The sequence below is a fragment of the Martelella sp. FLE1502 genome (assembly GCF_053484255.1).
In genome coordinates this window covers 57254-170855 of record NZ_JBAKFQ010000007.1, presented here as the reverse complement: position 1 = coordinate 170855, position 113602 = coordinate 57254, and the positions used below count along the sequence as shown (strand labels likewise).

Here is a 113602-nt window from a genome sequence, read left to right as displayed (position 1 = left end):
ATAGAAGCCCGAGAACGATACGGCGTAGATCGCCGGCCACGCCGCGAAGATCGCGCCGCCGCCGAGAATGAGCCAGACCTGATTGCCTTCCCAGACCGGGCCGACCGTGTTGATCACGACGCGGCGCTCGGTGTCGTTCTTGGCGACGAAGGGAAGCAGGGTGGCGGTTCCGAGATCGAAGCCGTCCATGATGGCGAAGCCGATCAGCAGAACGCCGAGCAGCAACCACCAGATTACGCGGAGGACTTCGTAAGAGATAAGATCGTGCAGTACCATGATGTTTTACTCCGCAGGTGCCATGGTGCCCTGAACCCGGCGGGCGCCGAGAACCGGCATGTCGGGTCCGTTGTCCGGCTGCGGTCCCTTGCGGATCGCGGCGAGCATCAGGCCCATTTCGACGATGAACAGCACCGTGTAGATTCCGACAAAGCCGATGATGGTGAGCAGAACCGTGCTGGCGCCGAGGCTCGAGACGGCCAGCGCCGTGGGCAGGATGCCCTCGATGATCCACGGCTGACGGCCGAGTTCGGCGACGATCCAGCCGCATTCTGCAGCAATCCACGGCAGCGGAATGATCCAGACTGCGAGGTGCAGCAGCCAGCGATGGCTGTCCAGCCTGCGACGGGTCGACAGGTAGAAGAACGTAGCCATGACGGCGATGAACAGGAAGCCTGCGCCGACCATGATGCGGAACGACCAGAACAGCGGACCGACCGGCGGAACCAAGCTGTTTGCGGCCTGTTCGATCTGGGCGGGCGTTGCGTCTGCCGGGTCATCCACGAACGGCTTCAGGAGATAGGCGTAACCGAGGTCGTTGCCGTATTCCTCCATGATCGCCTGGTCGGCCGGGTCCGGCGTGCCGGTGCCCATATTCGCGCGCATGTTCTGCAACGCGCCATAGGCCTGGATGCCGTTTTCGATCTTGGTCTTGCCGTTTTCGACCAGTTCGTTGATGCCCTCGATCGGGGTATCGAGCGAGCGGGTGCCGATCAGGCCCATGACCCACGGGATCTTCACCGCGTAATGGGTCTCGCGGTTTTCCGTGTCGGGAATGCCGAACAGCGTGAACGAGGCAGGCGCCGGCTCCGTTTCCCACATCGATTCGATCGCGGCGAGCTTCATCTTCTGGTGTTCGGTCGTCAGATACCCGCTTTCATCGCCCAGCACGACCACCGAAAGGGCAGCAGCCAGGCCGAAGGAACAGGCAACCGTCATCGAACGCTTGGCAAGCTCTACATGGCGGCCCTTCAGCACATACCATGCGCCGACGCCGAGCACGAAGACCGAGGCCGTGACATAGCCGGCCGAAACCGTATGCACGAACTTCGCCTGTGCGACCGGGTTGGTCAGAACTTCGAAGAAGTTGGTGACCTCCATGCGCATCGTGGCCGGGTTGAGGGCCGAACCGACCGGGTTCTGCATCCAGCCATTGGCGATCAGGATCCACAGAGCCGACAAGTTCGAGCCGATGGCGACGCACCAGGTGATGATCAGGTGGGCGACCCGCGACATGCGGTCCCAGCCGAAGAAGAACAGGCCGACGAAGGTGGCTTCCAGGAAGAAGGCCATCAGCCCCTCGATCGCCAGAGGCGCGCCGAAGATGTCACCGACATAGTGGCTGTAATAGCTCCAGTTCATGCCGAACTGGAATTCCATCACGATGCCGGTGGAAACGCCGATGGCAAAGTTGATGCCGAACAGCACGCCCCAGAATTTTGTCATTTGCCGCCATATTTTGCGGCCAGTCATGACGTAGGTCGTTTCCATGATCGCAACGATCATGGAAAGGCCCAGCGTCAACGGCACAAACAGAAAGTGATATAGCGCCGTCATAGCGAATTGCAGGCGCGATAGCGCCACGATGTCCAGTTCCATTGCGTCTCTCCCGCGTTCAAACCGGGTCTCAGTTTCATCGACCGCCGTTTGACCGGCAGCCGCATTATTGTTGGAGGCCGGGTTTCAGTCCGGTCTCAGTGCGGCAAGCGCTCCGGCAAAGCCGGGCTCGCCTCTTCTGTAGGCGGAAATGATCCGCCCCGAATTGATCATGATCAGTCGGTCGGCAATTTCTGCCTCCCGACGGATATGGGTCGCGATCAGCAAACTACGGTGTTTTCCGGCGCGCGCTTTGATCTTTGTCATGACGTCGCGCGCTGTCTTGCCGTCGAGGCCCTCGCTCGGCTCATCGAGCAGCCAGACGGGCGTGTCGCGCAGCACCAGCCGGGCAAGCGCCAGCCGTCGGGCCTGTCCGCCCGAAAGGCCGAGCCCCTGTTCGCCAAGCTCGGTATCGAGACCGTGGGGCAGGCCGCGCACGGTGTCGCCGAGGCCTGCCGCATCGAGCGCTTCCATCAGGCGCTCGTCGCCCGCGGCGGGGAAGGCGAGCTTCAGGTTGGCGCGCAGCGTATCCTGGAACAGCTCGGTGCGCTGGGTCAACAGCGTGGCCGGCAGGGCGGCGATGCTGCCGGCGTCCGGCGCGACCTCGCCGGCAATCAGCGCCATGATCGAGGATTTTCCGGCCCCGCTCGCGCCGATCAGCGCCACCCGCTCGCCCTCGGCGATCGTCAGCGTCAGGCCGGAAAGCGCGGCGCCGCCGCGTCCGGGATAGCGCAGACGGACATCTTCGAACGCGACCGCGATGCCGGCGTCCGGCGCGGCGTGAACGGTTCTGGCGGCGGGTTCCGCTTCCAGTCGGGGCGAAAGCCTGCGCGCGGCAAGCAGCGTGCGGCCAAGCTCCATCGCGCCGCGCCGGAGTGCTGCGAACGGTTCCAGTGCCGCAAAAGCGATGAGGAGTACCAGGGCGGCAAGCGGGGCGGTGATCTGTCCGGCCTCGGCAAGGGCGGCGCCGGCAAGCAGCACGCCGGCGAGAATCAGCGCGGTGACCATGTCGAAGCCAAAACCGGTATTGCTGTCGATCCGGTTCAGCGCCAGATCGGCGGCATATTCCCTGCTGTCGGCGTTTTCCACCCGTTCCCGCTGGGCATCCAGCCGTCCGGCCAAGGCCAGTTCACTCTGGCCGGCAACCATGTCCACGGCGCGGGCGCGCAACGCCTCCTGCGCATGCGCCCGGCGACGGGCGGGTTTTTCGGCCGCCCGTGCGGCCAGCGCCGGAAGCGCAAGGCCCGGCAGCACGATCGCCGCGCCGACGGCCAGCGCCAGCGGCCACGACAGAATGCCGAGCGCGATGATGGCGGCAAGGCCTGCGACGACCGCGACTGCGCCCGGCACCAGCACCCTCAGATAAAGCGAATCGAGCGCGTCGACATCGGCGGTCAGGCGGAACAGCAGGCGCGCGGGTCTCAAGGCAAGGGCACGGGCAGCGCCCGGCGCCGCAAAGCCGCGGAACAGGTTGACCCTGAGGCCCGCCAGCACGCGCAGCGTTGCGTCATGGGTCTGCAACCGTTCGAAATAGCGGCCGGCCGTGCGCGACAGCGCCAGGAAACGGATGGCGGCGGACGGTGCGAAGACATCGAAGGCGAGCGCCGTCGCCATTGTCAGCCCCGCGATCGCGGTGGCGGTCACGAACCAGCCGGAGACGCCGAGCAGCGCGATGCCGGCAAGCACGGTGAAGGCGGAAAGGGCTGCACCCGCGACGAGCCCGCCGCGCCGCTCGCGCCAGAACAGGCGGATGATCGGGCCGAGTGCGGCAAAGCCTTGTGTTCTCATAGCCCGTTCTCCCTGAAGTTTTCCGCCCTGAAATCCTCTGCAAGGTGGACGACGCGGTCCATCCGCGCGGCCAGCACCGGATCATGGGTCGCCACGATCAGCGTGCGGCCGGCGGCAAGCGTCAGCAGCGCCTCGGTAATTTCGGCGGCGGTGTGGTGATCGAGATGGGCGGTCGGCTCGTCGGCGAGGATGAGGCCCGCGCCCCTGGTCGCGGCGGCGCGCGCCAGCGTCAGCCGCAGACCCTCGCCGCCGGAAAGGCCCGCGCCGTTTTCGCCGATCATGGCGTTACCATGGGCCTCGGCGACGGTGTCGAGCGCGGCAAGCTTCAGCGCGCCGGCGATATCGTCGCGGGTTACATCTTCGCGGGTGAGGCGGATATTGGAGGCGATCGAACCGGCGAAAAGGTGCGGATCCTGGCCGATCCAGGCGATCCTCTGGCGCAGCCTGTCGGCGGTGTCGTCGGCAAGCGTCAGGTCATCGATGACGATGCGGCCGTGCCGGGCCTCGGCAAGGCCGGCAATGAGCGCAAGCAACGTCGACTTGCCGCTGCCCGAGGGCCCGAGCAGGGCGACATGTTCTCCCGGCCTGACATTCAGGTCGAAGCCATCGAAGACCGGATCCTTCGAGCCTTGGTGGACGAAGCCGAGATCGCGCAGTTCCACGCTTGCCGGGCGGGTCGTGGCCGGTGCGGCATCGGCTGTCGCGCCGCCGACCATGGCAAGCCCGTCCTCGGCAAGGCTGTCGAGCGCGGAAAGCGCCGCCTCGCCGGCGGCGCGGTCGTGCCAGACCGACGACAGCATGCGCAGCGGATCGAAGAAGGCCGGCGCCAGCAGCAATATGAACAGGCCTTCCGACAGCGTCAGCTTGCCGCCCCAGGCGCCGAAGCCGATCTGGCCCAGAAGATGAAAGCCGATATAGGCCGCGGCCATGGCGACGCCGAGGGCGGAAAACAGCTCCAGAACGGCGGATGTCAGGAACGCGATCTTCAGCACGGCCATGGTGCGCCGCCGCAGGTTTTCGGCGCGCAGTCTGAGGCGGCGCGAGACCTGTTCGACGGCATCGAAGGAACGGATGGTCTGCAGACCGCGCAGCCGGTCGAGCAGGAAGGCGTTGAGCGTGCCCATGTCGGCAAGGTGTTTTTCGCTCGCCGATTGCGCGCTCCAGCCAATCAGCGCCATGAAGATCGGGATCAGCGGGGCGGCGATCAAGAGCACCAGCGCCGCGATCCAGGAATAGGGGAGCACCACCGCCAGAATGGCAAGCGGCACCACGCTCGCCTTGAAGCGGGCGGTCTGGAAGCGGGCCAGATAGGGCACGATATGTTCGGCCTGCTCGGCGAGAATGCTGGCGGCCTCGCCGGAGGCGGCCCGGCTGGTATCAAGCGGTGACCGGCGCGCAAGCGCGGAAACCGCGGCGGCGCGTTTTTGCGAGAGGATCTTGCGGGCCTCGCGATAGGCCATGCGGTTGCCCGCCCGCTCCAGGAGAGCCTTGGCAAGGCCGAGCGCCAGCACGGCGGCGGCCAGCGGCCAGATCGTGGCGACGCCATTACCCGCCGCCACCTGTCCGATGCCATAGGCAAGACAGGCCGCCTGCGGCAGCCACATCAGTTCGGCAAGGGTGGAAAGCCATGCCGCAAGCTTCAGCGCCCGGGTTTTTGGCGCGCGCGATTTCTGGCGGGCAGCACCCGACGCCGCGCCTTGTGGCGAAGCGGGCCGGCCCGTGTCCTGGGCGGCGCTCCGATCGGGAGCGGCGTCTTCTGCCCTGGATTTTTCGACAAGCGCGTCCATCATGAAACCTTGCTGTCTTTTGCGCCCTTCCGGCCGAAGCCGGGGAGCCTGTCTGCCGTCTCCAGCAGTTTGGTGACGGCAGAGCCCATGCCGAGAAGCATGAGAAGCCGATCGGTTTCCATCACCTTCACATCATCGTACCAGTCGGAGAGTTTTTCAATCAGCGCGTGCATTTCGCCGAGCCGCTCCTGGGCGTAGCGCTCTTCGTTGTTTTCCGGCTCGCGCATCAGGACCTCGCGCAGCATGGTCAGCGTCGGGTCGATCTCGCGCTTCTTGCGCTCTTCGGCGAGCGTCCTCAGGATCGTCCAGACATCCTCCGGCGTGGTGAAATAATCCCGCCGGTCGCCCGCCTTGTGGCGCAACAGAACCAGCCCCCAGCCCTGCAATTCCTTCAGCCCCATGGCCACATTGGAGCGCGACATCTTCAGCGCCTCCACCATGTCGTCGGCGCAGAGCGGCTCGCGTGTGGCGTAGAGCAGGGCGTAGATCTGCCCGACCGAGCGGTTAATGCCCCAGCGGCTTCCCATCTCTCCGAAATGGGCCACGAAATCCTGCACGACCGGCGACAATGGCATCGATATTCCTGTTCTATCTGAATTTTCAGAAATTTCTGAAAATTGTGTATACCGATACTTGACGGAAAGCAAGCCGCCGATCTCTTGTCACGGGTGTAACCGAACGAGACGCGTAGGAAATTGATTTATGTCATGTGGGTGAAGCGGGTGTGTCAGCCGCAAGGTCTGCGGTGTCGCGAGACCCTATACCCTCATCCGGCCTTCGGCCACCTTCTCCCCAAGGGGAGAAGGGAACGCCGGCGAGGCTCTGCCGTGCCGCCGGCTCTGCGGCGGCTTTCTTGGTGACCCTCGCCCCGGAGGGGAGAGGGTGGCGCGGATGCGCCGGGTGAGGGGAGACAGCCCTGCCGCATGCATTGAGTTGGCGACTTTGCTCTCCCCACCGGCGTCAAAAATTACCGGACGGTGGCCGAAAGCGTTTCGGCGAGCGCCTGTTTCGGTTTCAGATTGCAATAAGCCGGGCGGTCGCGCTCGAAGCGCCAGCCTTCGGAAAGCGAGCCGGCGTCGACACTGTCGAAGCCGAACTGATTGTAGAGGCCGGCGACCACCGCCTTCGCCCCCGCATCGTCGCCTGCCAATGGCAGGGCGAGGCGATCGGCAGCACCCTCCGGCCGACCCGCAACATCAAGATCGATCATCCGAATAGCGTTGAAGGCCTTGACGATGCGGGCGCCGGGCAGATGCGCGGCGATCATCTCGCTGGTGGTGGTCTTGCCACGGTCCAGCGCTTCGATATGGCCGTCGCGCTCGTGATAATAGTTGATGGCGTCGATCACGATCTTGCCCCTGAAGCCTTCCGGCCGCAGCGCATCATAGGCCGCCAGGGGGATCGCGAGCACGATTACCTCGCCGAAGGCGATCGCCTCGTCCACCGTCCCGACGGCGCAGCCGAGGGCGCTTTTCATGCTGAAAAGGCTCTGTGGCCCGCGTGAATTGCTGAGCATCACCACATGGCCGGCCTCAACCGCCTTCTGCGCCACCGAGCGGCCGACAAAGCCCGCGCCGATAATTCCGATCTTCATCACGTTTTCTCCTTGTCACACTGTGATGACCCGGCATAAACCTCCACCATATGAACTTAAATATCGGATTTTCACAGTCTCTCCCAACCAGAAGGGGATAATCATGGACCGGCTCACCAGCATGGCCGTCTATGTCAAGGCGGTCGATCTCGGCTCGTTTGCCGCCGCCGCGGATGCGCTCGGCATCTCGCCGCAGATGGTCTCCAAGCATATCGTGTTTCTGGAGGACAGGGTGGGTGCGACGTTGCTCCACCGCACTACCCGCCGCCAGAACATTACCGATATCGGGCGTACCTTTTACGAGCGCTGCCGGTTGATCCTTTCGGAGGCCGAGGCGGCGGAGGGGCTGGCGTCCGAGATGCACCGGCATCCCAAGGGCCTGCTGAAGGTCAACGCGCCGAAAACCTTCGGCGCGCTGGCGCTCGCGCCCTTCGTCACCCGGTTTCTCGATAAATATCCGGACGTGCAGGTCGAGGTCACGCTTGAGGACCGGTTCGTCGATCCGCTGGAAGAGGGCTTCGACGTCACCATCCGGGTCGGCGGCACGGAAGGCGCGGGGCTGGCCTCCGTCCCGCTCGCCTCCTATGAGCTGGTGGTCTGCGCCGCGCCTGCCTATCTCGCCCGCCACGGCGCGCCGCAAACCCCGCAGGATCTCACCCGGCACGAATGCCTGATCTTCGGCCAGCGCGCAGGGCATACGCCATGCCGCTGGCTGTTCACCGAGGACGGTCGGGAGCGTGAAATTCAGGTCAGCGGGCGGCTTTACGCCAATGACTGGATGGTGCTGTTGCGCGCCGCTATCGAGGGGCATGGGGTGGCGCTCGGCTCGGATATCATCCTGCGGGAGGAGTTGAGGGCCGGCCGCCTGGTGCGCCTTCTGAGCGATTATCGCACCCCGCCGCGCCCCATGCACGCGCTCTATCCGATGCGCGGCAAGCCGAGCGCCAAGATCATGCGGTTCGTGGAAGGGCTGGCCGAGGCGTTTCCGCCCCGGCCCGAGGGCTATCCTTCAGCGCGCCAGGCCTCGGGTGTTACGTAAACCGCGTCGGCGCGGCCGTAGCCGCCGTCGCGGACCTCCTCGATCAGCACCATGGTGTGGGGCCGCGCGGCCTCGGTGAAATACTCGGCCAGCATATCGGTGACGCGGTGGATGATGTCTTCCTTCTGGTCGCGGGTCAGCGCCGCCTCGGGGGTCTTGATGTTGACGAGTGGCATATCGGTTCTCCTTGTCAGATCATGCCGCCATTGACGCGCAGCACCTGACCGTTGATGAAGCGGGCCTCATCGCCGACGAGAAAGGCGACCACGCCGGCGATATCGCCGGGCTCGCCCAGCCGGCCGGCCGGAATCGTCCGGGTGATGTTGGCGACCAGTTCCTCGCTCTTGCCGTCGAGAAACAGTTCGGTCGCGACCGGGCCCGGCGCGATGGCATTGACGGTGATGCCGCGCGCGGCCAGTTCCTTGGCGGCGATATGGGTCATGGTTTCGACGGCGGCCTTGGTGGCGGCGTAGACGCCATAGGCGGGAAGTTTCGTGCCGACGACGCTGGTCGAGAAGTTGACGATCCGCCCGCCATCGGCAAGCCGGTTCGCCGCTTCGCGCAGGCCGCGGAACGTGCCGCCGAAATTGACGGCGACCTGGCGTTCAAAATCCTCGTCGGTGACCGTCGCGAGCGGCGCGAGCGAAAGCATGCCGCCATTGTTGACGAGAATGTCGGCCTTGCCGAACTCGGCTTCGGCGGCATCGAACAGCACCGCCATGCCGTCGTCGCTGCCGATATCGGCCTTGACCGCGATCGCCTTAGCGCCTTTTTCCCTGATCGACGCAACCACCTCTCCTGCGGCGGCAGCGTTCGACGCGTAGTTGACGACGACGTCGATGCCGTCGGTGGCGAGACGCCTGGCGACTTCCGCGCCGATGCCACGCGAGGCGCCGGTGATGATGGCTGTTCTGCTCATGATAAACTCCATGTTCGTTGAACCGCGCCCAAAATATGCTCTGGAATCTCCGAAACAATCACCGGAAAATTGACAACATAATTCGCCTGTGGTGAACAATGTGAATGGACAGATTTGACCGCATGCGTTTGTTCACCCGCATTGTGGAGCGCGGCAGCTTTTCCGCCGCAGCGCATGATCTCGGCCTTGCGCGCTCAACCGCCACGGAGGCGATCAAGGGGCTGGAGGCCGATCTCGGCGTCCGGCTTCTCGACCGCACCACCCGCCATGTCGCGGCGACGCTCGACGGCGAGGATTACTACCGGCGCTGCGTTGCCATCCTTGCCGAGGTCGAGGAGGCCGACACTGCGTTCCGGGCTGGCAATCCGGACGGCCTGTTGCGCATCGATGCCCATCCGCATCTGACCCGAAACTTCCTGCTGCCCGGCCTGCCCGCGTTTCTGGCGCGCTATCCCGATCTCAGAATCCATTTCGGGCAGGGCGATCGCTATGTCGATCTGGTGCGCGAGGGCTATGACTGCGCCATCCGGGCGGGCGAACTGGAGGATAGCGGGTTGATCGCGCGCCGGCTCGGCGCGCTCCGCGAGGTCACGGTGGCGAGCCCGGCCTATCTTGCGCGGCATGGCGTGCCGCAAACGCCGGATGATCTTGCCGGCCATATCGCCGTCGGCTTCATTTCGTCGCGCACCGGAGAGGTGATGCCGCTCGAACTGATCGAGAACGGCCGCACCCGCTATGTGACGCTGAAGACCCGGGTGACCGCCAATGATTCCGGCACGGCCAATGCGCTGGCGCGGGCGGGTTTCGGGCTGGTGCAAGCCCCGCGCTATCATTTCGCCGAAGCGCTGGCGGAAGGCGAGATGGTCGAGGTGCTGCCGGATTTCCCGCCGCCGCCAACGCCGCTTACCGCGCTCTATCCCCAGAACCGCCACACCGCGCCAAGGCTGCGGGTGTTTCTCGAATGGGTACAGACGATTTTCGCCGGCGGCGAGGTCTGAGCGGGGTCTACCCGTGCTCGCGCAGGAAGGCTTCGAGAAACTCGGCGAGCTTCAGGGCGGCGAAGGTGGGCGTCGGCCCCTCGGCGCGCACCAGCCGCATGTCGCTGGCGATTTCCGCGCCCTTGGCGAAGGGACGCAGCACAAGCTGGCCGTCGCGAAGCTCGCGGGCAACCGTCATCGCCGGCAGGATCAGCACCGCGGTGCCGCGCCGGGCGAGCTCCTTCTGGAGTTCCAGCGAGGAGGTCGTGAAGGCGACCTCCACCGGCGCAAATCCCGCCGCGCGCTGGCGATCGTCGAAATCGCGGCGGATGCTGAAGGCCCGGTCGGGCATGGCGATGGCGTGGCGGCGGATCGCTTCAAGCGTGATTTCGCGCTCGCCGGCAAGCGGGTGGTCCGGGGCCATCACCGGATCGTGCCTGACCGACAGCGAAAACAGCGTCTCGATCCGCGCATCCGAGGGCGAGAACATCGTCACTGCGATGTCGGTCTCGCCGGTTGTCACCGCGTTCAACGCGATTTCGGCGGACGTGACCGTGACGGCAATCGAGATTTTCGGATAGAGCGCGTAGAATTCGGCGAGCGCCGGGGCGAGGATCGCGTTGATCACCGCGCCGTTGACGTGGAGCGAGACATGGCCGGCATTGAGCCCCCGAAGATCATCGATCACCTGCCGTGCGCCTTCAAGATCGCGGATCATGGCATCCGCGCGTTCGGCCAGCAGTGCGCCGGCGGGGGTAAGCGCAATCCCGCGCGCGCCGCGTTCGATCAGCACGGCGTTGAAATAGGCCTCAAGATTTTCAAGCTGGCGGCTGACCGCCATCGGCGACACGCCCAGCGTTTCGGCCGCCTGCCGGATCGAGCGCGACCGCGTCAATTCATTGAAATAGATAAGGGCCTCGATCTGCATGGCGGTCTCGCATTTGCCGGAAGGGTATTTGAGCCATCCGTCGGACGGTAAGGCAAGGCTGGTCGCGCATGATCCATTCATGAATTTTGCGCGGCGGTCTTGTTATTTGGTATTAAATTGGTATCTTTCCGACATCAGGAGATGGCCGTGCGGGTTTTCCAGGATTTCGACATTTCGGGTGACGGGCCGATCTATCGGCGGCTGAAGGCAGAGCTCGCCCGAGCGGTCGAAAGCGGCAAGCTTGCCCATGGCGAGGCGCTGCCGCCCGAGCGCGATCTCGCCCGGCTTGTCGGCGTCAGCCGGGTAACGGTGCGCCGCGCGATCGCGGAACTGACCAGCGAGGGGTTTTTGCAGCGCCGCCATGGCGCCGGCACCTTCGTGCTGCGCCCGCCGGCGCGGATCGAGCAGCCGCTGAAGCGGCTGACCTCCTTTACCGAAGACATGCAGGCGCGCGGCCTGATACCGCGCTCGCACTGGCTGGAGCGCGGTCTTTATGCTGCCAACGCTGAAGAGGCGGAGGCGCTGAAGCTTCCCTGGAACGCCGCCGTCGCCCGGCTCAGCCGTATCCGCTATGGCGATGACTTGCCAATGGCGATCGAGCATTCGACGCTGCCCGCCGATATTCTCGAACGGCCTGACCTCGTCGAGACCTCGCTCTATGCCGCGCTTGCCGAGCGCGGCGTCACCATGGCGAAAGCCACCGAACGGATCACCGCCTGCAATCTGACCACCGAACAGGCCGCGCTCCTGACTGTCTCGCCCGGTGCCCCGGCGCTTGCGATCCGCCGCACCGGATACGATGCCGGCGGCCGGCCGGTGGAACTGACCAGAACCTATTATCGAAGCGATATCTATGACCTTGTCGCCGAGCTGACCTATGCCGGCGACCCATGAAACGGAAGATGGCTCTATGACCGACATCACCAATATGCGCCGCGAAATCGACGAGATCCCCGAAGCCGCCGCCCGGCTGCTGGACGGCCAGAGCGCTGCGCTTGCAGCCGCCGGCCGCGCGCTTGCCGAAAAGGACCCCGCGGTGGTGGTCACCATCGCCCGCGGCTCGTCCGACCATGCGGCGCTGTTTCTGAAATATGCGATCGAGCTGACCGTCGGCATTCCGGTCGCCTCCCTCGGCCCCTCGCTCGCCTCGATCTATGGCGCGAAGCTCAAAATGAACAAGGCAGCCGCGATTTCGGTTTCGCAGTCCGGCAAAAGCCCGGATATCGTGGCGCTTGCAAGGGCCGCGCGCGAGGGCGGCGCTCTTTCGCTTGCGCTCGTCAACACCATTGCCTCGCCGCTGGCGGAAATGGCCGATCAGCCGATCGATATCGCGGCCGGTCCGGAAAAGGCGGTGGCGGCGACCAAGTCCTACGTCAACTCGATCGTCGCCGGCCTTGCCGTACTGTCTGAATGGGCCGATGACGCAGCGCTCAAGGCGGCGCTTGTCAAGCTGCCCGATGATCTCTCAAAGGCGCTTGCCTGCGACTGGTCGGCGCTGATCGAACCGCTGAAGGATGCCCAGTCGCTTTACGTGCTGGGACGCGGCCCGAGCTTCGCGATCGCGAGCGAAGCCTCGCTGAAATGCAAGGAGACCTCGGAGCTCCATGCCGAGGCCTATTCCTCGGCGGAAGTGATGCACGGCCCGGTGTCGCTGGTCGAGCCGCGCTTCCCGGTGATCGCGTTCGCCGCCCGCGACAAGGCGGAGGACAGCGTCGTCAAGATCGCCTCCGGCATGGCGAAGAAGGGCGCGTCTGTGTTCCTGTCGTCGGAACGCGGAGAGGGCACGGCGTTGCTGCCGCATGTGGCAACCGGCCATCCGCTGACCGATGCGCTGGCGCTGATCGTGCCCTATTACAGCGTCATTGAGAAGCTGTCGCTTGCCCGCGGCTTCAACCCGGATGCGCCGGTGGCGCTCAACAAGGTGACGGAGACCGAATAATCATGAAGAAGGCGATAAGCGGCGCGCGGATATTCGACGGCGAGAGCCTGCTGGAAGGCCGGGCGCTGGTGTTTTCCTCAGCCGGCATCGAGGCGATTGTCTCGGCGCGGAATATTCCGAACGAATGCGAGATCATCCCGGCGGACGGGCAGATCCTGGCGCCCGGCCTGATCGATCTCCAGGTCAATGGCGGCGGCGGATTGCTGTTCAACAATGCGCCGGATCTCGATGGGCTGCGCACCATCTGCGCCGCCCAGATCCGCTCGGGCGTCACCGCGCTTCTGCCGACGCTGATCACCGACCGGCCCGATGTGGTGCGCGCGGCGGTCGAGGCCGGCAAGGCCGCATGGGAGGCGGGCATTCCGGGCTATCTCGGCCTGCATCTGGAAGGCCCGCATCTTTCGCTCGCCAGAAAGGGCACGCATGATCCGGCGCTGATCCGGCCGATGGAAGCGGAGGATTGCGACTTTCTGGTGGAAAATGCCGGCAGTTTCGGCGTCGGGCTGCTCACCGTCGCGCCCGAAAACGTCACCCGCCAGCAGGTCGCGCGCCTCAGCAAGGCCGGCTATGTCGTCAGCCTTGGCCACACAGATGCCGCCTGCGCGGTGGCGCGGGAATACCGGTTTGCCGGTGCCACGATGGCGACGCATCTCTTCAACGCCATGAGCCCGCTCGGCCATCGCGAACCGGGCATGGTCGGCGCGGTGCTCGGCGATGGCGGTTTTTCCTGCGGGCTGATCGCCGATGGATACCATGTCGACGCGGTGGCGATGGGGATCGCGCTGAGGGCAAAGGCCGGGCCTGGGAAAATATTCCTGGTATCCGACGCGATGTCGGTCACCGGCACGGACCTTCAGAGTTTCGAGCTCAACGGTCGCACGATCTACCGCAAGGACGGTCGCCTGACGCTTGCCGACGGCACGCTTGCCGGGGCCGATACCGATCTGCTGACCTGCGTGAAGAATGTCCGCGACATGCTGGACCTGCCGCTGGAAGAGGCGCTCAGAATGGCGACGCTCTATCCGGCCGAGGCCGTGGGCGCGCGCTCCAAGGGGCGGCTGAAACCGGGCGCGGACGCCGACATGGTCCTGCTTTCCGACGACCTAACGCTTTCTGCGAGCTATATCGCCGGGGAACGCGTCTACAGCGCCGACTAAAGGCCGGCGACCTACGCCATGTCCTTGCCGGTCACCTTCACGGTCGGGTCGATCTGCCGGCGCTTGGGGCGCATCAGCGGCTCGGGGCTGACGGGGTGGGTGTGGAGCATGTCGGCGCCGGCCATGATGCCCTCGACGGCCTGGATCTCCAGCCGCTTGGCGTCGCGCTTGCGGATATCGTCGGTGATCGCGATCGCCTCTTCCTCGCTGGTGCCGAGCGCCACCAGCGTCTCGCGGCCGAAGACGAGGCCGGATTCTAGCGTCTCGCGCAATTCATATTCGACGCCCCGCTGCCTGAGCGCCAGCGTGTGGCTGCGGTCATAGGAGCGGGCGTAGATGTGGGCGCGCGGGAAATTCTCCTGCACCACGTCGATCACCCGGTCGGTGATCTCGCGCTTCTGGGTGCAGACCGCGACGATCTTCGCCTTCTCGATGCCCGCCGCGATCAGCACGTCCTTGCGGGTGCCGTCGCCGAAATAGATGTGGAAGCCGAAGGCCGAGGCCTGGCGGATTCGATCGGCGGAGAAATCGATGATCGTCACGTCGCGGCCGCTGGCGAGCAGGATCTGCGCGGCAATCTGGCCGAAGCGCGAGAAACCGATCATCAGCACGTCCGCGCCCGCGCCGTCGAAATCCTCCTCCATTTCCTCATGAGCCTCGTGGCGGGCATAGAGTCGCTCGGCGAGGCGGACGGTCAGCGGGGTCGCTACCATCGAGACCGTCACGATCGCGATCAGTAGCGAGGCGGTGGCGTTGGAGAAGATGCCGGCGGCAGCCGCCGTCGAGAACATCACGAAGCCGAACTCGCCGCCCTGCGGCAGGAGCGCCGCAATCCGGATCGCGTCCTCGTGCGGCGAGCCGGTCAGGCGACAGAGCCCGTAGATGACGGCGGCCTTGACGACGAGCAGCACCGGAACCGCGATGAGGATCAGAAGGATGTTCTCGTAGACCACGGACAATTCGAGCGAGAGGCCGACGGCGATGAAGAAGATCGCGAGAAACACGCCGCGAAACGGCTCGATATCGGCCTCGAGCTCATGACGGTAGGAGGATTCGGCAAGCATCACGCCGGCGAGGAATGCGCCCATGGCCATCGACAGCCCGACGATCTGCATCATCATCGCCGCGCCGATGACGACGAACAGCGCAGCCACGATCATCACCTCGCGCGCGCCGGTGGCGGCGATGATCTGGAACACCGGCGTCAGCACATAGCGCCCGGCGGCGATCATCAGCACCACGACAAGGGCGGCGAGCCCGGCATTCGTCAGCATGTCCGACGTGCTCGCCTCCTCCACGCCGCCGCCCAGAATGCTGGCGAGCGCCAGAAGCGGCACGATCGCGATATCCTGGAACAGCAGCATCGAGAACGAGCGCTGGCCGTAACGGGTGTTGACGTCGCCATTGTCGTCGAGGATCTGCATGGCAAAGGCGGTGGATGACAGCGCCAGGCCGAAACCGGCGATCACCGCGGCCTGCCAGTTTCCGAGCCCGCCGAACTTGGCGAGCGGCACCAGCACCGCGCCGGTGACCAGCACCTGCGCAAGGCCAAGGCCGAAAATATCCTTGCGCATCGTCCAGAGCCTAGCCGGCTTAAGTTCAAGCCCGATCATGAACAGCAGGAACACGATCCCGAGTTCGGCGACGTGCAGCACCTCCTCGCCATTGCTGATTCGCTGCAGCACCGGGCCGATCACGATCCCGCCCGCCAGATAGCCGAGCACCGTGCCGAGGCCGAGCCGCTTGAAAAGCGGCGCTGCTATGGTCGCGGCGCCCAGCATCCAGACGGTTTCGGTAAAGAGGCTCTGGGTGGCTGCCATAAAAAGGGTCCCGGGCTGCAAGAAAACGGAAGCGCCGGAGGAACGGCACTTGATGCGCAATGAAGTGAACAATAAATGAGGGCACAAGGAAAGGCCATTGCCATGTCATCATCAAGGGTTCCCGATCAATTGATCGACACCGCGTCGCAGATTCTCGACGTCGCGAAGAAGAAGGGCGCCGATGCGGCCGATGTCGTCGTCTCGCAGGGTGCCTCGCACGGCATCTCCGTGCGCGAGGCAAAGCGCGAAAACGCCAAGGCGTCCGAGAACCGGGGCTTTTCGCTGCGCGTGTTCCGCGGGGCGAAGGTCGCAAGCGTCTCCACCAATGACGACAGCGATATCGATACCCTCGTCGAGCGCGCGCTCGCCATGGCCGCCGTCTCGCCCGAAGACCCTTATGCCAGCCTTGCCGACAGCGCCCGGCTTGCCCGCGAAGCCCCGGACCTCGATCTTTACGACGATACCGAGGTCTCGCCCGAGGCGCTGGCCGAACGCGCGCTTGCGGCCGAAGCGGCGGCGCTTGAGGTCGAGGGCGTCACCAGAAGCTCGGGCGCAGGCGCCTCGCGCGGCGAGGTCGGCTTCGTGCTGGTGACTTCCGACGGTTTTTCCGGCGGCTATCGCCGCTCCTATTCCTCCGTCTCGGTCTCCGTCGTGGTGGGCGAGGGCGCTGGCATGCAGCGCGATCACGATTACGACGCGCGCGCCCATGACGGCGATCTCGATCCGCCGGAAGAAATCGGCCGCAAGGCCGGCGAACGGGCCGCCGCCCGTCTTTCGCCGCGCCAGGTGCCGACGCAGCGCAACGCTGCCGTCATTTTCGAGCAGCGCCTTGCCGCAAGCCTTGTCGGCAGTCTCGCGAGCGCGATTTCGGGGTCTTCGGTCGCGCGCAAGACCAGCTTTCTGAGGGACAAGCTCGGCAAGCCGGTTTTGAAGGCCGGGCTGAATCTGGTTGACGATCCGTCGATCCGCCGGGGCGCGGGCTCGCAACCCTTCGATGGCGAAGGCGTCGCCAGCGAGCGGCTCGCCATGGTCGAAGACGGCGTGTTGCAGCAATGGTTCCTGTCGACGGCGCTCGGCCGGGAACTTGGCTTCGAGACCAATGGCCGCGGCACCCGCTCCGGCAATTCGCTCTCCGCCGCACCGACCAACCTTGTGCTGGAACCGGGCGCGAAATCGCCCGCGGAACTGATGGCCGAGATCGGAACCGGGCTTTATGTCACCGAACTGATCGGCCATGGCGTCAACATGGTCACCGGCGAATATTCGCGCGGGGCGAGCGGGTTCTGGATCGAGAATGGCGAGATCGCCTATCCGGTGTCGCAGATGACGATTGCCGGCAATCTGAAGGACATGTTCATGGCGATGACGCCGGCAAGCGATATCGACCGCCGATTCTCGATTGCCACCCCCAGCATTCTCGTCGAGGGCGTCACCCTCGCCGGATCGTGAGGTCCGCCGTGGCCGAGCCGTTGGATGTCGATATCCAGGCCGATCTGGCGCTGATCACCGATGCGGCGCGCGAGGCGGGTGCGGTCGCGCTTTCCCATTTCGGCCAGAACCCCGAAGTCTGGTGGAAGAATTCCGGCCAGTCGCCGGTCAGCGCCGCGGATTTCGCCGCCAATGAATGCCTGGAAGACCTGCTGCTGAGGGCGCGGCCGGATTATGGCTGGCTTTCGGAGGAAAGCGGCGATGACTTCTCCCGGCTGGAGGCGGAGGCGACCTTCGTGGTCGACCCGATCGACGGCACGCGCGGTTTTCTCAAGGGCAAGAAGAACTGGATGGTCAGCGTGGCGGTGGTGCGGGGTGGCCGCCCTGTGGCCGGCGTTCTCGTCGCTCCGGCGCTTGACGAGGTGTTTACCGCTGCCCTCGGCGGTCCGGCGCTGAAAAACGGCCTTCCGATTGCGGCCTCTTCTCGCGGCGGCGAGAGCGGAAACCTGGAGCTCTGCCTTCCGGCGATGATGCTCGACGGCTTCAGCCCGCCCTTTCGCGCGCGGGTTAACAAGGCCGCGCATATCCCCTCGCTCGCCTACCGGCTGGCTGCGGTGGCCGATGGCCGTCTTGATGCCACACTTGTGAGGCCTGACTCCCACGACTGGGACCTGGCCGCCGCCGATATCATCCTTGCCGCAGCCGGCGCTTCGCTGGTGGATGACGCGGGGCGTCCGTTGACCTATAATCGCCGCACGCTGCGCCACGGGACGCTGTTTGCGGGCAATCCGGCACTGGTCGGCACGCTGATGCGCGAATTCGCGCCGCCGCCCGTCATGTGACCCGTCACTTGACAAAAACGGCCAAACCCGAGACACGCTATGGCGGGAGGCTATGAGCAAAGAGAGATATAAAATGGCTGATACGGTTGAAAACAAGCAACTCCTGCATCTGGTCTTCGGCGGCGAGCTCGAAAGCCTGAAGGGCGTCAAGTTCACCGATCTGGACGCGCTTGATATCGTCGGTATCTACCCCAATTACGCCAGCGCCCATGCAGCCTGGAAGTCCAAGGCGCAGCAGACCGTCGACAACGCCCATATGCGCTACTTCATCGTCCATCTGCACCGGCTTCTCGACCCGGAATCGTGAGTATTGCGTTTTCATGGCTCCGGACGCAGTATAGGCGACTGCTTTAGCCTCCGAAGCGTTTTCGCCAGACGACGCTCCTGCAAGTGCTTTGTGGTTTGAAATTAAGAAATTGCTTTAAAATAAAGCAGATGAAGTCTTTATAAGAAGAAAAAAAGAACTTCGTTCCGGGTCAGCCTGAAGACGTTTGATAGAATATTTAGGATGTGGTTCTTCCTGTTCCTAAATGTTATTTTCTGAAGTAGGATGATTCGCGCAATGGTGGTGGGTGCGGCCGCTGATCCGATGCACGAGAACGGGGTAAACGGACAAGGGAATGGTATCAGGCATTTCTATTTGGTTGGCCCGCAACACGTACCGACTTGGCGGGATTCTCGGCTATCCGCTGTTACGGCCGATCCTCTATCATCGCGTCCGCCGCGGCAAGGAGGACAAGGCGCGCCTGGGGGAACGCCTCGGCCGCTCCGACCGGCAGAGACCGGAAGGCCCGCTCGTCTGGATACACGCAGCAAGCGTGGGCGAAACGCTCGCCGTTACCTCGGTCGTCCAGAATATCCATGAATTCGGCATCTCGGTTCTGCTGACAACCGGCACGGTGACTTCGGCGCGCCTGGCGGCGGAGCGTTTCGGGGACACGGTCATCCATCAATATGTGCCGCTGGATGCCCTGCCAGCGGTAACACGCTTCCTCGATCATTGGCGACCGGACCTTGCCATCAATGTTGAAACCGAAGTCTGGCCGGTCACGATTGCGGAGCTCGCCAAGCGCAAGATCGCGCAGGTTGTGGTCAATGGCCGGATTTCGGATCGTTCGTTCGAGCGCTGGATGCAGCGCCGCGAACTTGCCCGCACCATGTTCTCGCGATTTTCGCTGGTCATGGCGCAGACCGATCTTGACGCCGAGCGCTTTGCCGATCTCGGGGCGCTGCATGTCTCGGTCACCGGCAATCTCAAGGTCGACCGCAGCGCGCCGCCCGCCGACGATAAGGCCCTTCAGGCGCTGAAGAGCGCAATCGGCGCGCGCCCAGTGTGGGCGGCGATCTCGACCTTCGACGGCGAGGAAAAGAATGCCGCCGACGTGCATATCGCGCTGAAGGAAGCCCATCCCGGCCTTCTGACCGTCATCGTTCCCCGCCATCCCGATCGCGCCGATGCGCTTGCCGCCCAGTTTTCGGCTGAGGGACTTTCGGTCAAGCGTCGTTCGCTCGGCGAAAGTCCCGACGCGGAGACCGATATCTATCTCGGCGACACGATCGGGGATATGGGGCTTTATCTGCGCCTCACCGATATCGCCTTCGTCGGCCGCTCGATGACGGCGCGCGGCGGGCAGAACCCGCTGGAGCCCGCCATGCTCGGAACCGCGATCCTGACGGGCCAGCATGTCGACAATTTCCGCGACACCTATCGTCAGTTGCGCCAGCGTGGCGCGGTGCGCACCGTCGACAGCACGGAAGCGCTGCTGCAATCCGTCGATCTGCTGCTGCGGGACGAAGCCGCGCGCGAACACATGATCGCCGCCGGCTATGCCGGGGTGCGCGACATGCGCGGCGCGCTGATCCGCACCATGAAGGGGCTGGAGCGCTATCTTGCGCCGCTCATTCTCGAGGCCCGTTTTTCCGCGCGTCCCAAGGCCGTGCCCGAGAAGAAACGCATGCCGATCGTTCCGGAGCGATTGCCTGAGCAGAATTTGCGCAAGGCGCTGCAGTAACGGTTTTTCGTGGCCGCACCGACGCGGACGCGGCCTTGCGGCGTGCGGCTCACTCTTCGTGAATCGGAGCGGCACTTCACGCGCGTGTCTGTCTGGTCTATCTGTTGGTTGAACCGTAATGCGATGACCTGACAGAGCGCATTGCTTCGGGGTCTGACAGAGAGTTGTGCCCGATATGAAGAAAACGACACGGGCCTTCTGGTGGAAGCGCGGCCATCCGTTGAGCCTGCTTCTTCTTCCGGTTTCCTGGATTTACTCCGCGATCGCCGGTCGCCGGATGAGGCAGGCGGCGGGCGCACGCGCCGGCGTGCCGGTTCTGTGCGTCGGCAATTTCACCGTCGGCGGGACGGGCAAGACCCCGGTGGCCGAGGCGCTTGCGCGCGCGGCGCGCGAAGCTGGCAAACGGCCCGGCTTTCTGCTGCGCGGCTATGGCGGCAAGGTCGAGGGCGCGGTTATGGTTGATCCGAAGCGCCACAGTTTTCGCGATGTCGGCGACGAGGCGCTGATGCTGTCGCGGCTCGCGCCGGTCGCGGTCTCGCCCGCGCGGGTGGATGCGGCAGCGCTTCTGGAACAGGCGGGCGTCGATTTCATCATCATGGATGACGGCTTGCAGAGCGGGCGGCTGAAGCCGGATTTCGCCGTGGCCGTGGTCGATGCCAAGCGCGGCTTCGGCAACGGGCGCTGCCTGCCCGCCGGCCCGCTTCGCGCGCCGCTTGCGGCGCAGTTTCCGAAGGTGGATGCCGTGCTGCTGAATGGCGCCGGCGGCGCGGAGGAAGAGGTGCGCCAGTTTGCGCGCAGCGCCCGTCGCCCGGTCGAGGTGCTGCATCAGCAGCCGACGTCTGACAGCGGAGAATTTGCCGGTGAGGAGGTGCTCGCCTACGCCGGCATCGGCGATCCGGAGAAGTTCTTCGCAACGCTGGAAGCGCTTGGCGCGCGGGTGCGCCGGGCCGTCGCTCTGGCCGATCACCAGCCGATATCGGAGGCCTTGGCCCGCTCTCTGCTGGCCGATGCCGGGGCCCTGCTGCCGGTCACGACCGCAAAGGACATGGCCCGGCTTCAGGGCGGCGGCGGGCCGGCGATATCGGCGTTGCGCGAGAAGAGCCGCGTGGTGGAGATCACCGCCGTTTTCGAGAACAAGGCCATGCCTGCCGGCATGGTCGTCGCCACGCTCGATGCCTTCCGCCGCCGCGTTGAAGCGGACCGACAAAAGCGGTGAGCCGCTCTGTCAGCAACCGGTAAATTAATTTTGATGGGCAATCGGCTCAGTTTGTCATATCCTTGGGTCTTAACCGCAATGACATGCCGGTTGGAGACGATGAGGATACTATCCAGCGACGTGCGGCCAGCAGAGGCGGCCGACGCCGAGAAAATCGCAAGGGTTCACTGGCTGGCATGGCAACAGGTCTATGCCGGCATCCTTCCTCACCGCGCGCTTCAGGACATGATCGCAAGCCGCAACATCGCCTGGTGGAAGAACGCGATCGCCAGCGAGGAGACGCTGCTGGTGCTGGAAGTGCAGGGCCAGCCGGTCGGCTATGCCAGCGTCGGCCTCAACCGCGTCAAGGCGCTGCCGCAGGAAGGCGAAATTTACGAGATTTATCTACTGCCGGAATATCAGGGCCTCGGCTTCGGTCGGGCGCTTTTCGCCGAGGCGCGCCGGCTGCTCGCCTCGCTCGGCTGCAAGGGCACGATCTGCTGGTGCTTCGAGGCGCTGGATCAGGCCGGCATCTTCTTCACCGCGCTCGGCGGCAAACCTTTCGCCTTCGCCGAGGAGGAGCATGGCGGCAAGGTGCTCGGCAAGGTTTCCTATATCTGGGACTGAGCGGCTTTTTGCGCGTTTACCCCGATTGCTGCAACTCTTTTCACGCGGTTGCTTTGTCGGGGCATTTTGGCTATCCAAGGCGGCGAATTCTTCCCCTTTTCTGGAGACCTAGATGCGTATTGAAGCGATTGCGATCGGCAAGAACCCGCCCGATGATATCAATGTTATTGTCGAAGTCCCGCTCGGCGGCCAGCCGATCAAATACGAGATGGACAAGGACGCCGGCGTTCTGGTCGTTGATCGCTTCCTCTATACGCCGATGATGTATCCCGGCAATTACGGCTTCGTGCCGCACACGCTCTCCGATGACGGCGATCCGATCGACGTGCTGATCTGCAACCATCGTCCGCTGATGCCGGGCTGCGTCATCAATGTCCGCCCGATCGGCGTGATGATGATGGAAGACAATTCCGGCAAGGACGAAAAGATCATCGCCGTTCCCTCGCGCGAACTCAGCGCCCGTTTCGACAAGGTCGAGAACTTCACCGATATTCCGGAAATCCAGCTCAAGCAGATCGAACACTTCTTCGAGCACTACAAGGATCTGGAGCCCGGCAAATGGGTCAAGATCTTCGGCTGGCACGACGCCGCCGAGGCCAAGAAGCTGATCGTCGAGGCGATCGAGCGCGCGAAGTCCAAGAAGGACTGAGTGCGGGTCTGGCGGAGGCTTTTGCGTCCGCCGCAGCCTTCTTCCATGGCAAAGAACAAACAGGCAGGCCCGAAGGATATCGGGCCTGCCTGTTTCGTTTAAGGCCGATCAGAACTGCACCAGAATATTCTTGAACTGCCACGGGTCCTTCTCGTCCTTCTTTTCCGGGAAGAAGGTCTGGCGGCCGGTGAGAGGGGTCCAGTCGGTGTAGTGGCCTTCGACCGGGCCGAGATAGGGCATCTGGATTTCGAGGCAACGACGGTAATCCATCTCGTCGGCCTCGACGATGCCGGCCTCCGGGTTTTCGAGCGCCCAGACCATGCCGGCGAGCACCGCGGAGGTTACCTGCAGGGCCGTGGCGTTCTGGTAGGGCACCAGATTGCGGGTCTCCTCCATCGAAAGGCGCGAGCCGTACCAGTAGGCATTCTTGTCGTGGCCGTAGAGCAGTACGCCGAGTTCGTCGATCCCGGTCAGGATATCGGCTTCCTCCAGAACGAGCATGTCCTTTTGCGGCGTGCCGCCATTGCCGAACATTTCGTCGAGGGAAAGCACGGCGACATCGGCCGGATGGTAGGCGTAGTGGCAGGTCGGGCGATAGGTGACCTTGTCCTTGTCGTTGCGAACGGTGAAGAAATCGGCAATCGAGATCGACTCGTTATGGGTAACGAGGAAGCCGTATTGCGCGCCGGGCGTCGGGCACCAGCTTCTGACCCGTGTATTGGCGCCGGGCTGTTCGAGATAGATCGCCGCCTTGCAGCCCTTCCTGTGCGTCCTGGCGTTCTTCGGCATCCATTTCTCATGGGTGCCCCAGCCGAGTTCTGCCGGCTGCATGCCCTCGGCCACGAAGCCTTCCACCGACCATGTGTTCCAGAACGCGTTCTGCGGGCGCAGGAATTTCGAACGCTGGGTATCGCGTTCGGCAATGTGGATGCCCTTGACGCCGGTCTCCTTCATCAGCGCCGCCCAGCCCTCGCGGTCATCGGCGGCGGGTTCGGCGAAGCTCACGCCGGTTTCGCGCGCGACATCGACAAGCGCCTGCTTGACGAACCAGGACACCATGCCCGGATTGGCCCCGCAGCAGGAAACGGCGGTGGTGCCGCCCGGGTTCTTTCGCTTCTCCTTGCGCACGGTCTCGCGCAGCGCGTAATTGGTGCGTTCGGCATTGCCCTGGCTTTCGTCGAAATAGAAGCCGAGCCAGGGCTCGATCACGGTGTCGATATAGAGCACGCCGAGCGAGCGGCAGAGTTTCATGAGATCAAGCGAGGAGGTGTCGACCGACAGGTTGACGCAGAAGCCCTGGCCTTCGCCCTCGGTCAGGAGCGGCTCCAGCAGTTCCTCGTAATTGTCCTTGGTCACCGCCGCGTGGATAAAGCGCACGCCGTGATTGGCGGCGAGATTGGCATGGGCATCGCTCGGATCGATGATGACCATGCGCGACTTGTCGAACCGGAAATGCCTTTCGATCAGCGGCAATGCGCCGCGGCCGATGGACCCGAAGCCGATCATGACGATGGGGCCGGTGATTTCGGCGTGGATCGGGAATTCCTGCTGCATTTCCATGTCCTTCTTGTTTGTCTGGCGGGTGACCGGCGGTCATTTCCAGGCTTCGCGCTGACCGGTCTTCCGGTCGCGCTATAAAGCGGAATTGTGACGCGGCGATAATTGTTCCCCGCGCAAAGCGAGATCACACCAACGCGTTCAAGTAAAGCGGATTTATGGCCGCAGTTCCAGTCGTCAATGCCGATCGTCAGCGCAAAAGGGATTCGAGCCAGGCGATCAACGCGGCGATATCAGCGTCGACCATGCCCTTGTAGGCGCGCTCTTCGGCACTCAGCCCCTGAAGCTGCGCGATCATGGCGGTCGCGATCGCCTTGCGCTCGGGATGGCGCAGAATGGCCTCGACGGGGTCCATGTAGATGCGGATGGTGAACAGGATCGCGTCCGTTTCCGGCAGACGCGTCAGCGTCTGGCGCTCGACCCGCATGAAATTGGCGGCGATCGGCCGGATGGGGCGGAACGGGTCTTCGGGCAGATGTTTTGAAACCGGCATGGCCAGCGCATCGGAGCCCTTGAACGACCAGTTGAAGCGCTCGGCGGGCAGGCCGGGCTTGAGATTGTCGAAGATGCGGGCAACCAGCGCGGCGTTGCGGGTGCCCGCCGAGAAGCCGGGCACGTCGGCATGGACCTCCTCCATCGGGCGGCCGGCCTTTTCGGCGAGCGACCAGGAGGAGGGAAAGGCGATGAAACCGGCGGCAAGATGCCAGCGATCCTCGCGCTTGATCAGGATCGCGAGATCGTCCTCGATCAACATGCCGGCGGTCAGAAGCGGCGGAACGGCGGGATCGTCGAGGGCGACGGCGCGGTCGAGAAAACGGAGGCGGTTGCCGTCGCGCCGGTAGATATCGGCGTGATGCCTCTCCAGATGCCCGGAGATCAGCGCCAGAGCCTCGCGGCCTGCATCAAGGCTGTCGTCATCCGCACGGAAAACCTCGTCATAACGGACCGCCAGCAGGCGTTCCTTTTCGGCGAGATAGCGCGCGAGATCGTCGCCGGGCTCCAGCCATGTGTCGGGATCGAGCGCGGAGAGGCCGATCGAGAACGGCTTGTAGGCGCGGCCATAGGGCATCAGCCGCAGGTGCTCAGTCGCCATCCTTCAGGCCTTCAAGGGAGGGCAGGGTGCGGGTGAAATTCACCTCCGTCAGTTCGAAATTTGCGACGCCTTCAGCGACAAACGGGTCCTGCCGGCAGATTTCCTCAACCGCGGTCATCGTGCCGCGCGCCATGATCACGCCGCCGGTGCGCGGCACCTTGCGGCCCGATGCGACGAAGACGCCGGTCTCGTAATAGCTGTTCAGCCAGGCAATATGGCCTTCGAAGTGCTTTTCCACCTCTTCGAGCGGCTGGATATAGGTGAGGGAAATCAGGATCATGGCAAACTCACTCAGCGACAGCGCAAAAGGGCGCGGGGGCGGCGAAACGGGCTTTCAGAAGAGCTTCCTCATATTCGCCGGCCGCCGTTGAATCGAGCACCACGCCGCCGCCGACATTGAAGATCGCCCGCCCGTCATCGTAGAGGCTGACGGTGCGGATTGCCACATTGAACTGCATGGCGCCATCCGGCGCGATATGGCCGATCGCCCCGCAATAGGCGCCGCGCTGGCTGCCCTCCAGCCGGTGCAGGATTTTCATCACGGAAATCTTCGGTGCGCCGGTGATCGAGCCGCAGGGAAACAGCGCGCGGAAGATCGCCTCGATCGTGGCGCCCGGCTGAAGTCTGGCGCGCACCTTGCTCACCATCTGGTGCAGCGTCGGATAGGTTTCGATGGCGAAGAGTTCCGGTACGTGGACGGACCCCGGCTCCGCGATCCGCGACATGTCGTTTCGAAGCAGGTCGACGATCATGCAGTTTTCGGCCAGCATCTTGTCGTCCTCGCCCATCGCCGCGATAATTTCCGCATCTTCCGCGGCGGTTTGTCCGCGCGGGGCGGTGCCCTTCATCGGATGGGTCTCGATCATGCCGTCGGCGTCGGTGCGGAAGAACAGTTCCGGCGAGCGCGACAGGATGCGCGGGCCGGCGAGGTCGACAAACGCGGCATAGCGCACCGGCTGTTGCCGGGCGAGGCCGTGGAAGGCCATAAGCGGATCGCCGCTCCAGCGCGCATGCACCGGAAAGGTCAGGTTGCCCTGATAGCAGTCGCCGGCCATCAGATGGGCATGCAGCCGCTCGAAACGGGGGCGATAGTCGTCAAAATCCCAGGCGGGTCGGATGTCGGCAAGAAAACCGGTTTCGGGCTGGAGCGCCGACGGTGCTGCCTGCTCCGGCGCGTCGAAGACGCCGAAGCAGAGATATGGCAGGTCCGGTTTTTGGGGCGCTAGGCCCGCAAGCGCGGGGTCGAGCAGAAAACCCGCCTCGTAGGACATATAGCCCACCAAAAAGCGGCCGGAGGCCCTGACGGTCTCCATCCGCTCCAGCGCAGGAATAAATTCCTCGGCGGTTTCGGCGACGATGAGTTCGTCGGGCGCGCGAAAGCTGAGCATCCGGCCCGAAAGATCGTCGCAGAAAACGACCTGCTGCCCGCGTGTCATCTCACTCCAGCGCTTCGAGTTCGTCGATAAGCCCCTCGATCATCGACAGCCCCTTGCCCCAGAAGGCGGGGTCGGAGGCGTCAAGCCCGAACGGCTTCAGCAGTTCGGAATGATGCTTGGTGCCGCCGGCGGTCAGCATGTCGAAATACTTGTCCTGGAAGCCGGTCTCGGCGTTCTGGTAAACCGCGTAGAGCGAGTTCACCAGGCAGTCGCCGAAGGCATAGGCATAGACGTAGAACGGCGAGTGGATGAAGTGGGGCACATAGCTCCAATAAGTCTCGTAGCCATCGGCGAGCTTGATCGCAGGCCCCAGGCTTTCGCCCTGCACCGACATCCACATTTCGGAAATCTGGTCCTCGGTCAGCTCGCCCTCGCGGCGCGCGGTGTGGACCTTGCGCTCGAACTGGTAGAAGGCGATCTGGCGCACGACCGTGTTGATCATGTCCTCCACCTTCTGCGCCAGCATCGCCTTGCGGGTGGCCTTGTCTTCGGTCTTTGCCAGAAGCGCGCGGAATGTCAGCATTTCGCCGAAGACTGAGGCGGTTTCGGCAAGCGTCAGCGGCGTCGAGCACATCAGCGCGCCCTGCTTGGCGGCGAGCACCTGATGAACCCCGTGGCCCAGTTCATGGGCTAGCGTCATAACGTCGCGCGGCTTGCCGAGATAGTTGACCAGCACATAGGGGTGGGCGGACGGCACGGTCGGGTGCGCGAAGGCGCCGGTGCGCTTGCCGGGCCGGATCGGGGCGTCGATCCAGCGCTCGTCGAAGAAGCGCTGCGCGATGCCGCCCATTTCCGGCGAGAATGCGCCATAGGCCGAAAGCACGGTCTCGCGCGCTTCCTCCCACGGGATCACCCGTTCTGCGGTGTCGGGCAGGGGCGCGTTGCGGTCCCAGTAATTCATCTGGTCCATGCCGAGCCATTTCGCCTTCATCGCGTAATAGCGGTGGGACAGGCGCGGATAAGCTTCGCGCACGGCTTCCGTCAGCGCATCCACCACTTCGCGTTCGACGCGGTTGGAAAGGTGGCGGCTGTCGGCGATATCCTCAAAGGCGTGCCAGCGGCTGTTGATCTCGGTATCCTTGGCGACCGTGTTCATGATCAGCGAGAAGGTCGGCAGATTGTCCTTGAAGGTGGCGGCAAGCGCCTCGGCCGCCTTGCGGCGCACCGGCTCCTTGTTGTCGGAAAGCAGGTTGAGCGCCTTTTCGATCGGCATCTCCTCGCCATCGACGGTAAAGCGCATCCGGTCCATGGTCTGGTCGAACAGGCGGTTGAAGGCCTGGCTTCCGGTTGTCGACTTCTCCATGAAGAGCTGTTCCAGCCGGTCATCAAGCTGGTGCGGCTTTTCCTTTCTGAGGTCCAGCACCCAGGGGCGGTAGTGGGCAAAGCGCGGATCGTTCGAGAGCGCCTTTTCAATCGCCTCCTCGGAAAGCCGGTTCAGTTCCAGTTCGAAGAACAGCAGATCGGCGTAGATTTCGGTGATCCGGGTCGAGGTGTCGCCGTAAAGCTTGCGCAGGGCAGGATCGGCCGCATTGGCGTAATAGGAAAGGCCTGCGAACGAGCCGAGCCGGCCAAGCGTGTCGCCGATCGCCTCATAGGTCTCGGTCGCAGCCCCCAGCCCGTCATCGCCGGATTTTTCGGCGGCTTCGGCCAGATGGCCCTTCCAGCGTTCGGAGAAAGCGCGCGCCTTTCTGGCGGCGTCATCGAAATCGCCCGCGAATTCGGGCGAGGTCGCGCCGGGATAGAGATGCGACAGATCCCATTCCGGCAGGGCGCCGAGTTCCGGGCTTTCCGCCCTGCCGGCGGCGGCATCGGCGGGAAGGGAGGGGAAGCGGGGATTGAACATGGGGCTGCCTTTCGTGATCTGTGTGCCGCCTCAACATATGGTTCGCGCCCGCCGCCCGCAACGGCGGAATTTCCGCCTTTTTACCGCAGCGCGCGAAGGGCGCAATGGGATGTCGAAAGCCGCCTCGCGCGTCAAACAATTTGATCTGCAACAATGGGTTAACCCTTATGTAAGCTTAATCTGATAGCACGATGGTTGGAAATTAACGGAATGTTGCCTATAAAAGGCGACCTGAAATTGTGTCGGAAAATCGCCTCGTTTGCGCCGCATTGCGCCTTCAGAAAAGAGGTTCTAATCTCTTGTGTCGGCATATGCCTTGCGCTCGGGGGAGCCTTCGGGACGTTCAGAGAATCCAGGGAGAGTCCGGTTTGACTATCCGTCCATATCGCGCGTTCTTGCGTCGGACATTTGCTGTACTGGCCGTACTGGCGGCAACGCTGTGCTTTTTCGGCGGCGTCGAGGCGCGTGCGGAAACCCGGACACTCAAGATCTATTACATCCATACCGGCGAGAAGGCCGAGATCACCTTCAAGCGCAATGGCCGCTATGACAAGAAGGGGCTCGAGCAGCTCAACTGGTTCCTGCGCGACTGGCGTCGCAAGGAGCCGACCACGATGAACCCGAAGCTGTTCGATCTGGTGTGGGAGGTCTATCAGCAGGTTGGCGCGACCGACTATATCAATGTCGTTTCGGCCTATCGCTCGCCCGAGACCAACGCCATGCTTCGCAAAACGTCCTCCGGCGTCGCCAAGAAATCGCAGCACATGCTTGGCAACGCGATGGACTTCTTCATCCCGGGCGTGCCACTGGCCAAGCTGCGCGCAACCGCGATGAAAATGCAGCGCGGCGGGGTCGGCTACTATCCGAAATCCGGCTCGCCCTTCGTGCATCTTGATGTGGCGAGCGTGCGTGCCTGGCCGCGCATGAGCCGCAGCCAGCTCGTGTCGCTGTTCCCGGAGGGGCACACCCTGCATCTGCCTGCAGACGGCAAACCGTTGCCGGGCTATAATGAGGCCTTGGCCGAATACAAGGCCAAGGGCTCGGTCGGATCGTCGCAGCCCGTCCAGGTCGCAAGCGCGGATGACGGCGACGAGGACGAGCGTCCGAACCTGCTCTCCATGCTGTTCGGCAAGCGGGACAAGGGCGACGCCGAGCCGCCGACGCCGAGCAGGCCCTCGCGCCAGCAGGCCCAACCGCAGCGTCAGGCCGAACCCGCCCAGCGTCCCGTGGATATCCTGACGGCGGCCGTGACCTTCGACAATCTCGATATTCCGCTGCCGCTCAGCAGGCCGAGCGCCGGCGAGGCTGGTCTCGGAACGCCGCTCGCCACCGCGCTGGTTGATCCGACGCCGACAGCAACTGAAATGGCCACCGATCCGGTCCTGGCTCTGGCCGCCGCCGATGTGCCGCTGCCGCAGACGCGCCCGGCCGCTCTTGGGCCGGAAGAGGGCGTGTCCGTCGCCGATATTCTTGTCTCGGAGGCCGCCGATCCGGTGGCTGCCGCGCCCGCGACCGAGGTTGCCGCTCTGCAATCGGATGATGCTGGTTTCGACGGCGATCGCTTCGGCCTGTTCGATGGCGAGGTGCCGGTGCCCAGCCCCCGTCTCGCCTATGCCGAAACCGGCGGCGCTGCGATGGGCGTCAATGCGGCTCCAACGCCTCGACCCACGCTCGCCTCGGCAGCGCCGGCAACCGAAGCTCCGATCGACGATGCCCGCACCGAGCTTGCCCGCAAGCTTGCGGCGATGGGCGAGACGACCGAACTCGCCTATAATGAAGATGCCGATTTCCGCACGCTGTTCAAGCCGACAGCCGCGCGCATCAATGCCGCCGCTCCCGCTGCCCCGCAAAAGGGCGGGCGTCCGGGTGATGCTGTGCCGCTGGCATCATCGAATGATAATATAACGCCGAAACTGGGTAATAATAATCAGGTTTCGACTGAGCCGACCCAAGTTTTAGTTGGCTCTAAAAATAAGGCGCAAGATAGCCAGACCGTCGTTCAGTATTTTGACTCCGCAAGGTTCTGATTCCATTGTTTCAAGAAATGGACTACTTGCCGGCCTACTGACTTTGACGTAATGTGCCGCGATGAGCAGATTCGATCCATTCGTCGCAATTGCGGACCCCAACCGGCGCCATCTTTTGATGGCGCTTCGTCGTGAACCCAAGACGGTGACCGAGCTGTCGGAGGGGCTTCCCATCAGCAGGCCCGCGGTTTCGCAGCATCTGAAGGCGCTGCTCGACAGTGATCTGGTGCGGGTCACGCCCGTGGGCACGAAGCGGTTCTATGCCATCAACCCCGAAGGGTTCGCCAGCCTCAACGCCTGGATACGTCAGTTCTGAGCGATTCGTGCCGCGGACATCAGTCTGGCGCCCGTCCGGTCGAGGACCGGACCACGAGTTCCGGCCGCCACAATTCGCCGAAATCATCCGTTTCCGTGCCGTTTATCCGGTTGATCAGCCGTTCGGCGACCCGCTTTCCGGCGGTGCGCAGCGATGAGCGCGTGGTTGTCAGCGGCACGCTGAAGAGTTCGGGGCGCAAAAGCGGCAGCACGTCGTCATAGGATATCAGCGAGATGTCTTCGCCGAGCGTCATACCGGCCGCCTCGATCGCGCGCACGATGCCGAGCGCCTGGATCATGCTGGAGCAGACGATTGCGCTCGGCGTCTCTGCAAGCGCCAGAAACTGTTCCGCGGCGCGCTGCCCGTCGGCCTCCGTCATCTGCGTCGAAACATGAAAGCGGGGTTCCAGCGCGAGCCCGGCCTCGCGGCAGGCCTTGGCGACGCCATCGCGCCGCCTGATGGCAAAGCCGAAATTCTCGTCGCCATTGATGAGCGCGATGCGGCGGTGACCAAGCTGCAGCAACAGCCGGGTGGCATCGTAGAAAGCGGCCTCGTTATCGACATCGAGCGAGGGATAGGCATGTGGCGCATCGAAGAACCGGCCATGGACGATGAAGGGCAGGCCGAAGGATTCCATCAGGTCGATGCGCTGATCGTTTTCGCGGATATAGGCAAGGCACAGCCCGTCGACATAGCCGCTGGTCGCAAGGCTTCGAAGCGCGGTGACCTCGTCGGCGGGATCGGAGGGCATGACGACGAGGTGAAAGTCTTCCCTCTGCGCCTGCTCGCCCAACCCGTTGAGAAATTCGCCGAAATGCAGGTCGGAAATCACCTGGTCGCCGATCGGCATAAGAAGGCCGATCGAGCCGGCCTTGCCGGTCGCCAGCCGCTGGGCGGTCCGGTTGGGGCGGTAGCCGGTTTCGCGCGCGGCCTTCATCACGCGCTCGCGCGTGGCGGCGTTGACCTCCGGATAGCCGTTCAGGGCGCGGCTGACTGTCGTCGGGGAAAGGCCGAGCCGGGCCGATAATTGCTTCAGGTTCACATCCATCCTCCCTCGTGCCCGGAGCCCTTTCGCCATCCGCCCTGCCGGCTTTGCGTTCACGCAGGCGGATGCAGGGTTTGAAGGACTTTTAAATCCTGTCTTCGCGGCGGGCTGGGCCGACGTGCCGGGCTTCATTGCAAATGCTTGATGCGGTTGCAACTTCCGGCTTCGTGTTTCCCCTTCGCTCTCCTCAAAGCGTTTTGGGTAAACTTGAAATTTATCAAAGCGATTGATGGGATTGTTTTCAAGCCGTCGTCAAGAAAATTATTCAAATTGGGACAAATCGTCCAAAATTTCGCCTGTTTTTGACGCGGGGGGTTGACTCCTGACCGTTGCGCGAGAAATGTTTAAAGATGTCAAAGCGCTTTGGAAAAAGTGCCGACTGACAACCAAGGCCCGCGACAGGGCCCTATGTGATGGGAGGTAAATCACATGAACAGAGCTCTTCTGACCGGCGTTGCCACGCTGGCGCTTTTCGCCGGCGCGGCCAGCGCCGCCGATCTTAAATTCCCGGTGGGCGAGGATTCCCGCTTCAACTGGGATAGCTACAACCAGTTCGCCGAAGCCCATGGCGACATTTCGGGCCAGACGCTGACCGTCTTCGGTCCCTGGCTCGGCCCGGACAAGGATCTCGTCGAAAGCGTGATCGCCTATTTCGAAGAGGCGACCGGCGCCAATGTCGAATACTCCGGCTCCGACTCCTTCGAGCAGCAGATCGTGATCGACACCCAGGCCGGCAGCCCGCCGAATATCGCGGTGTTCCCGCAGCCGGGCCTTGCCGCCGATCTGGCCGCCAAGGGCCTGCTGACCAAGCTTCCGGCCGAAGTCGGCGAATTCCTCTCCGAGAACTACGCCGCCGGCGACTCCTGGGTCGATCTGTCGAGCTACACCGGCAAGGATGGCGAGAAGGCGCTTTACGCGTTTCCCTACAAGGCCGATGTGAAGTCGCTGGTCTGGTACGTGCCGGACAATTTCGACGATGCCGGCTATGAAGTCCCGGAAACCATGGAAGATCTGAAGGCGCTGACCGAACAGATCGTCGCCGATGGCGGCACGCCCTGGTGCATCGGTCTCGGTTCGGGCGGGGCCACCGGCTGGCCGGCGACCGACTGGGTCGAGGACATGGTTCTGCGCACGCAGCCGCCGGAAGTCTATGACCAGTGGGTCACCAACGAAATTCCGTTCAATGATCCGCGCATCGTCAATGCGATCGAAGAGTTCGGCTGGTTCGCCAAGAACGACAAATTCGTCGATGGCGGCGCTGCCGCCGTGGCGTCCACCGACTTCCGCGACAGCCCCAAGGGTCTCTTCTCGTCGCCGCCGAAGTGCTACATGCACAAGATGGCGTCGTTCATCCCGTCCTTCTTCCCGGAAGGCACCGAGCTTGGCCTCGATGCGGACTTCTTCTACTTCCCGGCCTATGAAGGCGAAGACCTCGGCAAGCCGGTTCTCGGCGCCGGCACGCTGTTCGGCATCACCAAGGACAGCCCCGCCGCCCAGGCCTTCATCGAATTCCTGGAAACGCCGATCGCGCATGAAGTGTGGATGGCCCAGTCCGGCTTCCTGACCCCGTTCACCGGCGTCAACCCGGAAGCCTATGCCAATGACGCGCTGCGCGGCCAGGGCGAGATCCTGACCAACGCCACGACCTTCCGCTTCGACGGTTCCGACCTGATGCCGGGCAAGATCGGCGCGGGCGCGTTCTGGACCGGCATGGTTGACTTCGTCGGCGGCCAGTCTGCCGAACAGGCAGCGACCAACATCCAGAACACCTGGGACTCGATCAAGTAACGGTCGAAATCCATAAGGATCTGCAATGATTGACCGGGCCGCTCGCGGCCCGGTCGCCCTGTCTGAGGCATGCCTGGTTGCCAGATGGCGGCCGGTGCGGCAGACTTCAAAAAGCGCGCTTCGCCAAGGGGGATGCCAGTCTTTGGAACGCGCGGCGAAACAAAGGGGCCCGGCCATGAGCCGCGGCGGCCCGAAATAAGCTGAACGGCGCGGCGACCAGCCCAAAAGCGCCGTTACGGGGAGTGAAAGGCGTGGAACAAATCATCAAAGCCTTGCTGGCCGTCGTCATAGGCGTGGCCGCCGCCGTGATCTATTTCTACGGCACCAACAAGCTGCTCGACCTCATCTTTCCGTCCCAGACGAAGGATCCGGCGAAGGGCGTGCGCAATCTGCGCATCTCCGGCATGATCCGGCCCTGGCTGTTCCTGCTGCCGGCACTGCTGTCGCTCGGGGTTTACCTGGTCTATCCGGTGGTGGCTTCGGTCTGGTATTCGCTGCACGGCCCTTCGGGTAACACCTATGTCGGTGCAGCCAATTATGTCTGGATGTTCAACGATTCCGAATTCCGCGAATCGATGTTCAACAACATGCTCTGGCTGATCTTCGTGCCGGCACTTTCGACCTTTTTCGGGCTCATCATCGCCTGGCTGACCGACCGGATCTGGTGGGGTTCCTTCGCCAAGATGATGATCTTCATGCCGATGGCGATCTCGTTCGTCGGCGCATCGGTCATCTGGAAGTTCGTCTATGACTATCGCGGCGACGGCGCCGACCAGATCGGCATCCTGAACGCGATCATCGTGGCCATGGGCGGCGAGCCGCATGTGTGGATCGCGATGCCGTTCTGGAACAATTTCTTCCTGATGGTCATCCTGCTCTGGATCCAGACGGGTTTCGCCATGGTGCTCTTGTCCGCTGCGCTGCGCGGCATTCCGGAGGAAACAATCGAGGCGGCCGTGATCGACGGCGCCAACGGCTTGCAGATTTTCTTCAAGATCATGGTGCCGCAGATCTACAGCACCATCGCCGTGGTGTGGACCACGATCACCATCATCGTGCTGAAGATCTTCGACATCGTTCTCGCGATGACCAACGGGCAGTGGAATACCCAGGTGCTCGCCAATCTCATGTTCGACTGGATGTTCAGGGGCGGGGGCGATTTCGGCCGCGGGGCCACGATCGCCATCGTCATCATGGTTCTGGTTATCCCGATCATGGTCTGGAATATCCGTAATTCGCGCAAAGAGATGGAGGGCCGGTAAATGCACTCGCACAAGAAATCGCCGCTGGTCTGGTTCTCCCACATCACCGTGCTGCTGCTGGTGGTTCTGTGGACCATTCCGACCTTCGGCCTGCTGGTGACGTCGCTGCGTGACAAGGATCAGATCGTCGCCTCCGGCTGGTGGACGTCGCTGTCAACCTCCACCCAGAACCTGATCTACCGCACGCCGGGCGCGGAGGGGCAGACCGAAGAGGACGGCCTTTATGTGATCACCGGCAATGCGCTGGACGGCGCGGGCGGCAAGGTCTCCCGCTTCGGTACGTCCTCGCTCCGGCCGCAGGAATTCGAGGTCGGCCAGACGGTCGAGATGGGCGATGGCCAGGAACTCACGGTGGAGGCCGACGGCGAATACCGCATGACCTCGGAAGAGCCGTTCGGCCGGCGCGGCGATCGCATCTTCGTCACCGCCAAAATTCCGCCGCGCTTCACGCTCGAGAATTATCGCAACGTGCTGACCTCGGAAGGCATCGGCCAGTCCTTCCTCAACTCGTTGACGGTCGCGATCCCCTCGACCATCATTCCCGTGCTGGTGGCGGCCTATGCGGCCTATGCGCTGTCGTGGATGAAATTCCCGTTCCGCAATCTGCTTCTGGCCGTGATCGTCGGCCTGCTGGTGGTGCCGCTGCAGATGTCGCTGATCCCGCTTCTGAAGATGTATAACTGGATCGGCGACATATTCGGCGTGCCATCCAAGACCTATGTCGGGATATGGCTGGCGCATATGGGCTTCGGCCTGCCGCTCGCGATCTATCTGTTGCGCAACTATATCGCCGGCCTGCCGCGCGAAATCATGGAATCCGCCCGCGTCGACGGCGCGAACGACTTCATGATCTTCCGCAAGATCATCCTGCCGCTGTCCTATCCGGCGCTCGCCTCCTTCGCGATCTTCCAGTTCCTGTGGACCTGGAACGACCTCCTGGTGGCGACCGTGTTCCTCGGCAATAGCGAGCAGACCATCGTGCTGACGGCAAGGCTGCGCGAGCTGCTCGGCTCGCGCGGCGGCAACTGGGAAATCCTGACGGCTTCCGCCTTCATCTCCATCATCGTGCCGCTGATCGTGTTCTTCGCGCTGCAGCGTTATCTGGTGCGCGGCCTGCTGGCGGGCTCGGTCAAGGGCGGCTGACGCCGCCTTGAGCCCTGCCTGCGACACTGACAAGAAAAGACAAGAAAATGAACGATACCAATAACAAGGCCATCGACAAGAACTGGTGGCGCGGCGCCGTGATCTACCAGGTCTATCCGCGCTCGTTTCAGGACAGCAACGGCGATGGCGTCGGCGATATCCGCGGCATTGCCGAACGGCTGGATTACATCGCCGGCCTCGGCGCCGACGCGGTCTGGATCTCGCCGTTCTTCACCTCGCCGATGAAGGATTTCGGCTATGACGTGTCGAACTACAAGGACATCGATCCGATGTTCGGCACGCTCGCCGATTTCGATATGATGATCGAGAAGGCCCATGAGCTCGGCCTCAAGATCATGATCGACCTGGTGCTGTCGCATACCTCCGACCAGCATCCCTGGTTCTCGGAAAGCCGCGCAAGCCGCGACAATCCAAGGGCCGATTGGTATGTCTGGGCCGATGCCAAGCCCGATGGCTCGCCGCCAAACAACTGGCTCTCGATCTTCGGCGGTTCGGCATGGCAGTGGGACAGCCGCCGCCTGCAATATTACATGCACAATTTCCTGGTTTCGCAGCCGGACCTCAACTTCCACAATATGGAGGTTCAGGACGCGCTGCTTGATGTCGCGCGGTTCTGGCTCGATCGCGGCGTTGACGGCTTCCGCCTCGACACGATCAACTTCTACTTTCATGACCAGCAACTGCGCGACAATCCAGCGCTTGCGCCCGAGCGTCGCAACGACCAGACGGCGCCGGCGGTCAATCCCTACAATTACCAGGAACATCTCTATGACAAGAGCCGCCCGGAGAATCTGGAGTTCCTGAAGCGGCTTCGCGCCGTTATGGAAGAATATCCGGCCGTGGCAGCCGTCGGCGAGGTTGGCGACAGCCAGCGCGGTCTCGAGATCGTCGGCGAATACACCTCCGGCGGCGACAAGATGCAGATGTGCTATGCCTTCGAATTCCTGGCGCCGCAGCCGGTGACGCCGAAGCATGTTGTCAACTCGATCAACGCCTTCGATGCCGCAGCGCCCGAGGGCTGGGCCTGCTGGGCATTTTCCAATCACGACGTGGTCCGCCATGTCAGCCGCTGGGGCGCGGGCATCGAGGACAAGCAGGGCTATGCCAAAATGCTGGCCTCGCTGCTGATGACGCTCAAGGGTTCGATCTGCCTCTATGAGGGCGAGGAACTGGGCCTGACAGAGGCCGACATCGCCTTCGAGGATCTGCAGGACCCCTACGGCATCGAGTTCTGGCCGGAATTCAAGGGCCGCGACGGCTGCCGCACGCCGATGGTCTGGCAGGCGGGCGCGGTCAATGCCGGCTTCTCCACAGCGGAGAAGACCTGGCTGCCGGTTTCGACCGATCATGTGATGAAGGCCGTTGACGTTCAGCAGGGCGAGGACGGGTCGGTGCTTGAGCACTATCGTCGCTTCCTGGCGCTGCGCAAAAGCCAGCCGGCCTTGGCCAGAGGCGGGATCGCGTTTCACAGGGCCGATGACGATGCGCTGCTGATCTTCACGCGTGATCTGGATGGCGAAAGCGTTGTTTGCGTGTTCAATATCTCGGCAGCGCCCGTGACGGCGCGCCTGCCGGATGGCGCATGGAGCGCGTTTGAAGGAACGGGCTTCTCGTGCGAGGCCGAGGGCAATACGATAAAACTTCCTGCCTGGGGCGCATATTTCGCCCGTAAGGGCGCATAGGGAAAGGGGCGGTAATGACTGGTGTAACACTCAAGGATGTGAAGAAATCCTACGGCAATGTCGAAGTTCTTCACAAGATCGACCTGGATATCCAGCCGGGTGAGTTCGTCGTCTTTGTCGGCCCGTCCGGCTGCGGCAAGTCGACCCTGCTCCGGATGATCGCCGGGCTGGAGGAAATCTCCGGCGGCACGATCGCGATCGAAGACCAGGTGGTCAACGACATTCCGCCTTCCAAGCGCGGCATCGCCATGGTGTTCCAGACCTATGCGCTCTATCCGCATATGTCGGTCTACGACAACATGGCCTTCGGCATGCGCATCGCCAAGGAGAGCAAGGAAGAGATCGACCGCCGGGTGCGGGCTGCCGCCGACATGCTGCAGATCACGCCCTATCTCGACCGCCTGCCGAAGGCGCTTTCGGGCGGCCAGCGTCAGCGCGTGGCGATCGGCCGCGCCATCTGCCGCGATCCGAAGGTCTTCCTGTTCGACGAGCCATTGTCGAACCTTGATGCAGCGCTACGTGTCGCGACCCGCATCGAGATCGCCAAGCTCAACGAGAAGATGCCCGACACCACGATGATTTACGTGACCCACGACCAGGTCGAGGCGATGACGCTCGCCGACCGGATCGTGGTGCTTTCGGGCGGCTATATCGAACAGGTCGGCGCGCCGCTGGAGCTTTACGAGCGGCCCTCGAACCTGTTCGTGGCCCAGTTCATCGGCTCGCCCGCCATGAACATCATGCCGGTCAAGATCGCCCGCACAGGCGAGACCACCGAAGTCGAGCTCAAGGATGGCAAGCGTTTCGACGTGCCGATCAAGACCGAGGAGAGCGAGCGCGGCAAGAAGGCAAGCTTCGGCGTGCGGCCCGAGGACGTGCGCGAGGCGGCCGAGGGCGAGGACTTCCTGTTCGAAGGCAAGATTTCGATCATCGAGGCGCTGGGTGAGGTGACCCTGATCTATATCGAGGGCGATCTCATCGACGAGGATCCGATCATCGTCAAGCTGCCCGGCATTCACAAGGGCAAGCCCGGCGATGTGATGCGCTTCGTCGCGGATCCGGAAAGGCTGCACCTGTTCGACGAAAGCGGTCACAGCTACCTTTACCGCTGAACGCATTCGCTGCGCCGATATAAAAAAAAGCCCGCCAGGCATGTGCCGGCGGGCTTTTCTATCTTCTTCGCTGAGGGAGGGGGGCACAGCGAAGAATGAATGGCGGACAGGGGGACGTCCGCCATTCGGGAGAAAGATCAGAACTTGTAACCGACGCGGGCCATAACCCGGTTGGACGTGTAGTCCTTGGCTTCGAAGCCCGTCAGAGCGCCGTCAAAGTCTTTCTTGCCGAAGTCGGTGTAGCGGTATTCCAGACCGGCAAAGACGTTGTTGCTGAGCGCGTAGTCGAGACCGGCGCCGACCGTCCAGCCGTTGAAGGCCTGGTCCTGATCGAGACCGTTGCCGTCGATGTAGCCGTTGGCAATCGCCCAACCACCCGTTGCGTAGATCAGGGCCTTGTCGAACGCGTAACCGAGACGGGCGCGAACCGAGCCTTCCCAGTCGGAACCGGCCTTCACGGAGAAGGGCGCGCCGACATTATAGTCCTGCTCGTTCCAGTTATAGTCGAGTTCGCCTTCAACACCGAGAACGACGTTGTTGCTGAACTGGTAGTTATAACCGGCGAAACCGCCGAGCTTGCCGCCGTCGAAATCGTCGCTGCCGATCTGTGCACCGTTATAGTGCAGGTTTGCGGTCGCCCAGTCATAGCCGCCGGTGCCACCGAGATAGAAACCGGTCCAGCTGAAGCTCTGGGGGATGACCTGCGGAGCGACATAGGGTTCGGCTGCGGGCGTCATGACCACGTCAGCGGCTTCTGCAGCGGCGCCCATCGCAAACAGGGCGGCGGAAGCGAGAAGAATCTTTTTCATTACTTGTACTCCTTCGATGTGTTTCACCTAGCGTCTAGATAGGTGATTTAATCAATCGATCAAATTAACTTTGCACATCCCGCGCACTTCGTTGGGAGCTGTTGCTGGAATGTGACAGTGTCCCCTGCTCGATTGACCCTTGCCTCGGAAACGAAATAGGCCCGGGATTTGTTTCCCGGGCCGACGATTATTGGTGGCATATGTTTATTTCGTGGCAGCAAGGCGCACGAATTGGGGCAGGCAATCACGTAATGCGAATGATCGTAACGATCACTCGAAAAACACGCTTGCGCCGTGATCGGCGGTGCCGACATGATGGCGGAAGGGGTCGAACAGTTCGCGCCCCATGCCGTAGTCATTGCCGGTGAGATCAGCCTCGGCGAGCGGCCGGGCATCGAACTCTTCCGCCGGCACCAGAACCTCCAGCGTCCCGGCCTCGGCGTCGAGCCGCATCCGGTCGCCGGTGCGGATCTTGGCGATCGGGCCGCCATCCTTTGCTTCCGGCGTCACGTGGATCGCCGCCGGCACCTTGCCCGACGCGCCGGACATGCGCCCGTCGGTGACCAGCGCCACCTTGTAGCCGCGGTCCTGTAGCACGCCGAGCGGCGGGGTCAGGCGGTGAAGTTCCGGCATGCCGTTCGATTTCGGGCCCTGGAAGCGGACCACCGCGATGAAGTCGCGGTTGAGCTCGCCGGCCTTGAAGGCCGTTTGCAGCTCCTGCTGGTCGTGGAACACGATCGCCGGGGCCTCGATCACGCGGCGCTCCGGCTTGACGGCGGAGATCTTGATCACCGCCTTGCCGACATTGCCGGAAAGCATCTTCAGCCCGCCATTGGGCTGGAACGGCTTGTCATGGGTGGTGAGCACCTTCGGATCGGCGCTCGGCCCGTCGCCGATCGGCTCGCGCAGCACCGTGCCGTCATCGTTAAGCTTCACGTCGATCGCATAGGCTTCCATGCCCTCGCCGAACACGGTGCGGACATCGTCGTGCAGGAAGCCGGCGTTGAGAAGCTGACGGATGAGATAGCCCATGCCGCCGGCGGCGTGGAAGTGGTTCACGTCGGCAAGCCCGTTCGGGTAGACGCGGGCCAGCAACGGCACGATGTCGGAGAGCTCGGAAATATCCTGCCAGGTGAGCTGGATTCCTGCCGCCCGCGCCATGGCGACCAGATGCATGGTGTGGTTGGTGGAGCCGCCGGTTGCGTGCAGCCCGACCACGCCGTTGACGATCGAGCGCTCGTCGATCATCTGGCCGACGGGCGTGAACTCGTTGCCGTCGGCGGTGATCGCGAAGGCGCGCTTCACGGCCTCCTTGGTCAGCGCGTCGCGCAGCGGGGTGTTGGGGTTGATGAAGGATGCGCCGGGCATGTGCAGACCCATCATCTCCATCAGCATCTGGTTGGAGTTGGCGGTGCCGTAGAAGGTGCAGGTGCCGGGGCCGTGATAGGATTTCGATTCCGATTCCAGCAGTTCCTTGCGGCCGACCTTGCCCTCCGCATAGAGCTGGCGGATATGCGATTTCTCGTCATTGCCCTGGCCGGTGGTCATGGGACCTGCGGGAATGAAGATCGTCGGCAGGTGGCCGAAGGTGAAGGCGGCAATCGTCAGGCCGGGCACGATCTTGTCGCAGACGCCGAGATAGACGGCGGCATCGAACATGTTGTGCGACAGGCCGACGGCGGCTGCCATCGCGATCAGGTCGCGCGAAAACAGCGACAGCTCCATGCCGGGCTGGCCCTGGGTGACGCCGTCGCACATGGCAGGCACGCCGCCTGCCACCTGCGCCACGCCACCGGCCTCGCGGGCCGCTTCCCGGATCAGCGCCGGGAAGGTCTCGAACGGCTGATGGGCCGAGAGCATGTCGTTATAGGAGGTGATGATGCCGAGATTGGGGACGGTATCGCCCGAAAGCGCGTCCTTCTCGGCGGGGGAACAGACCGCAAAGCCGTGGGCAAGATTGCCGCAGGACAGAACGGAGCGATGGACGCCCTTCGTGATCGCCTGGGAGACGCGATCGAGATAGGCTTCACGGGTCGGTTTGGACCGCTCGATAATGCGAGCGGTTATGTCTGCAATACGGGGATCGGCGGTCATGGGCTTTTCCTGTGCTTTGCGGAAGGCGCCCGGCAGGAGGTGTCAGGGCGCCCAGTATATTTCCACGGGTGAAGAGGCGCGGGTGAGAACGGCGCGGATGGGCATTTCCGCCTCGTCATCGCCGGCCAGCGCCTTGTTCAGAACATCCTTCTTGGCCTCGCCTTCGATATGCAGCACCAGCAGGCCCGCATTTTCGAGGCTCGAGAAGGTGAAGGTCAGCCGGGCTTCGCCCGCCCCTTCGGCATGAATGGCCATCACGCCGGTGGGCGTGGTCTTGTCGAGTGCTTTTTCAAGCGTGTCGCCTCCCGGAAAGAACGAGGCCGTATGGCCATCGGTTCCCATGCCCAGCACCACGACGTCGAAGGGCAGGCTGGCGGCCGAGACCTTGTTGGTCACGATATCGGCCGCTTCCTCGGCGGTCTCCACCTTCTGGTAGAGCGGAATGAAGCGCGCGCTGGCGGCGGGGCCATTCAACAGGTTTTGCTTCACCAGAAGATGGTTGGAGCGCGGATTGTCCTCCGGCACGAACCGTTCGTCGACGAGGGTGATGGTCACCTTTTCCCAGTCGATCGGCGCTGCCGACAACGCGCGGAAAAAGGCCTTCGGCGTCGACCCGCCGGAAACGGCAAGCGAGGCCATGCCCTTGTCGGCGATCGCGGCGGCAAGCTTGCTGGCGACGGCCGCGGAAAGGGCCGCGGCCAGATCAACGCCGTTTTCGAATGTGTGCATCGTCTCGGTCATGTCGCGGCCCTCACAGCGGCTCGTGCCAGGTGCGGCCGTCGCGCTCGATCAGCGCGATCGCCTTGGACGGGCCCCAGGTGCCGGCGGTGTAGCCGTGAACCGGCTGGCCGGTGGCTTCCCACGCCTTCAGGATCGGATCGCACCAGCGCCATGCCTCCTCTACCTCGTCGCGGCGCATGAACAGGGTCTGGTTAGCGCGCACCACGTCGAGCAGCAGGCGCTCATAGGCATCCGGGTTGCGCACGTCGAAGGCCTGGGCGAAGCTCATGTCGAGCGCCACCTGGCGTAGGCGCATGCCGCCGGGGCCGGGATCCTTGATCATCAGCCACTGCTTCACACCCTCGTCCGGCTGCAGGCGCAGCACGAGCTGGTTTGCCGCGATCCGTCCGGCGCCCGGGCCGAAGATCGAATGCGGAATTTCCTTGAAGGTGATGACGACTTCCGAAAGCCGGCTGGCGAGCCGCTTGCCGGTGCGGATGTAGAAGGGTACGCCCGCCCAGCGCCAGTTTTCGATCTCGGCCTTGATCGCGACGAAGGTCTCGGTGTCGGATTCGCCGCCGAGTTCCTCCAGATAGCCCTTGACCGCGCCGCCCTTGGAGGCGCCGGCGCGGTATTGGCCGCGAACGGTCATTGCGCTGGCGTTGTCCTCGGTGATCGGCTTCAGCGAGCGCAGCACTTTGAGCTTCTCGTCGCGGACGGCCTCGGCCTCCATCGAAGAGGGCGTTTCCATCGCCACCATGCAGAGCACGTTGAGGATATGGTTCTGCACCATGTCGCGCAGCGCGCCCGACTTGTCGTAATAGCCGGCGCGGCCCTCGAGCCCGACCTCCTCGCCGACCGTGATCTGGATATGGTCGATATGGTTGGCGTTCCACAACGGCGCGTAGAGCATGTTGGCGAAACGCAGCGCCATCAGGTTCTGCACCGTCTCCTTGCCGAGATAGTGGTCGATGCGGAAGACCTGTTCCTCGTGGAAGGTCTTGGCGATCATGTTGTTGAGTTCCAGCGCGGAGGCGAGGTCTCGGCCGAGCGGCTTCTCAACCACGATGCGGGTCTGCTTGGTGATCAGCTTGTGGTCGCGAATGCCGTCGCAGATCGGACCGAAGATCGAGGGGGCGACGGCCATGTAGAAGGCGCGCACCCGGTCCTTGCCGGGCTCCAGCATCTTCTTCAGCGCGTCCCAACCCTTGTTGGTGGTCGCGTCGACGGGGACATATTCGATCCGGGCGAGGAACTTCGCCACTTCGTCCTTGTCGTACTCGCCGTCCTTCAGGTGCTCCTTCAGCGCCTTGTCGGCATGTTCGCGGAACTGCTCGGAGGTGAGTTCGGAACGCGAGGCGCCGATGATGCGGGTCGGGTCGGTGAACTGTCCCGCGATCTGGCGGTGGTAGAGCGCGGGCAGCAGCTTGCGCTCGGTCAGGTCTCCGGTTGCGCCGAAGACAACATAGTCGAAGGGGTCGACGGGGATCATTTGACTGCTCATGGTCAGTCCTCTCAATCGTCAGCTGGTTGGCGGTGTTTTATCAAATCGATTTAAAAATGCCAGTCCGATTTCGAAAAAATCGGATGGGGGCGAGAAAATGCAATCGGTGTTTCATCGGTCGGTCTCGGTCGTGAAGCGCCTGCGGGGCGGGGGCGCTCCGCAGGCGCGAAAAACAAGGACTAGATCATGTCGCGGAGCGCGAACCATGTGAGCGCCAGGAACAGCAAGGGCTTGCGCAGCCGCTCGCCACCGGGGAAGGCGGGAATTTCAAGGTCGCGGTAAAGGCCGAGGTCCTGCGAGCGCCCCGCGATCTCGTCGGCATAGAGCTTGCCGCAGTAATTCGACAGCATGACGCCATGGCCGGAAAACCCGCCGATGGAGGTGACACCCGGCATGATGTCGTGCACCAGCGGCCGGCGCGGCATGGTGATGCCGACCGATCCGCCCCAGGCATGGGTAATGTCGACATCGGCCAGTTGCGGATAGACCTGTGTGATCTGGCGGTGGAGATGCTTGGAGACGTTCTTCGGATCATCGGCGGAATAGACCTCGCGCCCGCCGAACAGCAATTCTCCGGTCGGTGCCTTGCGAAAGTAGCGCACCACGAACCGGCTGTCATCGACCGATTCGCCGCCCGGCAATATCTTCAGCGCTTTGGGGATCCGCGTGGTCGCGGCGATGAAGGAGCGGATCGGCATGATCTTCGCCGCCGTTTTCGGCTCCAGATGTTCCTGGATATAGCCGTTGCAGGCGATCAGCGCCCGGTCGGCGGTAACCGTGCCGCGCTCGGTCTCGACCGCGATCCTGCCATCGGCGCGGTCTATATTGAGCGCCTTGGTCATTTCGAACAGGCGCGCGCCGGCCGCAGCCGCCGCCTTCGCCGTGCCCACCAGCAGTTTCAGCGGATGGATATGGCCGGTGCCGATATCGCGCAGGCCGCAATAATAATGGTTGGAGCCCAGCCGCTCGGCCGTCTCCTGCCTGCTCATGAACGACAGATGCGGATAGTCATAGCGCTCCGCCAGCGCGTCGGCGTGATGGCGGTAGGTATATTCCATGTTGCGCTTGTGGGCGACGGACAACTGGCCGGGCGTGAAGTCGATATCGATTTTCTGGGCGCGGGCGAAATCCAGAAGGTGGGACTTGGCGTCCTCGGCCATGCGAAAAAACGCGAGCGAGCGCGCCTTGCCGAGCTTGTGCTCCATTTCTTCCGGCCACCAGTGCTGGCCGGTGCCGAGCTGGCCGCCATTGCGCCCCGATGCGCCGTCGCCGAACCGGGCGGCGTCGACCAGCACCACGTCAACGCCGTCGGCCGCCAGTTGATAGGCCGCCTGAAGGCCGGTGAAGCCGCCGCCGACGATAATGACGTCCGCGCTTGTCGAGCCGTCAAGCTGCGGATAGCTCGGCCGCTCGGCAAGCGTTGCCTGATACCAGGAAAGGCCCGGCGCAATCGGGCTTTGCCATTTCATTCGCGAAGGTCTCCGTCATTCAGGGTCGGTTGCTGTTACACGTGAAGAAGCAGGAATTCCCGCTCCCACGGGCTGATCACCTCCATGAAGGTTTCGAATTCGCCGCGCTTTATGCCGGCGTAAAGGTCGATGAATTCGTGGTTGAGCACCGGGAGGAGCGCCGTTTCGGCCTCCATCAGCGCCAGCGCTTCCAAGAGCCCACGCGGCAGATCGACAATGCCCTCATTGGCGGTGTCGGCGGTCGGCGCGGAAGGGTCAGTGAGGTTCTCGATGCCGAGATAGCCGCAGGCGAGCGAGGCCGCAAGCGCCAGATAGGGGTTGGCGTCGGAGCTCGGCAACCGGTTCTCGACGCGGCGCGAATCCGGATCGGATACCGGGATGCGGAACGCTGTGGTGCGGTTGTCATAACCCCAGGCTGTGTTGACCGGGCAGGCCATGTCGGGCGTCAGCCGGCGATAGGAATTCACATAGGGCGCCATCATCACCAGCGTCGACGGCACGTATTTCTGCATGCCGCCGATGAAGTGGAAGAATTCGGGCGAGGGCTCGCCGTTTTCCAGCGAGAACACGTTGCGGCCGGTCTCGATGTCGATCAGCGACTGGTGGATATGCATTGCCGAGCCCGGCTGCCCCTGCATCGGCTTTGCCATGAAGGTGGCGAAGGTGCCGTGCTTGGTGGCTGCTTCCCGGATCGTGCGCTTGAAATAGAACACCTGGTCGGCAAGCTCCAGCGGATCGCCATGGCGCAGGTTGATCTCGAGCTGGGCAGGGCCCTCCTCGTGGATCAGCGTGTCGATCTCCAGCCCCTGCGCCTCGCAGAAGTGGTAGATGTCGTCGATCAGCTCGTCGAATTCGTTGATGCCGGCGATCGAATAGGCCTGGCCGGCCACGATCGGGCGTCCGGAGCGGCCGACCGGCGGCACCAGCGGCAGGTCTGGATCGTCATTCTTGGCGACGAGATAGAATTCGATCTCGGGCGCGACCACCGGCCGCCAGCCCTTCTTCTCGTAAAGCTCGACCACCCGTTTCAGCACATTGCGCGGCGTGTAGGGAACCTCTTCGCCATCGGAGCCGACGACGTCGCAGATCACCTGCGCGGTCGGATCGCTTTCCCAGGGCACCGTCGTCAGCGTTGACAGGTCCGGCACGAGCTTGAGGTCGCTATCGCGCGGCTCATAGCGGAAGCTGCCGCTTTCATCGGGATAATCGCCCGAAATCGTGTGACGGTAGAGCGCGGAGGGGAGCGCGAGCGAGGTGTTAGAGGTAAACTTCGAGGTCGGCATCATCTTGCCGCGCGGCACGCCGGCAAGGTCAGGGGTGATGCATTCGATATCCTCGATGCCGCGCGCCTTCAGCCAGCGCGCCGCATCCTTCCAGTCCGCGACGCCGCGCGCGGAGGCAGGTGAGGAGAGCACGGTCGGCTTCTTCGCCCGCTTGGTTCTGCTGCTTTGGGTTTTGCTTGCGGCCTTCATGGATATTTTTTTGGCTGGCATTTTTCTCGCCGGTTGTCATTGCGGTTTTCTGTATCATAAACACCCGTGACGCGTTGGCGAGGGGGCAAGTTGAGTTTCTGCCTCAAAGCCCGATGCCGCGTTGGGGATAATACGCGCATGAAAGACTATGATGTCATTATCGTGGGGGCCGGGGCCGCCGGGCTGATGTGCGCGGCGCGCGCCGGCAAGCGGGGCCGCCGCGTGCTGCTGATCGACCACGCGAAAAAGCCCGGCGAGAAGATCCGTATTTCCGGCGGCGGGCGCTGCAATTTCACCAATATTCACGCCGGCCCGCGCAATTTCATCTCCGAAAACCCGCATTTTGCCAAATCCGCGCTGGCGCGCTACACCCCGCGCGATTTTCTCGATCTGGTAGAGCGCCACGGCATCGCCTGGCACGAGAAGACGCTCGGCCAGCTATTCTGTGACGGATCGGCGCGCGAGATTATCGCCATGCTGCTGGACGAATGCGCCAAAGGCGGCGTTACGGTGGCGCTCGAAACCACGGCCAGCGATATCACCCGCGTTGGCGAGCGCTTCACGATGCGGCTGAACGGGGAAAAGGCCTCCTGCGCCGTGCTGGTGATCGCGACCGGCGGCAAGTCGATTCCGAAAATGGGCGCAACCGGTTTTGCCTATGACGTTGCAGCGTCATTCGGGATTTCGGTGGTCGAGCCGCGCCCCGGCCTTGTGCCGTTCACGCTTGATCCGCTTTTGCAGGCGGAGCTGCAGCCGCTCTCGGGCATCGGCGTTGATAGCGCGGTCGCCTGCGGCAAGACCGCCTTTCGCGAGGCGATGCTGATTACCCATCGCGGGCTTTCGGGTCCCGCCATCCTGCAGATTTCGTCCTACTGGACGCCGGGTCAGGAGGTGGCGGTGCGCATGCTACCCGACATCGATCTCGCGGTAGAACTCGTGAAAGCCAAGCGCGAGAACGGTCGGCAAAGCGCCGTCACCGCGCTTTCCAATCATGTGCCGAAGCGGCTGGCGCAGTATTTTGCCGAGAAAAGCCGCCCCGCCGGGCCCCTGGCCGACACGCCGGACAAGGCGCTCGCGGCGCTGGCCCGCGCCGTTCAGGACTGGCGGGTGAAGCCCGCGGGCACGGAAGGCTATCGCACCGCGGAGGTGACGCTGGGCGGTATCGATACCAGGGCGCTGTCATCCGCCACGATGGAGGCGATGGCGGTGCCGGGGCTCTATTTCATCGGCGAATGCGTCGACGTTACCGGCTGGCTTGGCGGCTACAATTTCCAGTGGGCATGGGCCTCGGGCGTTGCCGCCGGCGACGTTGTGTGACGCGAAGGCCTTCCCCAACACGCTTCGCCAGCGAAGCCAGAAAATACCACGACTTCGGCAGCGGATTGGCGAAGGCGCGGTAATAATCGTCTTCCGGCACGTCGCGCCAGTTGACGTTGTCTGTGAGTTTCGGTGGGCGTTTTTCCTGGTTCATTGCGATGTCTCCTTTGTCGTGAGCCATCGCCTCTATTAAGCGCAAAAATTATCGTTTGATACCGACTGAAATGAGGGCTATTTTTCATTTGTGAAAAATGCGCCATGGTCTCATTATCAACTGTTTCTGCTGGTTGTCCGCCACGGCGGGCTTACCGGCGCTTCCGAGGAAAGCGCGCTGAGCCCGGCGACGGTCGGCCGCCATATGCTCGACCTTGAGCAACGGCTCGGCAGGGTGCTTTTTACCCGCAGCCCGCGCGGCTACAGCCTGACGCCGGACGGCGAAACGCTGCATGCGATGCTGAAGGATGCGGAAGGCAGGCTGCGCCGGGTCGAGGACTGGGGCGGCGAGACGGCGGCCCCGACGCTGGTGCGTCTTGGCATCGGCACATGGAACGCCTTTCTGGTCAGTCAGCATATCAGCGAAATCCGCGCGCCGGGCGATCCCGTCCGCCTTGAGTTTCTCGTCGGCGAACAGCGCGCGAGCCTTTCCCATCGCGAAAACCATATCGGCATCCGCGCCTTCCGGCCGGAGGAGGCCAATCTTGCCGCCCGTCGCCTGTGTCCTGCCGCCTATGCCCCGTTCAGGGCGCGGAACGCGGCGGTCGCGGAGCAATGGATTGCGGTCACAAGGGAAGCCGCGATTTCGCGTTACCTCACCTGGCCCCACGCGCACCACGCCAACGCCATCATCATGACGGCAAGCCGGCCGCGCTCCATGCTCGATCTGGTCGAGGCCGGCGCTGGCATTGCCGTCCTGCCGTGCTTCATCGGCGATGCCAACCAGCGGCTTGTGCGCGCGGGTCCGGTGATCGATGAACTCACCCACGACCAGTGGCTGGTGCTCCATGACGACGATCGGCGCCAGCGCGATATCCGCCGGGTCGCCGACCGGCTGTTCGGGTTCATGAAGGCGCGGGCGGAGCTTTATGCCGGCAGACGCTCCGGCGCGGACGCTTGAAGGGGCTAGTCGGATGCGGTCCCGGCGGGGATTTCGGTAACGCGCGCGAAGGCGGCAAGCGCGTTGCCGCTGATATCGAGTGCGATCCCCGGAGTATCGCCGGTCTTCGGCGTCGCCGTCAGCTTTGCCTCAAGCTGGCCGGTGGCGGTGTCGACCCGCCCCTCGATGGTGACCTGGCGGTTCTCGCCTTCGATGGTGACGCCGTCGAGCGTGAGGATGGTGCCATCGAGACTGCCGCGGCCCTTGATTGACTGGAAGGCATAGGGCGCCTGCTTCAGCGGGGAAAAAGCAAAGGCATTGCTGTTTTCGGCCGTTGCCAGGATCGCGTTGAGGTCAAGCCAGGTCAGTTGGCCGGGACCGGCCGAAAAACGGAAATTGCCCGACAGACCGTCCTTGGGGTTCCGCTCCAGCGGCAAATTCGCCTGATAGACCAGTTCAAGGGTGAGCGCGTCGCTTTCCAGCGGAACGCTGATCCCGAGCTGGCGGAAAAGCGGTCCCGATCTGACGTCTTCGGCGTTCAGCCGCACTTTGGCGGTGCCGGCGTTCTGTACGGCGACATGGGCGAACAATGAGCCATTGTCGAGCCTGCTGTCAGCGATATCGAAACTGGTTTGCTCGCTGGTGCGGATGATGCTGGCGGCGACCTCGGAAAGGGTGATGTCTGAAAGCCGCACGGTGCCGGCCGAGACGCGCAGGTCGAGATCGGAGAGCGGCTCGCCGGTTCCGTCGTCGGCACCTTCCGCCATCGTATCGATCCAGGATGGCAGCGAGGACTGGGCATCGAACAGCGCGATATCGGTGAACGCCATGGTGGCGGAAATCCGGGCGGGCTCATCGGGCGTCTTCATGACGATATCGAGAGCGCCGCTTGCTCTGGACTCCCCGATTGCCAGTTCCACGGGCGAGAAGCGCAGGGACGGTCCGCTGCGCGCGACCTGGCCTTTAAGCGATGCCTGTCCGACGGTGCTCAAAAGCCGTGTCTCGACGCCGAGCCGGGTCATCAGATTCTGCAGATCGGCGGTCGAAAGAGAGAAGCTGCCGTTCAGGAAATAGGGCCGTCTGCCCGACGCGGTGCCCTGATAGCTTACAGAAGCAAGCGCGTTGGAAAGCATGAGATCGACCGTGGAGGAGCCGCCGGCAAACATCGCGACCGGTTTGGCGGTCCTGAGCGAAATTTCGGTCGGCTCGCCCCCGATTTCGGCCGAGCCCGTGAACCGGGCGGCACCATCCAGTTCTTCCCAGTCGAGCTCTCCGGTGACGGCTTTCACGATCCGCGGATCGCCATCGCTGTCGCCCTTGCCGGCAATGGCGATGGTGCTGTCGATCAGCCGCAATTCCCCCGGCCCCTTGCCGTCAATCGCGCCGCCTTCGCCATCCTGAATGGCCGCGACCGCCATCGCCAGCCTGTTCGCCGGCAGGGCGCCCGGATCGCCGCCATCCTCCAGCACGATGACGGCCTTTTCGAATGTCAGGTCGGAGAAGGCGGGCTTGCCGGAAAGCGCGCCGAAAATGCCGAAATCGGCCGTCAATTCCGCCGCGTTGCCATAGACCAGAAGTCCGCCGCCGCTCGGGCGGGGGATCGCCGCCCCGTGCGCGGTGATCCGGGGGCGGGGCCAGTAGGAGATTTCCGGCGTTCCCGCAACCGTCGCGCGTGCGCCGAGCCAGTCCGAAAGCTCTTCCTCCAGCGCATCGCCCATGGAAGCGGGCGAGACGATGGTGGGCACGAGATGATAGGCAGCCACAGCCAGAAGAATTCCGCCCGCAAGCCCGTAGCGCACCCACCGGCGGCGGACCAGTCGGCGGGGCCGTCCCGAAAAAAGCGCGGCTGGCGATGGAATTCTCATGAGATAAGGCCTGTATCTGCACACTCCCGTCCCGGCGATAACCGAAAATTGCCAATGGCACAATAATGGGTTGTTGTTTACGTCCACGGCAACGGCCGGCAAGAATGACCGTGCTCCCCGCTTTTCGAGGCAAGTGGATCGCCTTTTGACTCCGCATCGCTGGTCTCCTTCCCCACAAAGGGGGCAGCGCCCGCAGGCAGGCTCAGAGCCGCCTTCCTGCCGCACCTGATGGTCAGAGGCCCCGTTCCGGCCCCGTCGGCTGGTTTAATTTGCCGCCGACCGTTGCAATCGGCGGTGCAGGGGCCTATATGGTGATCATCGACCATTGCTTGTGATGTTGTCCGGGGCGGTTTGCCCTACCGATTTCCTCTCAAAATCGATCTCTTTCGCGAATTCCCGCGAAGGAAACGCCAATGAAGGGAAATCGTCATGACGACCGGAACAGTCAAATGGTTCAATGCTGCCAAGGGTTACGGCTTTATCGCGCCCGTTGATGGCAGCACGGACGTTTTCGTTCATATCTCTGCCGTTGAGCGTGCAGGTTTGCAATCGCTCAATGACGGCCAGAAATTGAACTACGAAGTCGTTCGCGACAACCGCTCTGGAAAGAGCGCGGCCGACAATCTTCAGGCTGCTTGATCTTATTGCCCTGGTTGACCAAGGATGTACTGGCAACCGCTTCGGGCATTGGCGCATATCGCCCTACTTCAAGCAGCAGATAATTGTCATTCGCTGTCGCTGACCACGGATGTACTGGCAGTGACTGGGAAGAGGTCGGGTTCATCCCGGCCTTTTTGTTTTCATGTTGCCGTCCTGCGCGCTCAAGCGCTGCAGGGTCGGGAACGTGGAAGAAACATAAACCAATCAAGGAGGTTTTCTTGCAGGTACTGGTAAGAGATAACAATGTCGATCAGGCGCTTCGCGTCCTGAAGAAGAAAATGCAGCGTGAAGGCATCTTTCGCGAGATGCGGGCGCGGCGGTCTTACGAGAAGCCTTCGGAAAAACGCAACCGCGAAGCGGGCGAGGCGGTGCGTCGTCTGCGCAAGCTGAAAAGAAAACAGATGCAGCGCGAAGGTCTCCTTCCCTCGCGCAAGAAGGGCTAGGCCAAGCCGGCCCTTGGCGGACAAGAGCAACGGCTCTCTCCGTTTGTTTTGATGCATTCTCGCAGGGATCAGGCGATCGCGTCTGGTCGCGGAATGCCCAGGAAGCCGGTGCGGCTTCCGGTCAGGGAGACAGCCATGACTGAGACAAAAGATCAGCTTTCCAAACCCGGCCGGGTTTCGGCGACGGACAAGCTCGCGACCACAGACAAGGCGGCGCGCGAGATCATCGCCGAAGAGGCCAGGCTTCTGGATACCAAGACGGCGCGTTTGCGCCGGCTGAGAATGGAGCGGGATGCGACTGCTCCGGCGGAAAAGCCCAGGAAAGACCGGGTCCGCAAGGCGACCAAATAGCCCCTGTTCGGGTTTTGGTTTGACCGGCTGATTTTCCCCTGCGCCGTCATTGTTCGGTTCAGGCCGCACCGATATACCGACATTGAGACGGCCCGCCCGATGGCGGGTCGTTTTGCGTTTGCGCGCGCGTTGACCGGGAAACGCAGTGTTCATCGAATGCCCCATTGCTCTTGGTCTGCGTGAACGGCATCTATCGGAAAACGGGCTTACGCCACGCAAACAGAGGCATGAACATGCCGGAGGTATGCAGGTTATGAAGAAAATAGGATTTTTGTCCTTTGGACACTGGACGCCGTCGCAGCAATCGGCGACCCGCTCGGCCGCCGATGTGCTGTCGCAATCGATCGACCTTGCGGTCGCCGCCGAGGAACTGGGCGCGGATGGCGCCTATTTTCGCGTCCATCACTTCGCCCGGCAATTGTCCTCGCCATTTCCGCTGCTGGCCGCGATCGGCGCGAGGACCAGCCGTATCGAGATCGGCACCGGCGTGATCGACATGCGTTACGAAAACCCGCTCTACATGGTCGAGGATGCGGGCTCCGCCGATCTGATCTCCGGCGGAAGGCTGCAACTCGGCATTTCGCGCGGATCGCCTGAACAGGTGATCGAGGGCTGGCGCTATTTCGGCTATCAGCCCGGCGAAGGGGAAGACGATGCCGCCATGGCGCGGCGCCATACGGAAGTGTTCCTTGACCAGCTTGAAGGCAAGGGCTTTGCCGAGCCCAATCCGCGCCCGATGTTTCCCAACCCGCCCGGTCTGTTGCGGCTGGAGCCGCATTCGGAGGGGCTGAGAAAGCGCATCTGGTGGGGCTCGGCCACCAATGCGACGGCGGAATGGGCGGCGAAACTGGGCATGAACCTGCAGAGCTCGACGCTGAAATTCGACGAAACCGGCGAGCCGTTGCACCGGCAGCAGGCCGACCAGATCCGCGCCTACCGCGCCGCCTGGAAAGAAGCCGGGCACGACTGGACGCCGCGGGTTTCGGTCAGCCGTTCGATCTTCGCGCTCACCACGGACATGGACCGCGCCTATTTCGGCCGTGGCGGCAACGAGCAGGATTCGATCGGCTATATCGATGAGAAGACCCGCGCGGTGTTCGGCCGTTCCTATGCCGCCGAGCCGGACCGGCTGATCGAACAGCTGAAGGGCGACGAGGCGATTGCCGAGGCCGACACGCTGCTGCTCACCGTGCCGAACCAGCTGGGCGTTGCCTATAACGCCCATGTCATCGAGGCGATCCTGAAACATGTCGCGCCCGGTCTCGGCTGGCGCTGACCGCTCCTTTCGACGCGACGGGCATAGCGCCCGCCGCGTCAATCTGACACATGACAGGTTAGAACCTGCTTGCCCCATCGCGCGTTCGCGCATACGCTTTCCTTTAAGCAAATCAAAAACAACGGGCCATACCGGTCCGTTCGGGTGGGGACCCTGAGCATCGATGCGCGTAGGCGCGGCATGCATTTGCGACAAAAGGGGACTGGCAGTGCAGTTTTTCGATACGATTTTCACCTACATCAATGATCTGACCTGGGGCTGGGCGCTGGTGCCGTTCCTGGTCGTGCTCGGCGTGTTCTTCTCGGCGGCGAGCGGCTTCGTCCAGTTCCGGTTCTTCAAGCGCATGTTCGGCGTGTTGTGGGGCGACGAGGATGGCGATCCCTCCAAGATCAGCGCCCGCGAGGCGCTGTTCGTTTCGGTCGGCGGTCGCGTCGGCGGCGGCAATATTGCCGGCGTGGCGGTTGCGATCACGGCCGGCGGGCCGGGCGCGGTGTTCTGGATGTGGGCGATCGCCCTTGTCGGTATGTGCTCGGGTCTGGTCGAAGCGACCCTTGCCCAGGCCTACAAGCGCACCGAACCGAATGGCGATTATCGCGGCGGCCCGGCCCAGGCCATTATCCACGGTCTTGGCGAAAACTATCGCTGGCTGGCGCTGATCTATGCGGTGTGCCTGATCGCGGCCTTCGCGATCGGCTTCAATGCGTTTCAGGGCAATACCGTCGCGGGCGCGGCGGCCGACAGCCTCGGCATTCCGCGCTATGTCACCGGCATCGTGCTGGCGGCCGCCACCGGCTTCATCGTTTTCGGCGGCATTCATCGCATCGCCAAGGTTTCCGATGTCATCATCCCGATCATGGCGTTTGGCTATATCGGCATGGCGCTGGTGATCATCCTCCTCAATATCACCTCCGTTCCGGCGGTGTTGTGGGATATCGTCGCCAATGCGCTTGGCTTCCGCGAGGCGGTGGCCGGCGGCATCGGGGCTGCGGTTGCCAACGGGCTCAGGCGCGGTCTGTTTTCCAATGAGGCGGGGCTGGGCTCGGCGCCCAACGTGGCGGCTACCGCCTATGTCCGCCACCCGGTGAGCCAGGGCATCACCCAGAGCTTTTCGGTGTTCATCGACACGATGATCATTTGCTCCTGCACCGCCTTCGTGATCCTGCTCGGCGACGTCTATCAGCCGGGCCAGGAAGGGGTCGACGGCGTGATCCTGACCCAGCAGAGCATTGTCGATCACCTCGGCGCCTGGGCGCAGTATTATCTGACGGCGGCGATCTTCCTGTTCTCGTTCTCGTCGATCATCTACAATTACTATCTCGGCGAGAACGCGCTGGATTTCATGACCGACAAGGCGAGCGCGCTGCAGATCCTCAGGATTGTCATCATCGCCATCGTGTTCATCGGCGCGGTCGCGCCGGGTGCCACGGCGGTGTTCAACTTCTCCGATCCGATGATGGGCATCCTTGCGGTCGTCAACCTCCTGGCGCTGATGATGCTGTTCCCGATCGCGCTCCGGCTGATCAACGATTTCCGCGACCAACTCGCCGCCGGGATCAAGCGACCGGTGTTCGACCCGAAGAAATTCCCGGATCTCGACACCGACCCGACGGCCTGGCCCGACGCGAAGTGATGTGATGTGATGGAAGGGAGTGCTGCCGTTTCCTACAGCGGTTGGCTCCAAGCCTTGCAGCCTTCAATCTCCCCCCTTAGGGGGGAGATGCCCCGACAGGGGCAGAGAGGGGTGAACCCTCTCCGAGAGCACGGAGTACGCGGCTTTTAGGGCTTGCGCCCTTTACCCCTCTCTGTCGCTTTCGCGACATCTCCCCCTCAAGGGGGGAGATTGTGGCGGATAGATTGCCATCAATTTCACGCCGAACCCGACGTCGACGCAGTTGGAACGCTCAGCCGCTCCGTCCCATCAGCGCCGCCATCGCCTTACGGAACCGCGCCTGGATCGCTGCGCGCTTCACATGCCGGCCGCCTTCGACCTGTTTGACGCCGTTGGCCCAGACGCAGTCGGGTTTCATCTGGCCGGCGAAGATGAAGCCGTCCAGGGACTGATCTCCCGTGAGCCAAGGGGCAGCGCGATTGTCGAGGGAGAAGAAGCTGGCTGGCCTGCCGTCTGCAATACCAGCCTCGATACCCATGGCCTGCGCGCCTCCCGAGAGTGCGCCGTCGAACAGGCGGCGGCCGGTGGTGCCGCCGGGTTCGGCGATGACGTTGCGGGCCCGTTCGCCAAGGCGCTGGGCATATTCGAGCTGGCGCAATTCGTCGGCAAGGCCGATCAGCACGTTGGAATCGGAGCCGACGCCAAAGGCGCCGCCTGAGGCCAGAAACCGGCTTGCCGGGAAAATGCCGTCGCCGAGATTGGCTTCCGTGACCGGGCAGAGCCCGGCAACCGCGCCGGACCTTGCGAGCCCATCGGTCTCGGCATCGGTCATGTGGGTGGCGTGGATCAGGCACCAGCGGCCGTCGACGCGGCTGTTTTCCAGCAGCCAATCCACCGGGCGCTTGCCGCTCCAGGCAAGGCAGTCGTCGACTTCCTTCGTCTGCTCGGAGATATGCATGTGCACCGGGCCGTCGGTCAGGCTTGCGACCAATTCGAGCTCTTCCGGGGTGACGGCCCGCAGCGAATGCGGGGCGACACCGAGGACGGCGTGATCGAGGCCGGAGACGATCTTTGCGGACGCCTCCATCAGGCTGGCAAAACTGTCGCGATCGTGGATGAAGCGGCGCTGGCCATTGTTCGGCGCCGCGCCGCCGAAATCGGAATGAGCGTAAAAGACCGGCAGAAGCGTCAGGCCGATGCCGGTGTCGGACGCGGCCGCCGCGATGCGCTCGGCCATCTCGCCGATATTGTCGTAGGGACTGCCGTCCTTGTCATTGTGGAGGTAGTGGAACTCGCCGACGCGGGCAAAACCGGCCTCCAGCATCTCCATATAAAGCTGGGCGGCGATGGCCTCGGCCTCATCCGGTTCGATGGCGAAGGTGAAGCGGTACATCACCTCGCGCCAGCTCCAGAAATTGTCGCTTGCGGGCCCGCGCCGCTCGGCGAGGCCGGCCATGGCGCGCTGGAAAGCGTGGGAATGAACGTTCGCGATCGCGGGCACGATGATGCCGTGGCGCTCGTCGCCCGGTTCAGGCGTCTGATCGAAGGCGAGGCCGGCGATGCGGCCGCCTTCGATGGCGATCCGCGCATTGGCGCGCCAGCCCTCGAGTGTCAGAATGTTTTCGGCGAAGAGTGCCATGCGATGAGCCCCATTTTATTGTTGCGCGTAATTGTATTATGTATATACATAATATCCGACCAAAAACAACAAGGGGAAAGGAATGGCTTCCGCCGCGCCGAAACTTTTTACCAATGCCCTTATTGCCGCCATGACCGATGGTGCTGAGGCCATCGAAGGCGTGCTCGCCGTTGAGGCCGGGCGCATTGCCTATGTCGGCCCCGAAGCGGGATTGCCGGAGCGTTGCTCCGGCTTCGACACGATCGATTGCGGTGGACGGCTCGTCACCCCGGCGCTGATCGACTGCCATACCCATCTCGTCTATGGCGGCAGCCGCGCGAAGGAATTCGAGATGCGGTTGGAGGGCGCGTCCTACGAGGAAATCGCGCGCGCCGGAGGCGGCATCGTCTCGACCGTAACGGCCACGAATGCGCTGAGCGAGGATGAACTGGTCGAGGCAGCGCTGCCGCGTCTGGACGCCCTGCTTGCCGAAGGCGTCGCCACCATCGAGATCAAGTCCGGCTATGGCCTCAATATCGAGACCGAGCTGAAGATGCTGCGGGCGGCGCGGCGCCTTGCCACGCTTCGTCCCGTCCGGATCAAGACCACCTGGCTTGCCGCCCACGCAACACCGCCGGAATATAAGGGCCGGAACGCGGATTATATCGCTGACGTCGTTCTGCCCGGCCTGGAGATTGCCCACCGCGAAGGTCTGGTCGATGCGGTCGATGCCTTCTGCGAGGGCATCGCCTTTTCGCCGGACGAACTTCGTCCGCTTTTCGACAAGGCTAGGGCGCTTGGTCTGCCGGCCAAACTTCATGCCGAACAGCTTTCCAATCTCGGAGGTGCGGCGATGGTGGCCTCCTATGGCGCGCTGTCATCCGACCACCTTGAATATCTCGATGAGGCCGGCGTGAAGGCCATGGCCGCCGCAGGCTCCGTCGCGGTTCTGCTGCCCGGGGCCTTCTACACGCTGAAGGAAAAACAGCTTCCGCCGGTCGCAGCACTCAGGGACGCGGGCGTGCCGCTGGCGCTCGCGACCGATTGCAATCCCGGCACCTCGCCGTTGACCTCCCTGCTTCTGACGATGAATATGGGCGCGACGCTGTTCGCCATGACGGTCACCGAATGCCTCACCGGCGTTACGGCCAATGCGGCCCGCGCGCTCGGTCTCGCGGAGGAAATCGGCATGCTGGAAGCCGGCAAGGCTGCCGATATCGCCATCTGGGATGTCGATGCGCCGGCCGAGCTTGTCTACCGTATCGGTTTCAATCCGCTGTCCCGACTCTATATCGCCGGTGATGAGGTTATGCGATGACGCTTATCCTGAACCCCGGCAACGTGACGCTCGCCACGCTGGAAAAAATCTATCGCGGCGATGATGCCGTGCGGCTCGACCCCGGCTGCGATGCCGCCATCGAAAAGGCCTCCGCCCGCATTGCCGCGATCGCGGCCGGCAATGCGCCCGTCTACGGCATCAATACCGGCTTCGGCAAACTCGCCTCGATCAAGATCGATGCCGCGGACACGGCCACCCTGCAGCGCAATCTTATCCTGTCGCATTGCTGCGGCGTTGGCGCGCCGCTTGAGGCCAGCGTCGTGCGCCTGGTCATGGCGCTGAAGTTGATCTCGCTCGGCCGCGGCGCTTCCGGCGTGCGGCTGGAACTGGTGCGCCTGATCGAAGGCATGCTGGCAAAGGGCGTTACGCCGGTGATCCCGGAAAAGGGATCGGTGGGCGCCTCCGGCGATCTTGCGCCGCTTGCCCATATGGCCGCCGTGATGATGGGCGAAGGCGAAGCCTTCTTCGCCGGCGAGCGGCTTTCCGGTCGAGAGGCGCTGGGAAAGGCCGACCTCACGCCCGTTCAGTTCGCCGCCAAGGAAGGGCTTGCGCTGATCAACGGCACGCAGGTGTCGACGGCGCTCGCGCTTGCCGGCCTGTTCCGCGCCTTCCGCTGCGCCGCCACTGCGCTCGTCACCGGCGCTCTGTCCACCGATGCGGCAATGGGCTCGCCGGCCCCGTTCCATCCCGATATCCATACGCTGCGCGGTCATCAGGGCCAAATCGATGCGGCGGCAAGCCTGCGCGCCCTGCTCGAAGGCTCCGAAATCCGCGTTTCGCATATCGAAGGCGACGAGCGGGTGCAGGACCCTTACTGCATTCGCTGCCAGCCGCAGGTCGATGGCGCCTGCCTCGACCTTCTGCGCCAGGCCGGACGCACGCTGGAAATCGAGGCCAATGCGGCCACCGACAATCCGCTGGTGCTTTCCGATGACAGCGTCGTTTCCGGCGGCAATTTCCATGCCGAGCCGGTGGCCTTCGCCGCCGACCAGATCGCCATCGCCGTCTGCGAGATCGGCGCGATTGCCCAGCGGCGGATTGCGCTTCTGGTGGACCCGGCACTCTCCTTCGGCCTCCCCGCGTTTCTTTCGAGAAAGCCGGGGCTCAATTCCGGGCTGATGATCGCGGAGGTCACGTCCGCCGCGCTGATGAGCGAGAACAAGCAGATGGCGCACCCGGCCTCGGTCGATTCCACGCCGACCTCGGCCAATCAGGAAGACCATGTCTCGATGGCCTGCCACGGCGCGCGGCGGCTTTTGGCGATGACCGAGAACCTGGCGAGCATTATCGGCATTGAGGCGCTTTGCGGCGTTCAGGGCGTCGAACTGCGCGCGCCGCTTGTCACCAGCCCGGCGTTGCAAGGGGTGATCGCCACGTTCCGGGGATTGGTGCCGACGCTGGAAAACGACCGCTATATGGCCGGCGATCTTGAGAAGGCGGCTGTGGCGGTGGGTGATGGCGTGTTGATCAGTGCGGTCGGGGCAGGGGTTTTGCCGGAGTTGAAGAGTTGATGGCGCTTGTGGAAAGGGAGGGTGCGCGACCGCACACGCCGGGGTTCCGCCCCTCACCCGGCGCATTCGCGCCACCCTCTCCCCTTGCGGGGCGAGGGGGAGCAAGCAGCCATCGCCGGAACAGGCGGACAGGCAGGGCGTTCCCGGCGTCCCCTTCTCCCCTTGGGGAGAAGGTGGCCGAAGGCCGGATGAGGGCAAGCGGCGCAAGCAGTAACACTAGACGTAGGAATATTGTCCCATGACCGATCCCGTTATCGTCAAACAGGGCGCGTCGCCCATCATCCTCGGCTTCCCGCACACCGGCACCCATATCCCGCCGGAGATCGAGGCGCGGCTGAACGATAACGGCCGTCTGCTCGCCGATACCGACTGGCATGTCGACCGGCTCTATGACGGCTTGCTTGCCGATGCGACGACGGTGAAGGCGACATTCCATCGCTATGTCATCGATGCGAACCGCGATCCCCAAGGCGTCAGCCTCTATCCCGGACAGAACACCACCGGTCTGGTGCCGGAGACGGATTTCGACGGCAAGCCGATCTGGAAGGAGGGCGCGGAACCGACGGAGGCCGATATAGCGGAGCGGACCAGAACTTTCCATGCCCCCTATCACGCGGCGCTTGTCGCGGAAATCGCGCGGGTGAAGCGGGAGCACGGCATCGCCATTCTCTACGATTGCCACTCGATCCGCTCGCATATTGCGTTCCTGTTCGAAGGCAAGCTGCCCGACTTCAACATCGGCACCAATCTCGGCACGACCTGCGCCCCCGAATTCGAGGCGGCGGCGCAAAGCGTGGTCGCCCATGCGCCGGGTTACAACCATGCCGTTAATGGCCGCTTCAAGGGCGGCTGGACGACGCGGCATTACGGCCAGCCTGCGACTGGCGTCCACGCCATCCAGATGGAACTGGCGCGGTCGACCCATCTGGAGACGGAAGCGCCGCCCTTCGCTTATGACGAGGCCAAGGCGGAAAAGCTGCGCCGCCACCTGCAGGACATTCTGGAGCGGATCGAACGCCTGTCGTTCTCCGCACGCATGTAAAAGAGGGAACACGCCATGACCGACAACCCGCGACACAATGCCCGCGAAATTCACGCGCCGACCGGCACGGAACTCAACGCCAGGAGCTGGCTCACCGAAGCGCCGCTCCGGATGCTAATGAACAATCTCGATCCGGATGTCGCCGAAAAGCCGCATGAGCTTGTCGTCTATGGCGGCATCGGCCGCGCGGCCCGCACCTGGGGCGATTTCGACAGGATCGTCGAGACGCTGAAGACGCTGGAAGAGGATGAGACGCTGCTGGTGCAGTCCGGCAAGCCGGTCGGCGTGTTTCGCACGCACAAGGATGCGCCGCGCGTGCTGATCGCCAATTCCAACCTCGTGCCGCACTGGGCCAACTGGGACCATTTCCACGAACTCGATAAGAAGGGCCTGATGATGTACGGCCAGATGACGGCCGGGTCGTGGATCTATATCGGCGCGCAGGGCATCGTGCAGGGCACCTACGAGACCTTCGTGGAGGCCGGCCGCCAGCACTATAACGGCGACCTTTCGGGCAAGTGGATCCTCACCGGCGGTCTCGGCGGCATGGGCGGCGCGCAGCCGCTCGCCGCCGTCATGGCCGGCGCCTCCTGCCTCGCCGTCGAATGCGATCCGACCCGCATCGATTTCCGTTTGCGCACCGGCTATGTTGATGAAAAGGCCGAGACGCTGGACGAAGCGCTTGCCATGATCGACGCCTGGACGAAGGCAGGCGAGGCGAAGTCCGTCGGCCTGCTCGGCAATACGGCGGAAATCCTGCCCGAACTGGTCAAACGCGGCGTCCGGCCCGATATCGTCACCGACCAGACCTCGGCGCATGATCCGGTCAATGGCTATCTGCCCGCCGGTTGGAGCCTCGGCGAATGGCGCGAGAAGGCCGAGCGTGATCCGAAGGCGGTCGAAAAAGCCGCGCGCGCCTCGATGCGCACCCATGTGGAGGCGATGCTCGCCTTCTGGGACATGGGCATTCCAACCGTCGATTACGGCAACAATATCCGTCAGATGGCCAAGGAAGAGGGCTTGACACGCGCCTTCGATTTTCCGGGCTTCGTGCCGGCCTATATCCGTCCGCTGTTCTGCAAGGGCATCGGCCCGTTCCGCTGGGCCGCCCTTTCCGGTGATCCGGAGGACATCTACAAGACTGACGCCAAGGTGAAAGAGCTGCTGCCGGACAATGCGCACCTGCACAACTGGCTCGACATGGCGCGCGAGCGCATCCATTTCCAGGGGCTTCCGGCGCGCATCTGCTGGGTCGGTTTGGGCGACCGCCACCGGCTTGGTCTTGCCTTCAATGAAATGGTGAAGAACGGCGAGCTCAAGGCCCCGATCGTGATCGGCCGCGACCATCTGGATTCTGGTTCCGTCGCCTCGCCGAACCGGGAAACCGAGGCGATGCAGGATGGTTCCGATGCCGTGTCCGACTGGCCGCTCCTGAATGCCCTGCTCAACACGGCGTCCGGTGCCACCTGGGTGTCGCTGCATCACGGCGGCGGCGTCGGCATGGGCTTCTCCCAGCATGCCGGCATGGTGATCTGCTGCGACGGAACGGACGATGCCGCCCGCCGCATCGGCCGCGTGCTCTGGAACGACCCGGCCACCGGCGTCATGCGCCATGCCGATGCGGGTTATGATATCGCCATCGAATGCGCGAAGGAAAACGATCTGCGTCTGCCGGGTATTCTCGGGAACTGATTGGTCCGGAGGACCGACTGGCGCAGGGGTTCCGCCCCTCACCCGGCGCATGCGCGCCACCCTCTCCCCTGCGGGGCGAGGGGGAGCAAGCGGCGAATGCCTTGAAGAGCGGATAGGCAATGCGTCTCCGGCGTCCCCTTCTCCCCTTGGGGAGAAGGTGGCCGAAGGCCGGATGAAGGTCTTCCATGATGAACAACAGCGTTTGCTGCGCCGGTTATGTCTAGACAAGAAAATCGAATCCCGTCTACACTGGCGTCCTCGCAACAAGGGCCACGACGCTCGTATAAAAGGGGATCATAACATGAAATGGCTTGCAGCAACCGCCATCGCAGCTTCGGCTCTGGCGACAAACGCATATGCGCAGGAAACCAAGGTCTCGGTCGGCCTGTCCGGTTGGACGGGCTTTGCACCGCTGACGCTGGCCAAGGAAGCCGGTATCTTTGAAAAGAACGGGCTCGATGTCGAGTTGGTCAAGATCCCGCAGGCAAGCCGCCATCTGGCGCTCGCCTCCGGCGATATCCAGTGCGCCGCCACCACGGTGGAAACCTGGATCGTCTGGGCCGCGGCCGGGGTGCCGACCACGCAGATCTTCCAGCTCGACAAGTCCCACGGCGCCGATGGCATGGTGGTGCGTAACGATATCGAATCGATCGCCGACCTGAAGGGCAAGACCGTCGCGGCATCCGCCCCCGGCACTTCGCCCTATTTCTATCTCGCCTGGATCCTCAAGGAAAACGGCATGACGATGGATGACGTCAAGGTCGTCAATCTTGAACCCGGTCCCGCCGCTCAGGCCTTCATCGCCGGCCAGAACGATGCCGCGATGACTTATGAGCCTTACCTGTCGTCGGTTCGTGAAGCGCCCGACGCCGGCAAGATCATCGCCACCACGCTCGACTATCCGGCCGTCATGGACACGTTCGGCTGCACGCCGGCCTTCCTTGAGGAAAACCCGGATGCCGCCAAGGCAATCGCCACCTCCTATTACGAAGCGCTCGACATGATCGCTGCCGAACCGGAAAAATCCTACGAGATCATGGGCGCTGACGTGAACCAGTCGGCAGAACAGTTCGCCGGCTCGGCGCAGTATCTCGAATGGCAGGACCGCGATGCCGCGATCGCGTTCTTCGGCGGCGAGTTCAACGACTTCTCGGCCGATGCCGCGCAACTGCTGCTCGATGCCGGCGTGATCCGCGAGATCCCGGACCTGACGACGCTTGCCGATCCGTCGTTTATCCAGGAATAGTCTGCAATCTCCCGGAAGCATGTCTGTTTGGGGCACTGCCTCCCCACTTCCGTCATCCTCGGGCTTGACCCGAGGATCTAACCACATCGCCGCCGGTCGGCGCTGGTTTGTTAAGATCGGAAGGCCCAACAAAGAGACGGCCCCTCCGCTCGCAGGAATAAGGGATTGGATCCTCGGGTCAAGCCCGAGGATGACGCAGAATAGGAGGTGAGGGCTTGCTAAATTTGCATGCCCTTGCTCCTTCCAAAACTGGCAATGACCAGCCGGCAAATAAACTTACCTCGCATGTCCGCCACCCAAACACGGAGACCCGATGAAACCGCTTGAGCCTATCAGCCCGAAGCTAAGATTGTCGCTTGGCATCCTGTTCTTCGTGATCTTCTTTGCCGGCTGGTCTTTTGCGACCTTTGGCGGGTTCGTGTCGAAGACCTTTCTGGCCGATCCGATCACCATGATGAAGGATGGCTGGTGGCTGTTGTCGAAGCGCGGTTTTCTCGGCGATATCGGCATCACCGTCTGGCGCGTCGTCGGCGGTTTCGTGCTGGCCTCGGTCATCGCGGTGCCCGTCGGCATCGCCATGGGGGCCTACAAGCCGATCGAGGCGCTGCTTGAACCTTTCGTTTCCTTCGCGCGCTATCTGCCGGCCTCCGCCTTCGTGCCGCTCCTGATCCTCTGGGCCGGCATTGGCGAGATGCAGAAACTTCTCGTCATTTTCATCGGCGCGGTGTTCCAGATCATCCTGATGGTTGCGGTCTATGTCGCCAATACCAGACGCGATCTGGTCGAGGCGGCCTACACGCTTGGCGCTTCCGACAGGGGCATCGTCCGGCGCGTGCTGCTGCCCGCTTCGGCCCCGGATATCGCAGAGACGCTGCGGCTCGTACTCGGCTGGGCCTGGACCTATGTCATCGTCGCCGAACTGATCGGCGCGTCCTCGGGCATCGGCTACATGATCATCAATTCGCAGGCGCTTATGGCGACCGGGCAGATCATTTTCGGGATCATTGTCATCGGTGTGATTGGCCTTATCTCGGACTTTGCCTTCAAGCTCGCAAACCGCCATCTGTTTGCCTGGAGGTTCGCATGAGCGCGCCGGAACTCGAAGTCAAAGGCGTCTCGCGGGTCTTTCCCGGCCGTCGGGGCGCGAAGCCGGTTCAGGCGCTGTCGCCAACGGACCTGACGCTTGAAAAGAACGATTTCGTCACCATTCTCGGGCCCTCCGGCTGCGGCAAGTCGACGCTTCTGCGCATCGTCGCCGGTCTCGACAGGCCGACCACCGGCGCTGTCTACCTGGAAGGCGGGGAGATCAGGGGGCCGGGCGCGGATCGCGGCATGGTGTTCCAGTCCTATACGCTGTTTCCGTGGCTGACGATTCGCGAGAATGTCGGCTTCGGCCTGCGCGAGAAAGGCATGAAGGCCTCGGCCATCAAGGAGACTGTCGATCTCTATCTCGACCGCGTCGGCCTTTCCGCTTTCGCCGATCACTGGCCGAAGCAGCTTTCCGGCGGCATGCAGCAGAGAACGGCGATTGCCCGCGCGCTTGCGAACGACCCGAAGATCCTGCTGCTCGACGAGCCCTTCGGCGCGCTCGACAACCAGACCCGCGGGCTGATGCAGGAGCTTCTGCTCGGTATCTGGGAGCGGGAGAAGAAGACGGTGATTTTCGTCACCCACGATATCGAGGAGGCGGTGTTCATGGCCTCGCGGGTCGTGACCATGTCGGCGCGGCCGGGGCGGATTTCCTCGATCACGCCGGTCGATTTCGCCCACCCGCGCGACTATCGCCTCAAGGCCGATCCGGAATTCGCGAAGCTCAGGATGCAGCTCACCGAGGAAATCCGCGCCGAGGTGATCGCCGCGGCGAGCCGGGGATAGGCGCATGGCTGAGGCGAAGGAGAGCCGCCCGCTGGCGCTGCATGCCCGCATCGAACGGGAGGTCGAGGACCGCATTCTCTCCGGCGAATGGCCGCCAGGCACCCGCATTCCCTTCGAGCATGAGCTAACGGCGCATTACGGCTGTTCGCGGATGACGGTCAACAAGGCGCTGTCGCAGCTTGTCAAGAAGGGGCTGATCGAGCGCCGGCGCAAATCGGGCTCCTATGTGCGCCAGCCGGAAGTGCTGGCCGCCGTGATGGAAATCCACCAGCTCGAGCGTGAGGTGCGCGCGCTTGGCCTTGCCTATGCCTTCCGGCTGATCGAGGCCACGGAGCGCAGCGCGGGCGAGGCTGATCGCAAGCGGCTGCTGCTGTCGGCGCCAACGGCGGTGATGCATATCCGCGGCATTCACAGCGCCGGAAGCCGCCCCTTCTGTCTCGAAGATCGGCTGATCAGCCTTGCGGAAGTGCCGCAGGCGCGGGAGGCGGATTTTTCGAGATATCCGCCGGGGTCATGGCTCCTGGAACAGGTGCCGTGGAGTGCGGCCGAACATCGCATCAATGCCGTCGGCGCGGGGCGCGCCGAGGCCGAACTGCTCGATCTGCGCGAAGGCGCGCCCTGCCTGGTGATTGCCCGGCGGACATGGAATGCCAGCGGGTCGATCACCCAGGTCAATCTCACCTATCCCGGCGACATGCACACGCTTGTCGCCGAGTTTTCGCCGTCGGGCCGGGCGGGTTAGCGCCCGACAGGCAGAAAGCGGTGGGCCGCTCTCAGTGCGCGGAGGACATGTCGCCCAGCACGGACTTGTCGGCGACGGTCGAATCCGGCTTCAGCGTGTAGACCATGGGTACGCCCGTTGCCAGGTTGAGCTTCAGGATTTCCTCCTTGCTCATCCTGTCGAGGATCATGATCAGCGCGCGCAGCGAATTTCCATGGGCGGCGACCAGCACCTTCTCGCCTCTGAGAACGCGGGGCAGGATCTCGGTGAGGTAGTAGGGCCACACCCGCGCGCCGGTATCCTTAAGGCTCTCGCCGCCGGGCGGGGGCACGTCGTAGGACCGGCGCCAGATATGGACCTGCTCCTCGCCCCATTTCTTGCGGGCGTCATCCTTGTTGAGGCCGGCGAGATCGCCATAATCGCGCTCGTTGATCGCCTCGTCCCTGATAGTCTCGAGGTCGGGCTGTCCGATCTCGTCGAGAATGATCTGGCAGGTGTTCTGGGCGCGGATGAGGTTCGAGGTGAAGGCGATGTCGAACTTGATCCCGGTTTCGGCCAGCGCCTTGGCGCCGGCAAGGGCCTCGGCTCTGCCCTGATCGGTGAGATCGGGATCCTTCCAGCCGGTGAAAAGGTTCTTCAGGTTCCATTCGCTTTGGCCGTGACGGACCAGAACCAGCGTTCCGCTCATATAATCAGTTCCTTCGTTGCTATTTGGAAAGCCCGAGCACGTCGAGCATGGAATAAAGTCCGGGTTTCTCGCCGCGCGCCCAAAGTGCGGCCTCGACAGCGCCGCGGGCGAAAATGCTGCGGTCGGTGGCCTTGTGGGACAGGCTCACGGTCTCACCCTCGCCGGCAAGAAGCACGGAGTGCTCGCCGACAACGGAGCCGCCGCGCAGCGTCGCAAAGCCGATCGTGCCCTCCTCGCGCGCGCCGGTATGGCCGTCGCGCACCTTCACGGCCTTGTCCTTCAGCGAGATGCCGCGCCCTTCGGCAGCGGCCTCGCCCAGAAGAAGGGCTGTGCCGGACGGCGCATCGACCTTGTGGCGGTGATGCATTTCCAGCACCTCGATATCCCAGCCCCTGGCTGACAGCGCGGCGGCCGCCTGTTTGACCAGCACGCCGAGAAGATTGACGCCGAGGCTCATATTGCCGGATTTGACGATCCGGGCGTGGCGGCTTGCCGCCTTCACCTTTGCCTCGTCCTCCTCCGACATGCCGGTGGTGCCGATAATGTGGACGATGCGGGCCTGGGCGGCCAGTTCCGCATATTCGACGGAAGCGGCGGGTACTGTGAAATCAAGCACGCCGTCTGCATCGACAAAAGCCTTCAGCGGATCGTCGGTGATTGCAACGCCAAGCTCGCCGACGCCGGCAAGCACGCCGGCATCCTTGCCAAGCGCCGGACTGTCGGGCCGGTCGATCGCGGCGTGCAGCACGGCGCCTTCGGTTTCGCAGATGACGCGGATGAGGGTCTGACCCATCCGTCCGCTGGCGCCCACGACGACAAGCTTCATTGCCGGAGAATTCATATGTCTTCCTGGTATTTTCGATTTACGGCGACCCCGCCGCAGGTGAATGCGGCGGGGCAGGCAGACCTTATTGCAAGCGCTCCAGGAAGGAAAGATCGGCATCGGCGAAATCCGTCGAACGCGAGACCGCTTCCCATTCGGCATCGACCTTCAGCCGGTTCTCCGTGGTGCTTGTGACCAGTTCGAAGGCATCGCTGCCAAGGAGGAGATGTGCCGGCAGGTCGGCGCGGGTGGAAAGGTCGACAAGGACGGCCGCGATCTTGTCCGGATCGCCGACCTCGTTGCCGGCCACGGCCTGCAGCATCTCCTCCAGTTTCTGCATGCCCGGCGCGTAATCCTCCATCAGTTCGGGCGTGCCGCCGCCTGCAATTTGGGCCCATTCGGTGCGCATGCCGCCCGGTTCGATGGCAACGCAGTTTATGCCAAATTCATGCACCTCGCTCGCAACCGCTTCGGAAAAGCCGCTGACGGCCCATTTGGAGGCATGATAGGCCGCCATTCCGGGGATCGTCAGGCGTCCGCCCATCGAGGAGATGTTGAAGATGTGGCCAGCGCGCTGACTGCGCATCAGCGGCAGCGCGGCGCGCATCAGGTAGACGACGCCGAAGAAATTGGTTTCGATCTGGGCGCGGAAAATGCCGGGGTCGGCCTGTTCGAACGGCGCGAAATGGCCGAAGCCGGCATTGTTGACCAGCACGTCGAGGCGGCCGAAGTTTTCGATCGCGAAATCGACGGCGGCCTTGGCCTGGGTCTCATCCGAGACATCCAGCTGAAAGGGCTTTACCCGATCGCCGAACGCTTCCACCAGCGGCTGAAGCTGGTCGGGCTTTCGGGCGGTAGCGATGACATTATGGCCGGCTTCGAGAGCGGCGCGTGCGATATTGAGGCCGAGCCCGTGGGCGCTGCCGGTGATGAGCCAGGTCTTGTTGGATGTCATAGTCATTCTCCATTGCTTATTGAGTGAGTAGGCACTCAATTTTTTGAATAAAACAGGCAGTCAAAATGCCTGCGGTGGAACCGGTCTTTGAGACCGGAATTCGATTGAAGTCCCTGTCTTGCCAAAGCGCGGCGGGCTCGTCCTCAAGTCGACTGCATCGTAATTTCGGCTTAGTCAGCTTTTCCTGCGGTCATGCCGTTCCAGAACAAGTCGAACCCGAGCTCGGTATAGTGGCGGTCGCGTTGCGGCTCGGCGGCAATGCACTCGAATGTAACTTCGGCCAGCGCATTGAGGACGAGGGCGGCATAATCGACGGTCACGCCCGCTTGCGCATGGTTGCGGAGCGCCTTCGCCAGGGCCGTCTGGACATCGCCGAACAGCGCGTCCATCTGCTTGCGCCCGGCGGCGGTCAGAAATTCCGATACTTTGAGGCGTTTTATGGCGCGCCATTTCGCCGGGTGAGCGGCGCCGAAGGCGATCATTCGCTCCCATGCATGGCGGATATCTCCGCGCCCGCCATCGCCCGGCATGTCACCAACCGAAAAGGCCGCCGCAAGTTCCTGCTCCAGCTCACTGAGCAGTGCGGCCATGAGCGCGGCCTTGGTTTCGAAATAGACGAACACGGTGCCTTCGGCGACGCCCGCCGCCTTGGCAATGCGCGCGGTCGACACGCCGGTGCCGGTCTCGGCGACCAGCTTTTCGGCGGCCGCGAGGATCGCCTTGCGTTTTTCTTCACTGATGGGGCGTGCCATGTCGCTCGTCTATAATAAGTGAGTAGGCACTCAATATAGCGAGCCGACGAGGCGGCGCAAGGGGCAGCCTCGAGAATTCAGCCGCGTGGCGAGATCGCTCTACGCCTATACCCGCCAGCGGCGGCCGTCGAGGGCGAGGCCGAAGCGGGTGGGGGTGCGGGCGAAGCTGGAAAGGCCGGCAAGCGCTGCCAGCGGATGGGTCACGACATAGGTCGGGATCGCTTCCAGCAGTTTTGTGTGCGGGGCCTTGTCCTCGAAGGCGGCGCGAAATTCCGGCTTTTTCAGCGCCGGCAGGATCTTCTGCGAGATACCGCCGGCGAGATAGACCCCGCCGCGAGCCATGAACACCATCGCCATGTCGCCGGCAAGGCGGCCGAGATAGGTGGCAAACAGCGTGAGGGTTTCGACCGCCTGTGGGTCGGTGCCGTCAAGCCCGTGCTGGCTCACGTCCTTAGGCTCATACGGTTTCGGCGCGATGCCGTCGGCGGCGCAGATGGCATTATAGAGGTTCACCATGCCGCGGCCGCACAGTATCTGCTCGGCGGCCACCCGGCCTTCGATGGTCTTGATGTGCGGAAAGATCTCGTAGTCGCGCGCGGTGCGCGGGCCGACATCGATATGGCCGCCTTCGCCCGGAACCGGAATCCAGCGCTCCTCGGCATGGACGAGGCCCGCGACGCCGAGCCCGGTGCCGGGGCCGAGCACGACGCGCGAGGCCAGCATCTTGTCCGGCCGGTCGCCGATCGGCTCGCGAAACTCGTCGGGCATGTTGGCGATCGCCAGCGCCTGGGCCTCGAAATCATTGATGACGATCACGTCAACGAGGCCGAGATGGGCGATCATGTCGTGTGGCTTCACCACCCAGTCGCAATTGGTCAGCGGGATTTCATCGCCCCGGATCGGGCCGGCGACCGCGAGGATCGCGCTTCTCGGCTGCAGCGAAGACTTGTCCATCACCGCCGCCTGAATCGCGTCGTTGATCGTGGCGAAATCGGCGGTATGCACGATCGGGAAGTCGCGCGGCTCGGCATAGGGATCGACCAGCAGCGAGAACCGGGCATTGGTGCCGCCGATATCGCCGATCAGAATGGGGAAGGCGAGCGGTTGTTCGAGCGGTATTCTGGCCATGGTGTCTCCCCTTGCGATCGGCAAAGCGCTTCTGCTTCTGGCGGTTCCGGACGGTGCGGTGATATCAACGCGAAAGTAAGATCCGCAAGCCGGTTGGCGTTTCCTACATCAGTTCAAACCGCTTTGAAAGGGCCGGTTCACCCTCTCGGCCTTTGCGTCGGCACGGGGCCGATTTCGGGCCATGGCGCCAGCGGCGGCAGCGGGATTGTCGGCGTCAGCGCTGTTTGCGGCAGTTGCGCGGGCTCAGGCGCGTCGAGCACGGCCGTGCAGGCGGCCGGCAGGTCGGACATGATGGTGTAGCTCGGCCGGGTCGGCTTCGGTGGCGGCTTTGCGGGTTTTTCGGGCGGCTTTTCAGGCTTTGCGGGCGCCCAGGGCTCGTCGGAAAGCCACCAGGCAAGGTTCGCGCCGCAGCCGTCGTCTGCCATATCCACCCGGTTCTGCGGATCGCAATCCGGCGAGCCGGGGCGGCAGAACAGGCGGATATGGAAATGGTAGTGATGGCCGTAATAGGGACGCACCTTGGCAAGGTTGGTGCGTTCGCCCTTCCAGTCCTCGCACAGCGCCTTCTTGATGCCGGGATGGACGAAGATGCGCTGCACCTCCGGATAGCTCGCCGCTCGCATGATCAGGCGCTCGTGGGCCGGGGTGAATTTCTCCGGATCGACAAACAGCGTGCCGTCGTTCTTCAGCACGGACTGAGCGGAGATGTCCTCCCGCTCGCGTAGCGTCAGTCGCCGGTCGGGCATCGGGTTCAGCCAGATATCGGCATCGAGTCCCACCTGATGGGAGGCATGGCCGGACAGCATCGGCCCGCCGCGCGGCTGCGAAATATCGCCGACCAGCAGTCCCGGCCAGCCGTCATATTGCGCGGCCTCGCGCGACAGTTTCTTGATCAGCGCGATCGTGTCGGGGTGACCGAAGCGGCGGTTGCGCGAAAGCCGCATGGCCTGCCATGTCGGCCCGTCGATCGGCAGCGCCTCGGCGCCGGCAAGGCAGCCCTTGGAATAAAAGCCTATCGATTGCGGCTTACCGGCGCTCGGCGCGGTTTCCGAGGCGAACAGGACCTTGGCGGGCGGCGGAAAGTCCTCGGCAACGGTGGAAGATGCCGCCATTGCAAGGGCGAGGACCGCGGACATGGTTTTGATCCACCGCATGCTGTTGCTCCCTCCATGCCGCGCGTTCCGGCCGAAACGACAGGCGCAAAACCCGCTGCCACCATGTTTTCACGAAATGGCCACTTGTGCACCCATGCCGATATTTGCTTATTCTTGTTGCTGAAACGAGAAAAGCAAGCACGCAGAAGGCAAAAACCATGTGGATAAAGGCTGCTCGGGCGATCGTGATCGCTGTCGCGGGGCTTTCCGCCCCCGCTGTCCTGGCTGAGGACAATGGCGGCGGCGACTGGCATTATGCCAGCGCGCTGACCGGGAGCCCACAATATGCTCAGGATTTCGCGCATTTCGATTATGCCAATCCGGATGCCCCGAAGGGCGGCGAGTTGAAGCTTTCGGCGACCGGCACGTTCGATTCGCTCAATCCCGTTCCCTATGGCGGCAACAAGGCGATCGGGCTCGGGCTGGTGTTCGAAACGCTGATGACCCCGTCGGAAGACGAGATCAACGCGATGTACGGCCTTCTGGCCGAAGCCTTCCGCTATCCCGAAGACCTGTCCTCGGTCACCTACAGGCTGAATCCGCAAGCGAAATTTTCCGACGGCGAGCCGGTGACGCCGGAAGACGTCGTGTTCTCCTTCGACAGCTTCAAGACGCTGAACGCCCAATATGCCAATTATTACAGCCACGTGACCAGCGCCGAAGCGACCGGTGAGCGCGAGGTGACCTTCCATTTCGACGAGACGGGAAACCGCGAACTGCCGCAGATCGTCGGGCAGCTTCTCGTCCTGCCCAAACACTGGTTCGAGGATGAAAGCGGAACTGTCGTCCACGATATCTCCGCCAGCACGCTGGAGAAGATTGTGGGCTCCGGCCCCTATGTGGTTGATACCGTCAATCCGGGCTCGTCGATCACCTACCGTCTGAATGACGACTATTGGGGCAGGGACCTGAACGTCAATGTCGGGCGCAACAATTTCGGCACGGTGAAATATCTCTATTTCGCCGATCTCGATGTTGCCTTCGAGGCCTTCCGCGCCGGCACGTTCGATTTCTGGGTCGAGACCCGGGCCAAACGCTGGGCGACCGGCTATAATTTCCCGGCGGTCAAGGATGGCGATGTCACCCGCGAGGCGGTGCCTAACCCGCTGCGCACACGCGGCATCATGCAGGCGCTGGTGCCCAACAACCGTCGCGCGCCGTTCGATGACAAGCGCGTGCGCGAGGCGCTGATCTACGCCTTCGATTTCGAGACGATCAACAAGAATCAGTTGAGCGATGCCTATGCGCGCGACAATTCTTTCTGGTTCGGAACCGATCTCGCCTCCACCGGCCTGCCCAAGGGCGAGGAGTTGCAGATCCTCGAGTCCGTGCGCGATCTGGTGCCGCCGGACGTGTTCAACAAGGCCAACAAGCTGCCGGTCGGCGGCACGCAGGAGCAATCGCGCGCCAATCTGCAGAAGGCGTTCGAGCTTTTGCGCGAGGCCGGATTTGAAAGGCAGGGCGGCAAGCTGGTGAACAGCGAGACGGGCGAACCTTTCGCCTTCGAGATCCTGCTCGACAATCCCTCGCTTCAGGTCGTGGTGCTGCCCTATGTCGAAAACCTGCGCAAGCTCGGCATCGACGCCACGGTCCGCGTGGTCGATACGTCGCAATATCAGAACCGGGTGAATGACTTCGACTATGACATGATCTGGGAGCTATGGCCCCAGTCGCTGAGCCCGGGCAACGAGCAGTTCAACTATTGGGGTTCGCAATCGGCCGACCAGCCGGGCTCGGAAAACTATGCCGGCATTTCCGATCCGGGCGTCGACGCGCTGATCCAGAAGATCGTGTTCGCCGATGACCGCGACACGCTGGTCGCCGCCACCAAGGCGCTCGATCGGGTGCTGCTCGCCAATGACTATATAATCCCGCTCTACTATTCGCGCGATTACCGCATCGCCTACTGGGACCGGATCACCCACGGCGAATTCCCCGAATACGGCCTCGACTTCCCCGCCGGCTGGTGGTCGACGGAGGCGGAATGAGGGTGCGGTTTGGCGGCGATGGCGCGGCGGTTATTTTGCGTGGGACTATCCAAGACCTCCAGACAATCTCCCCCCTTGAGGGGGAGATGCCCCGACAGGGGCAGAGAGGGGTGAACCGTTTCGGCAAATTCGGAGCGGGCGGTTTACGCCCATTACCCCTCTCTGTCGCGTTCGCGACATCTCCCCCTCAAGGGGGGAGATTGAGGGGGGCTATGCGGTCAGGCTCTGTCAGAGGACACGCCTGATGGGCTCCTACATCCTCCGTCGCATCCTGTTGATGATACCGACGCTGATCGGGATCATGACGATTTCGTTCATCATCGTCCAGTTCGCGCCGGGCGGGCCGGTGGAACAGGTGATTGCCGAGATCAACGGGCAGGGCGGCGGCGCGGAAAGCCGCATCTCCGGCGGCTCGGATGCCGGCATGTCGATGGACAGTTTCGACAGCGCGTCCTCCTCCAGCTATCGCGGCGCCCAGGGGCTGGACCCCGAACTGATCGCCGATCTCGAGCGCCAGTTCGGCTTCGACAAGCCGCCGCTGACCCGGTATCTGCTGATGATGCGGGATTTCGCGACCTTCAATTTCGGCGAGAGCTTCTTTCGCAATTCCTCCGTCATCGACCTGATCATCGACAAGCTGCCGGTGTCGATCTCGCTTGGCGTGTGGGTGCTGATCCTGTCCTACGGCATTTCGATCCCGCTCGGCATTCGCAAGGCGGTGAAGGACGGTTCGCGCTTCGATGTCTGGACTTCGGGCGTGATCGTGATCGGCTATGCCATTCCGGGCTTCCTGCTCGGCATCCTCCTGATCATCCTGTTCGCGGGCGGCTCGTTCTTCGACTGGTTCCCGCTGCGCGGCCTGGTCTCCGACAATTTCGCGCAACTGCCCTTGTGGCAGAAACCGCTCGACTATTTCTGGCATCTGGCGCTGCCGCTGATCGCGCTGTCGGTGTCGTCGTTTGCCACCACCACGCTTTTGACCAAGAACTCGTTCATCGACGAGATCGGCAAGCAATATGTTGTCACCGCCCGCGCCAAGGGGCTAACCGAGAACAAGGTGCTTTACGGCCACGTGTTCCGCAACGCGATGCTGATCGTGATCGCGGGCTTTCCGGGCTCGTTCATTCTGGCCTTCTTCACCGGCTCGCTACTGATCGAAAACGTGTTCTCGCTCGATGGGCTCGGCCGGCTCGGCTATCTGTCGCTGGTCAATCGCGACTATCCGGTGGTGTTCGCCACGCTCTATATCTTCTCGCTTCTGGGCCTCGTCATCGGGCTCATCTCCGACCTGATCTATACCTGGATCGATCCGCGCATCGACTTCGAAAAGAGGGATGTGTGAGATGAGCGAGCTCGCATCCCCCGATGTGGCGGCAAACGTGCCGAAATCCGGCATCCTGTCGCCGATGAACCTCCGTCGCTGGCAGAATTTCAAGGCGAACCGCCGAGGTTTCTGGTCGCTCTGGATTTTCCTGTTCCTGTTCATCATCAGCCTCGGCGCGGAATTCGTCGCCAACGACAAGCCGCTGATCGCCTCCTATAACGGCGAAATCCTGTTTCCGGTGCTGGTCGATTATCCGGAGGAGAAGTTCGGTGGCTTTCTTGCGGTTACCGATTACCGCTCGGGCTTCATTCGCGACGAGATCGAGGCCAATGGCTGGATGATCTGGCCGCCGGTGCGCTATTCCTATCGCACGATCAACGCCAATGTGCCCTATTCCGCGCCGACGCCGCCCTTCTGGCTGATGAGCAAGGAGGAACGCTGCGCGGGCTATCCGCAGGGCGTGGACGACCCGGCCTGCGTGCTCGGCAACATGAACTGGCTCGGCACGGATGATCTGGCGCGCGACGTTTTGGCGCGGGTGATCTACGGCTTCCGCATCTCGGTGCTGTTCGGCCTGCTGCTCACCGGCTTTTCCGCCGTCATCGGCGTCAGTGCCGGCGCGGTGCAGGGCTATTTCGGCGGCTGGGTCGATCTCTTGATGCAGCGCTTCATCGAGATATGGTCGTCGCTGCCGACGCTCTACATTCTTCTCATCATCGCCGCGATCCTGCCGCCCGGCTTCTGGGTGCTGCTCGGCGTGATGCTGGTGTTCTCCTGGGTCAGCTTCGTGGCCGTGGTGCGCGCGGAATTCTTAAGGGCGCGCAATTTCGAATACGTCCGCGCTGCCCGCGCGCTCGGCGTCGGCAATGGCACGATCATGTTCCGCCATCTGCTGCCCAACGCGATGGTGGCGACGCTGACCTTCGTGCCGTTCATCCTGTCGGGCGCGATCGTGACGCTGACCTCGCTCGATTTCCTGGGCTTCGGCATGCCGCCCGGCTCGCCCTCGCTCGGCGAACTCGTCAATCAGGGCAAGAGCAATCTGCAGGCCCCCTGGCTCGGCATCACCGCCTTCATGACGCTGTCGATCATGCTGTCGCTCTTGGTGTTCGTCGGCGAGGCGGTGCGCGATGCGTTTGATCCGAGGAAGACGTTCCAATGACAAAGACGCCGCTTCTTTCCGTCAAGGACCTTTCCGTCGCCTTCCGCCAGGGTGGGGCGGAGAGCCTTGCCATCGATCGGGTGTCGTTCGACATCATGCCGGGCGAGGTGGTGGCGCTGGTGGGCGAATCGGGCTCCGGCAAATCGGTAACTGCAGCTTCCGTGCTGAGGCTGCTGCCCTATCCGGCGGCCAGCCACCCGAGCGGCGAAATCCTGTTCGAAGGCCGCGATCTGTTGAAGGCCGACGACCGAACGCTGCGGAACGTCCGCGGCGGCGATATCACCCAGATATTCCAGGAGCCGATGACCTCGCTCAACCCGCTCCACACGGTGGAACGGCAGGTCGGCGAAACGCTGGCGCTGCATGGCGGGATGACGGGCGCTGCGGCGCGCAAGCGGATACTGGAGCTCTTGAACGAGGTCGGTATCCGCGAGGCGGAAAAGCGCCTCGGCGCCTTCCCGCACGAGCTTTCCGGCGGCCAGCGCCAGCGCGTGATGATCGCGATGGCGCTCGCCAACCGTCCGAAACTGCTGATCGCGGACGAGCCGACGACCGCCCTTGATGTAACGGTGCAGGCGCAGATATTGAAACTGCTGAAGTCGCTGCAGCGCGATCACGGCATGTCGATGCTGTTCATCACCCATGACCTCGGCATTGTCCGCAAGTTCGCCGATCGCGTCTGCGTGATGACCAAGGGTAAGATCGTCGAACACGGCCCGGTCGCCGAGATATTCGACGATCCGCAGCACGACTACACCAAGCATCTGCTCGCCGCCGAACCGAAGGGCACACCGCCGACGCATGATCCGGCGCGCGAAGTGGTGATGGAGGCGGACAATCTGAAGGTCTGGTTCCCGGTCAAGGTCGGCCTGCTGCGCAAGACCGTCGATCATGTGAAGGCGGTCAACGGCATATCGCTGAAGCTGAGGGCCGGGGAAACGCTCGGCGTCGTCGGCGAGAGCGGGTCGGGAAAGACAACGCTCGGCCTGGCGCTGACGCGGATGATCTCGTCTGAAGGCCGGATCGCCTTTGTCGGCAAGGATATCGACGCCTACAGCTTCAAGGCGATGAAGCCGCTGCGCGAGCAGATGCAGATCGTGTTTCAGGATCCTTACGGCTCGCTATCGCCGCGCATGTCGATCGGCGAGATCATCGCCGAGGGGCTGAAGATCCACGAGCGTGGCCTCTCCGCCACCGAGCGCGAAGCCCGCGTCGGCGCGGCGCTGGAGGAGGTGGGGCTCGACGCCGCCACCCGCTGGCGCTATCCGCATGAGTTCTCCGGCGGTCAGCGCCAGCGCGTCGCGATTGCCCGCGCCATGGTGCTCAAACCCCGCTTCGTGATGCTGGACGAGCCGACCTCGGCGCTCGACATGAGCGTGCAGGCGCAGGTGGTCGACCTGCTCTCCGCGCTGCAGAAGAAGCACAATCTCGCCTATCTGTTCATCAGCCACGACCTGAAAGTGGTGCGCGCGCTGGCAAACGAGATCATCGTCATGCGGCTTGGCGAGGTGGTGGAGCGCGGCCCCGCCAAGGACGTGTTCGAGAACCCGCAGGCAGATTATACGAAGGCCTTGCTGGCCGCCGCCTTCGACATCGAGCCGGTCGAGGCCGACTGACCGCTCCGTCGCCTTTCCCCCTGAACTACGTCAAATGACGTATGTGGGGTTTTCCCGCCCTCAACGATAGTTGGTCGAGGCGCTGCTCCCGCGGCGTCGCGAATTCCAGAAGCCGTTCAGGCGATAGTCGTTGAGGGGAATAAAACGATGAATTTCACAAAGGGATTGACCAGCGCCGCGCTTCTCGCCGCGCTCACCACCGCCGGCATGGGCGGCATGGCCTACGCCCAGGAAGACACGATCAAGGTCGGCATCCTGCATTCGCTGTCGGGCACGATGGCGATTTCGGAAACCACGCTGAAAGACGCGATGCTGATGCTGATCGAACAGCAGAACGAGAAGGGCGGCCTTCTGGGCAAGCAGCTCGAAGCTGTCGTCGTGGACCCGGCGTCCGACTGGCCGCTGTTTGCCGAAAAGGCGCGCGAGCTGATCGAGGGCGACAATGTCGCCGCAGTCTTCGGTTGCTGGACTTCCGTGTCGCGCAAATCGGTGCTGCCGGTGTTCGAGGAACTCGACAACATCCTGTTCTACCCCGTCCAGTATGAGGGCGAGGAAAGCCAGCGCAACGTGTTCTACACGGGTGCCGCGCCCAACCAGCAGGCGATTCCCGCCGTCGATTACCTGATGGAAAATGACGGCGTCGAGCGCTGGGTGCTGGCCGGCACCGACTATGTCTATCCGCGCACCACCAACAAGATCCTCGAAGCCTATCTCAAGGATCACGGCGTTGCCGAAGAAGACATCATGATCAACTACACGCCGTTCGGCTTTTCCGACTGGCAGACGATCGTCTCCGACATCAAGAAGTTCGGTTCCGAAGGCAAGAAGACCGCCGTCGTTTCCACCATCAATGGCGACGCCAACGTGCCGTTCTACAAGGAACTCGCCAATCAGGGCATTTCGGCTTCCGATATCCCGGTCGTCGCCTTCTCGGTGGGCGAGGAAGAGCTTGCCGGTCTCGATACCGGCCCGCTGGTCGGTCATCTGGCCGCCTGGAACTACTTCCAGTCCGTCGATACCGATGCGAATTACGACTTCATCGACGCCTGGCACGCCTTCACCGGCGATGATGCCCGCGTGACCAACGACCCGATGGAAGCCCATTACATCGGCTTCAACATGTGGGTGAAGGCGGTCGAAAAGGCCGGCACCACCGATCCGGATGCCGTGATCGACGCCATGGTCGGCGTTGCGGTGCCCAACCTTTCCGGCGGCTATTCGGCGATGATGCCGAACCACCACATCACCAAGCCAGTGCTGATCGGCGAGATCCAGGACGATGGCCAGTTCGACATCGTCTACGAAACCCCCGGCCTCGTTGCCGGCGATGCATGGTCCGACTATCTGCCGGACTCGAAGAACCTGATTGCCGACTGGCGCGCTCCAATGTCCTGCGGCAACTTCAATGTCGAGACCGGGAAATGCGGCGGCATGTCCGAGTAAACTGAGCTCGACGCCGGGCGCGGTCAATATGATTGCGCCCGGCCAACAGGGGGGCGGCCGGATATTGCGAGGGCCGTCGATAATGGGGGCGCATATGTCCGTTTTCTTCCACAAGCACAGTTTCAGAGCTTTCATTCTAGCAGCCCTTTTCATTCTGACATGTGCGCCCCTTTCTTTTGCTCAGACCGATCTTTCCGGCATGATCGGTCAGTTCGGCACGGTGCGCGGCTTCAGTGAAACCGAAGCGCTGGTGAATGAGCTTGCCGCAACCGGCGACGATGCCGCGATTCCCACGCTGAAAGCCCTTGCCAATGGCGACCTCTACGCCCGCAAGGATGACGGCAAGGTGTTCATCACAAGCAAGGGCTCTTCCAGCCGCAACCTCTTGCTGATCGACCCGTTGACGGGCGAGGAGGCGGGCGAAGCCTCCAAACGCGATCTCGACAAGATCAAGGTCAACAACAATCTCCGCTCAACGATCGATGCCGCGCTCGCCGGCATGACGCTGATGAGCCCGAGGCGCGACACAAGGCTTTCCGCCGCGCAATCGCTGCTGAAGGCGCCGAGCGAGGACAATCTGGTTCTGCTCGAAAAGGCGCTGGAGAAGGAGGAGGATGGCGAAATCGCTGCCGTCCTGTCCCAGGCGCGGGCCGTTTCCATTCTGAATTCCGATCGTAGCCCCGAGGAAAAGGCGAAGGCGATTTCCGACATCGCCGATATCGGCGGTCGCGAGGCGATCTCGATCCTGCTGTCGGCGCGCTCCAGCGTCGGCCCCGAGCTCCAGGACGAGATCGACGCGGCGCAGGCGAAGATCGAAAAGCGCCTGGCCTTTTGGGATCTTGGCCAGAATGTCTGGTATGGCCTGTCGCTCGGCTCGGTGCTGCTTCTGGCGGCGATCGGGCTTGCGATCACCTTCGGCGTCATGGGCGTCATCAACATGGCCCATGGCGAGATGGTGATGATAGGGGCCTATTGCACCTTCATGGTGCAGCAGATTATCCGCACCGCCTATCCGCATCTGTTCGACTGGTCGCTGGCGATTGCGCTCCCGGTCGCCTTCATCGTCACCGCGGCCGTCGGCCTTGTGATCGAGCGCGGCGTGATCCGCTTTCTCTATGGCCGCCCGCTGGAAACGCTGCTGGCCACCTGGGGCGTGTCGCTCATCCTGCAACAGGCGGTGCGCACCATTTTCGGCCCCACCAATCGCGAGGTCGGCAATCCGTCGTGGATGTCCGGTTCCTTCGATCTCGGCGGGCTTATGATCACCTGGTCGAGGCTCTGGATCGTGCTGTTCTCGCTCGCGGTGTTCGCCGCCCTTCTGCTGCTGATGAAGCGCTCGGCCTTCGGGCTGCAGATGCGGGCCGTCACCCAGAACCGGCGCATGGCCGCGTCCATGGGCATCCGCACGCCCTGGGTTGACGCCTTCACCTTCGCGCTTGGTTCGGGCGTTGCCGGCCTTGCCGGCGTAGCGCTGTCGCAGATCGACAACGTCTCGCCCAATCTCGGCCAGTCCTACATCATCGACAGTTTCATGGTCGTGGTCTTCGGCGGCGTCGGCAATCTCTGGGGCACGTTTGTGGGCGCCTTCTCGCTCGGCATCCTCAACAAGTTCCTGGAACCCTATGCGGGCGCGGTGCTCGGCAAGATCCTGGTTCTGGTCTTCATCATCCTGTTCATCCAGAAACGGCCGCGCGGGCTGTTCGCACTCAAGGGAAGGGCGGTGGAAGCATGATCACGGCCTATCTTTTCCGCTCGCTCGACCGCAAGGTCTCGATTGCAATCGTCATCCTCTTCGCCATCGCGTTGCTGGTGCCGTTCGCAAACCTCATCATCCCGGCCGACAGCGCCTTTCATTTGCCGACCTATCTGGTCTCGCTGTTCGGCAAATATCTCTGCTATGCGCTGCTCGCGCTCTCGCTCGATCTGGTCTGGGGTTTCTGCGGCATTCTTTCGCTCGGCCACGGCGCGTTCTTCGCGCTCGGCGGCTATGCGATGGGCATGTATCTGATGCGCCAGATCGGCCCGCGCGGCGTCTATGGCGACCCGATCCTGCCGGATTTCATGGTGTTTTTGAACTATCAATCGCTGCCCTGGTTCTGGCATGGCTTCGACATGTTCTGGTTCGCGATGCTGATGGTGCTGCTCGTCCCCGGCGCGCTTGCCTTCGTGTTCGGCTGGTTCGCCTTCCGCTCGCGCGTCAACGGCGTCTATCTCTCGATCATCACCCAGGCGATGACCTATGCGCTGCTCTTGGCCTTCTTCCGCAACGACATGGGCTTCGGCGGCAATAACGGGCTGACGGATTTCAAGGATATTCTCGGCTTTTCCGTGCAGGCCGATACCACCCGTGCCGCGCTGTTCGCCGCCTCGGCGATCTTCCTCGCCATCGGCCTCTTCATTACGTCGGCGATCGTGCGCTCCAAGGCCGGCAAGGTGCTGGTCGGCGTGCGTGATGCCGAAAGCCGGGTGCGCTTCCTCGGCTACCGCGTGGAGAACTACAAGCTCTTCACCTTTGTCGCTTCCGCCATGATGGCGGGCGTCGCCGGCGCGCTTTACGTGCCGCAGGTGGGCATCATCAATCCCGGCGAATTCGCGCCCGCAAACTCCATTGAAGTGGTGATCTGGACGGCGGTCGGCGGGCGGGCGACACTGATCGGACCGATCATCGGGGCGATCCTCGTCAATGGCGGCAAGACCATCTTCACCGGGCTTTTCCCCGCCTTCTGGCTGTTCGCGCTCGGCGGCCTGTTCGTCGCCGTCACCCTGTTCCTGCCGAAGGGGATTGTCGGAACGCTTGCGCCCCGGTTTTCGAAGAAGCCAGGCCCGGACGCCAAGGATCGGATCGAGCATTCGGAAGAGGCCGAAGCCGGCATTGACGGCATTGCAGAGGAGCCGGCCCGATGAGCCCCCATGAAAAACGCGCCAAAAGCCTGCTCTATCTCGACAATGTCTCTGTGTCGTTCGATGGCTTCAAGGCGCTGAACAGCCTGTCCTTCGTCATCGATCCGGGTGAGCTTCGCGCCGTTATCGGCCCGAACGGGGCCGGCAAGACCACGATGATGGACATCATCACCGGCAAGACCCGGCCGGACGAGGGCGAGGTGTTCTTCTCCGACACGATCGACCTCACCCGCCGCGACGAGGCCGATATCGCCCAGCTCGGCATCGGCCGCAAGTTCCAGAAGCCGACCGTGTTCGAGAGCCATACCGTGTGGGACAATCTGGAACTGGCGCTGAACCGCAGGCGCGGCGTGTTCTCGACCCTGTTCTACAGCCTTACCGGTGCGGACCGCGACCGCATCGAGGAAATCCTCGAGACGATCCGCCTGACCGCGCGTCGCGACGAGCTTGCGGCAAACCTTTCCCACGGCCAGAAGCAGTGGCTGGAGATCGGCATGCTGTTGGCGCAGGAGCCGAAGCTGCTGCTCGTCGACGAACCCGTCGCCGGCATGACCGATGCCGAAACCGTGGAAACCGCCCGCCTGTTGCGCGAGATCGCCAAAACCCGCGCCGTCGTCGTCGTCGAACACGACATGGGCTTCGTCCGCGACCTCGGCGTCAAGGTCACCTGCCTCGCCGAAGGCTCCGTCCTCGCCGAGGGCTCGATCGACTTCGTGTCGAACGACCCGAAGGTGATCGAGAATTATTTGGGGAGGTGAGGATGGCGGACAGTGCGAGCGCGGAGAATTATCGCCTGGATCCTCGGGTCAAGCCCGAGGATGACCCGTGGGGAGGGCGGAGAGCAAGAGCCGCAAACTCTCCGAGGCGGGCTCGCGACCGCCGCCGCTTTCGTGACAGTAGGTCGAGAAAAACGCTCATGCGTCGCAGAATAGACCGCACCCCTCCTCTCGCGTCATCCTCGGGCTTGACCCGAGGATCCAGGCAGTTTCGCTCAGAGGAAGGTTTCGTAAAGATCATCCCAGCCGGGGTTCATTCCACTCACAAGCGCAAGCTTCCACGCCCGATTCCATTGCTTGAGCGCTTTCTCCCGAACGATCGCGCTCCCGATCTCGTAGTGCTCCTCGTACCACACCAGTCTGTTGCAGCCGTAGCGGCCGGTGAAGCCGGGGACGAGACCTTCCCGGTGCTCGTAAATGCGCCGCTCGAGATCACGGGTCACGCCGATGTAAAGCGTTCCGTGCGGCCTGTTGGTAACGATGTAGACATAACCAGCCATAGCGCTTTGCCGGGTTGCCTGGATCCTCGGGTCAAGCCCGAGGATGACACGAGTGGGACGGGGTGGAAAGAGTTTGCTGCCGGAGCGCTCGCCAAAACGTATGTAAATGCGCGCCGTACTCTCCTCCTTTCCGCGTCATCCTCGGGCTTGACCCGAGGATCCAGGCGGTTGGCTTCGGACCGTCGGTATCCATCCCCTTCGAAGAAGGTCCATCCCCATGCTGACCATTGAAAACGTAAACCTCCACTATGGCGCCGCGCAGGCGCTCAGGAATGTCTCGCTGACCGCCGAGATGGGCAAGATCACCTCCGTCTTGGGGCGCAATGGCGTTGGCAAGTCGTCGCTGCTCCGGGCCGTCACCGGGCAGCATCCGATTTCCAGCGGTACGATCGGTTTCGGCGGTGACAAGCTTGATGGGCTGGCACCCTACGCCCGCGCCAAGCGCGGCGTCGGCTATGTGCCGCAGGGGCGGGAAATCTTTCCGTTGCTCACCGTTCGGGAAAATCTCGAAACCGGGTTCGCGCCGTTGCCGCGCGCCGACCGTAACATTCCCGACGAGATTTTCTCGCTGTTTCCGGTGCTGCAGACCATGCTGTCTCGGCGCGGCGGCGATCTGTCCGGCGGTCAGCAGCAACAGCTCGCCATCGGCCGCGCCATGGTAACGCGTCCGCAAATCCTGGTGCTGGACGAGCCGACCGAGGGTATCCAGCCCTCGATCATCAAGGATATCGGTCGCGCCATCCGTTATTTGCGCGACTCAACGGGCATGGCGATCCTGCTGGTCGAGCAATATCTCGATTTCTGCCGGGAACTGGCCGACAAGGTCTATATCATGGACCGCGGCGTGATCGTTCACGAGGGCGCGGCCGAGACGCTCGACACCCCCGAGGCCCGGCGTCACCTCACGGTGTGATGCTTCCATGCGCAAATGAGAAGAATTTGTGCTCTTTTGCGGGAGCGACAGACGCGGTTCCAGCGTTTAACGTTTTATCGGGGCGCGGCGCGGCAGACCGAAGCGTGAAATCTTCCGCCCGGCTCATCGATACGGCACGAAACTTGCGTTTAGCCGATCGACAGCAGCATGATAAAAAGGAAAACCAATGGGCTGGAACCATCAATCGCGCGGGCGGGCCGCAGGATCGGCGCGGGCGCGCGCCGGCGGGCTCAAACACGCTGCGGCGCGTGGGTCAGCGTGCGTTCTGGAGTGGGCATGGACGGCGGGATGGAACTGTTGATGCCGGGCCTCACCACGGGGGCGCAGCGAACATCGGGCACCGGGCGCGTGAGCGCGAAATCGGCCGGCGGCAAGTCGCGCCTCGATGTCTTCTATCAGGAGGGGGCGGCCAAGATCCGCATTCCCGAAAGCTTCGACGGCGCGATGGAGGCGGTGCTGATCAACACTTCCGGCGGGCTGACGGGCGGCGACCGGCTGCAATGGGAACTGGAGGCGGGCGAGGGCACGGCGCTGACGGCCACCACCCAGGCCTGCGAGAAGATCTACCGCTCCGACAGCGGCCCGGCGGCGATCGATACCGAACTCAGGGTCGGCGAAAACGCCCGGCTCGACTGGCTACCGCAGGAAACCATCCTGTTCGATGATGCCTCGCTCAACCGCCGGCTCGATGTCGATCTTGCCGAGACCGCCGAGTTCCTGGCGATCGAGGCTGTGCTTCTGGGCCGCAAGGCGATGGGCGAGGCGGTGCGCTGCGGCAATTTCCGCGATCGCTGGCGGGTGCGCCGTTCGGGCACGCTGATCCACGCCGAGGATGTGCGCATGACCGGCGATATCGAGAACCTGGTGGCGCAGACGGCGGTGCTTGGCGGCGATGTCGCCTTCGCCACGCTGCTTTATTGCGGCCCCCGCGCCGAGGCGTTGATGCCGAAAGTGCGCGAAGCCCTGGGCGAGGCCTCCGCCGGCGCCAGCGAGTGGAACGGCAAGCTCGTCGCCCGCATTGTCGCCGCCGATGGCTATAGTTTGCGAAAAAGCCTGATTCCCGCACTCAAGGTCTTGCGGGACGGGCAGAATCTGCCGAAAGTCTGGCATCTGTGAGTTGCAACGGAATGAGAGAACCGCATGAACCTGACGCCGCGTGAAAAAGACAAACTGCTTGTTTCGATGGCCGCCATGGTCGCAAGGCGGCGGCTGGAGCGCGGGGTGAAGCTGAACTATCCCGAGGCGATCGCGTTGATTTCCGATTTCGTCGTCGAGGGCGCGCGCGACGGCCGGCCCGTTGCCGAACTGATGGAGGCCGGCGCCCATGTCATCACCCGCGAACAGGTGATGGAGGGCGTCCCGGAAATGATCCACGACATCCAGGTGGAAGCGACCTTCCCCGATGGCACCAAGCTGGTGACCGTGCACGAACCGATACGGTGAGGAGGAGACCAACATGATCCCCGGTGAACTGATTACCGCAGACGGCGAGATTGAAATCAATGCCGGTCTGCCGACCGTGACGCTGACCGTTTCCAATACTGGCGACCGGCCGGTGCAGGTCGGCAGCCATTACCACTTCTTAGAAACCAACCCGGGCCTTGCCTTCGAGCGCGACAAGGCGCGCGGCATGCGGCTCGATATTCCCGCCGGCACGGCGGTGCGGTTCGAGCCCGGCCAGACCCGCGATGTCACGCTGGTGCCGTTTGCGGGCAATCGCACGGTTTACGGGTTCCGACAGGATATCATGGGGAAGCTTTGATCATGGCCGTTCAGCATTATCACGGAAGCTGCCAGTGCGGCGCGGTCGACTTCGATGTTGATATCGAACTCGGCCACACCATCACCTGCAATTGCTCGCGCTGCAAGCGGCTCGGCTCGGTGCTGGCCTTTGCGCCGCGCGAAGACTTCACGTTGAACAGCGGCGAGGGCAACCTGACCGAATACCTGTTCAACAAGCACCAGATCCATCACCTGTTCTGCAAGACCTGCGGCATCGAGAGCTTTGCCTATGCCACCGGCCCCGACGGGGCCGAGATGGTCGCGGTCAACGCCAATTGACTCGACGGGGTCGATCCCCGCAGCCTCGCCCCACAGCATTACGACGGCGCGGCCGTATAAATTTTCCGCCCCAGGAGGAACTCCATGCCTTTCAAGATGTCCCGCGCCTCTTATGCGTCCATGTTCGGCCCGACCACCGGCGACAGGGTGCGGCTTGCCGATACCGAGCTTTTCGTCGAGGTCGAGAAGGATTTCACCCATTACGGCGACGAGGTGAAGTTCGGCGGCGGCAAGGTGATCCGCGACGGCATGGGCCAGAGCCAGGCGTCGCGCGCGGAAGGCGCGGTCGACACGGTGATGACCAATGCGCTGATCATCGATCACTGGGGCATCGTGAAAGCCGATATCGGCATCAAGGATGGCCGCATCGCCGGCATCGGTAAGGCTGGCAACCCGGATACGCAGGCCGGCGTCGACATCATCATCGGCCCGGGAACGGAGTCGATCTCGGCCGAAGGCAAGATCGTCACCGCCGGGGGCATGGATGCCCATATCCACTTCATCTGCCCGCAGCAGATCGAGGAAGCATTGATGGCGGGCCTGACCTGCATGCTCGGCGGCGGAACTGGCCCTGCCTACGGCACCTTCGCCACAACCTGCACGCCCGGTCCCTGGCATATCGAGCGGATGATCCAGGCGGCGGATGCGTTTCCGATGAACCTTGCCTTCTCGGGCAAGGGCAACGCCTCGTTGCCGGGCGCGCTGGAAGAACAGGTGCTGGGCGGCGCGGCCGCGCTGAAACTGCACGAGGACTGGGGCACCACTCCGGCCGCCATCGACAATTGCCTTTCGGTGGCCGACAAATACGACGTCCAGGTGATGATCCACACCGACACGCTGAACGAGAGCGGCTTCGTCGAGGACACGGTGAACGCCTTCAAGGGCCGCACCATCCACGCCTTCCACACCGAAGGCGCCGGCGGCGGCCATGCGCCGGATATCATCAAAATCTGCGGTCTCTCCAACGTCATTCCGTCCTCGACCAATCCGACCCGACCCTACACGGTCAACACCATCGCCGAGCATCTCGATATGCTGATGGTCTGCCACCATTTGTCTCCGTCGATCCCGGAGGACATCGCCTTTGCCGAAAGCCGCATCCGCAAGGAGACCATCGCGGCGGAGGATATTCTTCACGATATCGGCGCGTTCTCGATCATTTCATCGGACAGCCAGGCCATGGGCCGCGTTGGCGAGGTGATCATCCGCACCTGGCAGACCGCCGACAAGATGAAGCGCCAGCGCGGCCGCCTGCCGCAGGAAACCGGCGAGAACGACAATTTCCGGGCGAAGCGCTATATCGCCAAATACACGATCAACCCGGCGATCGCCCACGGGCTTTCCCACGAGATCGGCTCGGTCGAGGTGGGCAAGCGTGCCGATCTGGTGATGTGGGACCCGGCGCTGTTCGGCGTCAAACCGGAGATGATCATCGTCGGCGGCACGATCGCGGCCGCCCAGATGGGCGACCCGAACGCCTCGATCCCGACGCCGCAGCCGATGCATTACCGCTATATGTTCGGCGCCTACGGCAAATCGCGCACCAATTCTTCGGTCACTTTCGTGTCGGAAGCCTCGCTCGATGCCGGTCTCGCCCACAAGCTCGGCGTTTCCAAGCAGCTTCTGCCGGTGAAGAATACCCGCGGCGGCATCTCCAAGGCCTCTATGGTGCACAATTCCGCCACGCCGGAGATTTCCGTCGATCCGGAAACCTACGAGGTCCGCGCCGATGGCGAGGTGCTGACCTGCGAACCGGCCGAGGTCCTGCCGATGGCGCAGCGCTATTTCCTGTTCTGAGCGGCGGGGCGTCGTTCAGGCGACGATTTTCGAAACCAGATCCGGGTATTGCGCTATCACGCGGACATAGGCGACGGCGAAGTCAGGTGCGGTGACGCGCGCCTGTTCCCAATCGCGAAGCGTGCCCACGGGAACGCGAAATCTGCTTGCGAATTCCGTTTGCGACAGGCCGAGGGCCGTTCTCGTCCGGCGGATCAGGCGAGCGCGTTGGCCGCGATCTTCCGCTGAAGTGCTTACATCGAAGTCTTCGGCGTCAGTCGGGTCAGCTCTCAAGACGATAGGATCGTTCTTCACCCTTGTTGCTCCTTCTTACCGATATGAAGCGCGGCATATCGTCCCGCCAAACGAATACGCCGGTAAAACAACGCCCGTTGACCATGCCGATTACCTTGAACCGTTCCTCACCATCCATTGGGCGGATCGACGGTATGATCAGGTGCTCCAAATCCTCGAATATACGGTCCCCGAACGAGAGCGGCAGACCGTGTTTTTCCCTGTTGATGGCGTCCTTGGCAGGGTCGAAGCGCTGAACCATGCGACGTTTATACGGAATTCCCGTAATTGCCGCAACTGATATTACTACCCATGCGTCCAGCGCATACCCGCTATGCGTTTACCCTTAATCGGGCTTGCCGGCCTTTGATTCCCGGTCTGGAATCGTTAAATTCGGGCCAAGCTTGAAGCAACAAATTCCCAAGACTGAGCAAGGAGATCACCATGATCGGCCGTAAAGTTCCGAATGTCACCTTCCGCACCCGCGTACGCGATGAAAGCATCGAGGGGCCGAACCCGTTCCGTTGGCAGGACATGACCTCGGACGATTATTTCAAGGGCAAGCGCGTCGTGCTGTTCTCGCTGCCGGGCGCGTTCACGCCGACCTGCTCGACCTACCAGCTTCCCGATTTCGAAAAGCTGTTCCCCGAATTTCAGGCCCAGGGCATCGACGACATCTACTGCATGTCGGTCAATGACGCCTTCGTCATGAACGCCTGGGCCAAGGGCCAGAACCTTGAGCACGTCAAGGTCATTCCGGACGGCTCCGGCGAGTTCACCCGCAAGATGGGCATGCTGGTCAACAAGGACAATCTCGGCTTCGGCATGCGCTCCTGGCGTTATGCCGCCATCATCAATGACGGCGTGGTCGAGCAGTGGTTCGAGGAAGAGGGCTTCTCCGACATGTGCGAGACCGACCCCTACAGCGTGTCCTCGCCGCAGAACATTCTCGAAAATCTGAAGCGCGAAGCCAAAGCCGCCTGAGGCCTTTCGATCCGCTTCGACGGAAAGCAAGGGCGGTCGGTCTACGGCCGCCCTTTTTCTTGCGCCGCGTGTCCCGGATGCCGCGATGCACGCGCTTGCCAAGCGTCGCAATCTTGTTATGAAGGAAGGAACGCCCGGCATCGTTACAGACCGGGTCGATCAATGGGAAAGCATGCAGCGCGTTACCAGTTTCATTCCCGCGGGCGAGGCCAGCGGCGCGGTCGCCGGCCGTGTCGAGCTGACGCATGACGGGCGGCATCTCCGCCGTAAGGCGCTGAAGCTTGAAGACGGCTCGAGCGTGATGCTCGACCTGAAGGAAGCGGTGCTGTTTGCCACCGGCGACCGGCTGGTGCTGGAGGACGGAAGCACGATCGAGATCGTCGCCGCGCCCGAGGAACTCTATGAAATCCATGCCCATGACAAACTGCACCTGATCCAGCTTGCCTGGCATCTCGGCAATCGTCATCTGCCCGCCCAGATCGAGGAGGGCCGGATCCTGATCCTGCGCGATCACGTGATTCGCCAGATGCTGGAAGGCCTCGGCGCGCATGTGCACGAGGTCGTCGAACCGTTCCAGCCTGTGCGCGGCGCCTACCACAGCGGTCATTCTCACGGAGATCACCACCATCACGGCCATCACCACGATTGACGGCGGCGCCGTTTCGGGCGCCGCGCTTTTAAGGCTGTTGTCCTGGCTTTCGCCGGCGTTTCCGCTGGGCGGGTTTTCCTATTCGGGCGGCCTTGAGCGTGCTGCGCATGACCGACTGCTGGACGATGCGGATGACGTGGCAGAATGGCTCGCCGTCTCGCTTCGCCACGGGTTTCTGTGGAATGACGCCGTGCTGTTGTGCGAGGCCCATCGCGCGGCGGGCCAAGCGGAGCGGCTGACAAAAACTGCGGCCCTTGCCGCAGCCCTTGCCGGCTCACGCGAACGCCATGCCGAAACGCTGGCGCTGGGCGCAGCCTTCGTCGCGGCGGCCGGCGCATGGTCGACGTCCGATGACGAGGCATTGCCGCCGGAAACGCCGCTGCCGGTCGCCTTCGGCGCGATCGCCGCGTCGCACGGCATTGGGCTGGAAGTGGCCTGTCAGGGCTACCTCCATGCTCAGGTGTCGCAGTATATTTCGGCCGCGATCCGGCTGTCGCTTGCGGGTCAGGTCGCCGGCCTTGCCGTGCTTTCCGGGCTGGAGCAACCGCTCCTCGAGCAGGCGGCGCGGGCGGTTGTGTCCACGCCGGACGATCTTGGCGGCTGCACTTTCAGCGCCGATATTGCCGCATTGCGCCATGAGACCCAGCATTCGCGGCTGTTCCGGTCGTAACGTAAGAGGTAGACGATGAAATCCGAAAACGGACCCCTCAGGGTCGGCATTGGCGGCCCGGTCGGCTCCGGCAAGACCGCGCTCACCGAAAAACTGTGCAAGGCGATGAGCCGCGTCTATTCCGTCGCGGTCGTGACCAACGACATCTATACCCGCGAGGATGCCGAGGCGCTGGTGCGCATGCAGGCGCTCACCTCCGACCGGATCGTCGGCGTGGAGACCGGCGGCTGCCCGCATACCGCCATCCGCGAGGATGCGACGATCAACCTTCAGGCGATTGCCGAACTCAACAAACGCATTCCCGATCTCGATATTATCTTCATTGAATCCGGCGGCGACAACCTTGCCGCCACCTTCTCCCCGGACCTTGCCGACATCACCATCTATGTAATTTCGGTCTGCCAGGGCGAGGAAATCCCGCGCAAGGGCGGGCCGGGCATCACCCGGTCGGACATGCTGGTGATCAACAAGAAGGATCTGGCGCCCTATGTCGAGGTCGATCTCGATGTCATGGCGCGCGATTCAGAGCGCATGCGCAATGGCGGCCCGACCGTGTTCACCGACCTGAAGCGCGGCGATGGCGTCGAAGCGGTTGCTGCCTTTCTGCGAGAGGCAGGCGGTCTCTAAAGCCGCTTCAGCGCCTCGATATCGGTAATCTCGATCGTGCGGCCGTGGACGTTGACGCCTAGGGACTTGAGCGCGCCGAAGGCCCGCGACAAGGCTTCAGGCGCGAGGCCGAGCTTGCCGGCAAGCAGGCTCTTGCGGCAGGCGAGCCGGAAGGTGGCGGGTTCGGAATCTTCCGGACACTGGTCGAGCAGGTAGTGCGCCACGCGCTGCAGCGCCGTGTTGAGCCGGTCGTCGGCCACGCAATCGACAGCTTCGCGCAATTGCGTCGACAGGGAGACGGCGAGCACGCGCGCCAGGCTGCCATCGTCAGTGTTGGCAATCTCCCGCACCTTTGCGAGGTCATAGCACACCAGCGTGGCATTTTCGGCGGCCTGGGCGCTGTAGCGGCAGGCATCGCCGCCGAAGACCATTTCATCTCCGAACGTGTCGCCCGGCCCGCATATCCGGATGTCCGCCTCACGGCCTTCATTGTTCTGCCTGAACAGTCGGACGAAGCCGGTCACAACGCTGTAGAAATATCGTGCGACATCCCCCTCGGCAAACAGCAGATCGGGCGGCGCGACGTTGACGAAGGTGGCGCATTCCATCAGCCTGTTAACCGTCGTCATGTCCGCCGCGGCCGTCAGGCCGGTTGCAATGAACTGTGCTTTCCTGCGTTCGCTCACATTGATGGTCGTGTTCACTGTCCCGCCTCCCATGGCGTGGCTATGATGGTGTGTCTGCACGAAACGGCTCCTTCGCATCTCGCCCACCGCATTCCGGTCCGAAAGAAAGCGGCCGTTATCGTCAAATTATTATGACGGCGATGCAAAAGGTTTGATTTCAATCAACCAAGCGCGCCGCCGGGCTGAAGAAGGCGCGAGGGGACGCCGCGCACCTGATGCTGTCATACCGCCGGGGGAGAAAGAGGACTTCAGACGAAAAAGGCCGGCGCAATCGGCCGGCCTTTGTTCATTGGTGTGGCAGGCGCGTTTATGCCATGCCGCGTTTGGAAAGGTTGTCGCGATCGCTTTCCAGGGTTTCAACCCGCTCTTCGAGCCGGGCAAGCTTTGCCCGGTTAGCCTCGCTCATCCGTCCGGCGGTTTCGGCGGTGTAGACCACATCGTTGGGGTCCGCCTTGCCGATGAACCGGCCGAAGACCCAGCGCAGCAGCCTTGCCAGATCATCCATGATCATGAAGAAGGCCGGCACCACCAGCAGCGACAGCGCGGTCGACATGATGATGCCGCCGATCACCGCGATTGCCATCGGCGCGCGGAAGGACGAGCCTTCGCCGACGCCGAGTGCTGCCGGCAGCATGCCCGCCGACATCGCGATCGAGGTCATGATGATCGGCCTCGCGCGCTTGCGGCCTGCTTCCACCAGCGCCTGACGCCGATCGAGCCCGTGCCAGATCGCCTCCTTGGCGAAGTCCACCAGAAGGATCGCGTTCTTGGTGACGATCCCCATGAGCATCAGCAGGCCGATCAGCACCGGCATCGAGATCGGATTGTTGGTGACGATCAGCGCGATCGCCACCCCGCCCAATGCCAGCGGCAGCGAGAACAGGATGGTGAACGGCTGGATCACATCCTTGAACAGCAGGATCAGCACCGCCAGCACCAGGAACAGGCCGAGCATCATGGCGTTGATGAAGCTCTGCTGCATTTCGGCGAGGATCTTGGCGTCTCCGCTTTCGGCAAGCGTCACGCTTGCGGGAAGATCGGTGTTCTCGACGATCTCGCGGAACCGGGCGGTCGCCGGATCAAGTGCCACGCCCGGCGGCAGGTTGGCCCCGATCGAGACCACGCGGTGGCGGTCATAGCGCTGCACCGTGCTGACGCCCTCGGAGTAATCGACGTCGGCGACGACCGAAAGCGGCACCATTTCGCCGGATGCGGTCTTGATTTTCAGCGCCCGGATCGCGGCGAGATCGCGCCTGAGTTCCAGATCGCTGCGCACCCGCACGGGGATCAGGCGGTTGTCGAGCGAGATCTTCGCCAGATTGGCGTCGACATCGCCGACGGTCGCCACCCGCACCGTTTCGGAAATCTGCGCCGGGGTGATGCCGAGACGGGCGGCGATTTCCTTCTTCGGCCGGATTTTCAGTTCCGGACGCGGTAGCGCGCCTTCGGAGGAAACCTTGTCCAGCATCGGTTCGGACCTGAGCCTGGCCTCCAGTATGGCGACCGCCTGCTGCAGCTCCTCCTCATTGTCGGAGAGGAAGTTGAACTCGATATCGCGCTGCCCACGGTCGTTGAGCTTGGTGATCCGAAGGTCGGGAATATCGGCAAGCCCGGCCAGGATTTCCTGCTCGATCTGCCATTGCGGGATCTCGCGTCCCGATGGCGGGATCTTCGGCAGATACTGTCCGATCAGCGGCAAGCCGCCAAGCATGTCGTTGACCAGCGCCTCCGGCAGCGAATGCGCCAGCTTGCCGAGCGTGACGGTGATGGTGGCCCGGCGATATTCGAGATCGCCCAGCGGCGAGGAGCCGCCCAGCACGGTTACATCCTCGACGCCGTCATAGCCTTCGATCCGCTCCGCGATCAGGTCGGTCATCTCCTCGGTGTCGGAAAGCCGCGCATTCGGCGGCAGCTCGACCGAAAGCACGATGCGCGAGGCATCTTCCGGCGGCAGGAAACTGCCGGGAATGCGCGCCATGAAGAACAGCGAGACGGCGAGAACGCCGATCGCGGCCACCAGCGTGGCATAGCGCCACTTCGTGGTCCAGCGCACGGCGGCGGTATAGCCGCGCATGATCCGGCCGTCATTGTGCTCGGCGTCTTCCTTGTGCTTGTGCTTGGAGGGCTTCAGCATATAGGCCGCCATCACCGGCGTGATCAGGCGGGCGACCACCAGCGAGAAGAACACGGCGAATGCCACCGTCAGCCCGAACTGGATGAAGTACTGGCCCGGAATACCCGGCATGAACGACACCGGCGCGAATACGGCGATGATGGTGAAGCTCGTGGCAATCACCGCAAGCCCGATTTCGTCGGCCGCCTCGAGCGCCGCGCGATAGGGCGTCTTGCCCATATTGATGTGGCGCTCGATGTTCTCGACCTCCACGATCGCGTCATCGACCAGAATGCCGGTCGCCAGCGTCAGCGAGATCAGGCTCACAAGATTGAGCGAGAAGCCGAGCATGTCCATGATCCAGAAGGTCGGGATCACAGAGAGCGGCAGGGCGACGGCGGCAATCAGCGTCGCCCGCCAGTTATGCAGGAACAGAAACACGACGATGATGGCGAGCAGCGCGCCCTCATAGAGCGTGTCCATCGCGGCGGTGTAATTGCCCTTGGTGAAGTAGACGGCGTCGTCAATCAGTGAGATCGAGACCTCGGGATTTTCCGCGCGCACCTCATCCAGCGCCTCGGCCACCGCGTCGGCAACCGTCACTTCGCTGGCGCCCTTGGAGCGGAACACGCCGAAGGAGACCACTGGTTCGCCGCCGTGGCGGGCGAAGGTGCGCGGCTCCTCATAGGTGTCCGTGACCGTGCCAAGGTCGGAAAGCCGGGCGAACCGGCCGCCGCCGAGCGCGATCGTGGTGTTGGCGAGATCGGAAACGCTGCGGCTGTCGCCGAGCGTGCGGATCGCCTGCTCCGAACCACCAACCTGGCCGCGGCCCGAGCCGACATCGGCATTGGTCTGGCGCAGCTGCGCGTTCACCTCCGAGGCGGTGATGCCGTAGCTTGCCAGCTTGTCGGCGTCGAGCGAGACCTGGATTTCGCGGTCGGCGCCGCCGTAGCGGTCAACCCGGCCGACGCCCTTGATGCCCTGCAGCGCGCGCTCCACCTTGTCGTCGACGAACCATGACAGTTCTTCCAGCGACATGTTGGGAGAGGAGACGGCGAAGGTCTGGATCGCCTGGCCTTCAACGTCGATCTTGCGCACCACGGGATCTTCGGCGGTGGCCGGCAGATCGGAACGGATATTGTCGATCGCGTCCTTGACGTCGCGCAGCGCCTCGTCGGGGCTCACTTCCATACGGAACAGCACCGAGGTGGTCGAGATGCCGTCCGTCACCGTGGAATTCAGTTCGTCGACGCCGGTGACGCTCGCGATCGCGTCCTCGATCTTCTTGGTCACCTGCATTTCGAGCTCGGCCGGAGCAGCGCCCGACTGGGCCACGGTCACGGCGACGACCGGCACGTCGATGTTCGGGAAGCGCGTGACGGCCATGTCCTTGAAGGCCTGCAGGCCGAGGAACAGCAACAGGCCCATCGCCAGAAGCGGCGCTACGGGATTTCGGATCGCCCAGGCTGAAAAGTTCATCGCTCAGATCCTCAGTTGGACGCCGTGGCGGTGGCGGAGACCGGGTTGATCCGGTCACCGGCGCGCACATAGGCCCCGGCCTTGGCCACCACTTGGTCGCCTTCGGAAAGCCCGCTTGTGATCTGGACGGTTTCGCCGTCCTGAATGCCGGTCTCAACCTCGACCACTTCCACAATGCCATCCTTAACGCGGCGGACCGTGGCGCTGCCCTGGCTGATATTGACAGCGGTCAGCGGCAGGGCGAGATCGTCCGCCTGCCGGGTGATGATCTCGGCGCTGGCATACATGCCGGCCCGCGCGCTTTCCGGGTTGTCGATGCTGATGAACACATCGGCAAGCCGGGTGGCGTCGTCGACGATTGGCGAGACCAGCCGCACCGTGCCCATGATCGGCCGGCTGGCGCCGACGAGCTCGATTTCCGCCTTCTGGCCGGCTTCGACCTTCATCACCGAATCTTCCGGAACCTGGGCCACGAGCTCGATCGCGCCATCCTCGATGATGGTGAACATCGGACTGGCGGAGCCGCTGGCGATTGCGCCGATACGGGCATTCTTGTCGGAGATCACGCCCGCGACTGGCGCCTTGATATTGGTGCGCTCCAGACGCAGCGCGATATCCTCGATCTGCGCCTGCGTGACCGCGATCTCTGCGTTGGCGACCGCGATGGCCTCGCGGGCCGCCGCCGCGCTGGCATCGGCGCGCAGGGCCTCGGTTTCGGCCTGCTCCAGCGCGGAGGTCGAGACCGAGCCGTTATCGGCGAGCCTCTTGGTGCGCTCGAACTGGCGGCGCGCATCGGTCTGGGCGGCTTCGCTCGCGGTCAGCTGGGCCTTCAACTGCGCCAGGCTCGCCTCGGCCCTGGCCTTGTTCGCCTGAAGGCTGCTCCGTTCCAGCTCCAGCATGTCGGTGCGCAGGGTGGCAAGCACCGCGCCGGCCTCGACCCGGTCGCCGATCTCGGCCTTGATGGTCTCGATCGAAAGCCCCTCCACCAGCGGCTGCACGAACACCTCTTCGACCGGGCGGATGGTGCCGGTTGCCAGCACAATTTCGGTCAGTGGTTTTACCGTTGCATCGGTGACCACGATGGCGGGAAGGGAGACGGCCGGCTCGGCAGAGGCATCCGCATCCGCGGCAAGGGCGGGTGCGGCTGCAAGTGCAAGAAGCACGGCGGTCGCGGCGGCAAGGCGGGTCGGTTTCGGCATGTAAAGTACCCCAGTCGGCCGGGAGGAGGCCGGTTCCTCGTGAGCTGTCGTTCCGTCGGAATGGCGGATTTCCAAGCTTGTTTACGTGTCGCGCCGGGCGGTCGGATTGCCGCCATGGCAAAATCTCAATATGGCAATCGCGAGAGCGGCCCCTGGGGCTTGCGTCGTCGCGTCGTGCGGCAGTTCGTCATCAACCCGGCATTTTTCAAGATGGCCTCGCGCATTAAGCCGCATTAATTGAACCGGGTGGTTCGATTTAAAGCCGATCTGGTGCAAAAATGCAATACGCGCGACATCGAAGCGATGCCGCGCGTATCGATTTCGGTTAAAATCAGGTCTTAGTTGGAAAGCGCCGCGTCGGTGATTTCCAGCGTATAGGCGCCCTCCGGCTCCTTGGTGATGACCGGGTCGGAACCGCCGCCGAGCAGTACCTCGACGGTGCGCTGGTAGTCAGCCGGGTCGAGCGCGCCGTTGGAGCCGGCGGTCAGCTTGGCGACTTCGCGCATCATCCGCTTCTGGTGCTTTTCGGTCTGGGCGCCGGTGTCGTCATAGTCGAGCACGATCTCGGCGGCTTCGTCCGGGTGTTCCTCGGCCCATTTCCAGCCTTTCATCGAGGCGCGGACGAATTTGACCATGTCTTCCTTGAACTTCGGATCGGCAAGGTCGTCTTCGAGCACGTAGAGCCCGTCCTCCAGCGTCGCCACACCCTCATCCTCATATTTGAAGGTGTTGAGCTGGTCCTCGGAAATGCCGGCGTCCACGACCTGCCAGTATTCATTGTAGGTCATGGTGGAAATGCAGGCGGCCTGCTTCTGCAGCAGCGGATCGACGTTGAAGCCCTGCTTCAGCACCGTCACGCCATCCTCGCCGCCATCGGTCGGGATGCCGAGATGGGCCATCCACGACAGGAACGGATATTCATTGCCGTAGAACCAGACGCCGAGCGTCTTGCCGGGGAAATCCTCCGGGCTCATCACATTGTTTTCCTTGAGACACGTCAGCATCATGCCGGAGGACTTGTAGGGCTGGGCGATGTTGACGAGCGGCACGCCCTTTTCGCGTGTTGCAAGCGCCGAAGGCATCCAGTCGACGATCACATCGGCGCCGCCGCCGGCCAGAACTTGCGCCGGGGCGATATCCGGGCCGCCGGGCTTGATGGTGACGTCGAGGCCTTCTTCCTCGTAGAAGCCCTTTTCCAGCGCGACATAGTAGCCCGCGAACTGGGCCTGCGTGACCCATTTGAGCTGCAGGGTGATTTCATCGGCGGAAAAGGCCTGGCCTGCCCCGAGCATCATGCCGCCGGCGGCAAGTGCCGCGATAAAAGTCGATTTCATGGTTACGTTCCCCTATTTTGGCTTGTTGCATCACGACCGGCCCGAACGGACGGAGGGATGCCAGAAGGTGACGGCGCGCTGAATGAGCGCCACCACCCCGTAGAACGCGGAGCCGGCAACCGCCGCCACCGCAATTTCGGCCCAGACCATGTCGATATTGGCCCGGCCCACTTCCGTGGAAATCCGGAAACCCATGCCGACGGTGGGTGTGCCGAAAAATTCTGCCACAATAGCGCCGATCAGCGCCAGCGTGGAATTGATCTTTAACGCGTTGAATATGAACGGCCATGCGGCCGGCAGGCGCAGCTTGATCAGCGTTTGCGACCACGTGGCGGCGTAGGTGCGCATCAGGTCGCGCTCCATGTCGCTCGCCGATGACAGGCCCTGAATGGTGTTGACCAGCATCGGAAAGAAGGTCGCGACCACCACCACGGCGGCCTTGGACGGCCAGTCGAAGCCGAACCACATCACCATGATCGGCGCGATGCCGACAATCGGCAGCGCCGAGACGAAATTGCCGAAGGGCAGCAGGCCTCGTTTCAGGAACGGCGAGCGGTCGATCAGGATCGCCACGATGAAACCCGAACCGCAGCCGAGCGCATAGCCGATCAGCACCGCCTTCAGGAAGGTCTGACGGAAATCGGCCCAGAGGATCGGCAGCGAGTTGGTGAGACGCACCCAGACATCGCTTGGCGCCGGCAGCAGGATCGGCGGGATGTCAAAGGCGATGACGACGCCTTCCCATATGATCAGGATCGCAAGGCCGAAGATGACCGGCACGGCAAACCATGCCAGCCGGTTCAGCACGCGGTTGGAAAACTTCTGCCGCACCAGCCACTCGTTGAAGGCCCAGCCGCAGATCCAGAAGGCGAGCGCAAACCAGACGAAACCGCTCATGGCTTGACCCCCATGCGCTTCAGCACCGCAGCCTGCGCAACACCGACCAGCGCCACCAGGATCGAGGCCAGGATCGCCGCCATGAACAGCGCCGACCAGATTTGCACCGTCTGGCCGTAATAGGAGCCGGACAAGAGCCGCGCGCCGAGCCCGGCCACGGCACCCGTCGGCAGTTCGGCTATGATCGCGCCGACCAGCGAGATCGCGATCGCGATCTTCAGCGAGGTGAACAGATAGGGCATGGCGGACGGCAGGCGCAGCTTCCACAGCACCTGCCGGTCATTGGCGTTATAGGTGCGCATCAGGTCGAGTTGCAGCGCGTCGGGCGAGCGAAGCCCCGAAACCATGCCGACGGCGACGGGGAAGAACGAGAGATAGGTCGAAATCAGCGCCTTGGGCAACAGCCCGGTGATGCCGATCGCGTTCAGCACCACGATCAACATCGGCGCGATCGCGATGATCGGAATGGTCTGGCTGGCGATGATCCACGGCATCATCGAGCGTTCCATCGTGCGGTTATGGACGATGGCGATCGCCAGAATGATGCCGAAGCCGGAGCCGATCGCAAAGCCCAGCAGCGTCGAAGATAGCGTGATCCACGCATGATAGACGAGGCTACGTTTCGACGTGATCTTCTTGTTCGCTGTTGTATCCCAAAGCTCCGCCGCCACCTGATGCGGCGACGGCAGCACCGGCCGCTCCAGCGTGTAGGACTGTTTCACGACTTCGTTGAAGGAAATCTCCTGCCCCGCGCGCCGGGCCTGGTCGGTGACGAACTGTCGGTTCATGACCACCACAAACACGCACCAGATCGCCAGGATGGCAAAGACGACGGTGGCAACGGGAAGGACGCGCTCACGCAGCATGGCGGTGTCCTCTGAAGTGGGGGCGGCCGAACGAAGCCTCGATTCTGGGAGCAGCCTGCCTGGATCCTCGGGTCAAGCCCGAGGATGACTCCTGAGAGAAAAGACGGGGAAGGGGGCACAGCCGGGGACGCTTGATGAGCCGCTCTCTCTCTTCACCGGAAATTCCGCCAGCGGGTTTTGTAGCCTTCCCACCTCCACGGGCGTCATCCTCGGGCTTGACCCGAGGATCCAGGCGTGCCTCTCCGAGGTAGCCTCCAGCAACATTTGTGACCGCCTCACTCATAACTATGCCCCGCCCTCAAGCCTTCGCGCACGCGGTGCGCAATCTTCAAAAACTCCGGGCTTTCGCGGATGTCGAGCGGACGCTCCTTCGGCAGCGGGCTTTCGATCACATCCGTCACCCGACCGGGGCGGGGGCTCATGACCACGATCTTGGTCGACAGATAGACGGCCTCGGGAATCGAATGGGTGACGAAACAGATGGTCTTGTCGGTTCGCGCCCACAGCTTTAGCAGCTGCTCGTTGAGATGGTCGCGGACGATCTCGTCGAGCGCGCCGAAGGGCTCGTCCATCAACAGCAGATCGGCGTCGAAGGCGAGCGCGCGGGCGATCGAGGCGCGCTGCTGCATGCCGCCTGAAAGCTGCCATGGGAATTTCTTCCCAAAGCCCGTCAGATCGACCAGTTCCAGAACGCGTTCGATGCGGCGGTTCTGGTCGGCCTTCGTGTAGCCCATGATTTCCAGCGGCAGGGCGATGTTCTTCTCGATCGTGCGCCACGGATAAAGCGCCGCCGCCTGGAACACATAGCCATAGGCGCGGTCGAGCCGGGCGTTTTCCGGCGTGGTGCCGTTGACGGTGATCTCGCCGGCGGTCTTCTTCTCCAGATCGGCGATCACGCGCAGAAACGTCGTCTTGCCGCAGCCGGACGGGCCGATAAAGGAAACGAAATCGCCCTTCTTGACATCAAGGTTGACGTCCTTCAGCGCGTGCACCGGGCCATCATTTGTGTCGAATGTGAGACAGAGATCTTTCGCCGTGACGACGGATGTTTTTTCGCTCATGAGTCGCTCCGGGTTTCGGCAAATCGGCGGGCGGCGATCGGGAACAGGTGTCTGCGGGTCAGCGCCGCGCGCTCGACATCGATCGGGCCATCGACCGGCAGCCATTTACACTCCTCGATCTCGGCCTGCGGTATGACCTCGGGTTCGGCAAGCCAAGAAAAGGCCTCCGCCTCAACGAACATGTCCGCTTCATTGGCGGCCTGTTCGCGGTAGCAGCCCTCGTAACGAAAGTTGCCGGGTTCGGCTTCGAGCGCCAGTTCCTCGCGCAATTCCCGCACCAGCGCGGCAATGGGCGTTTCGCCAGCATCGATCTTGCCGCCGGGCTGCATGAAGGCCGTGGTGCCGCGCTTGCGCACGGTGAGCATCTCACCCTGGCTGTTGATGATCAGCGCGACGGCGATGCGGATATCGGGGCTCATGCGCGCCGCTCCCATGCAAGAACGCCGGCCAGACCAATCAGCACGCCGCCGGCCACGGCCTCGATCCACAACACTACGCGCCGGGTGATGACCCTGGCGAGCGCCGAAAAGGCCAGCGCATAAATCAAAAGCACCGGCAGTTCCAGCAGCACCGATACGCTGCCGAACACCAGCATCTGCAAGGCCACCGGCCCGGCAGGATCGATGAACTGCGGCAGGATGGCGACGAAGAAGGCGAGGTTTTTCGGATTCGCCGCCTGCACGCTGATGCCCTTCCAGTAGAGCCTAATCGGCGCTGCGGTAAGGCGCGGTGCGGTCTCTGCCGCCTCTGCGAGCGGCACATCGTCCTTCTCGCCGCTGCGCCAGGCGTGCCAAAGCGGCAGGATCATGCCGAGACCGAGCCATGCCAGATAGGCCGCGCCGACGATCTTCAGCACGTAAAACAGCGTGGCGCTTGCCAGTATAAGCGAGGCAACGCCCGCCGCCGACAGCGCGAAATAGACCGCATTGGTTGTGAGGATGCCGGCGGCGGCGGCCTGCGAGCGCCAGAACCCCTGCCGCATCGACAGCCCGACCACCAGCAGCACGGCCGGGCCGGGCGACAGGCAAAGCAGGAATTCGGTCGCGGCAAACGTCGCCACGTTGGACCAGTCCATGGCTCAGACCCCGGAGCGCGGAATGCCGGAGCGTTCCACCTTGCGCGGGGCGACCAGTTCCTTCCAGGTGGAAAGTGCCGTGTTGACGGCGGTGAAGGGCTCGCGGGCGACGAACTTGCCGTGGCCTTCCTCGGTCTTCACCGTGCTTTCTTCGATCACCACCTTGCCCCGCGTCAGCGTGAAGCGCGGTAGGCCCTTCACATGCTTGCCCTCGAACACGTTGTAATCGATCGCCGATTGCTGGTTGCCGGCGGAGATCGTCTTCTCGCGAGCAGGGTCCCAGACCACGATATCGGCATCCGATCCCACCAGGATCGCGCCCTTTCTCGGGTAGATGTTGAGGATTTTGGCAATGTTGGTGGAGGTGACGGCGACGAATTCGTTCATCGTCAGCCGGCCCGTTGCCACACCATATGTCCACAGCATCGGTAGCCGGTCTTCCAGCCCGCCGGTGCCGTTCGGGATCTTGGTGAAATCGCCGATGCCGGTGCGCTTCTGCTCAGTGGTGAAGGCGCAATGGTCAGTGGCGACACAGGAGAGCGAGCCCGCCTGAAGGCCGGCCCAGAGACTGTCCTGATGCTGCTTGTTGCGGAATGGCGGCGACATCACCCGGCGGGCGGAATGGTCCCAGTCCTTGTCGAAATATTCGCTTTCGTCGAGCGTCAGGTGCTGGATCAGCGGCTCGCCATAGACCCGCATGCCCTTCTGGCGGGCGCGACGGATCGCCTCGTGGCTCTGCTCGCAGGAGGTATGCACCACATAGAGCGGAACGCCGGCCATATCGGCGATCATGATCGCGCGATTGGTGGCCTCGCCCTCCACTTCGGGGGGGCGCGAATAGGCGTGGCCTTCCGGCCCGTCATTGCCCTCGGCGAGCAGCTTCGCCTGCATGCTGGCGACGACATCGCCGTTTTCGGCATGCACCAGCGGCAGTGCGCCAAGCTCGGCGCAACGCTGGAACGAGGCATACATCTCGTCGTCATTCACCATCAGCGCACCCTTGTAGGCCATGAAGTGCTTGAAGGTGTTGATGCCCTTTTCCTTGACGATGGTTTCCATCTCCTCGAACACCTGTTTGTCCCACCAGGTGATCGCCATGTGGAAGGAATAGTCGCAGTTCGCCAACGTCGATTTATTGTCCCAGCGTTGCAGCGCATCGAGCAGCGACTGGCCGGGATCGGGCAGACAGAAATCGACAACCATCGTGGTGCCGCCGGCAAGGCCCGCGCGGGTGCCGCTTTCGAAATTGTCGCTGGAATAGGTGCCCATGAACGGCATTTCGAGATGGACATGCGGATCGATGCCGCCTGGCATGACATAGCAGCCCGCCGCATCCAGCGTCTCATCGCCGGAAAGATCGGGACCGATGGCGGTGATGATGCCGTCCTCGATCTTCACATCGGCCTTGTAGGTGAGGTCCGCGGTCACGACCGTGCCGCCCTTGATGACTGTGCTCATAACTGTTCCCTTCATGCTTTCAACGGGCGGTTTTCCGCTTCTCGTTTTTTAGGTTCATTTGATCCGCCATTTTGGCCGCGGCGGAATGTTGTCTTCAAGTCCTCTCGGTGTGCCGGTCAGATTCGGTTTGTTCACGCCCCGGCTTCGGGCCGGTCCGGAAAGCTTCTGAGGCGCGGTATCGGCGGCGACCAATGAGGCGGGGCGGGCGCCAATGAAGCCGCGGGATCGGAGCGGGGGCTTTTGGGTGGACTTCAATGGAGTTGCTCCGTGGTGGGTGAGAAGCGGGTGGCGTCGCAGGATTCGGTCAGGCGGTCTTCGAGAATTGCGACGATGGTTTCGAGCACGTCGTCTCTTTCTCTGAGTACTTCTTCGTTCCAGAATCGTATAACTGAAAAGCCTGCTCTGTTGATATAACGCGTCCTCTCCACATCTCTCGTGTTTTCGGCATGTTGCGCGCCATCCAGTTCAACGACAAGCGCTTTTTCCCGGCAGGCGAAATCAGCGATATAAGGGCCAATCGGATATTGTCGCACGAATTTGAAACCGTTCAGATTACGGCCCCGAAGCTCCCGCCAAAGCGCTTTTTCAGCATCCGTTTCGTTACGGCGTAGCGCGCGTGCAAATTGGGTGCGTGCGTTTGGCATGAGCCCCCTCATCCGGCCTTCGGCCACCTTCTCCCCTCAGGGGAGAAGGGGCGGCGCTTCGCGTCCAATGACAGCGCTTTTCGGAAATTCAGAGCATGCCCCACGCTCCCCCTCTCCCCCTGGGGAGAGGGTGGCGCGAATGCGCCGGGTGAGGGTGCGGCGCCCGCCGTCACTCCACAATCTCCGCCGTCTTCAGCACCGCCCGCAGCAGCACATCCGCCCCGGCAACCGCCCATTCCTTGGAAATCTCCTCGGCCTCGTTATGCGACAATCCGTCGACGCAGGGGCACATGACCATGGTGGCGGGCGCCACCTTGGCGGCCCAGCAGGCGTCGTGGCCGGCGCCGGAGACGATGTCCATGTGGGAATAGCCGAGTTCGACGGCCGCCTCGCGGACATTTCCGACGAGTTCGGGATCGAAGGTGACGGGGTCGAAATGGCCGACGGCTTCCACCGAACAGCCGACGCCGAGCGCCTCGCAGATTTCGGCCGCCTGTTTCTCGATCTTAGCCCGCATGCCGTCGAGCTTGTCCTGATCGACGGTGCGGATATCGACGGTGAAGGTCACGGTGCCGGGCAGCACATTGCGGGAATTCGGCTTGAACACCATCTGGCCGACGCCGCCAACGGCATTCGGCTGGGCGTCCATCGCCACCTTCTGCACCATTTCCAGTATGCGGGCCATGGCAAGGCCTGCATTGACGCGCATCGCCATCGGCGTCGAGCCGGTGTGCGCTTCCTTGCCGGTGAGCGTGAATTCCAGCCACCACAGGCCCTGACAGTGGGTGACAACGCCGATCTGCTTTTCCTCGGCCTCCAGGATCGGGCCCTGTTCGATGTGATATTCGTAATAGGCGTGCATCTTGCGCGCGCCGACCTCTTCATCGCCGACCCATTCGATCCGCTTCAGCTCGTCGCCGAAGCTTTTTCCCTCGTGGTCCTTGCGGCCATAGGCATAGTCAAGGGTCAGCTCACCGGCGAACACGCCCGAGGCCATCATCGCGGGAGCAAAGCGCGCGCCCTCCTCATTGGTCCAGTTGGTGACGACGATCGGGTGTTTGGTCTTGATGTCGAGATCGTTGAGCGTACGCACGAGTTCCAGCGCCGAGAGCACGCCAAGCACGCCGTCATATTTGCCGCCGGTCGGCTGGGTGTCGAGATGGCTGCCGACATAGACGGGCAGCGCATCCGGGTCGGTGCCGGCGCGGGTCATGAACATGGTGCCCATCTTGTCGACGCCCATGGTAAGCCCGGCTTCGTCGCACCATGTCTTGAACAGCGCGCGACCCTCGGCATCGGCATCGGTCAGCGTCTGGCGGTTGTTGCCGCCGGCAATGCCGGGGCCGATCTTCGCCATCTCCATCAGCGCGTCCCAAAGGCGGTCGCCATTGATCCGCATGTTCTCGCCTGCCGCCATTTTCTGCTCCCCTGGCTCTGTTCCCATTTGCGCCCTTGCGGCGTCTTTGGTGTTTTTGACCGGTTGGTAAACTTTACAGCTTCCATCGCAAGGCTCAAGAGATCAATATGAAATTCGGCGGCAAATTTGGAAGAAATTGCCTAACATTTTGGCGTGAATTGATTTTGGGCAGAAACAGTCTATGGAATGCTGGGCGGAACGAGAAGAAAGCGGGCGAAAATGACGGCACGGGCGGCGAAGACGCAGCGGCGCACACGCATCCAGGTTGCGAAGGAAGAAGTGATTCTCGAAGCGGCCCTCGACGTGTTTTCGGCAAACGGTTTCCGCGGCGCGACCGTGGACCAGATCGCAGAAGTCGCCGGCATGTCCAAGCCCAACGTGCTTTATTACTTCCGTTCCAAGGAAGCGATGTTTTCCGCGCTTATCGAAAGCGTCATGGACATCTGGCTCGATCCGCTGCGCGTTTTCGACGTCGACAAGGATCCGGAGGCGGAGCTGCGCTCCTATATCCGCCGCAAGCTGGAAATGGCCCGCGATTTTCCGCGCGAAAGCCGGCTGTTCGCCAATGAGGTGATCCAAGGCGCGCCCAATACCGAGGCCTTTCTGAAGGGCGAGCTGAAGGATCTGGTCGATGAGAAGGCCAAGGTCATCCGCGCTTGGCAGAAGGCCGGCAAGCTACGCAAGGTCGACCCCTATCACCTGATCTTCTCGATCTGGGCGACGACACAGCATTATGCAGATTTCGATGTCCAAGTGCGCGCGGTTCTCGGCGAGGGGCTGGCGGGCGAAGGCCGGTTCGAGGATGCGGCGCGCTACCTCGAAACGCTGTTCGTCAACGGGCTGATTGTGCGGTAAACGCAAGAGATGTGGCGCGATGCATGGAATTATCTTAAGGTTGCATTCGGTCATAACGCTGGTGGGTGTCGAGGATGCCGCAGGTTTCTGTCATCATGCCCGTCTACAACGGCGAGGCATTTCTGTTTGAAAGTATCTCGTCTATACTTCATCAGACATTTTACGATTTCGAACTCATTATCATTGACGATGCTTCAATCGATCGTTCCGGCGAAATGATCGCGCGCTTTTCCGACCCGCGCCTGACCTACCGCCGCCTCGCCAGAAACAGCGGCTCGGCGGTCGCAACCAACGCGGGCTATCGTCTGGCGCAGGGCGCCTATATCGCCCATATCGACCAGGACGACATAGCGCTTGCGGACCGGCTGCAAAAGCAGGTGGGTTACCTGGAGGCGCATGGCGATATTACAGTGCTGGGCGGTATGATGGAGGTGTTCGGCCATGCGTCCACCAAAGCCGTCGTTCCGCTGCAGGACGGCCAGATCAAGATGCAGCTCCTGGCCGGCATCTCACATATCTACAATCCGACCGTCATGTATCGGCGCGCCTTTGTCGAAGACGCCGGACTCCGGTTCGATCCGAAACTGAAGGGGGCGGCCGATTGGGGTCTCTGGGTGGAAATGATGATGCAGGGGGGGCGTTTCGCCAATCTCGATGCCGTTCTTACGCGCTATCGCGTCCACCAGGGGCAGCAATCCGTTGGTGGCGGCCATGCCCATGCCGCGATTGCCGGAAGGCGCGCCCGCATCATCGCGCTGTTCTATCCGCAACTGACGGCGGAGGAGTGCCGGGCGCTTTCGCCGCTCCTGAACTGGGCGTCCCCGCCACGACTGTCGGCGCAACAATTGCGGCGCGGCCTTGCCATTCTCGAAAGGGCGTTTGCGTGGAAGAAGGCTTCGCCTGCGGGAGAAGACCGGCAGATGCTCGATCGCTATATGCTTGCCTGTCACCAGAGGGCGTCAGCCGCGCTGGGCGCCCGATAGCGCGTTCGGCGGACGCTTTCCCTCAACTCGTTTCTGCCGGACCGTCCTCAAACTGTTCGACCCATCGACGCTCCCGCGCGAAGCGTTCGAAGGCCTCGTTGTCGAGCGGCGGGGCGAAGAAGAAGCCCTGAAACGCGTCGACGCCGAGATCGCGCAGGATCCTGGCGTGTTCCAGTGTCTCCACGCCCTCGGCGATCACCTCGATACCGAGCGCCTGGCCGATCTCGACGATCGAGGCGACCAGCCGTCGCTGGCTCTGGCCGGTGGTGATCGGGAAGACGAGCTGGCGGTCGATCTTCAGGCGCTTCGGTTCGAGCGCGAGCAGGCTCAAGATCGAGGCATAGCCGGTGCCGAAATCGTCGATCTCGACATCGACGCCGAGGGCCTTGATCTGGGCGACGCTGGTTTCCAGACTGGTGCCCTGCTCATCGAAGGAGATCGATTCAAGCAGTTCGAGGCATAGCGATCCGGGTTTCGGCGCGATCTCCCGAATGCTGTCCAGAAGTCCCGGATCGACAAGGCGCTGGGCGGAGATGTTGACGGAAACATGCGGCACGGCGATGCCCATCTCACACCACGCCTTGTGCTGGGCGGCGGCCTTCTTCAGCACTACCGCATCAATGCGCGCAATCGAGCCGGTGGTCTCCGCGGTGGGGATGAAGTGACCCGGCGCCAGCATGCCGCGCTCGGGATGGCGCCAGCGCACCAGCGCCTCGGCGCCTTCGATTTCCAGCGTGTGGGCTGAAATCTGCGGCTGATAGAAAACCTGGAACTGGTCGTTTTCCAGCGCCACCAGCAGTTCGTCGGCGACCTTCTTGTTGGTGATCGCGATGTTGCGCAGCGCGGCGTCGAAAACCACGGCCTGATTGCGGCCCATGCGCTTGGCCTCGTAAAGCGCGATCCCGCCATTGACCAGCACCTCGCGCATCGAGCTCGCCTCGTCATCCATCCAGGCAATGCCGACGCTCGCCGAAACGCGCACCTGATGCTCGCCATATTGCAGCGGTTTTCCAAGCGCGCGGATGATGTCCTGGGCGCGGCGGGAGAGCTTTTCGGCATCGCCGCTCCAATGCGTGACCAGCGTGAACTCGTCGCCGCCGACACGGGCCAGAAAATCCCTCGGTCCGGCGATGGAACGCAGCATGTTCGCCGCATGGCGCAGCATCGCGTCGCCGGCGCTGTGGCCGAGCGTATCGTTGATTTCCTTGAACCGGTCGAGATCGATATGCAGCACGGCGTAGGGTGGCTCGACCGGCGCTTTCTCCTCGCCCTTCACAAACGCGGCTTCGAGGAAGCTGCGATTGGGAAGCTCGGTCAGCCCGTCATGAAGCGCATTATGCCGCAAAACCGCCTGGGCGCGTTCCAGTTCCCGGTTCTTTTCCTGGGTCTCGGCATTCGCACGCTTGATGTCCTCATGCAGCCGGATATCCTCGGTGATGTCCCAGTTGACTCCGACCACATGCGAACGGCCGTCGAGGTCGCGGTAGAACCCGCCGAAAACCTGAAGGTGACGCACCGAGCCGTCGTTGAGGACAATGCGGAAATCGCTGCGGAAATTCTGCTCGGTGGCCAGGAACTGCTCCAGCCTCTCGAATTCAAGCTGCCGGTCCTCCGGGTGCAAGTGGCGGGACCAGATTTCGACGCCGTTCATGCCGCTGTCGGGGCGCTCGCCGTAAAGCGCGTACATCCGTTCGTCCCAGATCGCTTCTCCGGTTTCGACATCCATATCCCAGACGCCGATCCGGGAGGCTTCCAGCGCGAACTGCATGCGCTGCGACAGGTATTGCAGCTCCGCCTCGCGACCTCTCAGGGCGGCGATGTTGCGGTTGCGCTCGCGCATCAGCTTGGCGATGCCGACCATGAAGGCGATGATCAGGATGCCGATCGAATCGATCAGCAGATGACGCGTGAGCCGCTGGCCTAAAGGTTCTCGCCAGCCCTCGCGCGGAATGGCCGCTATAGTCCAGTGGGTGTTGGCGAGTTCCACGGTCTGCGTGACCGGGTCTCCGGCGAAGATGGCCTCACCGCCGGAAAGGATCTGTGTCGGCTGGCCGTCGGCTCCGTCCTTGCCGACGGCGATTGCAAGCTCGGGATGGGCGGCGGCCACTGTGTTGCCGGAAAGCAGGCGGTCCAAATTGACAAGCGATGTGAGAATGCCCCAGGACTCGTTATCGGGACCGTCATAGAGCGGGTAATAGACCACCAGCGCATTGCCGCCCTGCACCAACTCTATCGGGCCGTCGACCACCGGCTTGCGGCTCAGCAGCGCCTTGTTGATGGCGGCCATCTGTTCAGGGCGGTCAGTATAACTGAGGCCGATCGCCTCTCGGTTTTCGGCAAAGGGAAACACCATCTCGATGGTCATGTCGCGCGCGAGCGCAACGCTTTCCAGCGCCGAATCCTGTTCCAGCAGTTTCGACGCGAGATTCTCGAACCGGCGCGGCGAGATCTCCGGTTCGAGCGAGATCGCAAGGCCAAGGCCCTCCACCAGCTTCAGGTTCTCGCGGATTCCGCTCGTTACCCTCGCGCTTGAAAGCGCAATCTTCTCAGCCGTCTGCAGACGGAGGTTTCGGGTGAAGTTCGAATCCAGCTCGTGGTTGGTGAAATACATCGAGGCAAGCACCAGCACCGTGGCCGCCAAGGCGAGCATGTCGCTCGGAATGATGCCCCACCGTCTGGCCGCCTTCGCCGGTCCTGCCATGCCGTCCTGTCCGTTATCCCTGGCGATAAACATCGCGAAAGTCTAATAAATAAGAGCGGATTATAGACGATGAAATTTAAAAAAATACTATATCGACCGAATATTGTTTATAGTTAACTATAATATTATTGGTATCTATTTTAGCTTATTTAATTATAGCTAAAATAAAAAAGCCGCGGGAAAATGGCCCCGCGGCTTCAAATGTCGGAGATGCTTTGCCCCTTGCTATTACTCGGCTGCTTTCGCCGCCATCGGATTGTTGGGGTGCGTGGTCCAGTTGGCGTAGTCGGCCGAGACAAGCTCGCCGGTGCGCTGGTCCTTCTCGCCCGGTGCGAGCGTCACCATGTCGATGCAGTTTTCCACCGGACAGACGTTGACGCAGAGATTGCAGCCGACGCAGTCCTCTTCCTTGACCATGAAGTGACGCTCGCCGTCGACCATCGCCGTGATCGCCTGATGCGAGGTGTCCTCGCAGGCGATGTGACAGCGGCCGCATTTGATGCAGGCATCCTGGTCGATGCGGGCCTTGGTGATGGAATTGAGGTTCAGATACTGCCAGTCGGTGACGTTGGGTACCGCGCGACCGGAAAGCTCGTCCAGCGTTCGGAAGCCCTTGGCGTCCATATAGGCCGACAGGCCGGAGATCATTTCCTGAACGATCTTGAAGCCATAGGTCATCGCCGCCGTGCAGACCTGCACATTGCCGGCGCCGAGCACCATGAACTCGGCCGCATCGCGCCAGGTGGTGATGCCGCCAATGCCGGAGATCGGCAGGCCGGCGGTTTCGGGATCGCGGGCGATCTCGGCCACCATGTTGAGCGCGATCGGCTTTACCGCCGGGCCGCAATAGCCGCCATGGGTGCCCTTGCCGCCGACCGTCGGGTTGGGGGCGAAATTGTCGAGATCCACGGAAACGATCGAGTTGATGGTGTTGATCAGCGACACCGCATCCGTCCCGCCGCGGTGCGCCGCGCGGGCGGACTGGCGGATATCGGTGATGTTCGGCGTCAGCTTGGTGATCACCGGCATGCGGGTATATTGCTTGCACCAGCGCACCACCATCTCGACATATTCCGGCACCTGTCCGACGGCTGCGCCCATGCCGCGCTCGGACATGCCGTGGGGACAGCCGAAATTGAGCTCGATGCCATCCGCGCCGGTTTCCTCCACCAGCGGCAGGATCGCCTTCCAGCTCTCCTCCTCGCAGGGCACCATGATCGACACCACGATGGCGCGATCCGGCCAGCGCATCTTCACTTCCTTGATCTCACGAAGGTTGGTGTAGAGATCGCGGTCGGTGATCAGTTCGATATTGTTGAGGCCGAGAAGGCGGCGATCCGCGCCCCAGATCGCGCCGTAGCGCGGGCCGTTGACATTGACCACCGGCGGGCCTTCCTCGCCGAGCGTCTTCCAGACCACACCGCCCCAGCCCTCGCGAAAGGCGCGCTCGACATTATAGGCCTTGTCCGTCGGCGGCGCGGAGGCGAGCCAGAACGGATTGGGCGACTTGATGCCAACGAAATTGTTGGAAAGATCAGCCATTGTCTTCTCTCCTCAGGCCACGGCCGTCACAAGCGGTGCTTCGCCCGCCAGAACGTGATTGATGGAAATCGCAGCGTCTCGCCCCTGGGCGACAGAAGTGACCGTCAGGTCCTCGCCCTTCTTCACGCAGTCGCCGCCGGCCCAGACATCTGGCAGCGAGGTGCGGCCCTCGGCATCGATGGCGATGCGGCCGTTTTCCAGCTTCAGGCCCTCCAGATGCTCGGTGAGAAACGTCTGGCCGATGGCCTTCAGAACGTGGTCGGCGGCGATCACGCCGGTCTCGCCGGTGGTGACAAGCTTGCCGTCCCGGACTTCGGTGTGCTCGAACAGAACACCGGCGACCTTGCCGTCCTCGCCGAGGATTTCCTTCGGCGCCAGAAAATGCCGGATGAACACGCCGCGCGAGGCGGCAAGCTCCTGCTCGAATTTCGAGGCGCCCATGGCCTCCGCGCCGCGTCGGTAACAGAGCGTGACTTCTTCGGCGCCCAGCAGCTTCGCCTGCACCGCCGCGTCGATGGCGGTCATGCCGCCGCCGAGCACCACGACATGGCTGCCGACGGCGACCTCGGAAAGATCGTCGGCCTGGCGGATCGCCGCGATGAAATCGACGGCGTTTTCGCATCCCGCAAGGTCCTCGCCGGGGACGCCGAGTTCGTTGACGCCGCCAAGGCCGATGCCGAGGAAGACGGCATCATAGTCGCGGCGCAGTTCGCCGAGGGTAAAGTCGCGCCCGAGCATCTGCCCGCCGCGGATCTCGATTCCGCCGATCTCCAGCAGATACTCGATTTCCCTCTGGGCGAAATCGTCGACCGTCTTGTAGGCGGCAAGGCCGTATTCATTGAGCCCGCCGGCCTTGTCCTTCGCTTCCAGCACGATGACATCGTGACCGGCCATTGCGAGGCGATGGGCGCAGGCAAGGCCCGCAGGCCCGGCACCAACGACGGCGACGCGCTTTCCGGTCTCATGGGCGCGGGTGTAGAACTGCCTGTTTTCGGCCATCGCCGTGTCGGTGGCATAGCGCTGCAGCAGGCCGATCTCGACCGGCTTCTCCTCTGCCGTGTTGCGCACGCAGGCTTCCTCGCACAGCGTCTCGGTGGGACAGACCCGGGCGCACATGCCGCCGAAAATGTTCTGATCGAGGATGGTCTTGGCCGCGCCCAGCGGATTGTCGGTCGATATCTGGCGGATGAACAGCGGAATATCGATCGCGGTGGGACAGGCCGTCATGCACGGCGCGTCGTAGCAGAAATAACAGCGATCCGCCTCCACCGCCGCCTCGTGCCGGTCGAGCGGAGGGTGCAGGTCGGAAAAATTGCCCTTATAGGAATCGGGCGCAAGTCGCCCGCCCTTCAGGGCCGGGTTCAATTCTCGCATAGCAATGTTCCCCAATTATTGGTGGTTGTTGGGGAAATGCTACCGCGAAAATAAATATTTATCAAACGGTAAAAGTTTGGGTGAGCTTGCCGTTTCCTCGGTCCGCTGTT

General features: G+C 63.0%; 103 protein-coding genes and 1 pseudogene (1 of these 104 only partly in view). 56 read left to right on the top strand and 48 right to left on the bottom strand.

Features of this window, described 5'->3' with window-relative positions; genetic code table 11:
• The 6 genes from cydB to V6767_RS08760 form a co-directional block, all read right to left on the bottom strand.
• A protein-coding gene (cydB, locus tag V6767_RS08785) for a cytochrome d ubiquinol oxidase subunit II (RefSeq protein ID WP_448473114.1) crosses the window boundary here: on the bottom strand, nt 1-276 show its 5' portion. 879 nt of this gene lie to the left of the window's left edge; only the first 276 of its 1155 coding nucleotides appear in the window; its start codon is at nt 274-276; the stop codon falls past the left edge of the window.
• Between the two features lie 6 nt (nt 277-282).
• Nucleotides 283-1875 carry a cytochrome ubiquinol oxidase subunit I gene (locus V6767_RS08780; RefSeq protein WP_448473113.1) on the bottom strand — a complete coding sequence of 531 codons (1593 nt, stop codon included), beginning with the start codon at nt 1873-1875 and terminating at the stop codon, nt 283-285.
• A gap of 84 nt (nt 1876-1959) precedes the next feature.
• Nucleotides 1960-3660 carry a thiol reductant ABC exporter subunit CydC gene (gene cydC, locus V6767_RS08775; RefSeq protein WP_448473112.1) on the bottom strand — a complete coding sequence of 567 codons (1701 nt, stop codon included), beginning with the start codon at nt 3658-3660 and terminating at the stop codon, nt 1960-1962.
• On the bottom strand, nt 3657-5447 hold the full coding sequence (cydD, locus tag V6767_RS08770; protein WP_448473140.1) for a thiol reductant ABC exporter subunit CydD: 1791 nt from the start codon (nt 5445-5447) through the stop codon (nt 3657-3659). The genes cydC and cydD overlap by 4 nt, the downstream gene beginning before the upstream one ends.
• Nucleotides 5447-6022, bottom strand: a complete 576-nt coding sequence (locus V6767_RS08765) for a GbsR/MarR family transcriptional regulator (protein ID WP_448473111.1) — start codon at nt 6020-6022, stop codon at nt 5447-5449. The genes cydD and V6767_RS08765 overlap by 1 nt, the downstream gene beginning before the upstream one ends.
• 392 nt (nt 6023-6414) lie before the next feature.
• On the bottom strand, nt 6415-7041 hold the full coding sequence (locus V6767_RS08760) for an NADPH-dependent F420 reductase (protein ID WP_448473110.1): 627 nt from the start codon (nt 7039-7041) through the stop codon (nt 6415-6417).
• 103 nt (nt 7042-7144) lie between these two features.
• On the opposite strand from V6767_RS08760, the gene V6767_RS08755 reads away from it, so the two are divergent.
• On the top strand, nt 7145-8080 hold the full coding sequence (locus V6767_RS08755; RefSeq protein WP_448473109.1) for a LysR family transcriptional regulator: 936 nt from the start codon (nt 7145-7147) through the stop codon (nt 8078-8080).
• Here V6767_RS08755 and V6767_RS08750 read toward each other — a convergent pair.
• The gene (locus tag V6767_RS08750; RefSeq protein ID WP_448473108.1) at nt 8044-8256 is read right to left on the bottom strand and encodes a tautomerase family protein; all 213 of its coding nucleotides are present in this window, start codon (nt 8254-8256) and stop codon (nt 8044-8046) included. The genes V6767_RS08755 and V6767_RS08750 overlap by 37 nt on opposite strands.
• Before the next feature lie 14 nt (nt 8257-8270).
• Nucleotides 8271-8999 carry an SDR family oxidoreductase gene (locus V6767_RS08745; RefSeq protein WP_448473107.1) on the bottom strand — a complete coding sequence of 243 codons (729 nt, stop codon included), beginning with the start codon at nt 8997-8999 and terminating at the stop codon, nt 8271-8273.
• Between the two features lie 104 nt (nt 9000-9103).
• Between V6767_RS08745 and V6767_RS08740 the strand changes: the two genes are divergently transcribed.
• Nucleotides 9104-9997: a LysR family transcriptional regulator gene (locus V6767_RS08740; RefSeq protein WP_448473106.1), complete on the top strand. Its 894-nt coding sequence runs from the start codon at nt 9104-9106 to the stop codon at nt 9995-9997.
• A gap of 7 nt (nt 9998-10004) precedes the next feature.
• On the opposite strand, the gene V6767_RS08735 is transcribed toward V6767_RS08740, so the two are convergent.
• Nucleotides 10005-10904 carry a LysR family transcriptional regulator gene (locus V6767_RS08735; RefSeq protein ID WP_448473105.1) on the bottom strand — a complete coding sequence of 300 codons (900 nt, stop codon included), beginning with the start codon at nt 10902-10904 and terminating at the stop codon, nt 10005-10007.
• A 141-nt stretch (nt 10905-11045) separates the two neighbouring features.
• On the opposite strand from V6767_RS08735, the gene V6767_RS08730 reads away from it, so the two are divergent.
• The 3 genes from V6767_RS08730 to nagA are packed head-to-tail and all read left to right on the top strand — an operon-like array spanning nt 11046 to nt 14000.
• Nucleotides 11046-11798 (top strand): GntR family transcriptional regulator, encoded by a 753-nt coding sequence (locus V6767_RS08730; RefSeq protein WP_448473104.1) that lies wholly within the window; start codon nt 11046-11048, stop codon nt 11796-11798.
• A gap of 16 nt (nt 11799-11814) precedes the next feature.
• Nucleotides 11815-12843 carry an SIS domain-containing protein gene (locus V6767_RS08725; RefSeq protein WP_448473103.1) on the top strand — a complete coding sequence of 343 codons (1029 nt, stop codon included), beginning with the start codon at nt 11815-11817 and terminating at the stop codon, nt 12841-12843.
• 2 nt (nt 12844-12845) lie between these two features.
• Nucleotides 12846-14000 carry an N-acetylglucosamine-6-phosphate deacetylase gene (gene nagA / locus V6767_RS08720; RefSeq protein ID WP_448473102.1) on the top strand — a complete coding sequence of 385 codons (1155 nt, stop codon included), beginning with the start codon at nt 12846-12848 and terminating at the stop codon, nt 13998-14000.
• Nucleotides 14001-14011: 11 nt separating this feature from the next.
• Here nagA and V6767_RS08715 read toward each other — a convergent pair whose 3' ends face one another.
• Nucleotides 14012-15820: a monovalent cation:proton antiporter-2 (CPA2) family protein gene (locus V6767_RS08715; RefSeq protein WP_448473101.1), complete on the bottom strand. Its 1809-nt coding sequence runs from the start codon at nt 15818-15820 to the stop codon at nt 14012-14014.
• A gap of 102 nt (nt 15821-15922) precedes the next feature.
• On the opposite strand from V6767_RS08715, the gene V6767_RS08710 reads away from it, so the two are divergent.
• From V6767_RS08710 to ppa, 7 genes are all read left to right on the top strand, one after another.
• Nucleotides 15923-17269, top strand: a complete 1347-nt coding sequence (locus V6767_RS08710) for a TldD/PmbA family protein (RefSeq protein WP_448473100.1) — start codon at nt 15923-15925, stop codon at nt 17267-17269.
• A gap of 8 nt (nt 17270-17277) precedes the next feature.
• Nucleotides 17278-18090: a 3'(2'),5'-bisphosphate nucleotidase CysQ gene (locus V6767_RS08705; RefSeq protein WP_448473099.1), complete on the top strand. Its 813-nt coding sequence runs from the start codon at nt 17278-17280 to the stop codon at nt 18088-18090.
• A 73-nt stretch (nt 18091-18163) separates the two neighbouring features.
• Entirely contained in the window at nt 18164-18397 is a 234-nt protein-coding gene (locus V6767_RS08700) for a DUF4170 domain-containing protein (RefSeq protein ID WP_018065149.1), read from the top strand.
• Nucleotides 18398-18710: 313 nt separating this feature from the next.
• Nucleotides 18711-20102, top strand: a complete 1392-nt coding sequence (gene waaA / locus V6767_RS08695; protein WP_448473098.1) for a lipid IV(A) 3-deoxy-D-manno-octulosonic acid transferase — start codon at nt 18711-18713, stop codon at nt 20100-20102.
• Nucleotides 20103-20277: 175 nt separating this feature from the next.
• The gene (gene lpxK, locus V6767_RS08690; protein WP_448473097.1) at nt 20278-21318 is read left to right on the top strand and encodes a tetraacyldisaccharide 4'-kinase; all 1041 of its coding nucleotides are present in this window, start codon (nt 20278-20280) and stop codon (nt 21316-21318) included.
• Between the two features lie 99 nt (nt 21319-21417).
• Entirely contained in the window at nt 21418-21924 is a 507-nt protein-coding gene (locus tag V6767_RS08685; RefSeq protein WP_448473096.1) for an N-acetyltransferase family protein, read from the top strand.
• Between the two features lie 112 nt (nt 21925-22036).
• Nucleotides 22037-22573 carry an inorganic diphosphatase gene (gene ppa, locus V6767_RS08680; RefSeq protein WP_448431706.1) on the top strand — a complete coding sequence of 179 codons (537 nt, stop codon included), beginning with the start codon at nt 22037-22039 and terminating at the stop codon, nt 22571-22573.
• 108 nt (nt 22574-22681) lie between these two features.
• Here ppa and V6767_RS08675 read toward each other — a convergent pair whose 3' ends face one another.
• From V6767_RS08675 to V6767_RS08655, 5 genes are all read right to left on the bottom strand, one after another.
• A complete protein-coding gene (locus tag V6767_RS08675; protein ID WP_448473095.1) occupies nt 22682-24127 on the bottom strand; it encodes a homospermidine synthase in 1446 nt (481 codons plus the stop codon).
• 193 nt (nt 24128-24320) lie between these two features.
• Nucleotides 24321-25223 (bottom strand): heme-dependent oxidative N-demethylase family protein, encoded by a 903-nt coding sequence (locus V6767_RS08670; protein WP_448473094.1) that lies wholly within the window; start codon nt 25221-25223, stop codon nt 24321-24323.
• Entirely contained in the window at nt 25213-25503 is a 291-nt protein-coding gene (locus V6767_RS08665; RefSeq protein ID WP_448473093.1) for a YciI family protein, read from the bottom strand. Before V6767_RS08665 ends, V6767_RS08670 begins: the two co-directional genes overlap by 11 nt.
• A 7-nt stretch (nt 25504-25510) precedes the next feature.
• The gene (locus tag V6767_RS08660; RefSeq protein WP_448473092.1) at nt 25511-26659 is read right to left on the bottom strand and encodes an aminodeoxychorismate synthase component I; all 1149 of its coding nucleotides are present in this window, start codon (nt 26657-26659) and stop codon (nt 25511-25513) included.
• A gap of 1 nt (nt 26660) precedes the next feature.
• Nucleotides 26661-28502 carry a M3 family oligoendopeptidase gene (locus V6767_RS08655; RefSeq protein ID WP_448473091.1) on the bottom strand — a complete coding sequence of 614 codons (1842 nt, stop codon included), beginning with the start codon at nt 28500-28502 and terminating at the stop codon, nt 26661-26663.
• On the opposite strand from V6767_RS08655, the gene V6767_RS08650 reads away from it, so the two are divergent.
• The 3 genes from V6767_RS08650 (at nt 28495) to V6767_RS08640 (ending at nt 30845) form a co-directional block, all read left to right on the top strand.
• The gene (locus tag V6767_RS08650; protein WP_448473090.1) at nt 28495-28686 is read left to right on the top strand and encodes a hypothetical protein; all 192 of its coding nucleotides are present in this window, start codon (nt 28495-28497) and stop codon (nt 28684-28686) included. The genes V6767_RS08655 and V6767_RS08650 overlap by 8 nt on opposite strands.
• A gap of 184 nt (nt 28687-28870) precedes the next feature.
• The gene (locus V6767_RS08645) at nt 28871-30529 is read left to right on the top strand and encodes a DUF882 domain-containing protein (RefSeq protein ID WP_448473089.1); all 1659 of its coding nucleotides are present in this window, start codon (nt 28871-28873) and stop codon (nt 30527-30529) included.
• Between the two features lie 61 nt (nt 30530-30590).
• On the top strand, nt 30591-30845 hold the full coding sequence (locus V6767_RS08640) for an ArsR/SmtB family transcription factor (RefSeq protein WP_018065161.1): 255 nt from the start codon (nt 30591-30593) through the stop codon (nt 30843-30845).
• 19 nt (nt 30846-30864) lie between these two features.
• On the opposite strand, the gene V6767_RS08635 is transcribed toward V6767_RS08640, so the two are convergent.
• Nucleotides 30865-31887: a LacI family DNA-binding transcriptional regulator gene (locus V6767_RS08635; protein ID WP_448473139.1), complete on the bottom strand. Its 1023-nt coding sequence runs from the start codon at nt 31885-31887 to the stop codon at nt 30865-30867.
• 432 nt (nt 31888-32319) lie between these two features.
• Between V6767_RS08635 and V6767_RS08630 the strand changes: the two genes are divergently transcribed.
• The 5 genes from V6767_RS08630 to V6767_RS08610 all read left to right on the top strand — a co-directional run bounded on the left by V6767_RS08630 (nt 32320) and on the right by V6767_RS08610 (nt 38898).
• A complete protein-coding gene (locus V6767_RS08630; RefSeq protein ID WP_448473088.1) occupies nt 32320-33678 on the top strand; it encodes an ABC transporter substrate-binding protein in 1359 nt (452 codons plus the stop codon).
• A gap of 251 nt (nt 33679-33929) precedes the next feature.
• Nucleotides 33930-34940, top strand: a complete 1011-nt coding sequence (locus V6767_RS08625; protein WP_448431722.1) for a carbohydrate ABC transporter permease — start codon at nt 33930-33932, stop codon at nt 34938-34940.
• Complete coding sequence (locus V6767_RS08620; protein ID WP_448473087.1) at nt 34941-36083, top strand: carbohydrate ABC transporter permease; 1143 nt, start codon at nt 34941-34943, stop codon at nt 36081-36083. It begins immediately after the preceding gene.
• Between the two features lie 47 nt (nt 36084-36130).
• Complete coding sequence (gene bglA, locus V6767_RS08615; protein WP_448473086.1) at nt 36131-37786, top strand: beta-galactosidase BglA; 1656 nt, start codon at nt 36131-36133, stop codon at nt 37784-37786.
• Between the two features lie 14 nt (nt 37787-37800).
• Nucleotides 37801-38898 carry an ABC transporter ATP-binding protein gene (locus V6767_RS08610; protein WP_448473085.1) on the top strand — a complete coding sequence of 366 codons (1098 nt, stop codon included), beginning with the start codon at nt 37801-37803 and terminating at the stop codon, nt 38896-38898.
• Between the two features lie 137 nt (nt 38899-39035).
• On the opposite strand, the gene V6767_RS08605 is transcribed toward V6767_RS08610, so the two are convergent.
• The 6 genes from V6767_RS08605 to V6767_RS08580 form a co-directional block, all read right to left on the bottom strand.
• A complete protein-coding gene (locus tag V6767_RS08605) occupies nt 39036-39707 on the bottom strand; it encodes an outer membrane protein (RefSeq protein ID WP_448473084.1) in 672 nt (223 codons plus the stop codon).
• Nucleotides 39708-39977: 270 nt separating this feature from the next.
• Nucleotides 39978-41801: a phosphogluconate dehydratase gene (gene edd, locus V6767_RS08600; RefSeq protein WP_448473083.1), complete on the bottom strand. Its 1824-nt coding sequence runs from the start codon at nt 41799-41801 to the stop codon at nt 39978-39980.
• A 42-nt stretch (nt 41802-41843) separates the two neighbouring features.
• Entirely contained in the window at nt 41844-42542 is a 699-nt protein-coding gene (gene pgl, locus V6767_RS08595) for a 6-phosphogluconolactonase (RefSeq protein WP_448473082.1), read from the bottom strand.
• A 10-nt stretch (nt 42543-42552) separates the two neighbouring features.
• Nucleotides 42553-44025, bottom strand: coding sequence for a glucose-6-phosphate dehydrogenase (zwf, locus tag V6767_RS08590; protein ID WP_230718701.1), 1473 nt, complete (start codon nt 44023-44025; stop codon nt 42553-42555).
• Nucleotides 44026-44204: 179 nt separating this feature from the next.
• Nucleotides 44205-45494 carry an NAD(P)/FAD-dependent oxidoreductase gene (locus V6767_RS08585; RefSeq protein WP_448473081.1) on the bottom strand — a complete coding sequence of 430 codons (1290 nt, stop codon included), beginning with the start codon at nt 45492-45494 and terminating at the stop codon, nt 44205-44207.
• A 35-nt stretch (nt 45495-45529) separates the two neighbouring features.
• Nucleotides 45530-46987 (bottom strand): glutamine synthetase family protein, encoded by a 1458-nt coding sequence (locus tag V6767_RS08580; RefSeq protein ID WP_448473080.1) that lies wholly within the window; start codon nt 46985-46987, stop codon nt 45530-45532.
• 117 nt (nt 46988-47104) lie between these two features.
• On the opposite strand from V6767_RS08580, the gene V6767_RS08575 reads away from it, so the two are divergent.
• Both V6767_RS08575 and V6767_RS08570 read left to right on the top strand, forming a co-directional pair.
• On the top strand, nt 47105-48283 hold the full coding sequence (locus tag V6767_RS08575) for an NAD(P)/FAD-dependent oxidoreductase (RefSeq protein ID WP_448473079.1): 1179 nt from the start codon (nt 47105-47107) through the stop codon (nt 48281-48283).
• Between the two features lie 244 nt (nt 48284-48527).
• Nucleotides 48528-49397: a LysR family transcriptional regulator gene (locus V6767_RS08570; protein WP_448473078.1), complete on the top strand. Its 870-nt coding sequence runs from the start codon at nt 48528-48530 to the stop codon at nt 49395-49397.
• A 5-nt stretch (nt 49398-49402) separates the two neighbouring features.
• On the opposite strand, the gene V6767_RS08565 is transcribed toward V6767_RS08570, so the two are convergent.
• Nucleotides 49403-51139, bottom strand: a complete 1737-nt coding sequence (locus V6767_RS08565; protein WP_448473077.1) for an AsmA family protein — start codon at nt 51137-51139, stop codon at nt 49403-49405.
• Between the two features lie 531 nt (nt 51140-51670).
• Here V6767_RS08565 and V6767_RS08560 point away from each other — a divergent pair.
• From V6767_RS08560 to V6767_RS08540, 5 genes are all read left to right on the top strand, one after another.
• Nucleotides 51671-51880 carry a cold-shock protein gene (locus V6767_RS08560; protein WP_448473076.1) on the top strand — a complete coding sequence of 70 codons (210 nt, stop codon included), beginning with the start codon at nt 51671-51673 and terminating at the stop codon, nt 51878-51880.
• A 239-nt stretch (nt 51881-52119) separates the two neighbouring features.
• Nucleotides 52120-52344, top strand: a complete 225-nt coding sequence (gene rpsU, locus V6767_RS08555) for a 30S ribosomal protein S21 (protein WP_018065179.1) — start codon at nt 52120-52122, stop codon at nt 52342-52344.
• Nucleotides 52345-52479: 135 nt separating this feature from the next.
• Entirely contained in the window at nt 52480-52695 is a 216-nt protein-coding gene (locus tag V6767_RS08550; protein WP_448473075.1) for a hypothetical protein, read from the top strand.
• Nucleotides 52696-52948: 253 nt separating this feature from the next.
• Nucleotides 52949-53971, top strand: a complete 1023-nt coding sequence (locus V6767_RS08545; RefSeq protein ID WP_448431752.1) for an LLM class flavin-dependent oxidoreductase — start codon at nt 52949-52951, stop codon at nt 53969-53971.
• Nucleotides 53972-54179: 208 nt separating this feature from the next.
• Nucleotides 54180-55601: an alanine/glycine:cation symporter family protein gene (locus V6767_RS08540; RefSeq protein WP_448473074.1), complete on the top strand. Its 1422-nt coding sequence runs from the start codon at nt 54180-54182 to the stop codon at nt 55599-55601.
• A 271-nt stretch (nt 55602-55872) separates the two neighbouring features.
• Here the strand turns inward: V6767_RS08540 and V6767_RS08535 are convergent, their stop codons facing one another.
• Nucleotides 55873-57219 (bottom strand): formimidoylglutamate deiminase, encoded by a 1347-nt coding sequence (locus tag V6767_RS08535; RefSeq protein ID WP_448473073.1) that lies wholly within the window; start codon nt 57217-57219, stop codon nt 55873-55875.
• A gap of 130 nt (nt 57220-57349) precedes the next feature.
• On the opposite strand from V6767_RS08535, the gene hutI reads away from it, so the two are divergent.
• From hutI to hutC, 8 genes are all read left to right on the top strand, one after another.
• On the top strand, nt 57350-58516 hold the full coding sequence (gene hutI / locus V6767_RS08530; RefSeq protein ID WP_448473138.1) for an imidazolonepropionase: 1167 nt from the start codon (nt 57350-57352) through the stop codon (nt 58514-58516).
• Nucleotides 58513-60048, top strand: coding sequence for a histidine ammonia-lyase (gene hutH / locus V6767_RS08525; RefSeq protein WP_448473072.1), 1536 nt, complete (start codon nt 58513-58515; stop codon nt 60046-60048). The genes hutI and hutH overlap by 4 nt, the downstream gene beginning before the upstream one ends.
• Nucleotides 60049-60286: 238 nt before the next feature.
• Nucleotides 60287-61090: an N-formylglutamate deformylase gene (gene hutG, locus V6767_RS08520; RefSeq protein WP_448473071.1), complete on the top strand. Its 804-nt coding sequence runs from the start codon at nt 60287-60289 to the stop codon at nt 61088-61090.
• Between the two features lie 15 nt (nt 61091-61105).
• Nucleotides 61106-62782 carry a urocanate hydratase gene (hutU, locus tag V6767_RS08515; RefSeq protein WP_448473070.1) on the top strand — a complete coding sequence of 559 codons (1677 nt, stop codon included), beginning with the start codon at nt 61106-61108 and terminating at the stop codon, nt 62780-62782.
• A gap of 301 nt (nt 62783-63083) precedes the next feature.
• Entirely contained in the window at nt 63084-64028 is a 945-nt protein-coding gene (locus tag V6767_RS08510; protein WP_448473069.1) for an ABC transporter substrate-binding protein, read from the top strand.
• A gap of 313 nt (nt 64029-64341) precedes the next feature.
• On the top strand, nt 64342-65115 hold the full coding sequence (locus tag V6767_RS08505; RefSeq protein ID WP_018065189.1) for an ABC transporter permease: 774 nt from the start codon (nt 64342-64344) through the stop codon (nt 65113-65115).
• Nucleotides 65112-65903, top strand: coding sequence for an ABC transporter ATP-binding protein (locus tag V6767_RS08500; RefSeq protein ID WP_448473068.1), 792 nt, complete (start codon nt 65112-65114; stop codon nt 65901-65903). Before V6767_RS08505 ends, V6767_RS08500 begins: the two co-directional genes overlap by 4 nt.
• 4 nt (nt 65904-65907) lie before the next feature.
• Complete coding sequence (gene hutC, locus V6767_RS08495; RefSeq protein WP_448473067.1) at nt 65908-66645, top strand: histidine utilization repressor; 738 nt, start codon at nt 65908-65910, stop codon at nt 66643-66645.
• Between the two features lie 31 nt (nt 66646-66676).
• Here hutC and V6767_RS08490 read toward each other — a convergent pair whose 3' ends face one another.
• From V6767_RS08490 to mepA, 6 genes are all read right to left on the bottom strand, one after another.
• A complete protein-coding gene (locus tag V6767_RS08490; protein ID WP_448473066.1) occupies nt 66677-67312 on the bottom strand; it encodes a 2,3-bisphosphoglycerate-dependent phosphoglycerate mutase in 636 nt (211 codons plus the stop codon).
• 19 nt (nt 67313-67331) lie between these two features.
• Nucleotides 67332-68153 (bottom strand): 4-hydroxy-tetrahydrodipicolinate reductase, encoded by an 822-nt coding sequence (dapB, locus tag V6767_RS08485; RefSeq protein ID WP_448473065.1) that lies wholly within the window; start codon nt 68151-68153, stop codon nt 67332-67334.
• A 67-nt stretch (nt 68154-68220) separates the two neighbouring features.
• Nucleotides 68221-69090, bottom strand: coding sequence for an oxidoreductase (locus V6767_RS08480; protein WP_448473064.1), 870 nt, complete (start codon nt 69088-69090; stop codon nt 68221-68223).
• Between the two features lie 170 nt (nt 69091-69260).
• Nucleotides 69261-69842, bottom strand: coding sequence for a TetR/AcrR family transcriptional regulator (locus V6767_RS08475; RefSeq protein ID WP_448473063.1), 582 nt, complete (start codon nt 69840-69842; stop codon nt 69261-69263).
• Nucleotides 69843-69947: 105 nt separating this feature from the next.
• A complete protein-coding gene (locus tag V6767_RS08470) occupies nt 69948-70970 on the bottom strand; it encodes a glucokinase (protein ID WP_448473062.1) in 1023 nt (340 codons plus the stop codon).
• A gap of 137 nt (nt 70971-71107) precedes the next feature.
• Nucleotides 71108-72124, bottom strand: coding sequence for a penicillin-insensitive murein endopeptidase (gene mepA, locus V6767_RS08465; protein ID WP_448473061.1), 1017 nt, complete (start codon nt 72122-72124; stop codon nt 71108-71110).
• Nucleotides 72125-72282: 158 nt separating this feature from the next.
• Between mepA and V6767_RS08460 the strand changes: the two genes are divergently transcribed.
• From V6767_RS08460 to urtD, 8 genes and pseudogenes are all read left to right on the top strand, one after another.
• On the top strand, nt 72283-74112 hold the full coding sequence (locus tag V6767_RS08460) for an extracellular solute-binding protein (RefSeq protein ID WP_448473060.1): 1830 nt from the start codon (nt 72283-72285) through the stop codon (nt 74110-74112).
• A gap of 244 nt (nt 74113-74356) precedes the next feature.
• Nucleotides 74357-75454, top strand: a complete 1098-nt coding sequence (locus V6767_RS08455; RefSeq protein WP_448473059.1) for a microcin C ABC transporter permease YejB — start codon at nt 74357-74359, stop codon at nt 75452-75454.
• Nucleotide 75455: 1 nt separating this feature from the next.
• On the top strand, nt 75456-76598 hold the full coding sequence (locus V6767_RS08450; RefSeq protein WP_448427934.1) for an ABC transporter permease: 1143 nt from the start codon (nt 75456-75458) through the stop codon (nt 76596-76598).
• On the top strand, nt 76595-78214 hold the full coding sequence (locus V6767_RS08445; protein WP_448473058.1) for an ABC transporter ATP-binding protein: 1620 nt from the start codon (nt 76595-76597) through the stop codon (nt 78212-78214). The genes V6767_RS08450 and V6767_RS08445 overlap by 4 nt, the downstream gene beginning before the upstream one ends.
• A gap of 147 nt (nt 78215-78361) precedes the next feature.
• A complete protein-coding gene (urtA, locus tag V6767_RS08440) occupies nt 78362-79657 on the top strand; it encodes an urea ABC transporter substrate-binding protein (protein WP_448473057.1) in 1296 nt (431 codons plus the stop codon).
• Nucleotides 79658-79751: 94 nt separating this feature from the next.
• The gene (gene urtB / locus V6767_RS08435) at nt 79752-81389 is read left to right on the top strand and encodes an urea ABC transporter permease subunit UrtB (protein ID WP_448473056.1); all 1638 of its coding nucleotides are present in this window, start codon (nt 79752-79754) and stop codon (nt 81387-81389) included.
• A pseudogene (urtC, locus tag V6767_RS08430) lies at nt 81386-82454 on the top strand (urea ABC transporter permease subunit UrtC); the annotation flags it as partial. The gene urtB and the pseudogene urtC, both read left to right, overlap by 4 nt.
• A 103-nt stretch (nt 82455-82557) precedes the next feature.
• Nucleotides 82558-83316, top strand: a complete 759-nt coding sequence (urtD, locus tag V6767_RS08425; RefSeq protein ID WP_448473055.1) for an urea ABC transporter ATP-binding protein UrtD — start codon at nt 82558-82560, stop codon at nt 83314-83316.
• Nucleotides 83317-83549: 233 nt separating this feature from the next.
• On the opposite strand, the gene V6767_RS08420 is transcribed toward urtD, so the two are convergent.
• A complete protein-coding gene (locus V6767_RS08420; protein WP_448473054.1) occupies nt 83550-83834 on the bottom strand; it encodes a GIY-YIG nuclease family protein in 285 nt (94 codons plus the stop codon).
• A 217-nt stretch (nt 83835-84051) separates the two neighbouring features.
• On the opposite strand from V6767_RS08420, the gene urtE reads away from it, so the two are divergent.
• The 6 genes from urtE to ureC all read left to right on the top strand — a co-directional run bounded on the left by urtE (nt 84052) and on the right by ureC (nt 88626).
• Nucleotides 84052-84747, top strand: coding sequence for an urea ABC transporter ATP-binding subunit UrtE (urtE, locus tag V6767_RS08415; RefSeq protein WP_448473053.1), 696 nt, complete (start codon nt 84052-84054; stop codon nt 84745-84747).
• A 315-nt stretch (nt 84748-85062) separates the two neighbouring features.
• Nucleotides 85063-85884, top strand: coding sequence for an urease accessory protein UreD (locus V6767_RS08410; RefSeq protein WP_448473137.1), 822 nt, complete (start codon nt 85063-85065; stop codon nt 85882-85884).
• A 24-nt stretch (nt 85885-85908) separates the two neighbouring features.
• Nucleotides 85909-86211 (top strand): urease subunit gamma, encoded by a 303-nt coding sequence (locus V6767_RS08405; RefSeq protein ID WP_448427922.1) that lies wholly within the window; start codon nt 85909-85911, stop codon nt 86209-86211.
• Between the two features lie 13 nt (nt 86212-86224).
• Nucleotides 86225-86530 (top strand): urease subunit beta, encoded by a 306-nt coding sequence (locus V6767_RS08400; RefSeq protein WP_448473052.1) that lies wholly within the window; start codon nt 86225-86227, stop codon nt 86528-86530.
• A 2-nt stretch (nt 86531-86532) separates the two neighbouring features.
• Entirely contained in the window at nt 86533-86829 is a 297-nt protein-coding gene (locus tag V6767_RS08395; RefSeq protein WP_448473051.1) for a GFA family protein, read from the top strand.
• Between the two features lie 84 nt (nt 86830-86913).
• On the top strand, nt 86914-88626 hold the full coding sequence (gene ureC / locus V6767_RS08390) for an urease subunit alpha (protein ID WP_448473050.1): 1713 nt from the start codon (nt 86914-86916) through the stop codon (nt 88624-88626).
• A gap of 15 nt (nt 88627-88641) precedes the next feature.
• Here ureC and V6767_RS08385 read toward each other — a convergent pair whose 3' ends face one another.
• Nucleotides 88642-88920, bottom strand: coding sequence for a helix-turn-helix domain-containing protein (locus V6767_RS08385; protein WP_448473049.1), 279 nt, complete (start codon nt 88918-88920; stop codon nt 88642-88644).
• Nucleotides 88889-89161: a BrnT family toxin gene (locus V6767_RS08380; RefSeq protein WP_448473048.1), complete on the bottom strand. Its 273-nt coding sequence runs from the start codon at nt 89159-89161 to the stop codon at nt 88889-88891. Before V6767_RS08380 ends, V6767_RS08385 begins: the two co-directional genes overlap by 32 nt.
• Before the next feature lie 182 nt (nt 89162-89343).
• Between V6767_RS08380 and V6767_RS08375 the strand changes: the two genes are divergently transcribed.
• From V6767_RS08375 to ureG, 4 genes are all read left to right on the top strand, one after another.
• Nucleotides 89344-89883 (top strand): peroxiredoxin, encoded by a 540-nt coding sequence (locus tag V6767_RS08375; RefSeq protein ID WP_018065210.1) that lies wholly within the window; start codon nt 89344-89346, stop codon nt 89881-89883.
• Nucleotides 89884-90055: 172 nt separating this feature from the next.
• Nucleotides 90056-90532 (top strand): urease accessory protein UreE, encoded by a 477-nt coding sequence (ureE, locus tag V6767_RS08370; protein WP_448427909.1) that lies wholly within the window; start codon nt 90056-90058, stop codon nt 90530-90532.
• On the top strand, nt 90432-91202 hold the full coding sequence (locus V6767_RS08365; protein ID WP_448473047.1) for an urease accessory protein UreF: 771 nt from the start codon (nt 90432-90434) through the stop codon (nt 91200-91202). Before ureE ends, V6767_RS08365 begins: the two co-directional genes overlap by 101 nt.
• A gap of 15 nt (nt 91203-91217) precedes the next feature.
• Nucleotides 91218-91829 (top strand): urease accessory protein UreG, encoded by a 612-nt coding sequence (ureG, locus tag V6767_RS08360; RefSeq protein ID WP_448473046.1) that lies wholly within the window; start codon nt 91218-91220, stop codon nt 91827-91829.
• Here ureG and V6767_RS08355 read toward each other — a convergent pair.
• The 3 genes from V6767_RS08355 to V6767_RS08345 form a co-directional block, all read right to left on the bottom strand.
• Nucleotides 91826-92512, bottom strand: a complete 687-nt coding sequence (locus V6767_RS08355) for a Crp/Fnr family transcriptional regulator (RefSeq protein WP_448473045.1) — start codon at nt 92510-92512, stop codon at nt 91826-91828. The genes ureG and V6767_RS08355 overlap by 4 nt on opposite strands.
• A gap of 289 nt (nt 92513-92801) precedes the next feature.
• Nucleotides 92802-96086, bottom strand: coding sequence for an efflux RND transporter permease subunit (locus V6767_RS08350; protein WP_448473044.1), 3285 nt, complete (start codon nt 96084-96086; stop codon nt 92802-92804).
• Between the two features lie 11 nt (nt 96087-96097).
• Nucleotides 96098-97285, bottom strand: a complete 1188-nt coding sequence (locus V6767_RS08345) for an efflux RND transporter periplasmic adaptor subunit (RefSeq protein WP_448473043.1) — start codon at nt 97283-97285, stop codon at nt 96098-96100.
• 114 nt (nt 97286-97399) lie between these two features.
• Between V6767_RS08345 and V6767_RS08340 the strand changes: the two genes are divergently transcribed.
• Nucleotides 97400-97522, top strand: coding sequence for a hypothetical protein (locus V6767_RS08340; RefSeq protein WP_448473042.1), 123 nt, complete (start codon nt 97400-97402; stop codon nt 97520-97522).
• Nucleotides 97523-97623: 101 nt separating this feature from the next.
• Here V6767_RS08340 and V6767_RS08335 read toward each other — a convergent pair whose 3' ends face one another.
• The 9 genes from V6767_RS08335 to V6767_RS08295 all read right to left on the bottom strand — a co-directional run bounded on the left by V6767_RS08335 (nt 97624) and on the right by V6767_RS08295 (nt 106037).
• Nucleotides 97624-98619 (bottom strand): ABC transporter substrate-binding protein, encoded by a 996-nt coding sequence (locus V6767_RS08335; RefSeq protein WP_448473041.1) that lies wholly within the window; start codon nt 98617-98619, stop codon nt 97624-97626.
• Between the two features lie 30 nt (nt 98620-98649).
• Nucleotides 98650-99516 (bottom strand): ABC transporter permease, encoded by an 867-nt coding sequence (locus V6767_RS08330; RefSeq protein ID WP_448473040.1) that lies wholly within the window; start codon nt 99514-99516, stop codon nt 98650-98652.
• Nucleotides 99513-100382 carry an ABC transporter permease gene (locus tag V6767_RS08325; RefSeq protein WP_448473039.1) on the bottom strand — a complete coding sequence of 290 codons (870 nt, stop codon included), beginning with the start codon at nt 100380-100382 and terminating at the stop codon, nt 99513-99515. The genes V6767_RS08330 and V6767_RS08325 overlap by 4 nt, the downstream gene beginning before the upstream one ends.
• 275 nt (nt 100383-100657) lie before the next feature.
• Nucleotides 100658-101443 carry an ABC transporter ATP-binding protein gene (locus V6767_RS08320; protein ID WP_448473038.1) on the bottom strand — a complete coding sequence of 262 codons (786 nt, stop codon included), beginning with the start codon at nt 101441-101443 and terminating at the stop codon, nt 100658-100660.
• Entirely contained in the window at nt 101440-101862 is a 423-nt protein-coding gene (locus tag V6767_RS08315; RefSeq protein WP_448473037.1) for an NUDIX hydrolase, read from the bottom strand. Before V6767_RS08315 ends, V6767_RS08320 begins: the two co-directional genes overlap by 4 nt.
• A complete protein-coding gene (locus V6767_RS08310) occupies nt 101859-102518 on the bottom strand; it encodes a LysE family translocator (protein WP_448473036.1) in 660 nt (219 codons plus the stop codon). The genes V6767_RS08315 and V6767_RS08310 overlap by 4 nt, the downstream gene beginning before the upstream one ends.
• Nucleotides 102519-102521: 3 nt before the next feature.
• Nucleotides 102522-103976 (bottom strand): dihydropyrimidinase, encoded by a 1455-nt coding sequence (gene hydA, locus V6767_RS08305; protein ID WP_448473035.1) that lies wholly within the window; start codon nt 103974-103976, stop codon nt 102522-102524.
• Nucleotides 103977-104227: 251 nt separating this feature from the next.
• Complete coding sequence (locus V6767_RS08300) at nt 104228-104620, bottom strand: endonuclease domain-containing protein (protein ID WP_448473034.1); 393 nt, start codon at nt 104618-104620, stop codon at nt 104228-104230.
• 169 nt (nt 104621-104789) lie between these two features.
• Nucleotides 104790-106037, bottom strand: a complete 1248-nt coding sequence (locus tag V6767_RS08295) for a Zn-dependent hydrolase (RefSeq protein ID WP_448473033.1) — start codon at nt 106035-106037, stop codon at nt 104790-104792.
• Nucleotides 106038-106256: 219 nt separating this feature from the next.
• On the opposite strand from V6767_RS08295, the gene V6767_RS08290 reads away from it, so the two are divergent.
• The gene (locus V6767_RS08290; RefSeq protein ID WP_448427877.1) at nt 106257-106892 is read left to right on the top strand and encodes a TetR family transcriptional regulator C-terminal domain-containing protein; all 636 of its coding nucleotides are present in this window, start codon (nt 106257-106259) and stop codon (nt 106890-106892) included.
• A 74-nt stretch (nt 106893-106966) separates the two neighbouring features.
• Entirely contained in the window at nt 106967-107875 is a 909-nt protein-coding gene (locus V6767_RS08285; protein ID WP_448473032.1) for a glycosyltransferase family 2 protein, read from the top strand.
• 22 nt (nt 107876-107897) lie between these two features.
• Here the strand turns inward: V6767_RS08285 and V6767_RS08280 are convergent, their stop codons facing one another.
• The 3 genes from V6767_RS08280 to V6767_RS08270 all read right to left on the bottom strand — a co-directional run bounded on the left by V6767_RS08280 (nt 107898) and on the right by V6767_RS08270 (nt 113492).
• Complete coding sequence (locus tag V6767_RS08280; protein WP_448473031.1) at nt 107898-110576, bottom strand: bifunctional diguanylate cyclase/phosphodiesterase; 2679 nt, start codon at nt 110574-110576, stop codon at nt 107898-107900.
• Nucleotides 110577-110804: 228 nt separating this feature from the next.
• Complete coding sequence (gene preA / locus V6767_RS08275; RefSeq protein WP_448473030.1) at nt 110805-112118, bottom strand: NAD-dependent dihydropyrimidine dehydrogenase subunit PreA; 1314 nt, start codon at nt 112116-112118, stop codon at nt 110805-110807.
• Nucleotides 112119-112130: 12 nt separating this feature from the next.
• Nucleotides 112131-113492: an NAD(P)-dependent oxidoreductase gene (locus tag V6767_RS08270; RefSeq protein ID WP_448473029.1), complete on the bottom strand. Its 1362-nt coding sequence runs from the start codon at nt 113490-113492 to the stop codon at nt 112131-112133.
• Between the last annotated feature and the right edge of the window lie 110 nt (nt 113493-113602).

Excerpts from the sequence above, each read along its gene's own strand:
- V6767_RS08780 (WP_448473113.1), bottom strand. The coding sequence starts at position 1,875 with ATGGAACTGGACATCGTGGCGCTATCGCGCCTGCAATTCGCTATGACG.
- cydC (WP_448473112.1), bottom strand. The coding sequence starts at position 3,660 with ATGAGAACACAAGGCTTTGCCGCACTCGGCCCGATCATCCGCCTGTTC.
- cydD (WP_448473140.1), bottom strand. The coding sequence starts at position 5,447 with ATGGACGCGCTTGTCGAAAAATCCAGGGCAGAAGACGCCGCTCCCGAT.
- V6767_RS08765 (WP_448473111.1), bottom strand. The coding sequence starts at position 6,022 with ATGCCATTGTCGCCGGTCGTGCAGGATTTCGTGGCCCATTTCGGAGAG.
- V6767_RS08760 (WP_448473110.1), bottom strand. The coding sequence starts at position 7,041 with ATGAAGATCGGAATTATCGGCGCGGGCTTTGTCGGCCGCTCGGTGGCG.
- V6767_RS08755 (WP_448473109.1), top strand. The coding sequence starts at position 7,145 with ATGGACCGGCTCACCAGCATGGCCGTCTATGTCAAGGCGGTCGATCTC.
- V6767_RS08750 (WP_448473108.1), bottom strand. The coding sequence starts at position 8,256 with ATGCCACTCGTCAACATCAAGACCCCCGAGGCGGCGCTGACCCGCGAC.
- V6767_RS08745 (WP_448473107.1), bottom strand. The coding sequence starts at position 8,999 with ATGAGCAGAACAGCCATCATCACCGGCGCCTCGCGTGGCATCGGCGCG.
- V6767_RS08740 (WP_448473106.1), top strand. The coding sequence starts at position 9,104 with ATGGACAGATTTGACCGCATGCGTTTGTTCACCCGCATTGTGGAGCGC.
- V6767_RS08735 (WP_448473105.1), bottom strand. The coding sequence starts at position 10,904 with ATGCAGATCGAGGCCCTTATCTATTTCAATGAATTGACGCGGTCGCGC.
- V6767_RS08730 (WP_448473104.1), top strand. The coding sequence starts at position 11,046 with ATGGCCGTGCGGGTTTTCCAGGATTTCGACATTTCGGGTGACGGGCCG.
- V6767_RS08725 (WP_448473103.1), top strand. The coding sequence starts at position 11,815 with ATGACCGACATCACCAATATGCGCCGCGAAATCGACGAGATCCCCGAA.
- nagA (WP_448473102.1), top strand. The coding sequence starts at position 12,846 with ATGAAGAAGGCGATAAGCGGCGCGCGGATATTCGACGGCGAGAGCCTG.
- V6767_RS08715 (WP_448473101.1), bottom strand. The coding sequence starts at position 15,820 with ATGGCAGCCACCCAGAGCCTCTTTACCGAAACCGTCTGGATGCTGGGC.
- V6767_RS08710 (WP_448473100.1), top strand. The coding sequence starts at position 15,923 with ATGTCATCATCAAGGGTTCCCGATCAATTGATCGACACCGCGTCGCAG.
- V6767_RS08700 (WP_018065149.1), top strand. The coding sequence starts at position 18,164 with ATGGCTGATACGGTTGAAAACAAGCAACTCCTGCATCTGGTCTTCGGC.
- waaA (WP_448473098.1), top strand. The coding sequence starts at position 18,711 with ATGGTATCAGGCATTTCTATTTGGTTGGCCCGCAACACGTACCGACTT.
- lpxK (WP_448473097.1), top strand. The coding sequence starts at position 20,278 with ATGAAGAAAACGACACGGGCCTTCTGGTGGAAGCGCGGCCATCCGTTG.
- V6767_RS08685 (WP_448473096.1), top strand. The coding sequence starts at position 21,418 with ATGAGGATACTATCCAGCGACGTGCGGCCAGCAGAGGCGGCCGACGCC.
- ppa (WP_448431706.1), top strand. The coding sequence starts at position 22,037 with ATGCGTATTGAAGCGATTGCGATCGGCAAGAACCCGCCCGATGATATC.
- V6767_RS08675 (WP_448473095.1), bottom strand. The coding sequence starts at position 24,127 with ATGCAGCAGGAATTCCCGATCCACGCCGAAATCACCGGCCCCATCGTC.
- V6767_RS08670 (WP_448473094.1), bottom strand. The coding sequence starts at position 25,223 with ATGGCGACTGAGCACCTGCGGCTGATGCCCTATGGCCGCGCCTACAAG.
- V6767_RS08665 (WP_448473093.1), bottom strand. The coding sequence starts at position 25,503 with ATGATCCTGATTTCCCTCACCTATATCCAGCCGCTCGAAGAGGTGGAA.
- V6767_RS08660 (WP_448473092.1), bottom strand. The coding sequence starts at position 26,659 with ATGACACGCGGGCAGCAGGTCGTTTTCTGCGACGATCTTTCGGGCCGG.
- V6767_RS08655 (WP_448473091.1), bottom strand. The coding sequence starts at position 28,502 with ATGTTCAATCCCCGCTTCCCCTCCCTTCCCGCCGATGCCGCCGCCGGC.
- V6767_RS08640 (WP_018065161.1), top strand. The coding sequence starts at position 30,591 with ATGAGCAGATTCGATCCATTCGTCGCAATTGCGGACCCCAACCGGCGC.
- V6767_RS08630 (WP_448473088.1), top strand. The coding sequence starts at position 32,320 with ATGAACAGAGCTCTTCTGACCGGCGTTGCCACGCTGGCGCTTTTCGCC.
- V6767_RS08620 (WP_448473087.1), top strand. The coding sequence starts at position 34,941 with ATGCACTCGCACAAGAAATCGCCGCTGGTCTGGTTCTCCCACATCACC.
- bglA (WP_448473086.1), top strand. The coding sequence starts at position 36,131 with ATGAACGATACCAATAACAAGGCCATCGACAAGAACTGGTGGCGCGGC.
- V6767_RS08610 (WP_448473085.1), top strand. The coding sequence starts at position 37,801 with ATGACTGGTGTAACACTCAAGGATGTGAAGAAATCCTACGGCAATGTC.
- V6767_RS08605 (WP_448473084.1), bottom strand. The coding sequence starts at position 39,707 with ATGAAAAAGATTCTTCTCGCTTCCGCCGCCCTGTTTGCGATGGGCGCC.
- edd (WP_448473083.1), bottom strand. The coding sequence starts at position 41,801 with ATGACCGCCGATCCCCGTATTGCAGACATAACCGCTCGCATTATCGAG.
- pgl (WP_448473082.1), bottom strand. The coding sequence starts at position 42,542 with ATGACCGAGACGATGCACACATTCGAAAACGGCGTTGATCTGGCCGCG.
- zwf (WP_230718701.1), bottom strand. The coding sequence starts at position 44,025 with ATGAGCAGTCAAATGATCCCCGTCGACCCCTTCGACTATGTTGTCTTC.
- V6767_RS08585 (WP_448473081.1), bottom strand. The coding sequence starts at position 45,494 with ATGAAATGGCAAAGCCCGATTGCGCCGGGCCTTTCCTGGTATCAGGCA.
- V6767_RS08580 (WP_448473080.1), bottom strand. The coding sequence starts at position 46,987 with ATGCCAGCCAAAAAAATATCCATGAAGGCCGCAAGCAAAACCCAAAGC.
- V6767_RS08575 (WP_448473079.1), top strand. The coding sequence starts at position 47,105 with ATGAAAGACTATGATGTCATTATCGTGGGGGCCGGGGCCGCCGGGCTG.
- V6767_RS08560 (WP_448473076.1), top strand. The coding sequence starts at position 51,671 with ATGACGACCGGAACAGTCAAATGGTTCAATGCTGCCAAGGGTTACGGC.
- V6767_RS08550 (WP_448473075.1), top strand. The coding sequence starts at position 52,480 with ATGACTGAGACAAAAGATCAGCTTTCCAAACCCGGCCGGGTTTCGGCG.
- V6767_RS08545 (WP_448431752.1), top strand. The coding sequence starts at position 52,949 with ATGAAGAAAATAGGATTTTTGTCCTTTGGACACTGGACGCCGTCGCAG.
- V6767_RS08535 (WP_448473073.1), bottom strand. The coding sequence starts at position 57,219 with ATGGCACTCTTCGCCGAAAACATTCTGACACTCGAGGGCTGGCGCGCC.
- hutI (WP_448473138.1), top strand. The coding sequence starts at position 57,350 with ATGACCGATGGTGCTGAGGCCATCGAAGGCGTGCTCGCCGTTGAGGCC.
- hutH (WP_448473072.1), top strand. The coding sequence starts at position 58,513 with ATGACGCTTATCCTGAACCCCGGCAACGTGACGCTCGCCACGCTGGAA.
- hutG (WP_448473071.1), top strand. The coding sequence starts at position 60,287 with ATGACCGATCCCGTTATCGTCAAACAGGGCGCGTCGCCCATCATCCTC.
- hutU (WP_448473070.1), top strand. The coding sequence starts at position 61,106 with ATGACCGACAACCCGCGACACAATGCCCGCGAAATTCACGCGCCGACC.
- V6767_RS08510 (WP_448473069.1), top strand. The coding sequence starts at position 63,084 with ATGAAATGGCTTGCAGCAACCGCCATCGCAGCTTCGGCTCTGGCGACA.
- V6767_RS08505 (WP_018065189.1), top strand. The coding sequence starts at position 64,342 with ATGAAACCGCTTGAGCCTATCAGCCCGAAGCTAAGATTGTCGCTTGGC.
- V6767_RS08500 (WP_448473068.1), top strand. The coding sequence starts at position 65,112 with ATGAGCGCGCCGGAACTCGAAGTCAAAGGCGTCTCGCGGGTCTTTCCC.
- hutC (WP_448473067.1), top strand. The coding sequence starts at position 65,908 with ATGGCTGAGGCGAAGGAGAGCCGCCCGCTGGCGCTGCATGCCCGCATC.
- V6767_RS08490 (WP_448473066.1), bottom strand. The coding sequence starts at position 67,312 with ATGAGCGGAACGCTGGTTCTGGTCCGTCACGGCCAAAGCGAATGGAAC.
- dapB (WP_448473065.1), bottom strand. The coding sequence starts at position 68,153 with ATGAATTCTCCGGCAATGAAGCTTGTCGTCGTGGGCGCCAGCGGACGG.
- V6767_RS08480 (WP_448473064.1), bottom strand. The coding sequence starts at position 69,090 with ATGACATCCAACAAGACCTGGCTCATCACCGGCAGCGCCCACGGGCTC.
- V6767_RS08475 (WP_448473063.1), bottom strand. The coding sequence starts at position 69,842 with ATGGCACGCCCCATCAGTGAAGAAAAACGCAAGGCGATCCTCGCGGCC.
- V6767_RS08470 (WP_448473062.1), bottom strand. The coding sequence starts at position 70,970 with ATGGCCAGAATACCGCTCGAACAACCGCTCGCCTTCCCCATTCTGATC.
- mepA (WP_448473061.1), bottom strand. The coding sequence starts at position 72,124 with ATGCGGTGGATCAAAACCATGTCCGCGGTCCTCGCCCTTGCAATGGCG.
- V6767_RS08460 (WP_448473060.1), top strand. The coding sequence starts at position 72,283 with ATGTGGATAAAGGCTGCTCGGGCGATCGTGATCGCTGTCGCGGGGCTT.
- V6767_RS08455 (WP_448473059.1), top strand. The coding sequence starts at position 74,357 with ATGGGCTCCTACATCCTCCGTCGCATCCTGTTGATGATACCGACGCTG.
- V6767_RS08450 (WP_448427934.1), top strand. The coding sequence starts at position 75,456 with ATGAGCGAGCTCGCATCCCCCGATGTGGCGGCAAACGTGCCGAAATCC.
- V6767_RS08445 (WP_448473058.1), top strand. The coding sequence starts at position 76,595 with ATGACAAAGACGCCGCTTCTTTCCGTCAAGGACCTTTCCGTCGCCTTC.
- urtA (WP_448473057.1), top strand. The coding sequence starts at position 78,362 with ATGAATTTCACAAAGGGATTGACCAGCGCCGCGCTTCTCGCCGCGCTC.
- urtB (WP_448473056.1), top strand. The coding sequence starts at position 79,752 with ATGTCCGTTTTCTTCCACAAGCACAGTTTCAGAGCTTTCATTCTAGCA.
- urtD (WP_448473055.1), top strand. The coding sequence starts at position 82,558 with ATGAGCCCCCATGAAAAACGCGCCAAAAGCCTGCTCTATCTCGACAAT.
- V6767_RS08420 (WP_448473054.1), bottom strand. The coding sequence starts at position 83,834 with ATGGCTGGTTATGTCTACATCGTTACCAACAGGCCGCACGGAACGCTT.
- urtE (WP_448473053.1), top strand. The coding sequence starts at position 84,052 with ATGCTGACCATTGAAAACGTAAACCTCCACTATGGCGCCGCGCAGGCG.
- V6767_RS08405 (WP_448427922.1), top strand. The coding sequence starts at position 85,909 with ATGAACCTGACGCCGCGTGAAAAAGACAAACTGCTTGTTTCGATGGCC.
- V6767_RS08400 (WP_448473052.1), top strand. The coding sequence starts at position 86,225 with ATGATCCCCGGTGAACTGATTACCGCAGACGGCGAGATTGAAATCAAT.
- V6767_RS08395 (WP_448473051.1), top strand. The coding sequence starts at position 86,533 with ATGGCCGTTCAGCATTATCACGGAAGCTGCCAGTGCGGCGCGGTCGAC.
- ureC (WP_448473050.1), top strand. The coding sequence starts at position 86,914 with ATGCCTTTCAAGATGTCCCGCGCCTCTTATGCGTCCATGTTCGGCCCG.
- V6767_RS08380 (WP_448473048.1), bottom strand. The coding sequence starts at position 89,161 with ATGGTTCAGCGCTTCGACCCTGCCAAGGACGCCATCAACAGGGAAAAA.
- V6767_RS08375 (WP_018065210.1), top strand. The coding sequence starts at position 89,344 with ATGATCGGCCGTAAAGTTCCGAATGTCACCTTCCGCACCCGCGTACGC.
- ureE (WP_448427909.1), top strand. The coding sequence starts at position 90,056 with ATGCAGCGCGTTACCAGTTTCATTCCCGCGGGCGAGGCCAGCGGCGCG.
- V6767_RS08365 (WP_448473047.1), top strand. The coding sequence starts at position 90,432 with ATGTGCACGAGGTCGTCGAACCGTTCCAGCCTGTGCGCGGCGCCTACC.
- ureG (WP_448473046.1), top strand. The coding sequence starts at position 91,218 with ATGAAATCCGAAAACGGACCCCTCAGGGTCGGCATTGGCGGCCCGGTC.
- V6767_RS08350 (WP_448473044.1), bottom strand. The coding sequence starts at position 96,086 with ATGAACTTTTCAGCCTGGGCGATCCGAAATCCCGTAGCGCCGCTTCTG.
- V6767_RS08345 (WP_448473043.1), bottom strand. The coding sequence starts at position 97,285 with ATGCCGAAACCGACCCGCCTTGCCGCCGCGACCGCCGTGCTTCTTGCA.
- V6767_RS08340 (WP_448473042.1), top strand. The coding sequence starts at position 97,400 with ATGGCAAAATCTCAATATGGCAATCGCGAGAGCGGCCCCTGGGGCTTG.
- V6767_RS08335 (WP_448473041.1), bottom strand. The coding sequence starts at position 98,619 with ATGAAATCGACTTTTATCGCGGCACTTGCCGCCGGCGGCATGATGCTC.
- V6767_RS08330 (WP_448473040.1), bottom strand. The coding sequence starts at position 99,516 with ATGAGCGGTTTCGTCTGGTTTGCGCTCGCCTTCTGGATCTGCGGCTGG.
- V6767_RS08325 (WP_448473039.1), bottom strand. The coding sequence starts at position 100,382 with ATGCTGCGTGAGCGCGTCCTTCCCGTTGCCACCGTCGTCTTTGCCATC.
- V6767_RS08320 (WP_448473038.1), bottom strand. The coding sequence starts at position 101,443 with ATGAGCGAAAAAACATCCGTCGTCACGGCGAAAGATCTCTGTCTCACA.
- V6767_RS08315 (WP_448473037.1), bottom strand. The coding sequence starts at position 101,862 with ATGAGCCCCGATATCCGCATCGCCGTCGCGCTGATCATCAACAGCCAG.
- V6767_RS08310 (WP_448473036.1), bottom strand. The coding sequence starts at position 102,518 with ATGGACTGGTCCAACGTGGCGACGTTTGCCGCGACCGAATTCCTGCTT.
- hydA (WP_448473035.1), bottom strand. The coding sequence starts at position 103,976 with ATGAGCACAGTCATCAAGGGCGGCACGGTCGTGACCGCGGACCTCACC.
- V6767_RS08300 (WP_448473034.1), bottom strand. The coding sequence starts at position 104,620 with ATGCCAAACGCACGCACCCAATTTGCACGCGCGCTACGCCGTAACGAA.
- V6767_RS08295 (WP_448473033.1), bottom strand. The coding sequence starts at position 106,037 with ATGGCGGCAGGCGAGAACATGCGGATCAATGGCGACCGCCTTTGGGAC.
- V6767_RS08290 (WP_448427877.1), top strand. The coding sequence starts at position 106,257 with ATGACGGCACGGGCGGCGAAGACGCAGCGGCGCACACGCATCCAGGTT.
- V6767_RS08285 (WP_448473032.1), top strand. The coding sequence starts at position 106,967 with ATGCCGCAGGTTTCTGTCATCATGCCCGTCTACAACGGCGAGGCATTT.
- V6767_RS08280 (WP_448473031.1), bottom strand. The coding sequence starts at position 110,576 with ATGGCAGGACCGGCGAAGGCGGCCAGACGGTGGGGCATCATTCCGAGC.
- preA (WP_448473030.1), bottom strand. The coding sequence starts at position 112,118 with ATGGCTGATCTTTCCAACAATTTCGTTGGCATCAAGTCGCCCAATCCG.
- V6767_RS08270 (WP_448473029.1), bottom strand. The coding sequence starts at position 113,492 with ATGCGAGAATTGAACCCGGCCCTGAAGGGCGGGCGACTTGCGCCCGAT.